Raw genomic sequence first — 115,343 nt, 5'->3', positions numbered from 1 at the left:
TTCCTTGCCCATACCTACCGCTTGCGACCCCTGACCGGGGAAAACGAGTGCGCGTGTCATTATACTTAATATACCTTTGTCAGCTTATGCGAAGGCTGCGCCGAATATCGGCCCCTCAAAATTGAGGCCCTCTTGATACCCTGCCCGCCCCGACTGTCAAGAACAGATACGGCTTTTTGGCTCGTCACATACACACCTTGACACCAAGGTGGCAGGAAATTTCATGATTTCAAGTCAAAAGGCAGCGAACATGTATGACATGCTCGCTGCCTTTCTCGAAGGATTGTCTATCGTGCAGCGCACAAATTCGTGCACTTTATGAACTGATTAGCCGATATAGTGCTGCATGCTTGAAACAACGCTGTCAGCGATATGCGACTTTGTAATCACGCCGCGAATATCGTCCTGACGTGGCACCCCGCGGCACGGTCTGACGACGACAGCGGCACGTGCCTTACGGCGTTCCATGCGCTTGATCACGTCATACATATTCATATCATCAACCACGACAACGAAGTCTTCCTTGATCACTTCCTTAAGGGCCTTGTGTCCCTGATCGCCTGCAACCGCGTACAGCGCCGTGACGTCAGGAATAACACCTGCAATACGGCCCCCTTCCATCACAACAAGCGGTTTTGCCACAGGTGATGGACCAATCTTATCAATCGCCTCAGAAACACGTAAAGATGCATCGATATAAATCTGATCGGATGTCATGATTTCGCGCACCGGGTGGACCATGAACATATTGCTGTGACGTTCTTTGGGAATGTGACGCCCGCGCAACACAAGCTTGGAGGTATAAATCGTCTCAGAGATGATCATCCGGCGGAAGCCAAGCGCAATCGCAACCGCGACAACCAGCGGCACAATAATATTATAGTCGCGGGTCATCTCGAAAATCATGATGATCGCTGTCATGGCCGCACCAGTGCCCGCTGCGACAACGCCGCCCATACCCACAAGCGCAAATTCAACCGGCGTAATGCCCGCATCCGGGAAGATCATGTTGCCGACAACACCAACAGCAGCCCCAAGGGTCGCACCGACAAACAACGACGGCGAGAAAACACCACCAGAAGCCCCAGAACCAATGCTGACAGATGTCGCATAAAGTTTGGCAAAGAACAGGATCACCAGCAACGGCAAGGACGTCATCGTTCCACGCAGGATTTCCTGAATGACCCCATACCCCACACCGTCAACATAGTAATTGCCGCCCGTCAGCAGCAAAACATACATCAGAATGCCGATCGACAGCATACCAACAGCATGACGGGTATAATCGTTGCCCGGCATCTTTTTAAACAAGGTGCTGGTTACCAGCATCGAACGGATCAACGCCCAAGCCGCGATCCCACACAACACACCAAGGACGACATAAACAATCAGCGCCTGAAGATCGACGGCCGATACCTGTGGCACGGCGGCCAATGGCACCTCGAACGCGGGGGCCAAACCAAACGAAATGCGCCCGATATAGGTCGCCGCCCCGGTGGCAATCACGACCGGCAGGAATGTGCGCGTTGAAACTTCTGGCATCATAAGCTCGATGGCAAACAGCACCGCACCAAGTGGCGTATTAAATGTTGCCGCAATTCCGGCCCCGGCCCCGGCGGCAAGCAATGTGATGCGTTGCCCGGTTTGCAAGTTGAACATTTGCGCAATGCTTGAGCCCAGCGACGAGCCGATCTGAATGATCGGGCCTTCACGACCAACAGAAGCCCCGGTCCCAATGGAAAGCGAAGATGCAACCGACTTGACCAACGCCACCATCGGGCGAATACGGCCCTGTTCAAAATAAATGGCGTTCATCACCTCGGGCACCCCATGGCCTTTGGCTTCTGGCGCGAACGTATTAACAAGAAAAACAACGAACAAACCACCGATGACCGGCACCAGAATGACCAAAGGGCCCCAGGTGCTGGGCGCTGTCAGCAGGTTTGCATCATAATTAATGGAAAAGACGCCGTAAAAGGCGACGTTATGAATAAGCGCGACAAGCGCACGGAAAACAACCGCGCCATAACCTGTGACCACACCGACCACAAGCGCCAGCATACAAAGACTTAGCATAGATGCCCTGCGTGAGGACGCAGCATCAATTGAGGGTTCTACCATTACAAAACCACGGGTAATAAAAGACAATGCTTTGGTTCGGCATTAACACACAAAACACCCGCCCCGTTTTGGTATAATGGCCTCCCTGATTTCAACGGGGACAACCAACAGGAAGCGAGAATTACCGGACCAGCGAATGCTAACAGGCCTACTCTCTTGAACTTTTTGTTTCAAGTGTGAACCACTTCACGCATAACCGACCTTAGGAAAGTGCAACTCTTACAAAGACGTGCATAGAAGACTGAAACATACGCAAACGCACGCGTTGCGTCCAAATTGCGATCCTGACGCCTACTTGTGGAAAAGGTGTATTTGGCGTTGCACTAATGGGCGAAAAGTGTATATTCCGCCGTCTCACGGCTCCTTGCCGGGATTGCCCGGCTATGCCTGCATGACATGAGGTCATGTTGGGAAGAGATAAGCCACAAGGAGTGATTAGGAGTATTATGAGCAAGTACGAAAGCGTGTTCATCGCACGTCAGGACTTCTCGACCGCACAGGTCGAAAGCCTGAACGAAAAGCTGGTCCAGACCGTTGAAGGTCTTGGCGGCAAGATTGCTAAAACCGAATATTGGGGCCTGCGTTCCCTGACATACCGTGTCAAGAAGAACCGCAAAGGCCACTATACTCTCTTCCAGATTGAAGCCGACCACGCAACGATCGCGGAATATGAGCGTCAGATGCGCCTGAACGAAGACGTTCTGCGTCAGATGACTGTCAAAGTTGACGAGTTCGAAGAAGAACAGTCAGCAATTCTGCGTAACCGCGACGAGCGCGGCGGTCGCGGCGGTCCCCGTCGTGGCGGTCCCCGTCAGCACGGCTAACAGATAGCGAGGAGAATATATTATGGCTGGACGTCGTCTGTTTTTCCGTCGTCGCAAAACCTGCCCGTTCTCGGGTGCGGATGCGCCGAAGATTGACTACAAAGATGTCAAACTGCTGCAGCGTTTCGTTTCCGAACGCGGCAAAATCGTTCCGAGCCGTATCACTGCGGTTTCGGCCAAGAAGCAGCGCGAACTGGCAAAAGCCATTAAACGTGCACGCTTCCTGGCGCTGCTGCCTTATTCCGATCAGGTTTAAGTCAGTCGGCAAGAGACCCGTTTATGGTCTCGGGTCGGGAGTAAATAATGCAACGTGACACCCTTATAGCTATTGGCTCGGGACTTGGCAGTGCCGTCCTGTTTCTTCTGGTTCTCTCGGGTAATCCGGTTGCGCTATTACTTTCATATTTCGGGCATCTGCCGCTTTTCCTTACGGGATTGTGGCAAGGGCCCAAACGCCTGCTGGTTGCGGCATTTGCCGCATGTAGTGCCCTTGTTCTTTTGGGGGGATTACTGCCTTTCACGGTCTTTATAGTCGTGTTTGCCGGACCAGCGATGTTGTTGACCCGCATGGCGCTGGTCATTCGGAAGGATCAAAACGGCAATCTTGCCTTTATTCCTTCTGGAGTTGTCGTAAGTGCCATGGCCGTCATGGTCGCGACGGTGATGATTATCATTACCGGAACACTGACGGCGGAAGGTTTGGACATTCAGGAATTCGTTTCGCAATTCCTGAGCCAGATATACTCGGAAATGGGCGTCCCTATGACGTCTGATGTTCAGGGTCTGATTGGTATGTTCAAGATTTACTTCCCGGCGATTGCTGCGGTGAGCTGGCTTCTTATGCTGTTTGCCAATGCAACAATCGCACAGGCAATTTTGGTACGTGCAGGCAAAAACCTGCGTCCGACACCAAAAATGGCAAGTTTTGCCTTGCCTGGATGGTCGCTATTTGCGTTTGCCGTGGCTGGTTTTACGGTCGGCTTTGCCGATGGTTCACTAGCCTATGTGGCGCGAAACGTCGCGGTGGTACTGGCAGTGCCGTTCCTGTTTCAGGGATTGGCGCTGGTACACGGGCAGGCAGCCCGATGGCCGCAAAAACGTATGATTCTGACGGTGTTCTACATCGTCGCGGTTCTGTCTAGTTGGTCGTTTGTTGCGATCACCGGACTTGGAATTGTTGAGCATTTAATCAGGCTGCGGGGGAAAGAACCGATGACCCGTAGCAATGAGGAGGATCGGTGATGGAAGTTATTCTGCTCCAGCGGGTAGAAAAACTCGGTCAGATGGGTGACGTAGTCACTGTCAAGCCGGGCCACGCCCGCAACCGCTTGCTGCCGCAGGGCATGGCCCTTCGTGCAACCAAAGCAAACCTTTCCGTGTTTGAAGCACAGAAAGTACAGCTCGAAGCTGACAACCTTGATCGCCGCAAAGAAGCCGAAGCGGTTGCCGAGAACATGGGTGAACTTGCTGTTACCCTCGTTCGTCAGGCATCCGATGTTGGCCAGCTTTACGGTTCGGTAACTGCACGTGATATCTCGACCGCAGTAACCGATGCAGGTTTCACTGTTGCCCGTACCCAGGTTGTTCTTGATCAGCCGATCAAAAACCTTGGTCTGCATCAGGTCAAAATCAATCTGCACCCGGAAGTCGCTGTCGAAGTGACCGCCAACGTTGCACGTTCCGAAGAAGATGCCGCTGAACAGCTCCGTAAAGGTGCTGCTGTTCTTGGCACGATCGAGGAAATGGAAGCGGAAGAAGAAGAAGCTCTCGAAGCTGCTGAAGAACTCTTCGAAGAAGAAGTTCCTGAAGAAGCTTCTGCAGATGCTCCGAACGAAGAAGACAGCAAAGCGTAATCGCTGGTCTTTTTCGACGCATTTTGGGAAACGGCATATCCACCCGGATATGCCGTTTTCTTTTTGCCTACTTTGGAAAGTTGCCGAAATTCAATAATTTGTTTGAATCGCGACCTCTGCGGTTACGGAATACCCGCTATGATGTATACCGATTAACTCTTTGCCGCCAACCAGATGACTGATACCTTTTCCGCCCATGACAGATCCCAACTTAGACGCCCTATTTGCTCCTCTTGATGTAGACCATGGTGACGGCGCCGATATGGTGCTCGAACGCATGGCTCCGCATAACTTCGAGGCAGAAGCAGCCTTGCTCGGCGCGGTGCTCAATAACAACGCCGCCTATGAGCGTGTGTCTGATATCTTGCGCCCGGAACATTTCGCCGATGGCCGCCACGGCAGCATTTTTGAAGCCTGCGGCAAGCTGATCGAGCGCGGACAACTGGCCAACCCGGTCACGCTGAAAGCCTTTTTCAAGCAGGACGAACATCTGGCCGAAATCGGCGGTGCGCAATATCTGGCCGAACTGTCAAACAATCTTGTCTCAGTGATCAATGCCGGTGACTACGGCAAGCTGGTCTATGACCTGTATCTGCGCCGCGAGCTGATCGAGCTTGGCGAAGATGTGGTCAATGACGCCTATCAGTACGAACTTGATACGGACGCAACCAACCAGATCGAAAAAGCCGAACAAAAACTGTTCTCTCTTGCCACTGCGGGATCAGCTGAATCGGGTTTTGTCGCCTTTGGCCCCGCATTGGCCAAGGCCTATGAGAATATCGATCACGCCTATAAGAATGCCGGGCGTGTGGTCGGTGTCACAACGGGTTTGCGCGACATTGACCGCAAACTTGGGGGGTTGCATCCTTCTGATTTGCTCATCCTTGCCGGGCGTCCGTCGATGGGTAAAACAGCCCTTGCGATGAACATCGCCTTTAATGCCGCCATCGCATCCAATCAGAACCGGGCACAGGGCGAAGACACCCGCGACGAAATCCGTACGGGTGCAATTGCCGTCTTCTCGCTTGAGATGGCCGCAGAACAGCTTGCCGCACGTTTGCTGTCGCAAGCCGCCGAGGTTTCTGGCGATAACATGCGCCGTGGTGACCTTAACGAGCAGGATTTTGAACGCCTGTTGTTGGCAACCCAGGAACTCAACACAGTTCCGCTGTATATCGATGATACACCGGCCCTTCCGGTATCGACGTTGCGCACACGCTGTCGCCGCCTGAAGCGTCAGCACGGCCTTGCGATGATCGTCGTCGATTACCTGCAACTTCTGGCACCACCGACCAACTTCCGCGGCGATGGCCGTGTACAGGAAGTTTCGGAAATCACCCGTATGCTCAAGGCAATTGCCAAGGAGCTTGAAGTCCCCGTTCTGGCCCTGTCACAGCTATCCCGTGCGGTCGAACAGCGCGACGATAAACGTCCGCAGCTTTCTGACCTTCGTGAATCCGGCTCGATCGAGCAGGACGCCGACGTTGTGATGTTCATTTACCGTGAACAATATTATCTCGAACGTTCCGAACCGGTCCAACGCCCGGAAGAAGCCACCGATAAATTCGGTGAACGCTATTCGCATTGGCAGGACCGTTTGAACCACGTCTACAACACCGCAGAGGTTATCGTCGCCAAGCAACGTCACGGCCCGGTGGGCAACGTGCGTTTGTTCTTTGACGGGAACTACACCAAGTTTGGCGACCTTGATCACACCGAAGAAGAACATGAATAGGGATCGTTTCCGTCCCTAAACTGACTCCACGGGGTAATTCGAATGACTGTTTTTCCCGCCGTCGGCCGTGCTGCCGAGTGCGCGGAACTGCAAATCAATATGAAAGCAGTTGCCGACAACTATAAGACTTTGGCCAAGCGCTATACCGGTCGCACCTGTGGTGCTGTGGTAAAGGCAGATGCCTATGGCCTTGGTGCGGATATGATTGTGCCGGTCCTCAAAAAGCAGGGCTGCCGTCTGTTCTTTGTCGCCCAGGCCAACGAAGCCGCCGAGCTTTTCCCGCTTCTGCGGGGCGGCGGACGTATTGCTGTTCTCAATGGCGTTTTACCCGGTGACGAGGAATTCTTTATCGAGAATGATGTCATTCCGGTTTTAAACGACCTTGAACAGATCGAACGCTGGTCAAACCTGTGCCGCGAACACGAACGTCCGGCACCGGCCTTTATCCACCTTGATACCGGCATGAGCCGCCTTGGCCTGTCGCCCCAGGACGTCAGTGATCTGGTTGATCGGTATTCATCGCTGCTCTATGGCTTTGAAAAGGCGGGTTATATGACCCACCCGGTCGCCGCAGACGAACACGAAAACCCGATCACCAAGCGACAGTATGATCTGTTCATGAAGTGGTATCGCCGCCTTCCACCTGCACCGCGTGGTTTTTGCAATTCATCGGCCATCTTCCGTAACGATGACTACCATCTGGAATTCTGCCGTCCGGGCGTTGCACTTTGGGGCGGGAATCCAACCCCCGAAGCCGAAAACCCGATGCGGTCAGTTGTGACCCTCAATGCCAAGATCTTGCAGATCCGCGAAATTCCAGCCGAACAGACTGTCGGATACGGCGCATCGTGGAAAGCCGCGCGCAAGTCGCGCATCGCAACCATTGCCGTTGGCTATGCCGATGGCTGGCTTCGGTCGTTGTCCAATGCCGGAAAACTTAAGATTAAGGGGCATGAAGTCCCCTATGTTGGACGGGTCTCGATGGATGCCATAACGGTTGATATTACCGATCTTCCGGGTAAACCGCTTAAGAGTGGCGACATGGTATCGTTGCTTGATGAGAACATGACGGTTGACGACGTTGCATCTGCTGCTGGTACAATAGGTTATGAAATTCTAACTTCTCTTGGACATCGCTATCGTCGAGTTTATACAGAAAGCTGAATGATAAAAAACGGTCAGCCAGAATGAGCTGACCAATAACAGGGGTAATCAAGGTTCCGATGCCGATCTTTGCGCCGGTTGGCCGTATGTTTCTTTCGTTTTTGGCTCTTGTCGGGCGTGTCACGGTTTTTGCCGGGCGTACCATTGGCCATATGATTGCCCCGCCGATCTATTTCCGGCTTATTTTCAAACAAATGCGTGAAATTGGCTATTTCTCCTTGCCGGTTGTCGCGATGACAACCCTGTTTGCCGGGATGGTTTTGGCCCTGCAGTCCTATTCAGGGTTTTCACGATTTTCTGCCGAAAGTGCGGTCGCGACGGTTGTAGTCATTTCCATGACCCGCGAACTTGGCCCTGTTTTGGCCGGACTGATGGTTGCCGGGCGCGTTGGTGCGGCGATTGCCGCAGAAATCGGCACCATGCGTGTCACCGAACAGATCGACGCGCTGGTCACCCTTTCGACCAATCCGTTTAAATATCTGGTGGTGCCGCGCGTGATTGCCGGATTGATCACCCTGCCAATTCTGGTCCTGATCGGCGATATCATCGGCGTTCTGGGCGGATATCTGGTCGGTGTGAACAAGCTTGGCTTTAACGAAGCATCCTATATTCGCAGCACCTTCCAGTATCTTGAACAACTTGATGTCGTTTCCGGTCTGGTCAAGGCGGCTGTGTTTGGCTTTATCATTACCCTGATGGGCTGTTACCACGGTTATAACTCACGGGGTGGCGCACAGGGCGTTGGTCAGGCCACCACCAATGCGGTCGTATCAAGTTCAATCCTGATCCTGATTTCGAACTATGTCGTCACCGAACTGTTCTTCACCCGCTAAGGACAGAAAACATATCATGAGCACCCCCGCCAAAATATCCCTGCGCAATGTTCACAAGGCCTTTGGGTCCAAGAAGGTGCTGCAAGGGGTTGATCTTGATGTCGCATCCGGTTCCTCGGTTGCGATCATTGGCGGCTCGGGCACGGGAAAATCCGTTACCCTGAAATGTATCTTAGGCCTTCTGACACCCGATCAGGGATCCATCACCATCGATGGTCTGGATATGACGACCGCCAGCCGGTCCGACCATGAAGCCATGCTGGCCAAGACCGGCATGCTGTTTCAAGGGGCCGCCCTGTTTGATTCGCTTTCTGTCTGGGAAAATGTTGCCTTTGGCCTGATCGAAGGTAAAGGCATGAAACCCAAGCTTGCCCGCGACCTTGCGATTGCGCGACTGGCAGACGTCGGGCTTGACGCCGATGTTGCCAATCTGTCGCCAGCATCCCTGTCAGGTGGCATGCAAAAACGCGTTGGTCTTGCACGCGCCATTGCGACAGAACCGGAAATCCTGTTTTTTGACGAACCGACCACCGGCATTGATCCGATCATGGGCGATGTCATTAATGATCTGATTGTCAAATGCACCCGGGAACTGGGCGCAAGTGCCGTCACCATCACCCATGACATGGCCAGCGCGCGCAAGATCGCGGATCGGGTTGCCATGCTCTATCAGGGTAAGATCATCTGGGATGGGCCAGTGTCGGAAATCGATCAGACCGACAACCCGTATTTGCAACAGTTCGTTGCGGGTGATATCGAAGGACCACTTGATCTTGATCTCAAACATCTTTGATCTAGCCTGACATACCTGCCCTTCATCCCGTCTTACGTTTTTCGACGTTTTCTTATGATCTGCGGAGCATTCAGTGGCCAAAACCCAAAGCCGTTTCATCTGCCAGAACTGCGGTGCCGAATATCGCAAATGGACCGGCCGATGCGAAGGCTGCGGCGAATGGAACAGCATCGAAGAAGAACGGGTTGAAAAAGGCCCCAAGGCCGCAGGCGGTATTTCCGGTGGCGCTAAAGGCAAGACCATCGATTTCGTCGCCCTTGAAGGCGAGAGTGCAAGCCCACCACGCATGATCAGCGGCATTGCCGAACTTGACCGTGCGTGTGGTGGTGGTCTGGTGCCGGGATCAGCCCTTTTGGTTGGCGGTGACCCGGGCATTGGTAAATCGACCATCCTGCTTCAAGCCGTCGGTGCAATGGCCGCAAAACACAAATGCGCCTATATCTCGGGCGAGGAAGCCATTGATCAGGTCCGCATGCGCGCCGCCCGTTTGGGGCTTAGCAAAACCAAGGTCGATTTTGCCGCCGCGACCAGCCTGCGCGACATCATTACGACCTTAGAGGCCAGTTCACACGAAGTCGTGGTCATTGACTCGATACAGACCATGTATGCCGACACGCTTGATAGTGCGCCCGGCACCGTATCGCAGGTCCGCGCCTGTGCTCTGGAACTGATCCGTCTGGCCAAACGCCGGGGCTTTGCCATCCTTCTGGTTGGCCACGTGACAAAAGAAGGCCAGATTGCCGGTCCGCGTGTTTTGGAACATATGGTTGATACGGTTCTGTATTTCGAAGGCGAACGTGGCCACCAGTTCCGTATCTTGCGCGCAGTGAAAAACCGTTTCGGTGCCACCGATGAAATCGGTGTATTTGAAATGGGTGATGCCGGTCTGGTCGAAGTTCCCAATCCATCCGCCCTGTTTTTAGCTGATCGCGACAGCCCCGTAAGCGGCACCGCCGTCTTTGCCGGACTTGAAGGCACCCGCCCGATGCTTGTCGAAATTCAGGCACTGGTCGCACAATCGGCACTTGCAACCCCGCGTCGTGCGGTTGTCGGTTGGGATTCGGCCCGTATGAACATGATTTTGGCCGTCCTTGATGCCCGGTGTGGCTTGGCATTGGGTCAGTTTGACGTGTATCTAAACGTGGCAGGTGGCTTGCGCGTGGGTGAACCGGCGGCTGACATGGCGGTTGCTGCCGCCCTGATTTCGGCTGTGGCCGATAAGCCGGTTCCCAATGAAACCGTGATTGTCGGTGAAATTGGTCTTTCGGGCGAGGTCCGCCCGGTCGGGCAGCTCGAATCGCGATTAAAAGAAGCCACCAAACTTGGCTTTGGCAACGCCTACATCCCGAAAAATGGCATGCAGGCCAAGAAAAAGATGTCGATCAAGGGCCTCAATCAGACTGAAATCAGTCATCTTCAGGATTTGGTAAACCTCTTCGGCGACGATGTCCGCGACAAGGTGCGTCCACGCGAAGGCATGTATTAACCTGCCTTTTGCCTTAAACGCGCCGAAGCCCCAGACAGATATGCAGACAGACTGACAAGGTTTACCGATACATGGATTTCTCCGCCCTCCCCGATCTTGGTGCACGCGATGTGTTTGACCTTGTCATTGTCGGCATTGTGCTGGTGTCGGGTATCTTTGCCTTTTTCCGCGGATTTATTCACGAAACCCTGTCGATGATGGGTTGGCTGGGCGCTGGGCTTTGCGCACTGTATGGTTATCCGGTTGCGCGGCCCTATGTCCGCGATTTGATCCCGTCTGAACTGATTGCTGACCTTGCGACCGGCATCGGCCTGTTTTTAATCTCGTTCCTGATTTTCTCGTTCATCAGTGGGCGCATCGGACGGGCAGTGCAAAATTCCGGACTGGACAGCCTTGATAGTACGCTTGGCTTTGTTTTTGGTCTGCTGCGCGGCGGATTGATTGTCTGCGTCGCCTTTCTTGCCCTGTCGTGGTTGCTACCTGCCACCTCACAACCAGACTGGGTGCGCGATGCCCGTACGCGTCCGGTTCTTGAGGAAGGTGCCTTCCTCATTATGCGCATGGCTCCTAACGAAATTTTCGATACCACAGCCGAAGAACTGGCGCGCGCCCAGCGTGACGCCGATGCAAACGAGCAAACCTACCGCCAACTTCTGGGTCCGGAACCAAAAGGGACTGGACCAGCGCCCCTAAACGGGTATACAAGGCCCTCGCGCGATGATCTGGATCGCCTGATTGAGGCGACCACTAACGAGTGAGGCGTGTGGGTATCGCAAAGAGTGCGGCATCCCTGCGCCACCGGCGAGAGAGCGGAACCCACTCATGCTAACCACCAATCCATTTGATGACGACAAGCTGCGTGAAGAATGCGGCGTTTTCGGTGTTTTCGGATCCCCAGATGCCACTGCATTGACGGCCCTTGGCCTTCATGCTTTGCAGCATCGCGGACAGGAAGCAGCAGGCATTGTATCGTACGACGGCGAAGATTTCCCTGCACACCGGGCCTCTGGTCAGGTCGGTGATATCTTTGGTTCGGAAGACGTAATCAAAAGCCTGCCCGGCCACCGTGCTGTTGGCCATGTGCGGTACTCCACCGCCGGCGGCAAAGGCCTTCGCAATGTTCAGCCGCTGTTTGCGGATTTTGAATTTGGCGGACTTGCCATTGCCCACAACGGCAACCTGACCAACTCGCTTGCAGTACGGGAACGTTTGGTCAAACGCGGCTCCATCTTCCAGTCGACCTCGGACACCGAGACCTTCATTCACCTGATCGCGACCAGCCTGTATGAAAAGATCGTTGATCGACTGATCGATGCGATCCGTCAGGTCGAAGGCGCTTATAGCCTTGTCGTCATGACCCAGAAAAAACTGATCGGTGTGCGTGACCCGCTGGGTGTGCGTCCGCTGGTTCTGGGTAAATTGAATGACGCCTATATCCTGTCCTCGGAAACGGTTGGGCTTGATATCGTTGGCGCGGAATTCATCCGCGACGTCGAACCGGGCGAAGTTGTCGAGATTACCGACAATGGCGTTCGATCAATCAAACCTTTCAAGCCGGTCAAATCGCGGTTCTGCATTTTCGAGCATGTCTATTTCGCCCGTCCCGACAGCATCGTCGAAGGCACAAGCGTTTATGACGTGCGCAAAAACATTGGCCGAGAACTGGCCCGTGAATCCGCGATTGAGGCCGACGTTGTCGTGCCGATCCCCGATTCCGGTGTGCCGTCTGCCCTTGGATACGCAGAAGAAAGCGGCATTCCCTTTGAGCTTGGCATTATCCGTAACCATTATGTCGGTCGTACCTTTATCGAACCAACCGATCAGATCCGCCACCTTGGCGTGAAGCTGAAACATAACGCCAACCCTGGCAAGCTTAAGGGTAAGCGCGTTATTCTGGTTGATGACTCGATCGTGCGCGGCACCACCTCGACCAAAATCGTCGATCTGGTGCGCAACGCCGGTGCGGCAGAGGTGCATATGCGCATCACCAGCCCGCCGACCATGAACCCGTGCTTCTATGGTGTTGATACCCCGTCCAAAGACAAACTGATGGCGGCCAATCACGACATTGAAAGCATGGCAAAGCTTATTGGCGTCGACAGTTTGGCCTTTGTCACGATTGATGGCCTGTATCGTGCGACCGGTCTTACCGGCCGTGACAATGACAGCCCGGAATTCTGTGATGCCTGCTTCACGGGTGACTACCCGATCAAGCTCACCGACCACACTGCCGAAAACAAGGGCCGTAAACTCAGCCAGCTGGTCGAAAGGCAATCTGCATGACGGATGTCAAACGTCTTGAAGGACGCGTTGCACTGGTTACCGGTGCATCGCACGGGATCGGTCGTGAAATCGCCAAGCGGTTCGCCGCCGAGGGCGCACAGGTTGTTGCTGTGGGTCGTAACGTTGGCGCGCTTGAGGAACTTGATGACGAAGTCCGGGAAGCCGGTGGCAAATTGACCTTGCTGCCGCTTGATCTGACGATGTTTGAAAAGATCGATATTCTCGGCCCGTCACTTTATGAAAAGTTTGGCAAGCTCGACATCGTTGTCGGCAATGCTGCCCTTCTGGGTGAACTGGCCCCGGTCGGTCATATCGACAGTCAGATATTCCAGAATACTTTTGCCACCAACGTTACGGCAAACTTCCACCTGATACGCACAACGGACAAGCTTTTGCAGCTCTCTGACGCGGGGCGGGCAATTTTCGTGACCTCGAACGCCTCGGCAAAGGGACGTGCCTTCTGGGGGCTTTATGCGTCCACCAAGGCGGCATTGGAAAGCCTCGTGCTGTCCTATGCTCAGGAAATGGAAGAAACGTCTGTACGGGTCAATCTGGTCAACCCGGGCCGTATCCGCACCAAAATGCGCGCAGAAGCCTACCCGGGCGAAGACCCACAGACGTTGCCAAGTGCTGACAGCATCATGGATGTCTTTGTCGATCTGGCCGCAAGCGATTGTACCAAACACGGCGAAGTTGTCAACGCGTACTAAAGCATGTTGCTTTAAGCACGGACCACACACCGCATCCAAAGGCCGGGCACTCCCGGCCTTTTTTATGTCAGATCGACACGCTCAATACAGAAATCAAGAAATGCGCGGACACGGGCGGGCATATTGCCGCCCTGCCCGATATAAACAGCATGGATTTCAACACCGATCCCGGTATTAAACTGATCAACCAGAACCTTTAGCGCGCCCGCATTGACATCCTCACGGACATGAAACGCCGCCAGCCGCACAATCCCACCGCCCGCCAAAGCCACCTTGCGGGCACTTTCGGCATCCCCAACACAAATTTTTCCGCCGGGCATCACTGTCTTGATGGCGCCGTTAACGGTAAATGACCATTCACTGATCGCACGTGGAAAATTGTAGCCGATCAGCACATGCTCACTCAGGTCTTCAATCGATTGCGGCACCCCGTGGCGTTCCAGATACGCCGGTGCAGCTGCAATCACCATTCTGCAATCGCCGAGCTTGCGTGCAATCAGACTAGATGATTGCAACTGGCCACTGCGAATGGCGATATCGGCCCGTTCCTCATAAAGATCGACGACCTTGTCGCTCACCGTGATGTCCAGATCAACATCCGGGTAAAGCGTTTGGAATTCAGGGACCAGCGGCAATATACGATGCAGCCCGACGGGCATATTGACCGTGACGCGCAGCTTACCTTTGGGCTGGATGACACTGGCGGCTTCTTCTTCGGCCTCACGCATATCGGCGAGAATGCGTACAGAACGGTCGTAATAGCGCTGTCCTTCGGCCGTCAGATGCAACTTACGCGTTGACCGATTGAACAACCGGGCACCCAAGCGATCTTCAAGCCGCCCGACAAGCTTGCTGACAGCCGATGGCGTCATGGTGAAGTCTTTTGCGGCGGCCGAAAAACCACCCCGTTCGACAACCCGAACGAAAACTTCCATCTCACCGGATCGGTTGGTATCAAGGCGTGCCATATTGAATTGAACTCACAAATAATATTCCAAAGATACCTCTAGTTGAAAATAAGCATCCTGTCCATATTTCGACCCATCGGATATTCACTCAAAATCGGAGATGGAAATGGACTACAGACAACTTGGCCAGTCAGGTTTGCGCGTTCCGGCATTGTCCCTTGGTGCGGGGACTTTTGGCGGCACCGGGCCGCTTTTTTCCAATTGGGGAACGGTTGACGTCAAAGGGGCAACCAGAATGATTGATATCAGTCTGGACCACGGTGTGAACCTGTTTGACAGTGCGGACGTCTATTCGGACGGCGCATCGGAAACCGTCCTTGGTGCCGCCATCAAGGGACGCCGGGACAAGGTCCTGATCTCGACCAAACTCGGCCTTCCGATGGGCGATGGCGCCAATGAGTATGGCACATCGCGTGATCGATTGATCACCGCAACCGATACCGCGCTAAAACGTCTTGGCACCGACCATATCGATATCCTTCAACTGCATGCCTTTGATGCCCACACCCCGATTACAGAAGTCATGGGCACGCTTGATGATCTGATCCGGGCAGGCAAACTGCGCTATATTGGTGTTTCAAACTTTGCAAGCTGGCAAATCATGAAGTCGCTCTCGATTGCCGAGCGTCATGGATATTCGCGCTACATTTCCCATCAGGTTTACTATTCGTTGATCGGGCGTGATTATGAATGGGACCTGATGCCACTGGCCGAAGATCAGGGACTGGGTGCCTTGGTCTGGAGCCCGCTTGGCTGGGGTCGCCTTACGGGAAAGGTACGCCGCGAAACGCCGCTTCCAAGTGGCAGTCGGTTAAAAGAAACCGCCCAATTTGGCCCACCTGTTGATGATGAAATGCTCTATGACATTGTCGATGTGCTTGATAACATCGCCGGGGAAACAGGTAAAACCGTCGCGCAAGTGGCGATTAACTGGTTGCTGCAACGCCCCACCGTCTCGTCGGTTATTCTTGGTGCGAGAACAGAAGATCAGCTCATCGCCAATCTCGGCGCGGTTGGATGGTCCCTTGATGATGATCAGACCGCACGCCTTGATCAGGTCAGCAAACGCACACCACCCTATCCCCATTACCCCTATTACATTCAGGAAGGCTTTGCGCGGCTTAACCCGCCACGCTTTTCGTAACATCCCGCGGCAAGGAACATGTGTTTCTTGCCGCACCCCTTTGAATTTAAATTCTGTTAGCACCATCAATTGATTGCTTTCCCCGCCGTCGGGTCGTTAGCATGCCTTACCCGCATCAACACTCCGTCAAAGGGACGTCATATGAAACCGGCCATCCATCGCAAACAGCTCCTGTCACTTGCAGCCTTTTGCACGATTGGTTTTGCGACCCTGACAGGCAGTGTGACACCATCCCACGCCGCACAGGATGATCCGAAGATGTCATGGCCCCAAATGAGCGCAGAACGCGGTAAGGCCCTTTTCGCAGAACGCGGCTGCGTTGTATGTCATGCGGTGAATAATGTCGGGGGTGACATTGCGCCCAGTCTTGATGCATCCAACATGGATCAATCGCGCAACCCGTTCGAGTTTTTCGCCCGTATGTGGCGCGGTGCGGATGCAATGCTGCACCTGCAGCAAGCGGATCTCGGCTATCAGGTTGATTTTTCCGGTCAGGATTTGGCCGACATCTTTGCCTTCACGCAGGATGCCGACATGCAGGAACGCCTGACGCAAAGCGACCTGCCCGATCACATCCGTGAAATCATCGACAACGGCCCCTCAATCCCGGTGGAATGATCGCGCAAACCTAATCCTCATACAAAACAAAACCACCCACGGAAACGTCCGGGGCGGTTTTGCATTTGGGCAGAAAGAACGAAGCGCTTAGCGCTCAGCGCTTCTTTTTCTTTTTCGCAAACGGGTTATCACTGCTGCGCAAATTAACGCGGATCGGAACGCCCGGCATATCGAAATCCTCGCGCAGACCATTGATCAGGTAACGCGTATAGCTTTCGGGCAGTTCGGCCGCCTTGGAGCAGTTGATAAAGAAGCTTGGCGGACGCGCTTTGGCTTGCGTCATATAGCGCAGACGAATGCGGCGCCCGGAAATAACCGGCGGCAAGTGCCGTTCACTGACAACTTCAAGCCAGCGGTTCAGTTTCGACGTCGAAATGCGGCGGCTCCAGATATCGTGGATATCAAGAACGGTCGGCATCAGACGTTCGGTGCCGCGGCCGGTCAAGGCCGAGAAGGTCAAAACCGGAATGCCCTTGGCCTGTGCAAAGGACGTATCAAGCTTATCGCGCAGCGCCTGCATCACACCGGACTTATTGATGATGGTGTCCCACTTGTTGACCGCAATGATCAATGCGCGGCCTTCTTCAAGCACCATACGCGCAATCGTCAGGTCCTGCTTATCAAGCGTGTTGGTCGCATCAAGCATCAGGACGACGACCTGTGCATAACGGATCACGCGCAGCGTGTCAGCGACTGACAGCCGTTCGACACGATCATCAATCTTCTTTTTGCGGCGCATGCCCGCCGTATCGACCAAACGAATAGGACGTCCTTCATAAGCCCAATCGACTGCGATCGAATCCCGGGTCAAACCGGCCTGCGGCCCCGTCATCACGCGGTTCTCGCCCAAAAGCTGATTAAGCAGCGTCGATTTACCGGCATTTGGACGACCAACAATCGCCAACTGGATTTTCGAATTGTCGCGCGGACCTTCGTCAATCAGCTCGCCATCTTCATCTTCGTCGTCTTCAAAAAGCTCGATCTCAAACGACGGGAAGGTTTCACCGTCATCATCGGGAAAATCGTCTTCGTTATCGAAATCATCAAAGCCGTCATCGCCTGCTTCCGCTGCCGCATCCTTTTGGGCTTCGGCTTCGGCTGCGGCCTGCTGGGCTTTTTTCTTTTCGTCGCGAACGCCGTCTTTCCATTCTTTCCAATGCGGTTGAAGAATGTCATAGAGCAGTTCAATGCCAAGGCCATGCTCGGCAGAAATCGGCGCAACATCGCCCAGACCAAGACCATAGGCCTCATACAGGCCCGGGTCCTGATTAATGCCTTCATGCTTGTTGGCAATGACATAGACCGGCTTTTGGCGTTTGCGCAACCAATCGGCAAAATGGTTATCAAGTGGCGTCAAACCCGCACGGGCATCAATCAGGAACAGCGCAACGTCGCATTCCTCAAACGCCATCTCACTTTGCTGGCGCATCATGCCTTCGATGGAGTTATCGAACACTTCTTCAAGACCGGCGGTATCAATGATATCGAACGACATATGGCCCAGACGGCCCTTGCCATAGCGACGATCACGGGTCACGCCAGGTTGGTCGTCAACCAGGGCCAGCTTTTTACCGACCAGACGGTTAAACAGGGTCGACTTCCCGACATTGGGGCGACCGATAATGGCAACTTTTAGCGACATCTGACTTTCAGACTCTCGTTATAAACGGCGATATGCGCCGGAGGCAAAAGCCCACGGCGCACCGCAAATCTTGCAAGGAAACCTTGCGGAAACTTTTTCTTACCTGATCAGCGATATGCGATTAGATCGGCATCCGCAGTCAGGAAGTAAAGGCTGTCACCAGCAACAGATGGCGGCAAGGTAATCGGACCGGACACTTCGTCCTTGCCGATGATTTCACCGCTATAAGGGGAAACAGTCATTACTTCGCCCTGCTCGTTACCAACGATCAACCTGTCGCCGACCAGGACCGGACCGGTCCACACAATCGGTTCATCCTGATCTTCGGGATCGACAAAACGTGGCAGAACGGTCACCCATTTAACCTGTCCGGTCTTCCGACGCAAGGCAATCAGATCATTTGTGTTGGTCAGGACGTATATATAATCGCCCGCAACCCATGGCGATTGAATGCCACCGGCCTCAAGTTCCCAGACCCGATACCCGGTCCGAAGGTCAATTCCGACCGTCAAACCCGAGTTACTGGTCGCAAACACAAGATCATTATCAATCACCGGCAAACCGCGAATATCTGCAATGGCAGACACCGCATCGGTCCGCCCGGCAGACGCCAGTGCATCCGACCAGATCACCTGACCATTTTCAACCCGAAGCGCATAAAGCTCACCCGTTGAATAGGCCGAAATCACAACCCCCTGATCCACAGCCGGGCTTGCCCCGCCGATAAACGAAGCCCCTTCGGATGCGCCGCGATGGCTCCAGAGCAACTCACCACTCATCGCATTAAGCGCAATGGTCTGGTTATCGATCGTAATGGCAAACACACGCCCGCCACGTACGGTCGGTGCGGACCGCATCGGCGCACTTACCTGCTGACGCCAAAGGACCGTTGCACTCGGTGCATCAATCGCAATAACTTCGGCAAAGCCAGTGGTTGCGTAAATAATGCCCTTCTCATAGGCAAGACCACCGCCAAGAAGGGTACTGTCTTCTTCATCCTCGGGTGCCAGTTCAATCGACCAGATTTCCTTACCCGATGTGGCGGCAAAGGCACGAACCTCTGCGCTGGCATCAATGGTAAAGATCACACCACGGGCAACAATGGCCTGATTGAGCAACAGGTTGTCATCCATTGAACCTTCGCCAATGCTGACCGACCAGTCTTGCTCGAGAACATCGTTCTCAAGCCCGACATGATGAAGCGCATGACTTGGAAAACCACCGTTCTGCGGCCAATCCACCATTGGTTCGGGTTCAGGCAGGACCACGCGCTGATCGCTCAGATCGATATCAGGCTGTACCGTGCTTTGCAGAGCAAGAACAGAGATACGCTCACCGGGTAAGGGCGGTGCTTCGTCTTCACCAAGCCAGCTGGAACAGCCAGCCAGAAATCCCGAAAGACCCATTACACAAATAAGTGACTTAAAAGCGCGTGACGTCAAAACCGTATCCTCTGGTTCAAGCTCGCATCGCATTGGTCTGGACGTTATCCCGACCAAATCTGTTCTAGATGTGGTCAGGCACCAATCGCCTTGAGAATCTCGCTTGCCCGTGACCGCATGCCCGACGGTGCTTCGTTATCGTCGGCAATTTCGGTCAGAAGCGGCTTGGCGGCATCAATTTCGCCCGCGGCAACATGCAGCATCGCAATCATCTCACGTGCGGAGTAATACCATGCGTTTTCCGGAACCGCGATTGGCTCAAGACGCGCAATCAAATCCATGGCGTTGCTTTGGGTCGCGTTGTTCATGGCGATTTCGACAACCGCAAGATCGCGATAAACCTGATCAATGTCACCATTGGCAGCAACGGCTTCAAGTTCGGCAACGGCCGACTCTTTTACGCCAGCACGCAGGTAAACTGCTGCTTTTTGGAAATGTCCAAGTGCGACAAAGTCCGCATTGCCATCGGCAATGATGGAATCAAGTGCGGCGAGTGCAGCATCCTGATTGTTCTCACCTGACTGGGTCAGGTCAATTGCGTTGGCAAGACGCGTACCATTTTCAATGCTGGTGCTGTGTTCGTAAGTTTTCCAGCCTTCGCGACCAGCAACACCCAGCACGATGACTGCGGCGACGCCAATCACGTATTTACCGTATTTGCGCCACAGCGCTTCGCTGCGTTCACGCTTCAGGTCTTCTTCGACTTCCTGGAAAATATCAACCACGAAAACGGCTCCAATCCGGTCACAAGAAAGCGGGCAACTTGCCCGCTTATCAGAATTAATTCCGGCAAGGATTTAACGCGCCTGCATACAAGGGGTCAAGTCTACTCAACGTCATTCACACCTTTATGCCGATTATTTTGCCTTCTGGGTGCTCTCAAGCCAGATTAGGCAACCAGACAACGCGTGTGTAGTTGCAACATAAAGGGCGGTAAGAATTGCCTCATGCCCCGCAAAAACACATCTTGATTGGCAGTTTTGGTCGCACGGCACGGCCATTTCCGTGAAATTGCGCACATCGCGCGCTCGCCCCGGCGCCCAATATCAACCCTGAAAACGCCCAAACGGCTAAAAATCCTGTTCACAGAGACCATATGACAGACAGTTGCCCCAACCCGACACATTTCGGCACGCTACTTGCTTTGAAAGGCTTCGAGGGAACAGAGTTTTAAATGTCATCGGTCAAAATTGCCCGGTGTCGGGACGGAGACCACCATGAAACGTCGTCAAATTATCCACAGCCGGGCTGATGCCAAGCGCGTCATTCGTCAACGCATCCTTGCCGGGCTGTTTGCCGCACTGCTGGGTACGGGCGTATCAGGATGCAGCACAACCATGTCTGATATCGCTGGAACCAGCATCTTTACCGGTGCTGAGTGGTATCTGGCTTTTGATGTCGTCAGCATCATCAACACCGACAAAACTCTGGTCGATCATGTGGTCTCGCTTTCAACCGGGCAGGATTGCTCCACCATTCGTAAAATTGATGGCAAGTCCTACTGCAAAAAAGACCCGATCCCCGAACCGCCGCTTTACTGTTACCGGTCGCTTGCCGCTGTGAGCTGCTATCGCACACCAGACCCATACAACACAGGTGCGCAGACCCTTGATTGGCCGCCGACCCGCTCGCGCAGCCTGTAACAGCCTGTTCGCGAGCACTTTTCTCCTCATGCCCAATCCTGTCGTTGATTTCAAAACCGTGCCTTATTTGGTCATTGAAACTTGAGGCGGGGATAAATCCACGCTACCGTGTCATATGACAGTCACATCTCGATGCTGTCGGTCTGAATGCAACCTCGCCGGAGCATGACATGGGAACATTGTTCGATTTGGCCAAATACCGCAAAGCCAAAAGCTTTGTCCATTTTGACCGGGCTGAACTTATGAGACTTCATGAACACCTATTCACGTCAGGTTGCTGGCGGCGCATGGCGCGATTATGCCATTGACCACCTTGATGGCATGGCGATGTTTTCCATTTTCCGATCAACACATGAAACGCCGCTTTTCCAAGTCATCAAACTTGGGGCCGAGCATAAAAATGCTGGCCAGTATCTGGCCCTTCACAGCGGCGAGCGGATCAAGCAAAGCTCGGACATCCTCAAGGTTCTCGACGCCATCGAAGGCCGCGCGCGCAAAGTGGTCCCACTCTTCAAATCCAATTCCTGATCGGTCATCTTTTGATATCTCTGCGTACTCAACTCCGCCTTGGTTGGGCAATTGCCCTTGTCGCAAGCTTTCTGCTTACCACACAATTTGTCCCTAACAATGCGCACGCCAATACGGCGGGTGGCGATTATCAATCAGGATATCGTGCCTATAAGGCGGGCAATTACGAAATGGCACGTGCGCAGTGGCGGTTCGCGGCACAGAATAACGACCCACGTGCGCAATATGCGCTGGGGCTGCTGTATTATCGCGGCAACACTGGCCCCGCCAATTACGAAGAAGCCGCCAAATGGTTCATGTATGCCGCACAGGCCAACCATGCTGGCGCAATTTACTATATCGGGGTGCTTTATTTTAATGGTTGGGGCCTGAACTACGATCAGTTCAGGGCAACGGAATACTTTAAACGCGCCCTGCGTGCCGCACCAAACAACAGCAATGCGGCCTACCTGATCGGGGCGCAATATTATCATGGCCGTGGAGCCCAGCAGAACTACGTCGAAGCCGCCCACTATTTTGAAATCGCTGCCAAGGGCAACATGCACGCGGCCCAGTTCATGTTAGGGGCCATGTATGAACGCGGCTGGGGTATCGCGCAAAACTATGCCGAATCCTATTATTGGCTCACGCGGGCTGCACGCGGCAACATCTCCTTTCCCCCCGGCGCAGAAGAAAAAGAAAAGATGGATGCCAAAGCCGCCGTCACATCCCTTGAACCACGGCTGCGCCCCGAAGAAATCAAACGCGTCCATGACCGCCTGAAAAACGAAGCCGCGCAATAGATATACAGCTATAGCCAAAACACAACAAAGGCACCTGCGATAACAGGTGCCTTTGTTGTTCTAAGTCTGGCGTGCTGGTTTATTCCGCCAATTTGTAAGCGATCACGTAATCGCCGGGCGTCGTCCCGATGGACCCATGCCCCCCGGCAACGATCAACACATATTGCGTCCCGTCATCGGTTTCATAGGTCATTGGGGTGGACTGCCCACCAGCCGGAAGCCGCGTTTCCCAAAGCTGATCCCCTGTCGAGACTTCATAAGCGCGGAAATAGTTATCCACCGCGGCACCAAGGAACGCGACGCCCCCCTTGGTCATGATTGGACCACCAATACCGGGCACACCGAGTTTAAACGGCAAGGGCAAAGGCGTCATGTCTTCGACCGTACCGTTTTTGTGCATATAGGCAATCTCGCCCGTGCGCAAATCGGCCCCGGCAACATAGCCCCAAGGCGGGGCCTGACACGGAACGCCAAGCGGGGACAGGAATGGCCCCATGCTCACTGCGTAGTCAGCACCTTCGTTCCGGTTGATGCCCATTTCGCTGGCTTTTTCCGTACCGCGCGGCGGCACTTCGGCACGCGGGATCAATTTTGATGTGAAGGCAAGATAGGTCGGCATGCCAAACATCACCTGACGTTCCGGATCGACCGCAACACTGCCCCAGTTAAAGGTCCCGAAATTCCCCGGATAAACCAGCGTGCCCTGCAAGGATGGCGGGGTATAGCGCCCTTCATATTTCAACTGATGGAACGCGATACGACACGCCATCTGATCAAACAGGGTCATGCCCCACATATCCTTTTCGGTCAGTGGATCAGGCATAAAGGTCAAATCAGAAACCGGCTGTGTTGGTGCAGTAAAATCTTCGGGGATAGCACCACCGGGTGCCGGGACCTCTTTGACCGGAATGATCGGATCACCCGTCCGGCGATCAAGGACATAGATATCGCCCTGCTTGGTCGGCCCGACAAGGGCCGGAACTGTTTGACCATCCTGTGTGATATCAATCAACGCCGGTTGGGCCGGAACGTCCATATCCCAAAGATCATGATGCACCGTCTGGCGCACCCACTGAACCTGCCCTGTTTCAAGGCTAAGTGCGACGATGGAGGATGAATAGGTTTCCACATTCTTATCGCGGTTCATGCCAAGCTGGTCAGGCACCTTGTTGCCCAACGGCACATAGATCATGCCAAGCGCTTCATCCGCACTCGATACTGACCAGCTGTTGGGTGAATTGGCGGTATAGGTCTGATCATCTGGGATCGGTTCAGTCTGTTCGGGATTACCCGAGTCCCAATTCCAGATCAGCTCACCAGTGTTAATGTCATAGGCGCGAATGACACCAGACTGCGACTTGGTCGAATAATTGTCATTCACCGCCCCACCAATGATGATCTTGCCTGCCGCCGCGACGGGCGGTGACGTCGAATAATAATACCCCTCGGGGTTATAGGGCATGTTTTCTTCAAGGTGCACCGTGCCCTCATCGCCAAACGACGGGCAAACCTCGCCCGTGTCCGAATCAAGCGCAATCAGGCGCGCATCCGATGTCGGCAGGAAAACACGCGCCGTACATGGCCCATTTTCCGTTACCGCCGGGTCTTTGTAATAGGTCACACCGCGACATGTCTGGTGCTGACGATCCGGGTTTTGCGGAATGCCGGGATCATATTTCCACTTTTCCTGGCCGGTTTTTGCGTCAATGGCAATGGCCCAGCTATGCGGTGTACACAGATAAAGCGTTTCACCGACCTTAAGCGGGGTCACCTGATAGGTGGTTTCGGGCACATCATCAACGCGCTTCATGTCGCCAGTCTGATAGACCCACGCCTGTTCCAGCGATGCGACATTATCCACATTGACCTGATCAAGTGGTGAGTACCGCTGTCCAAATGGCGTGCGACCATACTGATGCCAGTCGCCATCTGGAACCGTGCCACCATATGCCGGACTGCTTGCGACCGGCTCACTTGGCAAACGTCCGGCGATTTCATGGGGGTTATTCAGCATGGAATAAACCGCAACAACAACCGCCAGCACCACACTTCCTTCCAGCAAGAAGGACCGTGCCGGTTTGACATCAGGCACGGGTTTCCCCGACGTCAGCGTTTTGCGAAACATCGGTGTAATCAGCCACAAGCCAATCAGGACCGTAATCCCGCCGCGCGGCCCAAGCTGCCACCAGTCAAAGCCGGTTTCCCAGACGGCCCAGATCAGACTGGCAATCAGAAACAGGCCATAGAACGGCAACAGTGCAGGTTTGCGCTTAAACGACAAGAAGGCAGCGACCAGAAAAGCCAGCCCTGCCAATGCGTAGTACCAACTGCCACCAACAGCAATCAGCCAGACACCGCCACCGGCAAGTGCAAGACCAATCAGGGCCAGCAGCCCGGACGTCAGGAAATTAAGCATGGAGTTCGCCCTCGTTTTAATTGAGGTCAGTAAAGACCAATACAGCCTTTGGCTGTAATATGGCATTTTAAAGGAGCTTTGCAATCAAACGCCTAGCAACTGCCGAGGTTCCATGCTGCGTGAAACAAAAAAAACCACCGACCAGTTTGGCGCGGTGGTTTGACTTTTTGTATCGCGTAAAAACAGGTCAGTGATGGGTTTCGATAATCGTCCCGGTTTTGACCACTTCTGTGATGGTGACACCCAAGTTATCATCGACCACAACCAGCTCACCGCGCGCGACCAGACGGTTGTTGACGTAAATATCAACGGGCTCGCCCACACGACGATCAAGCTCCAGCACCGCCCCGCGCGTTAAACGCATCAGCTGTGCCACCTGAATCTGGCTTTTGCCAATCACGGTCGAAACACGCACAGGCACATCATAGGCCGCACCTATCTCAGACCCATGACGGGCCGCAAATGGATCTTTTTCTTTGTCAGCCATGATTTCCAAGTCACCTAATCAGATCGATAGAATCGCGACACTCACTATAGAGTGTTAGCTTTGAAAAAAGTGTTAGCAAGCCCAATCTGTTTTAATTCGTACGTTTCGTCAAAATGTATCGAGACAATTTCACGCTCGTTTTTTGTATTATAATCCCTTATCTCTGGCCCCATATCGAAAATAACGTCTAAAAAACAGTATCAGGATGCGACATGCCATATGACTGCCAATGGGTTGCCGAAGCCATCAGCACCATCGAAGCCGATTTTAACCGATCCGCCGACACGCACCTGATCCGCCTGGATCTTCCCCCGCTTGACGGGATTGGCTTGTACCTCAAAGATGAATCGACCCATCCGTCCGGCAGTCTAAAGCATCGTCTGGCCCGGTCGTTGTTCCTATATGGGCTGTGTAACGGCTGGATCACCAAAGACACCCCGGTGATCGAGGCATCGAGTGGCTCCACGGCGGTATCAGAAGCCTATTTCGCACGTCTTCTGGGCCTGCGCTTTATCGCCGTGATGCCCAAATCCACATCGCAGCAAAAGATTGATCAGATTGCCTTTTATGGTGGTGAAAGCCATCTGGTTGACCAAAGCGGTCAGATATACGAAGAATCACAACGTCTGGCGCGTGAACTCGGCGGCCATTACATGGACCAGTTCACCTATGCCGAACGGGCAACCGACTGGCGTGGTAACAACAACATCGCCGAAAGCATCTTTGAACAGCTTAAACACGAACCGCATCCTGTTCCGCGCTGGGTCATTGTCGGGGCTGGCACCGGCGGCACGTCATCAACCATTGGCCGCTACATCCGGTATGGCCGTATCCTTGGGCAAGGCTGCGAACTGTGTGTTGCCGACCCGGAAAATTCGGTTTTCTATAATGGCTATGAAACAGGTGATTGCAGCATCACCGGGGATAAGGGATCACGCGTCGAGGGCATTGGCCGGCCCCGCGTTGAACCCAGTTTCAATCCAAATGTCGTTGACCGAATGTATCGCATTCCCGATGCCGCAAGCTTTGCCGCCTTGCAATACCTTGAAAAGCATCTTGGCCGTCGCTGCGGTGGCTCAACCGGCACCAACCTGATCGCCACCTTGTCGTTGATCAGCGACATGAACAAGGCCGGTGAAAAGGGCTCTGTTGTGACGCTCCTGTGTGATGGCGGTGATCGATATCGCGACACCTACTATAATCCGGACTGGATCAAGGCTCAGGGCATTGATCTTAAACCTTGGCATGACGCACTCGACCGGTTTGATCAAACCGGGATTTTCGATATGCCGCTTGAAAACTGCGCCCGCCATCCATCACTTTAAATCCCGGATGGCCACAAAAAAGAGACGGGCGGTAAAAACCGCCCGTCAGGCAACACAGAGAAGACAAGTTCAGGGAGGATGAGGTAAGGCCTAGCCGCTGACGGTAATTTTGCGCGGCTCAGGTTTTTCTTCCACAACTTTTGGAAGAGTAAGTGTCAGAACACCATTTTTAAATGATGCGGCAATATTATCGGCATCAATGGTGTCGGGAAGACGGAACGACCGCTTGAAACTACCATATCTGCGTTCAACAACGCGGGCACCTTCATTGCTTTCACGGGTGGTTTTCTTTTCCCCCGTGACGGTCAAAACACCTTCAAGAACCGAAACATCGACATCACTTTGTTCGACACCGGGAAGTTCGGCCGACAGTTCAATATGATCGTCGGTTTCATGGACGTCGATCCGCGGGCTTAAAACCGATTGCGCATCACCATCCGCGCCAGAGGCGGCTTTGGACGGCACGGCACGATCCCCAAAGATCGAACCGATCATTTGGTCGAAATCACGCCCGAAACCACGGGAAATAAGGGTGAAAGGATCGGCAGCAATCGGCGAAGAAGAAAGACGACGTGCGGATCCATTAAGGTTCTGAAGTCCAGTCATAATAACCCTCCATTACAGACGAGTATCCTTGCGTCGGTGGTCCAGACCAGGCTGCAACCGTGACGCGTATCAGGGCACCATGCCCTTTTGCCTCCTTGAGATAGATCGGGTGAAAATTTCCGCAAGTCGCCAGATGCATTTTTTTGATCTTTTTTGATTTTTCTCCGCTGGCATTCCATTCCTTGGAAAAACTGACTTTGGGACTGGCGGAGTCTACGGCCAATGACTAGCTTCACCCCATTGCATGGCGGGTTCCCCGCCGCCTCCCCTATATCAAGGATATTCCATGAGCACTTTATTCTCGCCCCTGTCTTTGGGGAAACTGGCCCTCGATAATCGCATTATCATTGCGCCGATGTGTCAGTATTCCGCTGACAACGGAAGCTCCACCGCATGGCACGACATGCATCTGGGTAATCTTGCCCAATCTGGCGCAGGCCTTTTGATCATAGAAGCAAGTGCGGTCGAACCCGAAGGACGCATCACCTACGGCGATCTTGGCCTGTGGGATGACACAACCGAGGCCAGCCTTGATAAAACCATCAAGGCCGTGCGCAGCCATTCCGACATGCCAATCGCCATCCAACTGGCCCATGCCGGGCGCAAGGCATCCTGTGAAAAACCATGGGATGGTGGCGCTGCCATCGATCCTGACCACAAGAACGGCTGGCAGGTTGTTGCACCGTCGGCAGTCCCCTTTAAACAGGGTGACCCAACCCCCGAAGCCCTTTCCAAGTCACGCATGGCCGAAATTGTGCAGGCCTTTGCCGACAGTGCAAAGCGCGCCCTTCGCATCGGGTTTGAGGCCATCGAACTCCATGGCGCGCATGGCTATCTGCTCCATCAATTCTTGTCCCCACACTCAAACAAGCGCGATGACGAATATGGTGGATCGCTTGAAAACCGCATGCGCTTCGCCCTCGAAGTCTATGACGCAGTCCGCCGCGAAGTCGGCACGGACTTCCCCGTCGGCATGCGCATATCGGCCAGTGACTGGGTTGAGGGCGGCTGGGACATTAATCAAAGCGTTGAGTTGGCAAAGGTCCTCAAAGCACGCGGATGCGACTTCATTCACGTCTCATCGGGCGGCCTGCACATTGATCAGAAAATCCCGCTTGGCCCGAACTATCAAGTCCCATTTGCCGATCGCATCAAATCGGAAACAGGCATTACCACGATTGCGGTTGGCCTGATCACCGAGGCCGAACAGGCAGAAGCCATCACCTTTACCGGTCAGGCAGATGCCATCGCCCTTGCACGCGGCATTCTCTATGACCCGCGCTGGCCTTGGCATGCGGCCGCAACACTGGGGGCTGAAGTCAAAGCCGCCAACCAGTATTTGCGGTGTCAGCCACGCGCATTGAAAAAGCTGTTTGGCTAGCCTTTTAGTCGCGCTCAAGACAAAGCCCTGCCACAGATTGTGGCGGGGCTTTTTTTTGTTTTAGAACCAAGAACAAAAGAAAAGAGGCCCCGCGAATGCGAGGCCCCTTTCCGTAGCAAATAGGTCGGTTGGTTGGTAAGGCTTAGAAGCCCATACCACCCATGCCGCCCATACCACCCATGCCACCCATGTCAGGTGCGCCGCCGCCAGAAGATTTATCTTCCGGTTTATCAGCGATCATGCATTCGGTGGTGATCAGCAGACCAGCGACCGATGCTGCGTCCTGCAGGGCAGTACGAACAACTTTGGCCGGATCGATGATGCCAGCTTTAACGAGGTTGGTGTATTCGCCTTTCTGGGCGTCATAACCAAATTCAACGTCATCCTGCTCAAGCAGCTTGCCGGCAACAACCGCACCGTCAACACCTGCGTTCTGAGCAATCTGGCGAACCGGCGCCTGAAGCGCACGGCGAACGATGTCCACACCGATGGTCTGGTCATGGTTTTCGCCTTCAAGACCTTCAAGCGCACGGACAGAGTACAGCAGAGCCGTACCGCCACCAGCAACAATGCCTTCTTCGACAGCAGCGCGGGTTGCGTGCAGGGCATCGTCAACGCGGTCTTTACGTTCTTTAACTTCGACTTCCGAAGCGCCACCGATTTTGATTACGGCAACACCGCCTGCGAGTTTCGCAAGACGTTCCTGCAGTTTTTCACGGTCATAATCAGAAGTGGTTTCTTCGATCTGAGCGCGGATCTGGGCAACACGTGCTTCGATCTGTGCTTTCTCACCAGCACCATCAACGATGGTGGTTTCTTCTTTGGTGATGGTGATCGATTTCGCGGTGCCGAGCATGTCGAGCGTAACGGTCTCAAGTTTGATGCCAAGATCTTCGGAAACAACCTGACCACCGGTAAGAACGGCGATGTCTTCAAGCATTGCTTTACGACGGTCACCAAAGCCCGGTGCTTTAACAGCAGCGATTTTCAGACCACCGCGCAGCTTGTTGACAACCAGGGTTGCCAATGCTTCGCCTTCGACGTCTTCCGCAATGATAAGAAGCGGCTTGCCCGACTGAACAATAGCTTCAAGAAGCGGCAGCATCGGCTGCAGCGAAGAAACTTTTTTGTCGAACAGAAGAACATAAGGATTGTCGAGATCTGCAACCATCTTTTCAGGGTTGGTTACGAAATACGGCGACAGGTAACCACGGTCAAACTGCATGCCTTCGACAACGTCGAGTTCAGTGTGCAGACCTTTGGCTTCCTCGACGGTGATAACACCTTCGTTGCCAACTTTTTCCATGGCTTCAGCGATCATGTCGCCGACTTCACGGTCACCGTTTGCCGAAATGTTACCAACCTGTGCGATTTCATCGCGGCCGGTTACTTTACGTGCACGGCTCTGGATCGATTCGATGACTTTGTTGGTAGCAAGATCGATACCGCGTTTCAGGTCCATCGGGTTCATGCCCGCAGCAACAGACTTGTTGCCTTCACGCACGATCGCCTGAGCCAGAACGGTTGCAGTGGTGGTGCCGTCACCCGCCATATCGGCGGTACGTGAGGCAACTTCACGCAACATCTGTGCGCCCATGTTTTCGAACTTGTCAGAAAGTTCGATTTCTTTGGCAACGGTAACACCGTCTTTGGTCACGCGCGGTGCGCCAAAGGATTTTTCGATAACAACGTTACGACCTTTCGGGCCGAGCGTCACCTTGACAGCATCTGCCAGGATGTCGACACCGCGCAGCATTTTAGCGCGTGCATCGGTAGAAAACTTTACGTCTTTAGCAGCCATAATATTCTTTCCTCTCTATGAGACGGATGAACGTGGACATAAATCACCCAAAGGGCTGACTTATTCCATGATGCCCATAATGTCGGACTCTTTCATGATCAACAGCTCTTCGCCGTCAACCTTGACTTCGGTACCTGACCATTTGCCAAACAGGACTTTGTCACCTGATTTGACGTCAAGCGCGACGACAGAGCCGTCATCTTTACGCACGCCAGAACCCACAGCGACGACTTCGCCTTCCTGCGGTTTTTCTTTCGCGGTATCCGGAATAATGATGCCACCGGCAGTCTTGGTGTCGGACTCGACACGACGGACCAGGACGCGATCATGCAGCGGACGGAACTTCATTTTAGACAACTCCGTGTTAAAGCTAAAGGCTCGTTTAAAACTACGACTAACCGGGATGAGCCCGTATTAGCACTCACCCCCGGCGAGTGCTAACAGGATGTATTGGAGTGGGTGATTTTTGTCAATAGGATTGGTGTGTTCGTCGCAAAAATATCATGAATTCCGCGACATTGGCCCAAATCGGGCCTTGGCTGCCATGGTGCCACCATAAACAGCATGGGCCAGTCCGATAGAGGTATCATGCGCCATCGCAATGCGCAAAAGGCAATAATGTGGCAAACACAATCACGGGTTCAGATCAGCGCAGCGTGAAATAACGATCCATCAGGTCTGGCTCATCAAAATGCCGCCGCCCGACAAACGCCGTTGCATGATGCCCCCATTGGCGCATGGCACCAGGTTTCTCAACCCCCATCGGCCAAAGTAAAATCCATTCCAGCCGTTCCGTGCCGGGTACAAATCCATCCTCGTCAAAAAGGCTGGCCGTGCCCTGCCCGTTTTGTAACGGCAACTGGCTCAAGTCCTGTGCCGGGCGAAGGGATGCGTTTTGCCTGATCATATCACCTGCCGTTTTATCACCCCTGGCATCGGTCAGTTTCAGAAGATAGTGGCTGGTTTTATCGATCCACAGAACTGGACGCCTCAAGATCGATTGATCAACATATCCCGCGGGCATTTCCGCCGTTTCGCGAATGTCGTTATCCTCTGGCGCGGTGATTCGCTGCAAATTGTTACTTGGAAAAAACATGTGATAACAGCCACAGCCATGGATCGTATCGCCGATCAACGGCGTGCCATCGTCATCAAGGGTAACCCGCCAAACCAGCGCATCAAAATGCCCGGCCAGAATATCAAACCGGCTGGTGGCCGGGCGCTCCGGGAACCAGATTTCATAAACGATTTGCGGCCGCCATTTTCCGGCAAAATATGTATGGCTCAAGCGATAATAGATATTTGGATGATCTGTATCGACGACGGCCAAAGCATCACGCGTGGGCAAGCTCGGCTGTCCAATCTTGTCACTCTCACTGTCCGTTCTCACCCGAAAAACCGGCAGATAGGCCCGCGCCAGTTTTTCAAGCTCGGCACCCGTTGGCTGCAACAAACCAAAGACATCCAGCGTAATGTCGTTGAAACCGTCATCAGTTTGGTCGGGTACTAAATAGTCGTACCACATTCCCGACGCCGCAATATCCGCGCTCCTTTGCTCAAAACTTGCAAAGTTCTCCTGCTTCCATCCTTCATATCCGAAATAGGCCGCGAAGGCTGTTATCGGATACAGACCCGCGATGCGCTGAAAATCAAGATAGTCATCAGGCACAAATACCGCCGCAGACAGCACCGGATACTGATCGGGCATCAGGGACGCGGCCATCGTGTTGGCACAAGCCTCAATCTGATCAAATGAGACACCTGATGCAACTGGAAGGTTGGTCATTTCACTTTGCCGTGCGTCACGATCAAGGCCACGCATCTGTGCGATAAAGTCCCGCCAGCGATCTGGTTGATCAACCTGCCCGTCACCGTCGTCATCAAGCTGGCGCTCCAACAAAACAGAGTTCCGGTTGGCCCGAAGATATGCGAACCCGGCAACCGGTGAAGCCGACGCGTTGCGTACACCGTTTTGGGCGACCAACGCATCAATATAGGCAAGTTGCGCATCACACGATAACGTCGCCAGATCGCCCACTGGGCGCGTACCTTGTGCGCATGCCGCAAGAAGGGCTGGCAAAAAGACCACAAAAACAGCAAACCCACGCCGCATCACGTAACTCCGTTCAGTTCCCGGCACACGGTCGATCATCATACTCAGAGAACAATGATTGGAACAATCAGTTGGCTTGGTCCCGTTTTTTAATCCCAGACGGCAATATCAACATCAAAACGGGTATGCCCAAGAATTTAACGTAATAACGCCACCATTTTTTTGACTTTGTGTAGCGTGCTTTGGTCGAGATTAACCTGTCACTTCCCCAATAGGTTTTAAAGGTTGGGTAACGATAATTATAGTGGTCCGGAACAGACACCCCAAGATATCGTTCGACCAAGTTATCGACCAGTAACCGGGGATAAACCGTATCCAGAACATCAAGCCAGCAATCAAGTTTAGGCGCCATCGTTGGATTTAACCGAAACAACTTTACCTTCACCAATGGACATTTCTTCTTTCGCCAAACGACAGGGAAAAATGCACTTGAAACCATCACATCAGTGTGGAACCAGCCACAATAGCTATTGGATTTATAGCCCTGTGCATGCAGAAGGTCCGAAATCCCAAACTCATATTTATAAACAACATCACTTTTGGACTTTTGGATTTCAACGCCAGACCAAAACTCTTTGAATTTAGGATTTTTCAAAACAGATTTGCGAAACGCCATGAAATAGCTGTTCAGGCTGAAATGTTTTTTCTTACGAAGATGTGTTCCAGTCAGCCCCCAGAAATCGCATTCACATCTATCCATTTCGTCGAATACAGATTGAAAATCCGCAATCGGACCAAAACAGGAATCATTCATAATCACCAGTTCGTCATAAGCCTCGAGGTCGTTCCAAACATGACTTAATGCGATTTTCCAACTGCCAAAATCGTACATTTCATGCTGGTGTGCAAAAACACATTCACCGTAGTTCAAAATTTTTGCAGCCTCTGAATCAGACAACGGACTATCAGAAACAAAAACAATACGATCTGCAAACGGCTTGATTCCATCCAGAAGCCGCAGGACATAGTCATCAACAACTGCGTCTTTATCATAGTGCGCAAATGCTATAAGTCGTTTCATGTAATTGCTGTCATCTCAATTAATGTCCGTCCTCTGTATAAGGCCCAATCGATGAAGTTTGAAGCCCTCGAAATTCCGGATGTAAAACTGCTTTACCCTAAAAAATTTGGTGACGAACGCGGTTTCTTCTCGGAAACCTACAATCAGGCGATATTCTCAGAAGCAGGAATTGACCAGCTATTTGTTCAGGATAATCACTCGCTATCACGTGCCGTCGGTGTTCTGCGAGGCCTTCATTATCAATGCCCCCCTTACGCACAAGACAAGCTTGTACGTGTTGTGCGCGGCAGAATACTTGATGTGGCAGTAGATATTCGTAAAAGTTCACCAACATTTGGCAAATGGGTATCTGCAGAAATCAGCGCAGATGAATGGAACCAAATCTTCGTTCCAAAGGGTTTCGCCCACGGGTTTGTTACCATTGAGCCTGATACAGAGGTTCACTACAAGGTTTCAGCTTCTTATGCTCCAGAAACCGAAAAATCCATCATGTGGAATGATCCAGATCTTGCTATTAAATGGCCGATCAACAAAACCCCTGTAACCTTGTCGCAAAAAGACCTGCAGGCAACAAGCTTCAAAGACTACTGCCGTCATCCGGATTTTTGATCTCAGGCTACATCTGATCATGCGTTCGCAAAACGGTTTGAAGGTATGCCCGATAAGAACTTGCACCGAAACCGTCGATGAGCTTTTCGAACTGCGCAACTGTAATCATTCCGGTCCTAAGTGCGATTTCTTCGGGGCATGCGATTTTAAGACTTTGCCGACTTTCAACTGTTCGTACAAAGTTCGCAGCATCAAGCATCGCCCCATGTGTACCGGTATCAAGCCAGGCATAGCCACGCCCCATTTTCTCCACATGAAGCGCCCCACGCTGAAGGTACGCCTTGTTCACATCGGTGATTTCAAGCTCACCGCGGGCTGATGGCTTGATGGAGCGCGCAATATCAACAACATCTGCATCATAAAAATACAATCCGGTAACCGCATAATTGGACTTTGGATTGTCTGGCTTTTCTTCGATATCAAGCGCAATTCCCGCGCGATCAAATTCGACCACGCCATACCGCTCAGGATCTTGCACGAAATAGGCAAACACTGTCGCACCGCGCGATTGCCGCATCGCATTTCCAAGCAACTCTGTTAAGCCATGCCCAAAATAGATGTTGTCGCCAAGGATCAGACAACAGGGATCATCTCCAATAAAATCGGCCCCCACAATAAAGGCATCTGCCAAGCCCCGTGGTTCGGTTTGAACCGCATACGCCAAACGCACCCCCCACTGAGAACCATCGCCGAGCAACTCTCGAAAAAGCGGGACATCACGCGGGGTGCTAATGATCAGAATATCCTTGATCCCCGCCAGCATAAGGGTCGTCAGCGGATAATAGATCATCGGCTTGTCATAAACCGGCTGAAGCTGCTTGGAAACAACCAACGTTGACGGATGCAGGCGTGATCCGGTGCCACCTGCAAGGATAATGCCCTTACGCATGCGCGATCCCTTCTGCGAGATTTTGCAAAACCTCCATCAAACTCTGATCAAACTCAGGCAAACCCAACCCGAAATTGGTCATGAATTTTTCCGTCGACATCACAGAATAGCTTGGTCGTCTTGCCACTGTCGGGAACCTAGCACTTGTCACGGCTTCGATCTGGCACGTTGCCCCCGGCCATTGCGCCCCAAAAATCTTGATCGCCTTTGCCTGTATTTCACGGCTAAACGCACACCATGTCATCTCAGCATCTGAAACCAGATGATAGGTGCCAAATTGATCAAAATCACGGCGCACGACGTCCGGCACGGTGCGCAAAATGGCCGTCGCTAAATCAAGCGCACTTGTCGGACATCCTTGCTGATCATCCACCACAGAAATGTGTGTTTTATCGCCCAACAACCCCAGCATGGTTTTGACAAAATTTTTGCCAAACGGGCTATATACCCAGGACGTTCGAAAAATAAGGTGCTGGTTGGTGATCGTCCGAATGGCTTCTTCGCCCGCCAGTTTCGTGACACCATAGACACCCAGCGGTGCCACAAGGTCGGTTTCGCGGTAAGGTTCCTGTCCCTCACCGTCGAAAACGTAATCTGTTGAAATATGAATAAATGGCACCGAATGCCGTGCCGCGTTTTCAGCCATCGTCCGGACGGCATCGCAATTTACACGCCGCGCCAATTCAGGTTCATTCTCCGCAAGATCCACCGCCGTATAGGCCGTCGCGTTAAGAATGATATCGGGACGATATAGATCGACGGCCTTGGTAATATTGCCTGACTGCGCAACGTCGCAATCATGGCGGTCAAGGAACTGTACGCTTAAGCCCGCAAAAGCCGAACTCCGCCACGCAAGGCTCAGCGCCAATTGACCATTCTTGCCAAAGACCAGAACCTTGATCATTGGACAGCCCCCTGACCAAGCCGTTGTCCTGCATATTTGTCCTTAAGGATTGGTTCCCACCACGCGCGGTGATCGACATACCATGTCACGGTTTGTGCAAGACCGGTTTCAAAACTGTATTTCGGGCTCCAGCCAAGTTCATCGCGCATTTTTGACGGATCAATCGCATAGCGCCAATCGTGCCCCGGACGGTCGTCAACGAAATCAACAACTTCATCAAATGGCTTGCCGGCGGTTTCGGGAACAAGGCTCGTCACCACGTCAAAAACTTTGCGGACCACATCAATATTAGCAACCTCGTTACAGCCACCAACGTTGTATTTCTCGCCAACCCGGCCCTGTGTCAGGATGGTAAAAAGGGCCTCTGCATGGTCCTCTACATGCAACCAGTCACGGGTATTGCCCCCATCACCGTAAACGGGCAATTTTTTACCCTGCAAAACATTCAGGATCATCAGCGGGATCAGCTTTTCGGGGAATTGATAGGGCCCGTAATTGTTCGAACAATTACTGATAATCACCGGCAGGCCATAGGTATGATGCCACGCCCGCACCAAATGATCCGCCCCGGCCTTCGTGGCCGAATAGGGTGAATTGGGTGCATAGGCGGTTTGCTCGGTAAACAGCCCTTCGTCACCCAAAGAGCCATAAACTTCATCGGTTGAAACATGATGAAACCGAAAGGCCTGTTTGCGCGCATCATCAAGACCATTGAAATAGTCCCGCGCCACTTCAAGCAGCGTAAACGTGCCGACGACATTGGTCTGAATAAAATCCGCCGGACCATCTATCGAACGATCCACATGACTTTCAGCCGCCAGATGCATCACCGCATCAGGCTGAAAATCCGAAAACACCGTAGCAACCGCTTCCTTGTTACAAACATCGACCTTCGCGAAACTATAGTTGGAAAAAGCAGAGACAACCTCAACTGTGCGCAAGTCGGCCGCATAGGTCAATTTGTCGAGGTTAAGAACCTCAAAGCCCTTTTTCCCGGCAAGAAGCCGACAAACAGCCGAGCCGATAAACCCCGCGCCACCCGTAACAATAACCTTCATGTCGTCCCTGCCATTTTGAATGTCTCGAGGGTTACGATACCCTAAACTATTCCACCGTCACCGATTTCGCCAAGTTTCTTGGCTGGTCAACATCTGTCCCCTTATGGACTGCCACATGATAGGCCAGCATCTGAACCGGAATGGTATAAAGGATCGGGGCGACGAAATCGGCGACCTTTGGCAGCTCAACCGTGGCCGATGCAATATCACCAAGCTTTGCCAACCCCGGAGCGTCAGAGATAAAGATCACCCGGCCCCCACGTGCGGCGGCTTCCTGCATGTTTGACGCCGTTTTTTCAAACAGCTCGTCAGACGGTGCAATCACAATGATCGGCACCGATTGGTCGATCAGCGCAATCGGCCCATGCTTCATCTCGCCCGCGGCATAGCCTTCGGCGTGGATGTAGGAAATTTCCTTAAGCTTAAGCGCACCTTCCATGGCAATCGGATAGCCAAGACCACGGCCGAGATACAGCACATCGCGTGCATCTGCGATATCAAGCGCCAACTTCTTCAGTGCTTCGTCATGATGAAGCACTTCGGCGGCATGTTTGGGCACTTCGGTCAGTGCATTAACAATGGCGGCTTCTTCGTCCTTGGCCAGCGTGCCGTTTTCACGCCCGATGGTCACCGCAAGGCACGCCAGAACCGTTAACTGCGTGGTAAAGGCCTTGGTGGATGCCACACCGATTTCCGGTCCGGCATAGGTCTGAAGAACAACGTCGCTTTCGCGTGCAATGGTGCTTTCGGCCACATTGACGATGGAAACGATTTTCTGACCTTTTGATTTGGCATAGCGCAATGCCGCCAGCGTATCGAGCGTCTCACCCGATTGCGAAATAAACAGCGCAACACCACCCTTGGCAAGCGGCGGGCAGCGATATCGGAACTCCGATGCAACATCAACATCCACACCCAATCCGGCATAACGCTCAATCCAGTGCTTGGCGACAAGCCCTGCGTAATAGGACGTGCCACAGGCAACAATCGTCAAGCGCGTCGCATCGGCAAAGGAAAACGGCATATCGGGCAATTTGATGGTTTGGGTCGCCGGATTGATAAACGCATGCAAGGTGTCGCCGATTACAGCAGGCTGCTCGAAGATTTCCTTTTGCATGAAGTGGTTATAGTTCCCCTTACCCATCATCGCACCCGAAACGGCCGACAGTTTGGTTTCGCGGGTAACCTCCACATCATTTTCATCACGGACCTGAACGTGTTCGCGGGTCATTTCGACCCAATCGCCTTCTTCAAGGTAAATCAGCTTGTTGGTCAGGTGCGACAAGGCCATCGCGTCCGACCCCAAATACATCTCCCCCTCGCCAAGTCCTACGGCAAGCGGCGTGCCCCGGCGCGCGCCAAAAATCACGTCATGCTGACCGGCAATCATGATTACCAGCGCAAAGGCGCCCTCGATCCGATGCAGGGTCGCGGCCACCGCATCGCGTGGCGATTTGCCCTGATCAAGGAAATCAGACACCAGATGCACAACCACCTCGGTATCGGTTTCAGTGGCAAATGCGCGCCCTTTGCCCGAAAGCTCTGCCTTAAGGTCCTGATAGTTTTCAATGATGCCGTTATGAACAACCGCGACCTTGCCATCAGTGTGCGGATGGGCATTATTTTCGGTCGGCACACCATGGGTCGCCCAGCGGGTATGACCAATACCAACATCGCCGGCAAGCGGGCTTTCGGCCAGACGATTGGTCAGGTTGATCAGTTTGCCCTCGGCACGGCGGCGTTCAATATCGCCATTGACCAGCGTTGCAATCCCGGCACTGTCATAGCCACGATATTCAAGGCGTTTGAGCCCTTCAAGAATACGCTCACTGACGCTGTCTTTGCCGATAATCCCGATAATGCCGCACATATGGATTTCTTTCCCGCTTCTAGCCGCTTGTCATTTTGGGCCATCCGGACGGTCAACCAGATGGCAAATCATTGTTCTGTATTCGTTTATTTCTTACCGGTCAGGGCGCGCATCTTATCGCGAAACGCCGCAGCCCAGCCCGGTTTTTCAGTACGTGCTGCCCGGGTCAGGACAAGTGCATCCTTGTCAATTTTTCCGGTAACCGTGCTACCCGCACCAACAATCGCACCATCGCCAATTTCAACTGGCGCAACCAAGGACGAGTTCGATCCGATAAACGCCCCCGCCCCGATATCAGTATGCTGCTTGCGATAGCCATCATAATTGCACGTAATCGTCCCGGCCCCGATATTGGCCTTGGCCCCAACGCGGGCATCGCCGATATAGCTCAGATGATTGACCTTGGCCCCGTCTTCGACAATGGCCTTTTTAATCTCGACAAAGTTGCCAACCTTGGCCCCGTCACCGATCTCCGCCCCCGGGCGCAAACGGGCATAAGGACCGATATCGGCCCCTTGGCCAACGACACAGCTTTCAAGATGGCTAAATGCCTTGATCACGGTGTTATCGCCCACTGTAACACCCAGTCCAAACACAACATTGGGTTCAACAATCACGTCCCGACCCAATTTGGTATCGGCACTCAGGAAAACCGATGCCGGATCAATCAGGGTCGCACCCTCATTCATCGCATTGGTGCGCAAACGATCCTGAAGGATGGCCTCGGCGGCTGCCAGTTGCGGGCGTGAATTCACACCAAGGGTTTCGGCTTCATCCACTTCGACCGCGACACAGCTTTGGCCATTGTTCCGCGCCACTTCAACCGCATCGGTCAGGTAATACTCGCCCTTGGCATTGGTGTTATCAATTGCCTCAAGGGTCGCAATCATGTCTTCGGCGCGGAAACACATCACCCCGGAATTACAGAAGTTGATCAAACGCTGCGCGTCATCACATTCCTTGTCTTCGACGATGGCTGTGAGCATCCCGGTCTGCGCATCCGTCACCAGACGGCCATATCCGGTTGGATCTTCGGGGCGGAAACCCAGCACCGCAACGCTGTGATCCCCTTCTTCACGGGCGTCGACCAACCGTTTCAGGGTTTCAGCGGTAAAAAGCGGGCTGTCGGCATATAGAACCAGCACATTGCCCGTCAGGCCCAAAAGCCCGTCCTTGGCGGCCAAAACCGCATGGGCCGTGCCAAGACGGTCTGTTTGCTCGAACGTCGGATGGGGTGCAACAGCCTCAACAAGCTTTGGCATGTCCGGTCCAACCACAACCATGGTTTTCACGGCATCAAGTTTGGCCGCCGCATCAATCACATGATTGACCATCGGCTTACCTGCCACCTTATGCATCACCTTGGGCAAGGCACTTTTCATGCGCGTGCCCATACCTGCGGCCAAAACAACTACACTTAACTCAAGTGACATTTATCAACACGCCTGCTGCCGTTTTCGTGCAGCATCCCCTGTTCTTGCACCGTGCAATTATGCGCAACCACACGGCTCATCAATTTTGACGCAAGTCTTAGAACATATTCTTTTGCAGCAAAAGCCCATAAAGAATCACGTTTTGTTACCGCCTGTTAGCGGATGTTACGGTTTGTTAATGGCACGAACTCGGTTAAGTTCCCCTAAACTTACCGACCCCGACCAAACAATCCATTTCAGGAGCCCCACATCATGGCAAAATTCATCATGTTCGACCTCGACGGCACCCTGATTGACGGGGTCGATGATTTGCTTTTTGCGATGAATGAGTTGCTCGGCGTGCACGATCTGGCACCACTTGCGCGCCATGACCTCGAAGTCATGCTGGGCGATGGCACATGGATGCTGACAAAGCGTGCCTTTGCCGCACGGGGCAAAACACCCGACGACGCAACGCTTGATAAACTGAATATTGATTTCAACGCCCGTTATCGTGCCACTGATTACGCCCACACCCGGCTTTATGACCATGCCGAAGCAACCCTGCGTAACCTTGCCAAAGACGGCTGGACCATCGCACTGGCATCAAACAAACCAACCGCACCTTGCGAACGCATTCTTGAAAATCTGGGGATTTCGGATTTGTTTGCCGTCATTGCCGGCGGCGATGCCACCACGGTCAAAAAGCCCGATGGCGGTCATTTGCGCTTTGTGCTGGATAAACTTGGCTACAATGCCGCAAACGGTGACACCGCCGTGATGGTCGGCGACCACGCCAACGACATCAATGCCGCACGCGATGCGAACACGCATGCCATCGCAGTCGCGTTTGAAGTTTCAGCAGATCGCGCCAATTCACTGAATGCCGATGCGGTTGTCACCGATTATACAAACCTTGTCCGCGCAATTGACCACATCATCCAGGCCAAAGGCTAAGGCTAAGGCTGCGCCACAAACACGCGCCAGCCTCAGCATCAAGAACACACCACTTTATTTGATCGGCACCGCACCGGTATTAACAATCTCAAACGCCCAGTTTTCAGCCGCGGTATCATCAAGGTTCAGGTGCTCGACAAGATAGGCAAGCCGTTCGGTATCATCGCCTTTGGCCGTACAGAAACGGTCCTGCAGATAAAACGGCGGTGTCGCCTGATAGGACATTTTGGCACGGACCGATGCCGGTGTCCCGTCGATGTCAGACAGTTTGATGTCGTACTTCACATGGTCCCCGCCTGTCGCGGTTGATGTGCGATAATCAGGATCATCGCCAATGGCCGTAAATCCGGCATCCTCGGCAAGCTCATCCCCGGCCCCAAGCGCATTGGAAATTTCAATCCGTTCCTTAAGCGGAAGGTACCCGGCCGGCGGCAACCGGTTGTCTTTGACCTCGGCACAGATCGACAGGAAGCTGGTCGTCAATTGCCCCTTGGGCGCCACGTTGTGACCACAGCTGTATTGGGTACTGCCATCAAGCGGCGGCGTGCTGACCAGTTCCTGATAAATCTGGACTTCATTCTGCGCACTTACCGTCTGATAATGGGGTTGATGGGCCCGCTTAAGCGGATCAATACGTGCGCTGCACTGATTGTCCCACCAAAGCTCCCCGTCAACTGGCGTCCCGGCCTGATCAACAATCACCCCGGCCCCATTGACCCGGCCCGATGCCCAGATGACTTTTTCATCCTGATCAAGCACTTCAAACGTCACAAACGCGCGGCGGAACCCAACGCCGGATGGGAACTTGTGCCCGGTCAGGCTGGCAATGGCGACCTCACTGGTCAGTTTGCCATCCTTAATCGCAGTATCCTTGATCGCAATATTAACCGTATCGCTGCGCGCCTGCTTGATCATCGCCCGTTCGGTATAGGCCAGCGGATCAACGCCCTTGTCGCCAAGCATCGGATCTGCGGTTGGAATGCCCATAACATCCGGGAATTGCTGGAACATCTCAACCAAAAACAGGTTCAACCCAACCAGCGTATGGCGGGCAAACCCGTCACGGGCCTCAAGGTCAAGCAACTCCGGCCCAAACGTATTGGCAGCAGCCGGGAAGTTGGAATATTCCTGAATAGAGGCAATTTTGCTGCGGAATTTGGCTTTGTCATCGCCCGATGGCATATGACATTCCTGACAGCTCATCGCCATTTTCCCGGCACCACCGGGCAATCCCCCATCAAGGGTGTAGCCGGTTCTAAACCCACTAAACGCCCACTCGGCATAGGTGGTTTGTTCATAAACAGTGCCAACGTTTTTACCGTCTTTCAGCACGGGCAAATGTACCGTATGACAGGTGCCACACATTTCCGATGTTTTAATCGCGTCCCCCTTGGCTGGTGAAATGCCAAGGGTATATTCCATCGGATGTTTTTGCGGCTTATCAAACGGCCCATAAAGCGTATCGGCATCCCCGACAAGGAAACTGCCGGTAAAGGTTTTGGCAAAGCCCGTTGCATCCGGGTTCAGTGTTTCCTGACGCTGCAACACACAGGCATTCTGCGGTGCGTCCTTGAACTTCTCGGTGGCATCCTTGCCCAACACCATCTGATGGCACGCCATGCATGAAATGCCATCCCGCGCCAACGCCCCATAGGATGCATGACCAGCCACCGGATTGTTGGCCGGATACGGAATGGCATCGACCATTGATCTGGTAAAATCACCACAATCAAGTGCTGTTTGCACACCCGCTGTCGCACTGGCCTGCTGCGCCATATTGTGGTCAATCTGGAATTGGCGCTGTCCCATAATCCCGTGACAGCCAAAGCAGGTGTTTTGCACCAGTTCGGGTTTATCACTGTGGAAGGTTTGAAGTTCGCTTGCCATTTGGGCAAAGAAGATCGGATCACGCCCGGCAAGCCCCATCGGCGATGATCGCCATGTGGCGTACGGCGCCATATTCAACAAACGATCACCATCCGGATCAGGCATGGTCATATCAAACTGCAAACCCGTACTACCGGCATCATGGCACCCGACACATTGGTCACTGGTCATGAACTGACTGTGCGGCGATGGGCCATCCGCATCCATCCAGACAGTGTCATACGTCTGCGACGGCATATCGCTTGGCGGTGCCAGATCATACTCAAACGGGCTGCCGGTTTTGGCAAAGGCGGTTAAAATCGCCGCCATATCGGGATGTGCACTAGTGCGGGCCTTGCCAAGTGGCTCTGGCACCTTTTCAAGTTTTGCCCGCAAACTATGGATATCAGACGGCGCATCATTGGATGCCGTGATCTTTTTGACCGACGGCGCAACACCGCCATCCTGACCCAGATACTGCCCGGCAAAGAAATCCTGCGACAGGAAAACTTCGGGTTGCCCCGGATGACCTTCAAGGTTGCGCACCTCGGCAAAGGTCATGTCCTTGGCCGATCCATGGCAATTCACACAATATTGCCCAAAGCCCATGTTGGGCGGACCATTGCTGGTTCCCGCGGGCCAATCGGCTTTCCACCCCGATCCCGGCCAGCCATACCAGCCCCAGAACCAACCATCATAGGATGCCTCCTGATCACGCACCATGATCGCCGCACCGCTGGTTGGCCAAAGACGTGTGGGGTCTTCCCCCGCACAGGCCGCCGCTGGCTGCGGGTACATTTCCTTAACCATGATTGCACCGTCGGGGATCGCGGTCGGGCTACTGGGTCGGGTATCCTCGGCACCCCGGTTTTTCGACAACCAAGTGACCATCTCAGGGGAATACCAGATGACGACCGGCGAATGGGTCCCGTGATAGGTGCCTGTCCATTGACCATTGATCTCGGTCATATCGCGACTGGCGGTAAACGGCCCGGTATCACGGACATATTTATCGCGCACCCATCCGGCATCCGTATCGCGATGACACCAGTTATCAAAGAATTTCGAAAGAGCATCTTCATATTGATCAAGCGGCAAGCCAGACGGATCGGCCACAGTCGCACTAAGCGATTTACATAACGCCGTATCGGTCGGGACAAGCGGCGCATCACGCAAGGCCGAACACGATTGCGCCCAAACCGCACCAGAAAAGCAACAGCCAATCCCCGCCAGAATAAGCGCACGCAATGGTGCTGCTGAAGACCGCTTGAACATGGTTTTCTCCCCCGTGGCGTTTGCCCCCAAACGCATTTTAACCCTACGAAGAGTATGGTCTTTAAATCAAAATATTCAACCCTTGATTGCCATTTTCAAATTACATTCATCTTCCCGGTTTCGCTGGCACATTCCGGTCAAACGCAAACCGGCCAGCAATTTCTTGCCAGCCGGTTCAGGATGTGTCGGATGCTACCCCAATAGCATCCGACGGGAGTTTTGGTGTTCGCGTTGATCAGTGGCTGTCTTTGGGAATTTCCTTGCCACGATGACCAACGAGGAAGTCAAAATCGGCCCCTTTATCGGCACCAATAACGCTTTTGTAATACAGCGATGCATAGCCACTTGCCGGTACCGGAACGATGCTGTGCCAGTCAGCCAGACGCTGTTTAAGTTCGGCATCGCTGATATCAAGATGCAAACGGCGGTTGGGCACATCAAGTTCGATCATGTCGCCGTTTTGAACCACCGCCAACGGACCACCAGCAGCAGCCTCGGGCGAAGTATGCAAAACAACCGTGCCATAGGCCGTCCCGCTCATGCGCGCATCGGAAATGCGCACCATGTCGGTGATGCCTTTACGCAGCACCTTGGGCGGCAGCCCCATATTGCCAACCTCTGCCATGCCCGGATAACCTTTCGGGCCGCAGTTTTTCAAAACCATGATGCAGGTTTCATCGATATCAAGATCCTCGTCATAGATCTTGGCCTTGTAATCATCGATGTCTTCAAACACCACGGCACGTCCGCGATGGGTCAAAAGCTCCGGCGTTGCCGCTGACGGTTTAAGCACCGCACCATTCGGGGCCAGGTTGCCTTTCACCACGGCAATACCGCCGCTTTCGGTCAGGGCCTTTTCGAACGGACGAATAACGTCTTCGTTCCAGTTGCGGACTTCCTTGACCTGATCCCACATAGTTTCGCCCGACACCGTCAGCGCATCATTATGCAGTTTTCCGGCCTCGGCCAGTGCCTTGATCACCACTGGTAAACCACCGGAATAGAAGAATTCTTCCATCAGGTATTTGCCAGACGGCTGCAAATTGACAATCGTCGGGATATCACGGCCCAAACGGTCCCAGTCATCAAGGCTCAGATCAATGCCAACACGTCCGGCAATCGCCAACAAATGGATCACCGCATTGGTCGATCCGCCAATCGCGCCATTCACGCGAATGGCGTTTTCAAACGCTTCCTTGGTCAGAACGTCGGATGGTTTAAGGTCATCCTTGACCATATCGACAATACGACGCCCCGTAATATGGGCCATCACGCGACGGCGGCTGTCTACGGCTGGAATGGCCGCATTGCCCGAAAGCGCCATACCAAGGGCTTCGGCCATGCTGGCCATGGTCGATGCCGTGCCCATCGTGTTGCAGGAACCCGGCGACCGTGACATGGCGATTTCCGCTTCAAGGAAATCCTCGGTGCTGATTTTACCTGCCTTGCGGTCTTCGGAAAGCTGCCAAAGCGACGTACCCGAACCGATATCCTGTCCGCGCCATTTCCCATTAAGCATCGGGCCACCGGTGACCACAATCGCCGGGATATCAACGCTGGCCGCCCCCATCAAAAGGGCCGGGGTGGTTTTGTCGCACCCCACCATCAGGACCACGCCATCAAGTGGCGTCCCGCGAAGCGCTTCTTCAACGTCCATGGCCGCAAGGTTCCGGAACATCATGGCGGTTGGGCGCAACGTGCTTTCACCAGCCGAGAAAACCGGGAATTCAAGCGGCAAGCCGCCTGCTTCGTAAATGCCGTGCTTGACGCGCTCGGCCAAATCGCGCAGATGCGCATTACACGGGGTCAGTTCCGACCATGTGTTACAGATGCCAATGACCGGTCGCCCGTCGAACAAATCTGACGGCAAACCCTGGTTTTTCATCCAGCTTCGATGATAGATGGCATCCTTGCTGCTGCCACCGAACCAACCCTCTTGCGAACGCAAGGTGCGTGGCCATGATGCCGGTTTAAACTTGGTCATGCCCGTTCTCCTTTTGGAATTATTATCGAGACGGGTCCTTTCACGCACAGACACGGACCTGTTGCGCGGGACTGTGAAAGACGCAAACATCCCTGCCAACCCGTATCGGATTGACTGTGTGTGGGAATATTTGCGCCTTTTCTCGTCATCGTATTGTTACGCTTTGTTTTTGTTATAGACGTCAAAGATCACAGCTGCGAGCAGCACCAGACCCTTGATCACCTGTTGCCAGTCAATACCAACACCGACAATCGACATGCCGTTGTTCATGACACCCATGATCAGCGCCCCAACCACGGCACCGATCACCTTGCCAACACCGCCCGACATCGATGCACCGCCGATAAACACAGCTGCGATCACATCAAGTTCAAACGCAAGGCCTGCTTTTGGTGTTGCCGTGTTCAAACGCGCGGCAAAGACCAGACCGGCAAGGGCGGCGAGCATCCCCATATTGGCAAAGGTAAAGAAGGTCAGGCGTTTGGTATTAATGCCTGAAAGTTTCGCAGCCTTTTCATTCCCGCCCAGCGCATAAATGCGTCGGCCAAGTGTTGTGCTGTTGGTGACAAAGGTGAAGATCGCAATCAGCACCGCCATAATGATCAGGATGTTCGGCAACCCGCGATAGGTCGACAGAAGATAGGTCACAAACAGAATGGCCAAACCGGCCACGGCATGCTGTGTGACAAATACCGCCATCGGCTCATCAACGGCGGCAAATTTCGCCTGTTTTGCCCGTGACCGCATGCCCAGGATCGGCAGGAGTGCGGTCAGTGCAACGCCAAGTGTCATCGAAAAGAGGTTAAAGCGCCCTTCGATCAACCCGCCAAAGAAGTCCGGCAGGAAGCCCGACGACATTGCCTGAAATTCCGGCGGGAACGGACCAACTGACGCCCCGCCAAGAAGGGCAAGGGTCAAGCCCTTAAACACCAGCATCCCGGCCAAAGTGACGATAAACGAGGGAATGCGCCAATAGGCCACCCAATACCCTTGGGCCGCCCCAATGATTGCGCCGACCACAAGACATGCCGGTACGACAAAGACGGTGGGTAAATCCCAATGGACAATCATCACCGCAGCAAGGGCGCCGATAAAGCCAACGACCGAACCAACCGAAAGGTCAATATGCCCGCCAACAATGACCAGCAGCATGCCGACAGCCATGATAATGATATAGCTGTTCTGCAAGAACAGGTTCGTCAGGTTGACCGGTTTAAGCATGATGCCATCGGTCACAACCTGGAAGAAGCCAAGAATGGCGACCAGCGCAACAACCATGCCGTATTCACGGATATGGGTGCGCAGATAGTAACCAAGTGATTTGTTTTCAGTATCGCTCATTGTCTGTTCCTCACGCCTTCAGGATCATGCGCATGATTGCTTCCTGGCTCGCATCTTTTGCTGCAAGCTGCCCTTTGATCTCACCTTCGTTCATGACGTAGATGCGATCGCACATGCCTAGAAGCTCCGGCATCTCCGACGAGATCATAATGACCCCCTTACCGTCGGCCGCCAGTTGGTTGATAATCGTATAGATTTCGTATTTCGCACCGACATCGATGCCACGGGTCGGTTCATCAAGAATGAGAACTTCCGGTCCCGCAAACAGCCATTTTGACAAAACAACTTTTTGCTGATTCCCCCCGGAAAGATTGACGACCTTCTGCGCGACATTCGGTGTCCGAATGTTGATTTTCTCACGGTATTCTTCGGCAACGGAACGTTCCGCACCATCATTAAGAACACCGCGTTCAGACACACCACCCAGATTGGCAAGGGTGATGTTGGTCGTAATACTTTCATCAAGGATAAGGCCCATTTCCTTGCGGTCTTCGGTAACATAGGCAAGACCGGCGGCAATTGCCTTTTCAACGGTCGAAACATCGGCGGGTTTGCCGTTGATCAGCACTTCACCAGAAATCTCAGTACCATAGGATTTGCCAAAGATGCTCATGGCAAGTTCGGTTCGCCCTGCCCCCATTAACCCGGCAATCCCGACAACTTCACCCGCCGCAACGTCGATACTGACGTTATCAACGACCTTGCGTTCAGGGTGCAGCGGATGGGTGGCCGACCAATTGCGCACTTCCATCAGTTTTTCTTTGCTGATGTTGGGGGTGCGTTCGGGATAACGATGGGCCATATCGCGCCCGACCATATCCTTGACAATGTCGTCTTCGGTAATCTGTCCGCCGCGCGCATCAAGGGTCGAAATCGCCTTACCGTCGCGGATCACGGTGATCCGGTCGGCAACCCGGTTGATCTCGTTAAGCTTATGCGAAATCAGGATCGATGTGATGCCCTGTGCCTTGAATTCCAGCAACAGATCAAGCAACTTCTGACTGTCGTTTTCCTGCAAACTGGCGGTCGGCTCATCCAAAATCAGCAGCTTCACCTTTTTGGAAAGCGCCTTGGCAATCTCGACCAACTGCTGTTTGCCAACACCGATGTTGGTCACAAGCGTTGCTGGATTTTCCTTGAGCCCGACTTTCGAAAGCAGTTCACCAGTGCGCGCAAATGTCGCAGGCCAGTTTACAATACCGTTTTCGGAATTTTCATTGCCCAGAAAGATGTTTTCGGCAATCGACAAAAGCGGCACCAAGGCCAGCTCCTGATGAATAATGATAATGCCGCGTTCTTCGCTGCTGCGGATATCCTTGAATTCCTGCACGCCACCGTCATAGAGGATGTCACCTTCATAGGTGCCGTGCGGATAAACACCACTCAGCACCTTCATCAGGGTCGATTTACCGGCGCCATTTTCACCGCAAAGTGCGTGAATTTCGCCACGTTCAACCTTCAGGCTGACATCATCCAGCGCCTTTACCCCAGGGAAGGTCTTGGTGATGTTCTTCATTTCCAGGATGGTATCCATCCGGTCCTCCCACTGCCGTCGCTGTGCGACGACGCTTCTATACACGTGTCTTGTTGATTGTCCGGGATAATTTCTTGGCGGATCGTAACATGCCTGCAACTACATCACGAAAAGTGTGCATTTTGGCAAGACATCCGCATCCGGAAATGTTCAGACATTGGAACCCGGCAGACATGCCAAACGACATTTCCACCGGGTTCCATTGCTAAAGTGCTGGCTTACTTCACTTCGTCTTCGGTGTAGTAGCCCGAACCAAGAATGATTTCTTCCCAGTTGGATTTATCAACCATCACCGGCTCAAGCAGATACGAAGGAACGACCTTCACACCGTTGTCATAGGTTTTGGTGTCATTGATGGTCGGCTCGCGACCGGCAAGAACATCATCAACCATCGAAACGGTCACACGTGCAAGTTCACGGGTGTCTTTGAAAATCGTGGAATACTGTTCGCCTGCAATGATCGACTTGATCGACTGCAATTCAGCATCCTGACCGGTAACAACTGGCATTGCCATGTCGCCCGAACCGTAACCGACGCCTTTAAGCGACGACAGGATACCAATCGAAAGCCCGTCATAAGGCGACAGAACGCCATCGACTTTGTCATCGGTGTAATAAGCCGACAGAAGGTTATCCATACGGGCCTGTGCAACTGCACCATCCCAACGCAGGGTACCAACTTTGTCCATGCCCATCTGGCCGGACTTAATGACAACCGTACCTTCATCGATCAGCGGCTGCAGGATCGACATTGCACCGTTATAGAAGAAGTATGCGTTGTTATCGTCTGGCGAACCGCCAAACAGCTCAACATTGAACGGAGGATCACCGGCTTCAAGCAGACCGTCAACCAGCGAGGTTGCCTGCTGAACGCCAACTTTAAAGTTATCAAAGGTCGAATAGTAATCAACATTCGGGCTTTCGACGATCAGGCGGTCATAGGCAAAAACCTTGATGCCCGCTGCCTGCGCATTTTCAAGCGCGTTCGAAAGGGTCGTGCCATCGATTGCGGCAATCACCAGAACATCAACACCCTTAACGATCATATTCTCGATCTGGGAAAGCTGGTTTGGAATATCGTCTTCTGCATACTGAAGATCGGTTTTATACCCGGCATCTTCAAACTGCTTAACCATGGAATTGCCGTCAGAAATCCAACGTGCCGAAGATTTGGTCGGCATTGCGATCCCGACATAGCCTTTCTCGTCGGCATGTGCATAACCGCCAGAAATCATCGGGCTCATCATTGCGGCCGCGCCAAAGGCGACCCCTGCCATTACGGCACTGAGACGTTTCATTGCTATCCTCCCTACAAGACACGGCATAACAGCCATTTCTTTTGCCCGACTTTTCTCAGGCGATGTGGCCTGCGTATGTCGTGTCTTTGTTTTCACTTAATAGTGTATCCGTTTTCCCAAAGGATACGCGCAGCATTATTCAGACCATCAACATAACAATCAAATAAGTAATTTCGAAACTTGCATATCAAAATCGATATACTAAAATCCCCGCGAGGGAGAAACCATCATGACAGAAACACGCAACAGCCGTCCGTTAAGCTCGGCCAAATCCTTACTCTTTCGATCCGGCAATCTGTTTCAGCGCGGATTGAAGCTGAGCCACCTGCGCATGATCGTTGCGATGGAGGAAACCGGTCAGATCAGTCTGGCGGCTGATATGCTTAAAACGTCACAGCCTGCGGCGTCGCGTCTGCTGTCGGAAATGGAAACGATTCTTGAGGTGCGTTTATGTGTGCGCAGCCCGCGCGGGATCGAAATGACCAATGCCGGGCGCGCCCTTGCCCGACGCGCACGCAGCATGCTGATCGAAATCCGCGAGGCCGAACGCGAAATCGAGGACATCAAGCACGGCGGCGGCACGGTGTTCATCGGGGCCGTGACCGCAGCCGCCGTTGATCTGGTCGTGCCCGCCATCCGAAGCATCCAATCGATCAACTCGCTTCTTGAAGCCCATGTTGCAGTTGGGCCGTCGCATCTTCTGATCAAGGATTTGCTGGCGGGGGATCATGATTTTGTCATTGGCCGCGTGCCCGAAGACATGAACCCGCGTCAATTTAACATCCGCGAAATCCGCAGTGAACGCATCCGCCTGATGGTGCGCACAGGTCATCCGTTGCTTGATGACAACAAACCGATAACCCTGGCACGGCTTTCGCGATTTGAATGGATTTTGCCCCCGCCCGGCAACCTGATGCGCCGCACGATTGAAGACGCGTTTATTTCGCGTCACCTGCCGCTGCCCCACTCCAGTCTGAATTCCGCATCCCTTCTGGTGACACTGGCAACCTTGGCCGACACCGATTCCATTGCGCCAATGGCCGAGGAAGTCACAAGCCTTTTGGCCAGTGGCGGGCTGATCACCGAACTGCCGTTTGACGGCGGCATCGAAATCAAACCCTATAGCCTGATCACCGCGCGCGGCCACAGGCTTTCGCCGTCTGCCCAGTTGGTGTCTGACCATATTCTGGCCCGGATTGAAAAGCCATCGGTTCAGGTCGGCGAATAACCGTCTGCTTTGACTGTGGCTTTGACTTTGGCTGTGGCTGTGGCTTTGACGTTGACAGGACCGTGCAAGGCGCTACAAAGCACGTCTCATCTCGCACAGCTTCTTGCACGCTTAAAATCAGCAACACCTGCCATGACCTTGCCGCAAAGTGCCGCCATATCGGGGCGCTTCGCGCAGGAAACACCAATGCAAACGCCTATAACATCCAACCTTGTTGTCATTACCGGCGGGCCCGGTTCTGGCAAAACCACACTGATCAATCACCTTCACCACCGCGGCTATGACACCAGCCCGGAGGCCGCACGCGCCATCATCGAAGACCAGATCGAGCGCGGCGGCAACGCTGTGCCGTGGGACGATAACGAAGCCTATGCCGGGTTGATGGCCCGGCGATCCATCCGCGACTGGCAGACCGGGCTTGATCATCATCCGCGCACGGTCTTTTGTGATCGTGGACTGCCCGATACCTTGGCGCATCGCCGGTTATCGAACCTGCCCGACGACACAGGATTGCTCGGTGCGATCAAAACATACCGCTATCGCCGCACCGTTTTCATCCTGCCCCCTTGGGCGGAAATCTACAAAACCGATCATGCCCGAACACAAAACTTCGCCGAAGCCGTCAGAACATATGTCGTCCTGTGCCGGACCTATCACGAATGCGGCTATGACCTGATCGAGGTCCGCAAAGGCCCGGTTGAACAGCGTGCCAGTCAGATTTTGTCGCGCCTGAAGCTCTAGCCTGCCCCCTAAAAACGTGACCATAACAAAGATAAGCGCTCCATTTCATGATCCCCCTCGCCCATAAAATCCGAACAACCAGCATCGCTATGCTTGGCCTTCTATCCCTGATCGTAACCAGCCTTCCGGCACAGGCCGCGTGCTATGGCTGGCCGCTGCGTGAATATCGCGGGGAGTATGCCTATGACGGGGACACCATCTATGTCGCCATTCCCGGTTTGCCCGGTGAAATCGCCAACATGTTGGTGCGGGTCCGTGGGGTGGATACCCCGGAAATCCGGGGCAAATGCGAAAGTGAAAAGCACCTTGCCAAACAGGCCCGCGATTATGCGCGAAACCGCCTGAAATCGGCTAAATCAGTAGAGTTTTGCGAACCGGAATGGGGGCGATATGGTGGGCGCGTGGTGGCATCGGTGCGCATTGACGGCAGTCCGCTTGATGTTGAACTGATCAGCAATGGACTGGCGCGCGCCTATGACGGCAAGACCAAACGCCAGCCTTGGTGTCAGGGGTAAACTGCCTTCACTTTGATGTGTTTCGGCGGCGTCAGGACTGGACAATTTCAATAATCCCGCCATCTTTGGGGCAATGATTTTGAATGCCCAATGATGACAAGAGGATACGCATGAGCAAATACACCAAAGACACTTACATCAAAGACCCTGACGCAATCGCCGACCTGTCATCCGATCAGTATTACGTCACCCAGGAAAACGGCACAGAACCGCCGTTTCGCAATGATTTCTGGGACCATAAGGAAGATGGGCTGTATGTCGATATCGTATCGGGTGAGCCGCTTTTTACGTCGCGTGACAAGTTTGATTCTGGCTGTGGCTGGCCGAGTTTTGTCAAACCAATCGACAGCGAACATGTGATTGCGCGCGAAGACAACACCCTTAGTATGCGCCGGATTGAAGTCAGATCCAAGCATGCAGACAGCCATTTAGGCCATGTTTTTCCCGATGGTCCGAAGGATCGCGGGGGTTTGCGCTATTGCATCAATTCGGCGTCCTTACGCTTTGTCGCGATTGAGGATCTTGAGGCTGAAGGGTACGGCGAGTACGCAAAATTTTTTGAATAATGTTCGTTATTATTCAAATTAAATGAATAATCAAACCCGACTCAAAAGACCGGCGCATGAAGTTTCATGGCCGGTCTTTTTTGTGGGTTTTTATTTGTATGAGGATTGGAAATCACATCCTAGAAATCAGATCCCTCAAAAATCGCCCCCTAAAAATCACCGGGCGCACATTGCAAACAGGTCAAACCCATCTCGCGCCATTTATCGACCACCCGGCTGCGGTCATCGACGACCAGCCACGGGTCAAACCCGTCAGCACGGATTTGGGCCAAAAGGTCTTCTTTGACGTCTTCATCCGTGCGGTGATCGGCATCGGTGGGGCGCAGGTACATGCCATCAAACGGAATGTTATGGGCGCGCAGCCATGCTTCGGAGCGATGTTGCCAACCGGCGGGGCGGCCTGAGCAAATCACAATCGCATGGCCCGAGGCATGCAGGATACGCAATAACCGTTCGATGTTTTCAATCGGCTTGGCCAAATCCATGGCGTCAAAGAACGCATCCCAGTGTTTTTCCGCCCCATGAACCAGATGCCCCAGGGTATCGGCATCGAAATGCGCCAGTGTTCCATCCATATCAAACACCACCGCTTCGCGTGCGTTGCGTTCGGTGCGGTTGGGGCCTTGCGCATTGGTCTGCGGTTGGTTCACGCGGAAATCTCCTTGATCAGTGTTTCAGTCAAATTTTCATAGTCCCAGCCGGTCGCGGTCGGGCGGAACAGCATCGGGGTGGCGTTGGGCAGGCGTGGCCCGTCGGCTTCAAACCCGGTCATATACAGAATGCAGCGCGCCACACCTGAATGGGCAACAACAACACAGACGTTATCGGTGACCTCGGCCAATGCCTGTTGCATGGCAAAGGAGACGCGCTGACACATGGCATCGAACCCTTCGCCGTTGGGCGGGGTGTCAAAGCGCGGGCACAGTTCATCAATCGGGCGGCCTTCAAGATCGCCCCAATGGCGTTCGCGCAAGCCATCCAGAACATGGGCGGTATAATCGGGCAAAGCCAATTGGGCCGTTGTGCGCGCCCGGTCCTGCGGGCTGACATAGACCGACTGCCATGTGCCGAGCGCCATCAGATCGGCGATTGCGGCTGCCTGCGCGCGGCCGGTTTCGTTTAAGGGCGGCTCGGTCGATCCGGCAATGATGCCTGCCCGGTTGGCATCGGTTTCCCCGTGCCGGATGAAGACAAACGGCACCTTGGGAAAATCGAACTTCTCAGCAGCATAGATCATGACCCGGCGTCATCCCTTTGAAAAAGCATCTGCATTATAAATAGAACCGATCAGCAAGCTGTAGCCGCCCGTCGAACCCGTCAACAAGACCAAAGTCCTCTGGCCGACTGTTAAAAAGCGGTACGACCTGCATGGCGTGGCAGTCATTGGCGACATTCACAACGTGCTGGGACAACGGATGGACGTTCCAGCGGCGGAAATGCGCGTGGCCCTTTTCGACCATTTTACGTGCGTTTAGCGGCATGAAGCCGGTAAAGATCACATGCGCACTTGATCCCAGCCGCCCGGCATCGCCCCAACCGTCAATCAGTTCGCGGGCCTTGCCAAAGGTCGCGCAGGGCGCGTGACACAGCAGCAACCGGGCATCGGGGTTAAAGTGCTTTGCCTTGTTCTTAAGGGTGCGTAGCTGGCGAATGGCATTGGCGTTGACATAATCGCCGCCACGGGCATCAAGCACCTGTTTGACCTGCCCATAGCAACGATCATCCATCGACCAGTCGGTCAGACCGTTGCGTTCAAACAACAAGGCCATTTCGGCGGCCCGGCCACTGGGCGGCACGGGAAACAGGATTTGGCCGTCCAGTTTGGTCATGGTGGTCAAAAGGCTGTCGATCCGCACATTCTGGGTAAGCCCCTCCATGCCATAGGAGGCATCAAGCAACACGGTTGCCGCATCGGGCGGCGTGTCATAGAGGAAGTAATCGGATTCCTGACAAAAATCACCGGAATACAAAACCCCGCCGCCCAGTTCGAAATGCAGCCACACCCCGCCAAAGGAATGGCCGGTGCGCCCGGTGGTCACCGTCACGCCATCGACCTGTATTTCCCCATGGGGCGGCAGTGGAATGACCTTTGCCCCCTTGGGCAATGATTTCGCGGTGACTTCGGTGCAATAAATCGGCAAGCCAGCGGCAACGATTTCATCGGCCGCCCCGATATGGTCGATATGATCGTGGGTAATGAAAACAGCGTTAACTTTATTGAGCCACGCCGGATCAAACCCCTGATCGCTTTCCGGGCCAACGCCGCAATCAAGCAGCCAGCGCCGGTTAAAGAATTCAAGCCGCAAGCAGGCCGGGCCTTTTTCGCCCAAGCCAGACAGAATACGCATCCGGGCTGACATCAGGCGGCCTCACCTTGCATGCGGTCAAACACCCAGCCATCGGATACTTTTAATCCGACGTTTTCGCCAATGCGCGCCCGTCGGTTGGCATAAACCGGCAAGACATGATCACGATCCTGCCCGATCCGCACTGTTAATCGGAACCGCCCACCGAGATAGACGCAATCTTCGACAGCCCCGCGCAACGCCCCGGCATCATCGACCCAGACGTCTTCGGGGCGCAGGCAAAGACCCGCCTGTCCGGCATGTGCCGCCGCCCGATTGCGCACGAAATTCGGACAGATGCGCGCGGCAACATCCGTTTCACCAAGCCGCACCGAACAGGTTCGATCATCGGTGATCGAAACATCACTGATTGGCAAAACCGCACCCGCCCCAACAAAGCCCGCGACCATCAAATCAGCCGGTTCGCGGTACAGGGTTTCAGGGGCGGCCATTTGGCGAATATGGCCCTTATCCATCACAGCAATCCGGTCGGCCATGGCCATGGCTTCGGCCTGATCGTGGGTGACGTAAATCATCGTCGCCCCGGTGCGGCGGTGAAAATCCAGAAATGCCTGTTGCATGGTTTCACGCAAATGCACATCAAGGTTCGCCAGCGGTTCATCAAGCAACACCGCACGCGGTTCCATCACCAGACAGCGCGCCAGTGCCACACGTTGACGCTGCCCGCCGGAAAGTTCGGTCGGGCTTCGATCCGCGTAGGGGCCAAGGGCAACTGTCGCAAGGGCTTCTTTGATTTTATGGTCGCGTTCGGCCCGGCCAAGACCGCGGACTTCCAACGGATAGCCAACATTGCGCGCCACCGACATATGCGGCCACAGGGCATAGGATTGAAACACGATGCCCAGATTGCGCATTTCCGGGGTGACCATGATGTTGCTTTGCGGGTCGGCAACCACCTGCCCGCCCAGCGAAATCACCCCGCCGTCGGGTTCCTCGAACCCGGCGAGAAGGCGCAGCAATGTGGTTTTGCCACATCCCGACGGCCCCAGCAGGGCGACAAATTCGCCATCGGCGATATCAAGCGAGACCTGATTGACCGCGCGATAATCGCCAAAACTTTTGGTAATACGCGAAAGATTTATGTCTGCCATGGCACAACTCCCTTGGGCAAACGACGCGATGCCAGCTGAAAACAGCTCATCAACGCAATCACCACCAGCACGACCATAACCGCCACGGCCGAGGCCAGAACGGTGTCGCCACTGTCATCAAGATTGAAAATCAAAACACCCAGCGTTTCATTGCCCGACGCCCACAACAGGGCCGATACGGTCAATTCGTTGAATGCGGTTAGAAACACCAAGAGCGCCCCGGCGGCGGCCGACGGGGCGGCAAGCGGCAACAGAATGTCGCGCAAGCGCCGACCAAGTCCGGCACCGCAGGCCTGAGCGGCTTCTTCCAATGCGGGGTCAAGCTGGCTAAAGCTGTTCATTACGGGACGCAACGCGATCACAAGGAACCGTGCAAGATAGGCAATGAAAATGATGCCGAGCGTGCCATAGAGGCTGACATCAAGCAGCGGAATGCGGATGAACAGCAAAATGCAGGCAATCGCCAAGACCACACCGGGCAAGGCATAGGGCACTTCGACCAGAAGATTGATCAGCTTGGTCAGGCGCGATGGACGGCGGACCATCACATAGGCCAACGGCAAGCAGACCAAAACCAGTGTGATCGACGCACCAACCGACAGCATGAAACTGTTCTGAAACGCGCGCATGGTCGAGGGTTGGACAAACAGCACCTGGCGGAAGGCATCGAAACTGTAATTGTCGAAATTCAGTTTCACCCCAAAGGCCGGGACCAGCGAGGTTGCAATAAGGGCCAGCAACGGTACGACCAGAATGGCAACGAGTGCCGCCCACAAAACGCCTTCGACCAAGGGTCGCCGTGCGCCAAGGGAGATATCAAGTGGGCGTCCGACCATGCCCATCAAACGATAATCGCGTTTGGACAACAGCCGGTGATGAAGGGCGACCCCGCAAATCGCAATCGCACCAATCAGCATGGCAAGGACCGATACCTCGCCCAGTACCGATGGGCCAAAACCGGCCAGTTTTTGGTAAATAAGCGTCGGTAAGGTTGGATAATTTGCCGGAATGCCCAGCATCGCGGTAATACCGAAATTGCCCAAGGCGGTGACAAAGGCCATGGCGGTGCCGGCAATCAGGCCGGGACTGGTCAGGGGCAGGATAATTTGCCACCACAACCGTCCACCGCGTGCGCCGGCCAAACGGGCGGCTTCGATCTGTTCGCGGGGCAACATGCGCAAATTCGCGCGCAGGGTCAAAAACACAATTGATGAATGTTGAATGCCCAAAAGCAGTGCGATGCCTTCGGCAGAATAAAGCGGCTGGGGCGATCCCATCGCCGGTGCGATGCCAAAGGCATTTAAAAGCGCACTGCTGGGGCCGGTCAGTTGCACCCAACTGAGTGCGGTGATCTGCGGCGGGATCATCATCGGGATCATAAAGCAAAATACCAATGCCGCCTTGGCGCGCACATCGGTCAGGGCCACCAGAAAGGCAAATGATCCGCCGATCAAGAGCGAAATGATCGTGCCAAGACCGGCGGTATAGAGGCTATTGCCTGTGGCCTGCCACGTTGATCCGTTGCCCAGAACATCGCGGAAATAGTCAAAGGACGGCACGCCGCCGACCATGACGCCCTCAAACCCGAGGCGGACAATCGGCAGGATGGAAACGACAAAGACCGGCACCAACAACCAGTACAGCAACCGGTCCGAAGACCGGTTGCTGTTTGAACGGGCAGTCATCATGCCGGGCCAAAAGCCGCGAAGGCGACTTACAGCCTGCATTACTCAGCCCCAAAGATGTCTGCGAATTTCTTTTTGTTGGCGTCGGCCTGTTCAAGGGCAATCGCCGGGTTGAAATCCATCAGTTTGATGTCTTTGCGGGCCGGGAAGCCTTCTGGCAGGTCCATGTCGTTACGGGCCGGGATATAGCCCATATCAAGCACCAGTTTCTGACCGGCATCCGAGAGGACAAAATCAACGAACTTATGCGCCGCATCGACGTTTTTGGCTTCTTTCATGATCGCGACGGGTTCGGTCACATAGGTGACACCTTCGGTCGGGAAGACGAAATCAACCGGCGATCCTTTGGCTTTGCCACGGATGGCAAGGAAATCGACAACCACGCCATAAGGTTTTTCACCCGATGCAACGGCCTTGAACGTACCACCGTTGCCACCCTGTGCGCGGGCATCATTAGCGGCAAGTGCCTGATAGTAGTCCCAACCCAGATCCTTGTTCTCGGTCAGGGTCGAGAGGTGAATAAGAGCCGCACCGGAATAAAGCGGGCTTGGCATGACGATCTGATTTTTCAGCGCCGCATCAGACAGATCAGCCCATGATTTCGGGGCTTTGACTGCGGTATTGTAAACAATGCCCGTCGTGATCAGCTTGGTCGAATAATAATAGCCTTCGCCGTCATACAGCGCATCTTCGTAAGCACTTGCTTCGGGCGATTTATAGGCCTGAAGCTGACCTTCCTGCTTGAGCCCTTCAAGGGTGACGGTGTCGGCAATCAGAAGGATGTCCGGGCGCGGGTCGCCTGCGGCGATTTCGGCGCGCAGTTTGGCCATCAGTTTGGTGGTGCCATCGCGGACCCACTCAACTTCAACATCCGGGTTGGCCGCCATAAAGGCGTCAACCGTGGTCTGGGCATCCTGGGTCGGCTGGCTGGTGTAAACAACCAGTTTTTCGGCCGCCTGGCCAACAACCGGCAACATCATTGTGGCAGTCGCCACCGCAGCAAGAAGAACGTTACGCATGTTTGACATCCCTTGATCGAAAATAATGAAACCCGTTGATGTAAGGTTTCGTTCGAAAACTGTTCGATCCGGAAGCTATCGGGATTTCCGTAACAGTTGTGTGACAACACCAAGAATTAAATGTTTCAACAGGTGTAACGGGCTTTCCAGCCACAATCAGGCCTGTCTATACTCCGGCCAGAAACGAAACCGTACCTTTCGAACGAAAGAATTAGATGTGACTGAAATCCCAGATGCCGTGCCGCTTGACCGTCGCCGCGACCGCATTGTTGCGCTTGTAAAATCGTGTGGATTTATGGCGGTTGAGGAACTTGCGCGGCGGTTTAATGTGTCGGTTCAGACCATCCGGGCGGACCTGCGTGATTTGCAGGAACAGGGGCGCGTGTTTCGCCGTCACGGATTGGCGGGCCCTGCCCCCGATCCGGATAATTCGGCCTATGAAAAACGTGAAGTCTGGAACAGAACCGGCAAACAGGCGATAGCGGCGAAGATCGCCGAACTGATCCCGGAGGGCTGCACGATTGCGATTGGGACGGGCACCACCGCCGAACTGGCCGCCCAGTATTTATCATCGCATCGCAATTTAACCGTGCTGACCAATAACCTGCATGTGGTGATGACATTGCAAAACGCGCCCAACGTGACCTTGCGTCTGGCGGGTGGGACGGTGCGCACCCGAGACCTTGATATCATCGGGGCCGATAGTGCCGATTTCTTTGGCAGCATGCGGGCCGATTTCGGGATTGTCAGTGTCGGGGGGATGTCAGATGACGGCGACCTTCTGGATTTCAACATGGACGAGGTGCGCGCGCGCCGCGCACTTGTATCGTGCTGCGATCATGCGATCCTGATGGTCGATGAAAAGAAAATGGGCCGCAAGGCGCTGTGCCGTGACGGCCATGCCAGCGATTTTCAGACCGTGTTGCTCAATACCGCGCCGGGGGATGCGTTGCAACGCGCGCTGGTCAAGGCGCGCAGTCAGATTGTGGTTGTTGCCTAAACCTTACCAAGGCGTCACGCAGCCAGCGTTGCATCCTCAGTCACCACCAGATTACCATCGACATGCAGGGTATGGTTCGGGGCGACGGCGGCCCAACTGTCGGCGTCTGTATCAAGTGGTTCGGACACAATGATCACATGGCCGTTGCGTTTGCGCCAATAGAGTGAGGGCGGCTTGTCATCGCTGGCGTGGCGGATCGCACAGATGCTTTTGCCGTTTGACAGGCAGGCGGTAAAGCGAAACGGGGCGGTCGCCCCACGGGTTTGCATTTCATGTTCGACGATTTCGATGGTGCGGCGGATGGCGCGGTGCGGGTCTTCGACCAAGCCCAGTGTGAGCATCAGGCAGAAAATCAACTCGCTGTCGGTTGATCCTTGGCGGGCGGCGTAATGTTCATCGTCAATCATGGCTTCGAGTGACCGGCGGACCAGCGGATAGTCGCCAATCTGACCATTGTGCATGAACAGGTATTTGTCATGGGCAAAGGGATGGCAATTGGAGCGGCTGGTGTGTGTGCCGGTTGAGGCGCGGACATGGGCAAAGAACAGGCCCGACTGAATGTGATGGGCCAAGGACCGCAAGTTCGGGTCATTCCAGGCTGGCAGGATTTCGCGGTACAGCCCCGGTGTCGGGCGGTCATCGTACCAGCCAATGCCAAAGCCGTCGCCGTTGGTGGGGGTTTTGGCCTGTTCGGCATGCAGGCTTTGATCGACCAGCGAATGGCGCGGTTCAAACACCAGTTTTTCAAGGTAAACCGGGTCCCCAATATAACTCAGCCAGCGACACATACCCGATCCCCCAAAAACTGCACTTCAGACGGTGCACATCTAAGCCACATAATACAGCACGGTCAATGTGATATTATATTGAACCGTCGTGATTTAAAGACATGGCGTTTGTCAGGCCCCTGTTCGCAGAAAGAACAATAAACCACTTGCCAACCCGGATGTTTGACCGTATTTTCCGCGCCACAAAATGAGTCGTGCTGGCGTAGCTCAGCTGGTAGAGCAACGCATTCGTAATGCGTAGGCCGTAGGTTCGAATCCTATCGCCAGCACCATTTTGAACCACACAAAACCCCGTTGGGCTTTATCGCCCTTCGGGGTTTTGTGTGTCTTGACCAAGACTAAACTTTTCACACAACCCCACCGAGAAACGTCAATTTGCACGGAACCGTTTAAATCCTTGCAGATCATGGAAGACAGTCTGGGCGACCGTACTGACCCGATCATGTCGCCTTCTGCAAGGGCCACACTGGGGATGCGTGCATGACAGACAGTCAAAAGCCCACGGCTCAACCAACCGACAAAACCACCGACCAAGGCACTGACAAAGGTACGCCCTATGCGAGCTTACCGCCCGAACATCAGGATGCGCTTGATGTGATGGCGGCATTGTGCCGTGAATACGGGCTTGAGGAGCTGGCACCGGGGCTTTTGCACAGCAGTTCGCTTTTTCCCGACCCGGCCAGCAGCGGCAGCACACCGCAGGACAGCGGTGCACAGGTTCACCAGCCCATATATGGATTTGACGCGGAACCGCAGGAAACCGCCTTTTCGATCATTCAGAAATTCCTGTTTGATCGCGATCCAAATGCGCCCGATACCCGCCCAAATCAGGCCGGACTTGACGGGCACATCCCCGACCCGGCCAGCGTTCTGGCCAAATCCATGCAATCATCCCCCCAAACCCGTGCAGATCAGCAAAAGGGACCCGATATGACCCAGTCTTCCGAGGCCTCAAGCACCCCTTCCTATGACAGTGCGGCCGCACAGTGGCGCCTGACCACCACCCGCCCGGACGGCAGTGAAACCGATCTTGCCGGGGCGGTGATCAGCGATGACATGTTCCGTACCGCCATGCCGCAGCTTCAAGGCAAGGACAGTCAGGATGCCGATGTTCCCGACTGGACAATTGATCTTGCGCAATGCCTGCCGTTGGCGGCCGGGCGCACCAGCGCGCAAACCGCCATCAGTGCCAAACTGGTTGCACTCGACACGCCCGCGCTTCTTGGGGGCTGGTGCCTGAGTGTTGGGGCAAGTGCCGGTGTGCAATCGGAACTGTCGATTACCGTGCCCAAGACATCGCCGTCGCATTTGCGGGCCTTGTTGTTTGACACAACAGTGACCGATCAGGCGCAGGAACCCTATTCAGAAATGGCGACCTATGGCGGGGGGGCTTATGCGCTTCATCTTGAGCAAACGATTGGCGATGTTGCGAGCGGCACAACGCCGAACCTTGCCCTGATTCGCCTGATCTTTGCCGATCGTCCCGCCGTTCCGGCACAATTGGAATATGTCGGCACCTTGCCCAGCCCGACCTTGCGCGGGACCATTCCGATATCGCCGACCCATGCCATTCCGTTCTGGATGCAAATCACCCCGCCCAGCGAAGGCGACAAGGGGGCGGGCCTCGTGATCCTTGTGCAATATGATCAGGAAGTCAGTTTCAATGTAACTGCGCAATTGCTGACATCGAGCAAATCATGCACGCCAACCGCGATTTTAAATTGCAGCGGGCAAAGCGATAACAGTGCGTGCCGTGCGGCCAGCATGATCGCCAATGCCAATGGGCGTCTTGAAACCACGCTGACCGGACTTGCCACCGCCCCGACCCCAGACGAATTGGCGGGATATGGTTTTTGCCTGGACGGCGATGGCACGTCAGACACATCCAAGGCGGCCCCGGTTGTGGCCCCGACTGTCGCATCCAATGCCAAATCCGTCCCGTCAGCCGCCAAAACCCCGTCTTCTGGCGACGATCAAAGCCCCCCAACGCCACCGCAAGACACCCCGGACAATGGCGATAGCGAGAGCAATGATGATGGTAAAGACCAGCCGTCCGGTCAGAAATCGGGCGGCGGGTCGGCGAAAACCACGCAGGGCGGAACGGGGAAATCGGCCAACTCAAGCACGACCAGCAAGGGAGGTTCCTGATGGCGGGACCGGGACAGTCAGGCATTGATACCGCCAGCAGCCGCAAGGATGCGGTCAGAAAGGCGTTCAATCAGGAATATATGGCCACCCAGCAGGCGATGTCGCAGGCTGCTGAACGCGCACGCACGCAGGTTCTGGATCAACGCTACACCATCAGTTCACATGCGCAGGATGTGAAGGCCGGTGCCACCGCGCCGCAGCCGCCGTTGGGGACGCAAACTGGGACGCAAACTGGTACGCAGGCCGCCCCGGCAGGCAACCAGCAAGCAAAACCCCAGCCACAGCCACAGGGTGCGCCCTACATGGGCAGCAGCCCGGCTGGTGGCGGCGCCCATCAGGTGATGTTCGATATTGCCAATGAAATCCGCAATATCATCAACAAGGAAGTCGACCAGCGCATGCAGATCCTTGCCGCACGGGTTGAAGCCGCGATTTTGCAATCCCTGCCGACGGAAACAGCCGACACCACGGATGCAGATCAGGCCGCAGACGCGCCAAAAGGGGCAAAACGCACCGCTGCCAATAAGGCAGACACATCAAAGAAAACCGACCCTCAAGATAGTACGCTGTCCTCAGCGCCAGACAATCCTCCCTAACAGAACGGATCGGCCCAAGGGCCAAGACCGTGGTTATTGGTGATCGTGCAGCTCACTGAGATACGGAAAACCGCTGTCTCCCGCTACCATCACTTCAGGATTTTGGCCGCGACACCAGACCAGATCCAAGATTGCGTCCCACGAATTCCAGCATTGATCCACCCCCTGCCCGCTTGGGCCGGGGACACTTTGACGAACACAGATTTACAACCATTGATTGCAGTAAATACTTTTATTCACAATCACTCGAATAGTACGTCATAATAGTTACTGCAAAACTTAATCAGCCTAAGGTTGCAATCTGTCAACTGGAGGGATCCATAGTGCAGAACGAAAAGAATACTCAACAGGACGAGGTGAACTTCACAGAGGCAGAATTGCGGTTTGCCCGCAGCCTTGAAGATACCTTAAATCAGGCGCTGGGCGACGGCGACAATGTCACGTCCATCTGGTCACGGTTAAAACCCGAACAACGTGTGCGGGTTGCCGAGGGATATCTTTCACAACTCACCCCGACGGACCCGCAGGATGGCAGCGCCATCGACGACGCACGACAAAGCGATCCGGCCCAAGCTTTTGGGCAGCGCGATGCGACACCCGATTTCAGCGCATCTGTCGCGCAGGCACAAACTGCGTCACCGCCGATCAATGGTGCGCAGAACCGCCAAGGCCCGCCGCCCGGCTATCCCGCAGATTTTAATCCGCTTGCCGGTTTCCCGGGGCTGGAGCCATCACGCTCCGGGCCAAGTCCGGAAGACATCATCGCAAGCGCCCTTCCGGGCTATCAGGGCGGATCACAGATAAGCCCGCTGGATGCCCTTCGGGGGTTGTTGCCCGGTGGTTTTGACTATCCGGCTATGCCGACCCCCACCCCGGGCACACAAACACCCCGGCCTCAGCACAGCGATCCAGCCCCGTCCCCTGAAACCGTCCCGGCGATTGATCCGGAACTGGGTCCGGCCGCGCCGAATTTCTGGCCGCTGTGGATTGATCAGCAGGATGTGCTTTTGAAACAGTGTCTCAAGCTGATGTCGGGCAATATGGATGATGCGCAGGATGCGCTGTCCGAGGCGATGGTCAAGGCATCGACAAAATTCGAAGCCTCGATGGATGAAATCCGCAATCACCGCGCCTGGCTTTCACGGATTGTCCATAACGCCTGTATTGATTTGCATCGGCAAAACCGGCGCAAGGCGGAATACAAGGAAGAAACCCACGGCGGTGCGGATGTTCCGGTATCCCCGATCAGCCCGCCGGTTATTCCCAGCCCGGAAGAATCGTTTTTAACCAACGAAAAGCTCGACCAGCTCGAAACTGTCCTCTGTGCCCTTCCTGAAAAACTGCGCAAGCCGCTTTTGATGCGCTGCGTTCAGGACCGCAGTTATGACGACATCGCGGTCGCCCTGGGCCTAAGCAATTGCGCCGTGCGCAAACGTGTCCAACTGGCACGCGACCACCTGAAGGATGCCGACATTCAATAGTTGGCAAATAAATGAAAAAGACGCGTCACAACCCTAAACACCCAGCGTCTTTAGATTGAAAACGGGACGGCGAAACCCCGTCAGGATCACAACCGCAAGCAGTCCACAGCACACCTACACGAAGGAGACTTTACAATGGCGATTCCGACCCCGGTAAATGGTCAGATCACTGATGCAGTCACCCAGACAAATGTGAAAGTTTTGGGCGACGCCCCGGCAATGGCAATGGGCTCGATTTTTCAGTCCCTCGCACATTCCACCGGCATCCTCTATGAAAACGCCGTCAGCGCACAGCAGCAGATCGGCATCACCTCGCAGGCAGCGACCAATCAGGGCGTCATCCAGATCTATTCGGTCGATACGATGGCAAACTCTGTGGCAACCTCGAAAATTGCCAAAAGCGACGTGCCCGACAATATGCTGTCACTTCTGACCGCACTTCAAGCCACCAAAGGCTGATCCCGTTTACCTGTCAAACATATGGCAGGCTGGTCCCGCTCCGGATCTTCTGACACACGGGTCACCATCAAATCGGGCGGTCGTTTCCATCAGCGACCGCCCGATTTTACGTGGATCGCGCCCCAATTTGCGGTCCGCAAGTTTTTGCACAAGTTCCGTCACAACCGATCTGGCCCCCCGTCATCTGACTGATCCCGCAAACTACGCGGAAAGGGCCGGATTCCGGCACTTCTTTAGGCAACCAGGAGATACACAATGGCTGATAACACTCCGGTCAATGGCATGATCACGGATGCAGTAACCCAAGCCAACGTAAAGGTTTTGGGGGATGCTCCTGCCATGGCCATGGGCTCGCTGTACCAGTCGCTGGCGCATTCGCACGGCATTCTCTACGAGAACGCCGTCAGCACCCAGCAGCAGGTCGGCATCTCTTCACAGGCCGCAACCAACCAGGGCGTCATTCAGGTCTATTCGGTCGATACCATGGCCGGTGCCGTTGCCACCTCCAAACTCGCAAACAGCGATGTGCCCGACAACATGCTTTCTTTGTTGTCGGCTCTTAAAGCAACGACCGGCACTGCCGTGTCGTAACACCAGATTGGTTTCGCCGCCGAACCGGCCCGGCATGCAGTCGCTTGCCGGGCTTTTTCCATCACAAAAGTCGCTGGCGCACGTCATACCGATAAGTCCCCATTTCGCCAGCCAAGGAGACGGACATGCCGGCACCATCGGGAACACCCCCACAAGACGGCACGCAAGCAGATCAAAGCCAATCCAGCCCGCCGCAACAGCCGCAACAATCCTGGTACGTCGCGGAACATCCCCCCTGTCAGGTGTCCAGTCAGGTCACCGACAGCGTTGCGATGACCAATGTCGCGACCATTGGTGTCGGGCCAAGTTACGCCGCCCTTCAATCCATGCTGGGTCAGTCGCAATCCCAAAGTGTCTTGATGGCCAATATGGTTTCCGCCCAAAGGCAAAATGCGATGGTTGGCATGACCACCATGACCAAGGGCATCGAACAGATCATGAATCGCCGTAACCAGTAAGGATCAAAGCGATGAGCAATTCCCATGAAGTTGACGAGCAAATCACCGACAGCGTGACCCAGACAAACACCACCGTCATTGGCAATGGCCCGGCAATGGGGACCATGCAGTCCTATCTATCCCAGGCACAGGCGCAGGGCATTCTGTTTGCCAATATGGTCAACGAACAGCAGCAACTGGCCGTGGCAAGCCTTGCCACCACCATGGAATGCGCGAAATCGACCCTGTCGGTTCAGGACAACAAACCAAATTTTTTTACGACGGCTCCTTTGAATGTACGTCAGCCTACCAATCCGACGAAGCCGGACCCGAACCACAATCCGACGTAAATGACGGCGACACTGCCCCCGAAGCCCCGCCCGACGACGACCCACCATGGTGGGAACAACTTGATGAACGTTTCGTGGGTAAGGGTAAGGGCAACGGCACGACCGATGAGCAATCCGAAGGAAATGGCACCTCAGGTGTGTCGTGAGGACGGAGCATAAACCATGAACGATATCGTCAATCCACAAGTCACAGATGCGGTCACCCAGACCAACGTGAAAGTTCTGGGCGAAAGTCCGGCACAGGCGGTGTCGATGGCCTTGCAATCGCATTCCCATGCGACGGGGCTTGCCATGGAAAATGCCACATTGGTTCAGGGCAACATGCAACAGGTCGTCAATACATCGACATCGAAACTGGTCGCCCTGATCACGGCACAGGCGGGATAGCCGTCAATCGGCGAACGCCCCCGAAAATAATCGGCAAACGATCTGGCGAAATTTGATCACAATTCTTCTCATCATGCGTCAAAAGGTGTGCGGTCAGACAGACCGCTTATTCGGAGGATACAATGGCTATTCCAACCCCGGTGAACGGTCAGATTACCGATGCAGTTACGCAAACTTCGGTAAGCGTTCTTGGATCCGCACCCGCCAATGCGATGGGCTCGATCTATCAAAGTGCGGCGCATTCGACATCCATCCTGTTCCAGAACGCGGTGCAGGCCCAGCAGCAATCATCGATCTGCTCGCAGGCCGCCACCAACCAGGGTGTCATGCAGCTTTATTCGGTCAATACCATGGCCGGTGCAGCGGCAACGAGTAAGGTGTCAAATTCCGACAACAGCAATACGCTTTTGACACTCCTGATCATTTTGGCAGCAACCCGCCGCTAGGCACATGACATGACCCGTCCGATCCATCATCGGACCATGGTCACTTAAACTGAGGGCGTGCAGATGGCAGACAACACCCCCGTAAATTCACAGATCACGGATGCCGTGACACAAACCAACGTCAAGGTTCTTGGCGAAGCGCCTGCCCAGGCGATGGGGCTTGTGTATCAAACCATGGCGCATTCCATCAGTCTTTCGATGCAAAATGCCATGCAGACCCAAGGTGGCCTGCAGCAGATCGGCAATGCCGTCACATCGAGCGCGTGCAAGATGATCCTTGACACATCTGGCGGCGGCATGGGCGGCGGAGGCAACAAAAATTCGTAATTTCTGAGTGGTCATTCGATGGGCCATGAGGATGTGCCCCAACAGCATTGAACAGACGCGCAAAACACCCGTCAAAGCAAATGAGGTTCTTCATGGCAGACGATGACACCCCCCCAAAGCCAGCTAGCACTGACACCAAGGGCGCGGATGATCCGACCACGCCTGATGCCGCAGACAACACGGATGCCAAAGATACCAAGGATGCGAGTGGCGGCAGCACCGGTGCCCCGGATGCCCCAGATGCCCCCAAAGCATCGGGTGGCGATGGGTCTGACAAGGACACGCCGTCCTCGGACAGCCCGCCTGCCGCATCTGGCACGCCCCCGCTCAGCACTGCATTGAACCCGCAAATCGTTCAGGCGGTTGGCACAACCAACCATGCGGTTCTAAACGGAGCCATTCCGGGGGCCAATGGGGTGGCTTATCAAAAGGTGGCGCAGGCAGCGGCGTACGCGGTGCAGGATTCAACAGACTATATGCGCAGCATCATGTCGATGGCATCAGCGACAACTGGTGTCGCCATGCAAAAGATGCTGGCAACCAAAGAAGTCCAGCCTTACAGCGACATCATCGAAGCCGCATCCAAGGCCGTCACCGACGCGCAGAAAACGTTTACAAGCGTTGGGACGTCGGCAAGTAGTGTTGTGAAGGATTTTGACAGTATGGCGTGACGGCATCTGCCGTCTGTCATCTGGCAGATAACAGCAGTGTCCTGAATGCTGAGCGGCTGGGATATTACCCAGCGCGCATCAGTTCAAGACGATGACATGCCTCGGAGAAGTCAGGGGCAAACAGCTTGACGCTGACCCCGGTCCCTTGCAGCTCATAGGCGCCCATTTCCACGGTTGGGCAGGAAATGAAACTGGCGACGGTCTGGCTGACCAGAACGCGTTTGCCCAGTTGCTTGGTCAATTGTTCGATCCGGGCGGCTTCGTTGGCGGCCTGACCCACAACGGTAAAATCGACCCGTTCGGGAACCCCGACATTGCCATAAATCACATCCCCGACATGCATCCCCAGCCCGTAATCAAACGGCGGTTTACCGGATTCTTCGCGCGTCGCGTTGAGCTGATCGATGTTAAGTTGTGCCTCGGCAGCGGCATACAGGGCGGAAACGCAGGCGGTTTCGACATTGTTCTCATTTTCGTCAATCGGGAAAATTGCCAGTGTCGCATCGCCGATATAACGCAGAACCTGTCCGCCGTGTTTCAACACCGCACCGGCGGTTGCCGAAAAGAAATCATTCATTTCACCCAGGAACGCATCGTCCCCAACATGGGTTGCAACCGATGATGAGTTGCGCATGTCCGAGAACCAGATCACCGCACGGGTTTTGGTGCTGTCGCCCAGTTTGATCTGACCATTGCGCACGCGTCCACCGGCATCTGATCCCAAATAGGTTTCAAGGATGGTTTTGGTTTCTTCGTGGTTGATGCGCATTTTGCACGACACGGCAAAGCGGCGCTGAATGCCCGACAGCGTTGCAAGGTCTTCGTCGGAAAAACCACTTGGGCGGCGCGTCATATAGGTCATGAAAATGCGGTTACTGCCCAGCGTACTGTCACGGTCGGTGACAAAGGGCGTCATCAACGCATAGTAATCTGTGCCGCGATTGCGGCGGAAACTTTCAAGGATCGGGAAATCAAGAACCGCACCCGGCCCGATCAAATGGCGGCGCATGAAACTGACATCTGAATCCGACATCCATTTAAGCGGACTATCGGCCCAATCGGGATCATCATCGCGCACCCCCATATGGGTCGAACGTTCAACCGAATTGCTGTCCTTTGACCAGACATAAGAAACCCCTTCGTAAAGGGGGTGCAGGGTTTTGAACGCCACCATCACACGGTCGATGGGAATACCGGCCGCGACCAACCGACGCACCATGCCATTGAGGATCTCTGAGATGTCGGTATCTTCGAGCGCGCATTCCATCACCCAGTCGTTGACAGACCGGACAAACCCGCGCGCTGCCTGCGCCGAATTGGTGCCGGGCAACGATGTCACTACCGATGAAGATGCATTTTTGTCGCTCATTGCCTGCTCCGCAGATTTCGTGCCTTAATTATCGCATTGCCTAGATAGAACAGCAACGCAATTTCGCAATTGCGAATTGGGAAACAGTCTCTTTCCCGCCAGACAAATGACCATCAGTCATCAATCATGCAAGTTCGAATTTTAAAAAAACTGTAACCTGCTGAATTCAAGGCATAATGTTTAGGCTAAGGGCCTACAGCTTTGCAGGTGGAAGATAGATCCGGGCCAGCAATCCGCCCTGCGGTGCATCTTCAAGATAGATTTCGCCGCCATGGGCCCGAATGGCCGTGCGCGCGATGGCCATCCCAAGACCAATCCCCCCGGTATCGCGATTGCGCGATTCTTCAAGCCGGAAGAACGGTTCAAACACCTGTTCGCGTTGATCAATCGGGATGCCCGGTCCATCGTCAGATATCTCGATCCAGAGGCCGTCATCATCGGCATCCTGTATGGCGACTTCGACCGTGGCACCATATTCAAGCGCGTTGGATACCAGATTGCCAAAGGCACGTTTTATCGATAACGGACGGCATGGGTAGACGCGCGGGGTGACCTCGCCGGAGAATGCGATGGGACGTCCGGTTTCAGCCAGATCTTCGACCGCGGATTCAATCAGTGCGGCGATATCGATTTTGCGGGTTTTCTCGTTGGCGGTTTCTTCGCGCGCAAAGGTCATCGCGGCTTCGACCATCTGTTCCATTTCATTGAGGGTTTCAATGATCCGGGCGCGGTTTTCCGGGTCTTCGACAAATTCGGCGCGCAACCGCAAGGATGTTATGGGGGTGCGCAAATCATGCGAAATCGCCGCCAGCATTCTGGTGCGGTCTTCGACAAACCGTTTTAGACGTGCTGTCATACGGTTAAACGCCTTGGCGGCACGGCGAATTTCAAGTGGTCCGGTTTCTGGCACCGGTTCGGGATAATCACCCCGCCCGACCCGGTCGGCCGCCCGGGTCAACACCGCCCATGACCGCGAAATACGCCGGGCCAGAAAGAATGTGATGATCCCGATGACAAGGGCCGACATCACAACCCGGATCACATTATCAAAGACAAACCATGGCGGCGGCACCACCCCACCAATCATCGCTTCGAGCCAGATATGGGGCATCCCGTTTTCCGGCATTTTGTCTGAAACAGTTGAAAAAATCGGGACGGCAAGCTGCATAACCGGTGCAGCGTGACAATCAAACCGTTCAAGATAACGTAACGCCCAAGGCGCATTACGTTCACCATCGGAATGCTGATCATAGCGCCTTAAATCCTGAAGGCCGTCCTGATATTTCTTCTCAAGCGCTTCTTCAAGAATGTCTTCGGCATCCTCATAAGGCCGGGCGGCATTTTTATCATGTGGCTTGCCATATTGCTCATGCCGGGTATTTCGCAGACGTTTGCGTTCGGCCCAACAGGCGTCTTCGGAAAGGATATCGACCCGTGCCTGCGCCTGTGGGGAGGTCGCAAGAAATTCGTTCAATCCGTCGGTTAGTCCTTCGGAGACCAGATCATCGGAATTGACAACAACCGACTGGTCCACCAGACGCAACCGGGTGTGTGGTGACTGTGCAACACGCAGCACATCCCGCCAGTTTTCCGCAGGCGTGGCCGCCAATATCCGTGAAATTGCCGCCACACGTGACAGCGCATTGCCCCGCCGTTCAGATGCCAGCGCATCACGGCGTTCTTCGGCCAGCAATATGCCCAGAACCACATGGGTCAGAATGATCGCGCCCAGCAGCAGAAACACCAGCTGCCCGGTCAGGGTTCTGGGCCAAAGGCGCGTGATCAGGCGGCGGCGGGTCATATCTTTGTCACCTCGCAGGTGAACATATATCCCCCACCCCATACGGTTTTAATCAGGGTCGGGTTTTTCGCATCACTTTCGATTTTCTTGCGCAAACGGCTGACCTGATTATCAATGCTGCGGTCAAAGGGAATGGCATCACGCCCGCGCGTCAGATCCAAAAGCTGATCCCGGTTCAAAACCATGTTGGGATGTTCAACAAAGGCACAGAGCAAGCCGTACTCGCCGGCACTGAGCGGTAAGACAACATCTGTGTCATCGCGCAATTCATGACGGGTCCGGTCCAGCACCCAGCGATCAAAACCGATTTCCCCGACTGGTGATGGTCCCTTGCGCCCGACGGGCAGGCTTTGGGCACGGCGCATCACGGCCTTGATCCTTGCCAAAAGCTCACGCGGGTTAAATGGTTTGGCCAGATAGTCATCCGCCCCCATTTCAAGCCCGATGATCCGGTCGGTTTCTTCGCCAAGGGCGGTCAGCATAACCACAGGCACATCGTGGTTTTCACGCAACCAGCGACACAGGCTTAAGCCGTCTTCGCCGGGCATCATCAAATCAAGTACAATCAGATCAGGATGCAGGTTATCGCCCATCAAGCGGCGCAATTCACGACCATCCGATGCCAGTGTGACACGGTATTCATGTTGGCGCAGATACCGCCCAAGCAAATCGCGGATATCGCGGTGGTCATCAACAACAAGAATGTGGGGCTGGTCGCTCATATATCGCTGCCAATCATTAATCGTTAAGCCCCCTAACCTATCGCGTTGGCAGTCACAGCTGAAACCTCAATTTGTATCAAATTGTCGCATTTGGCTGTTTTGATAATTGTTGCGACCAATTTCCCCTGTTTGCGGGATCATTTCGCGACAAACAGACGTCATAACAGACCTCGACAAACGTTATCCCCCACCCAAACGAGGTTTCCGATGAAACGCAAAACATCCCTTAAAATCGCCGCGGCCCTGATTGCGTCAACTTTGATCGCACTGCCAGTTGCATCGGCCTATGCCGGTAGTGATGGTCATCATGGCGGCAGAATGCTTGAGCAAGGCCAATTCAAGGAGTTCGGGTTTGATGGCAAGCACCGTGACCATGACAAGCGCGGCATGTTTGGCAAACAGCACCGCGAACGTGCAACCCCGCTTAGCGTTGACGAAGCGCGCATTCTTGTTGATGCGATGCTTTTGCGGTCCGGTGGTGACGACCTTAAAATCGGTGACGCGTTGTTGGCAGAAGAACCCGGCAAAATCGATGTTTTGCTGGTGAATGGTGCGGGCGATCTGGTGGACGTTGTCAGGTTTGACGCCAAAAAAGGACGCCTTGATCACGGTGAGCGCCGGTCGCTTCGCAAACTGATGCCGCGCCCGGACAAGGAGGCACGTTTTGACCGTTCGTTTACCGACGCGCAGATGAATACGCTGGCCCAGGCCATGGTGATCCGGTTTGGCCAGGGGGAGCTTAAACTTGGCAATATTTCGCAAACCGATCGTGGCACCTACGTCGCGACGGTGACCAACAAGGCGGGCGATATTGTCCGCGAAATGGAACTGAGCCGTGTGACCGGACGCCCGATCAGTTAACGGCTTAGATCGACCCCACCCCAAGGTTCGGGGGTTTTCTCCCAACCGATACCCCGAACCTGTCCCCGACGCCCCTGAGGTTTTCGCCTCAGGGGCGTTTTACGTGGCACGCGAAGATAAACGGGGCATGAGAAGGATAGTGTAATGTCTGAATTTTTTCGATTTGACCTCGGTCGGGGGTGACATCATGGTTCTTTTCTTTGACCTGAAATGAATTGCGCCATCATGATCAACACGCTGTCGGACCCCACCATCAAACCCGCCCCAAGAACCGCCACCGAGGCCGATATCCCCGCCATTTCAAACCTGTGGCAGGAAACCGGCCTTTATCGCCCCTATAACCCGCCAGAATGGGATGTCCGGTTTGCCCTTAAATCCAAAGAGGCAACCTTGCTGGTGTGGGAAGATAACAGTGATAACATCATCGGATCGGTGATGGCCGGTCACGATGGCCATCGTGGCTGGATTTACTATCTTGCCGTTGCCCCGGATTTACAAAAATCGGGACTTGGTCGGAAATTGATGGAGATCGGTGAAAACTGGCTGCGCGATCAAGGGGTTTGGCGCATGCAATTGATGGTGCGCTCGGAAAACAGCAAGACGCAGGACTTTTACCGTCATCTTGGCTATCGCGCGCTGGATGTCACGGTCATGCAAAAAGACATCGACACCCCACCGGCGGAACGCGATGACATGACAGCGCCCCCGAAACACACGCAAATCTGATCGAAACCGGCGTTGAAAAAGCTGTCGGCTAACGCCCTTTTTCCGATTGCCGTCAGGGTAACAGTTACTCTGCGGCGATCTTGTCGGCTTGTGCGCCCGCCAGTCGTTTTTGCAGCACGGCCTTTTGATCGTCAGTTAACCGCAAGCCCAGTTTTGAGCGGCGCCAGATCAGATCATCAAGGTCGCGCACCCATTCCTGATCGATCAGATAGCGCACTTCGGCGTCATACAGGTCATGGCCATAGCACGGCCCAAGATCAGAAAGGGCGTTTGCCGTTCCTAAAATGGTTTCGATCCGGGAGCCATAAAGCCGCAGCAAGCGGGTAAGCAGTGCCGTGGGCAGCCAGCTATATCGTTTGGCAAAGACGTCATATGCATCGTCAAAGGATGCATTGGGCAAATCGCCACCGGGAAGCGGTGCGGATGCTGTCCAGGGTTGATCCTTATGGCCAAGCTGGTCCGAGATGATCTGCAATGCGTGCTCGGCCAGTTTGCGATAGGTGGTGATTTTGCCGCCAAAGACATGAAGGGCGGGCGCATCGCCGCTGTTTGCTTCGAGTTTTAGCGTATAGTCACGCGATATCTTTGACGCGTTTTCGCCGTCGCCATTGCCGGCATAGAGCGGACGGACCCCGGAATAGGTCCAGACCACATCATCGGTGCTGACGGATTTTTTGAAATAGCCGCTGGCGAGCTTGCACAGATAATCAACTTCGTCCTGATCGATTTTGACCGTTGATGGATCACCGGTGAAATCAACATCGGTGGTGCCGATCAGGGTGAAGTCATTTTCATAGGGAATGGCAAAGACAATCCGGCCATCGCCATTCTGGAAGATATAGCAATAGTCGTGGTCAAACAGTTTGGGCACCACAATATGGCTGCCCTTGACCAAGCGAATGTTCGCCTTGGTTTTGGATTGCACAGCGCCGCCATCGGGTTTGATCAAATCGGCACACCACGGCCCGGCGGCATTGATCAGCATTTTGCCGATGACAACGCGGTCATTCTGATCGTCCGCACGGCGGAGGGTGACGTTCCATTGCCCGTCATTTTGCGTGGCCCCGACACATTTGGTGCGGGTGAGGATTTCGGCCCCGTTTTCACGGGCATCCATGGCGTTGAGCACCACAAGACGGGCATCATCCACCCAGCAATCGGAATAGACAAAGCCCTTGGTGACATCTTCGCGCAGCGGCTCCCCCGCCACATGGGACGCAAATGAAATGCCCTTGGATGCGGGGAGTTTTTTACGCCCGCCAAGGTGGTCATATAAAAACAGGCCCAAGCGGATCATCCATGCCGGACGCAGGTCTTTGCGGTGCGGCAGAACAAACCGCAGCGGCCAGATGATATGCGGCGCATTGCCCAGCAGAACTTCGCGTTCGGTCAGGGCTTCGCGCACCAGACGGAATTCATAATGTTCGAGATAGCGCAAACCACCGTGGATCAGCTTTGTGCTGGCCGAGGAGGTCGCACTGGCAAGATCATTTTGTTCACACAGCAAGACCTTCAGGCCGCGCCCGGCCGCGTCACGGGCAATCCCGGCCCCATTGATGCCGCCACCGATGATGATCAGATCGTAATTTGATGTGCCGGAGTTTGATGTGCCAGAATTTGACGTGCCGGGCATTGCGGTTCTCTCTGCGTTTGATGGGTTGGTATCGCCATAAATAGTTCATTTTCGAAAATTTACAAGTTTCGAATTGTGACATTTTTGCGATTGAGGGAATGGAACCCATGAAGACACACGTACCGTATGACATCAAAAACCGGCCTGTTTTGGTAAATTTCGCGAATGAAAAAAGGCAAAAAACCCGCCTGACAGGCAGACGGGTTTAAACGCACAACAGAAATGGACGGGTATCAGATGGTTATGTCAGCCAGCGTTGTTGCCAGTCAGACAACATGGCAATGGTCCAAAGCTGATGACCCCAGTTGCGACGGCCTGACATATGTTCCTGATGCAGGCGGTCGATATAGCGGCGATCCAGCCCAAGATCATTATACAGCGCATCATTGGCCAGATGGTCGCCCATCCATTCGCGTAACGGCCCGCGCAGCCATTGTGCCAGTGGCACACCAAAGCCGGTTTTCGGCCGATCAATCATTTCGCGCGGCACGTATTTATAGAGAATCTGGCGCACGGCATATTTGCCGACCGACCCGTTCAGCTTTAAATGTGCCGGCAGGCGCCAGCCAAATTCGATCACCCGGTGATCGATGAACGGCACGCGGACCTCAAGCGAATTGGCCATCGATGCGCGGTCGACCTTGGTCAGCACGTCATCGACCATATACATCATCGTATCCATGACCTGCATCGAGGACACGTAATCAAGATTGCGGTTGCGACAGAACTTTTCGCCCGGCACGCGGATTTTTTTGCGGCCCTCGCGACGCCCAAGCAATTTGTCGGTGTCAAACAGCGATAACAGCGCGTGATAGCGATCGAGATCGTCCTTGATCGCCAGCAAAGGCGCGGCCTTGTGGATTTTATCGCCAATCGCACTGGTCGCAAGCCCGCCCGGCACCAGCCCGACCAAATTGTCCCACTGTTCGGGCGATAACATGGTTAGCATACGGGCGACCATGGAGGCGCCAAACGGAATGCTGCCTGCGGCCTTGCTTAATTGGCGGGCCCAAAGATAGCGGGTATAGCCGCCAAATGTCTCATCCCCGCCATCACCCGACAGCGCCACGGTGACTTCCTTACGGGTCAGGGCGGAAATCAGATAGGTCGGGATGGCGGAGCTGTCAAAAAATGGCTCGTCATAGGTTTCCGACAGCTTTGGCACCAGATCAAGTGCGTCCTGCGGGGTGACATAAAGTTCGGTATGATCGGTTTTAAGGTGACGCGCCACTTCCCCGGCAAAGGCCGCCTCGTTAAAGGCGGCATCTTCGAAGCCGACCGAAAATGTTTTAACCGGACGGTCGGAGACCGATTGCATCAGGGCGACGATGGTCGATGAGTCAATCCCGCCCGATAAAAACGCGCCGAGCGGAACATCGGCGACCATGCGACGCGAAACCGCATCGCGTAGCAAATCTTCAAGGGCGTCAATCGCACTTTGATCATCCCCGCTCCAGGCGTGGGTTTGGCCATTTAAAACCGCATCCTCGACCGACCAATAGGCAAACTCGGATGCCTGATCGTGCCCGGTAATTTCAAGAATATGACCGGGCTTGAGCATCTTGGCGTGGGCATAGATCGAATGGCCGGACGGGACATAGCCAAACCGTAAATAGGCTTCCAGCCCGGAATGATTGACTTCACGCGAAATCGCGTTGCCCGCAAGCAACCCTTTGACCTCGGATGCAAAGCCGATATTGCCGTCATAGCGCGACCAATAAAGCGGCTTGATCCCCAAACGGTCGCGCACCAGAGTCAGCTTGTTGGCGTTCCGGTCCCAAAGCGCGATGGCAAACATGCCAATCAGGCGCTTGACCGTTTCGCGCACGCCCCAATGGGCAATACATTCAACAATGACTTCGGTGTCGGAATGGCCGCGCCATGCGATGTTGGCACTGGCAAGTTTCTGGCGCAGTTCTTCGGTATTATAAATCTCGCCGTTATAGACCATGACATAGCGGCCATTGGCCGAATGCATCGGCTGTTTACCGGCATCGGAAAGATCAATAATTGCCAAACGGCGCTGACCAAGGGCCAGCCCGTTTTCCGTGTCACACCAGACATCACCGCCATCAGGTCCGCGGTGATGCAACGCGGCATTCATGCGCGAAACAGTATCGTGCAATCGGCTGGCGTCACCTTGCCCAGATAGCCATAAACCGGCAATTCCACACATAAAATAATCCTGTAAAACCCTGCCGTTACTTAAAACAATAACGGTGCATTCTACAATGAAAACCTTCTATAAAGAACGACTTGCCCCCAGAAAACGGCGTCACCCGATGCCCCCGCGCAACCATCAAAGAAAAATCAGGCCTTTTCGATGCCCAGTCGCGCCATGCGGCGATAGAGGGTATTGCGGCCAATCCCCAAGGATTTGGCGGTGTTGCTGATGTGCCATTTCTGGTCATCAAGCAATTGACGTAAAGCAACCTCTTCGGCGTGTTTCATGGTTTGTATTGGCGACATCTTGGCATCGGCCTCTGACGCCATGACTTTGAAATCATCGGGCAAATGATCGCGGCGGATCACGCCGTTTTCGGCAAAGACGCAGGCATATTGCAACACATTGAGCAACTCGCGCACATTACCCGGCCAGCGGTGTGCGACCAGCATGGCAAGAACTTCATCATCACAAGCGACGTTGGCGGCCATGCTGCCCAGCAACCGGGTGATCAAGTCGGCAAGATCGCTGCGTTCACGCAAAGCCGGAACCGCAAGGCGCGCGCCCTTGATCCGATAGAGCAAATCTTCGCGGAACGTGCCGTTCGTCACCGCCTTGGCCAAATCAACATTACTGGCGCACATCAGGCGGAAATTGACCGGGACTGATTTTGTACTGCCCAACGGCTCAATCGTGCGGTTTTCCAGAACCCGCAACAGCCGCCCCTGAGCTGTCAGCGGCATATCGCCAATTTCATCAAGAAAAAGCGTGCCGCCATTGGCTTCGCGGATACGCCCACCAAAGCCATCGCGCGCCGCCCCGGTAAAGGCGCCACCGGCGTGACCAAACAGTTCGTTTTCAATCAGCCCTTCTGGCAGGGCCGCGCAATTGATCGCCACGAAATTGCGTGATTTGCCCACCGCCGCATCATGGATGTGACGGGCAAGATATTCCTTGCCGCTGCCGGTTTCACCCGACATCAAGATGTTGATATCACGCGCATGCAGTCGCGATCCGATATCAAAGATACGGCGCAACGCCGGATCACGGTCGGGCATTTCAGTTTCGGGCGTGGTTGCGCGCACCGGTTTGACCGGCATGGGCATTGATGTTGCCCGCCCGACAAACTGACGGCGCAGTTTTTCGGGCAAGGTGATACTGCCAAACAACACCCCGCCCCCGGCAATATTGACCGCCATGGCTGGATCGGCCTGATCACGCCCAATATCAGCATGAAGATGTTTGCGACCGGCACTTTGATTGGCGAATTTTGCCAACAAACTATCGACATCCATTTCAAAGACATCGCGAATATCGCTGGAACTGCTGGCGGCGCGCAAGATACGGCGCGCCATGGATGTCGCCCCACTGATCGTGCCATCCGGCGCGATGGAAATCATTGCATCGCGGGTTGATCCGACATGCTGGGCTTCGGGGTGAAGGTGCAGGATAATGTCACCTGCCCGCTCGTCAAAAAACAGGATGCGTTCAAGCGCCTCGGCATAGTCGGCAATCATGCCGCGCACCCGCAGGCAATCGGTGCGTTTAATATCATCGCGCACAGCGGAAACATCCAAAACCGAACAGACATCGCCATCGGGGCTAAACACCGGGGCGGCGGTACAGGTCAGGGCAGAATGCTGGGAGAGGAAATGTTCATCCTTGTGGATGGTGATCGCGCGACCTTCAACAATGCAGGTGCCAATGCCGTTGGTGCCTTCGCGTTCCTCGCTCCAGACGGCACCGGGCAAAAGGCCGTTGGTGCGAAAGGCTGGCAGCAACGAATGGGCCGCCACACTGTCAAGGATTACACCCTTATTATCAGTCAGAAACACCGCATAGCCCGATGCATCAATCTTGCGATAGAGCGTCCGCACCAGATCATGGGCATGGTGATACAGCCGCCCGTTGCGGTCACGCAGCTGCCGGGTTTGGCTTTCGGGCATGACTTCGGGACGGCGCAATGTATCGTGGGCCAGACCAAAGCGTTGTTCACACCGTTGCCAGCTTTCAAGGACTGCACGATTTTGGGCCGCACCGCTTAGCTGCAAGGCGGCTTCAATCCGTCCGCCGGAAAAATTTCCTGACATAGACGTTATCTCCCTTGCGTCGGCGTTTTGACCCGGAACGTCCGGTGCGCGGCTTATGCCGCATCCGATCACAGGCCAGATATTACCACATCAAACCCCTGTCACGCCAACCCGTTTCAGACCCAATCCACCGCGCAATCGCACCTGTTCCATAAATGGAACAATTTGCTCCACATGCGCCAAGAAAACGGGCACATCCCAAACACTCTCCTCCGTTTCAGAAGTCATCCATCCACCTGAAAAAGCATCGTTTTTTGTCTGATCCGGCGTGCGACACCCAAATGGCATGACCTTTGCGGGACTGGTGGGGTCACAATTAAAAAACGGGCGAAAAAATCGCCTGTGGATCTCGGAGGAACCAAAATGATCTACAAGAATCCAAATGATGCCGGTAGCGTCGTCAGCTTCAAATCGCGCTATGAAAACTATATTGGCGGTGAATGGATCGCGCCGACCAAAGGCCAGTATTTCGAAAATGTCTCGCCCGTGAATGGCAAGGTATTTTGCGAAATCGCCCGGTCCTCAAGCGAGGACATCGAAAAGGCCCTTGATGCCGGTCACGCCGCGGCCGAGGCATGGGGCAAAACATCGGTCACGGAACGCGCCAATATCCTTAATAAAATCGCCGACCGCATGGAACAGAACCTTGAAATGCTGGCGGTTGCCGAAACATGGGACAATGGCAAGGCGGTGCGTGAAACGATGGCGGCCGATATCCCGCTGGCGATTGATCATTTCCGGTATTTTGCCGGTGCCATCCGGGCACAGGAAGGGTCATTGGGCGAAATTGACGACAACACGGTTGCCTATCACTTCCACGAACCACTTGGCGTTGTCGGGCAAATCATTCCATGGAACTTCCCGATCCTGATGGCGGTCTGGAAACTCGCCCCCGCATTGGCAGCAGGTAACTGTGTTGTCCTGAAACCCGCCGAACAAACCCCGGCATCGATCTGTGTGTTACTGGAACTGGTGGGTGATTTACTGCCCGCAGGTGTGCTGAACGTCGTGCAGGGCTTTGGCGTTGAAGCAGGCAAGCCATTGGCGCAAAGCAACCGGGTTGCCAAGGTCGCCTTTACCGGTGAAACCACCACCGGGCGTCTGATCATGCAGTATGCATCGGAAAACATCATTCCGGTCACACTGGAACTGGGTGGCAAATCCCCCAACGTCTTCTTTGATGACATCATGTCTGCTGACGATGATTTCCGTCAGAAAGCCGCCGAGGGCCTTACGATGTTTGCCCTTAATCAGGGGGAGGTTTGCACCTGCCCGTCGCGCGCCCTTATTCAGGAAAACATCTATGACAAGTTCATGGATACGGTCCTGTCGCGCGTTGCCAACATCAAACAGGGCAACCCGCTTGATACCGACACCATGATGGGTGCACAGGCATCAAATGAGCAGATGGAAAAAATCGTCTCCTACCTTGATATCGGCAAACAAGAAGGTGCCGAAGTCCTTTGCGGCGGCGATAAGGCCGATCTTGGTGGGGATTTGTCGGATGGTTTCTATATCCAGCCGACGATCTTTAAGGGCCATAACCGCATGCGGATTTTCCAGGAGGAAATCTTTGGTCCGGTGGTATCGGTCGCCACCTTTAAGGACGATGCCGAGGCCCTTCATCTGGCCAATGACACGCTTTATGGCCTTGGCGCTGGTGTGTGGACCCGTGATGGCACGCGTGCCTATCGGTTTGGCCGGAACATCAAGGCCGGGCGTGTCTGGACCAACTGTTATCACCTTTATCCGGCCCATGCGGCCTTTGGCGGGTATAAACAGTCGGGCATCGGGCGTGAAAACCACAAGATGATGCTGAACCACTATCAGCAGACCAAAAACCTTCTGGTGTCTTACGATCCAAAACCGATGGGCTTCTTCTGATCTAACGGGTTTATTCCCAGCCGGACGCGGAACCACCATTCCGCGTCCGGTCACCTTTCCGAAAGACAGAGGTGAAGATGACAAGATCAGACAAAACACCTGACAGGGTCACCGCAACCGATGCGGCCATTGCACTGATCGGCAAGCTTAAATCCATTCACGGTCCCTTGATGTTTCATCAGTCGGGCGGGTGTTGTGATGGCAGTGCGCCGATGTGCTTTCCCGATGGTGAGTTCAAAACCGGTGATCAGGATGTGCTTCTGGGCGAGATTGACGGCAGCCCGTTTTACATGGGCCGCGCACAGTTCGAGTACTGGCGGCACACGCAACTAATCATTGACGTTGTCGATGGACGCGGCGGCATGTTTTCGCTCGAAGGGCCGGAAGGCAAACGCTTTTTAACCCGGTCACGGGTGTTTAGCGATGCCGAATGGCAGGCGTTGAAAGCCGCCGAGGAAAAGGAACCAATCGACAGCTAAACCGGTTTGATGAACCGCCAGATGGCCAACATCACACTGCGACGATGGATATTCTCCCTACCCACGGCATTGCGCGGACGTTATCGCTACCCCGATGACATATCCAACCAATGCCAGAAGATGCCTCTTCATGTTTCCGTGGCATCTTCCTCCTTGCTCGCTGTCCCCACCAGGGCAGCGGGCTTTTTTTATGCCCCCTGCTTTTTATGCCCCCTGCAAGGTATAAAAATTTGGAACAAACAGGCGGCGGCAAGAGTTCTGCAATTGGAAATCGACCCCGGGACGCCAAGCGCCCGGATATGAATTCCAACATGAGAAAAGGAGCATTTATCATGCGCCGCTCAATGATTACTTTGACCGCCCTTTCTGCACTTACACTGGGGGCAACGCCCGCTTTGGCCGCAGGCCAGCAGAAAGATAATCCTCAGGTCCCTGATGAAACCCAACAGTCGATGCAGCAAAATAGCGCCACTCTTAATGAGTCGGAATCTGTTCATCTTTCGGGCACCGTAAAAGAAATTACCGGTGACCAGTTCACGATGAATTATGGCGATGGCGAAATTGCAGTCGACATGTCTGATTATGACTGGTTCGACGAGGGCTTTGTCCGGACAGGAGATCAGGTCCGGGTAAACGGTGAGGTTTCCGAAGGATTTTTCACCGACAAACAAGTCGTTGCCACGTCAATCTTCCTGCCTGAGCGCGGTGCCTATTACACCAACGGTGAAGACCGTACTGGCTTTGTCAACAGCAACGGCCTTGCAACTGGTGAAGAGTGGGTGACGCTTACGGGCGAAGTGACAGAAGTTCGTGAAGACGAAATAGCCCTTTCCACGGGCCACACAACCATCACTGTTGATTCCAGCGAAGTACCGGAAAATAGTGCGGATGGTCAGGCCCATCAGAAAATCCAAACCGGGGACCGCATTTCGGTCGCCGGGGAAATGGACGCAGCTGGGTTGTTCACAGAACGCGAGCTTGTTGCATCTTCGATCATCGTCATGAACGACAGCAACACCTACATGCAATAATCTGGCAGGTGTAGCTGCGACATGAACAAGCAAAGGGCCGACGCCGGTTTAAACGGCGTCGGTCCTTTTTGCTATCAGGTCAGGATTATCAATACCAGCAAGCCAAGCGTGCACAACACCAGCAAGGACAGAATGGCTGTGGCAATTACCCGACCACCAACATGCATCACGCTTCTGATGTTAACACTTAAACCCAATGCCGCCATGGCAAGGATCGTCAAGAACGAAGATGCCGTGCGCATGGGTGCCAATGCAATGTCGGGCAATATCCCGAACGAACGAAACGCCATCATCACGATAAAGCCAATGATGAACCACGGCACGACCTGCGCGATTGGAAGACGGATATTGTTTTGCCGTCCCCCCATCAGGGCCAGTGTAAAAATCACCGGCCCCAACATCAGAACCCGGATCAGCTTGACCAATGTGCCAACCTGCACGGCAAGCGCACCCGCCGGTGCCGTGGCAGCCAACACCTGCGGCACGGCATAAACCGTAAGCCCGGAAAAGATGCCGTATTGTGCTGGCGATAAGCCAAGCGCGACATGAACCAACGGCAAGGCAAAGACAAACAGCACACCCAGCACGGCGGTAAAGGCAATCGACGCGGCAACATCATCAGACTTTGCCGAAATCACCGGGGCAGTTGCGGCAATCGCCGAGTTACCACAAATCGAGTTGCCGCACGCCACCAGCATCGACAGTTGCTTTGACAGGCCAAGTGCGCGGCCAATATGGAAACTGACAAACAGGCTGATGCAGACCGTGGCAATGATCGCCGCAATCAATCCCCCGCCCGCATTGCTCATTGCCTGCGTACTGATCGATGCACCGAGCAAAACGATGGCGACCTCAAGCACGGTTTTGGCGCAAAACTGCACGCCCGCACAAAACACGGGCGCCAAGCCAAAGATCGACCGCACCAGCACCCCGATCAAAATGGCAAAGACCAGACTTTCCACCCAACCACGCCCCATAAAGACATGCTCGGCATGCTCTGCCAGCTTGGCCACAAAGGCAACCAGCAGGGTCAGCATAAGTCCGGGCAGGACTGGTTTGATGCGGGCGTTAAAAAACATGTTTTGCCTGTGATTTAGGGACAAGCCGAAAATCACACGCTCAATCATTTACTTCCATCGAATAAAAATTCATATTTCATTCGATAAAATCTAATGATTATATCCAACCATGATATCGAACAGGCCAATGCCATGATGACGCTCGAACAACTCCATATCTTTGTCGCCGTCGCGGAGCGCGAACATTTAACCCGCGCGGCCGAGGCGATTGGCCTGACCCCATCGGCGGTCAGTTCGGCAATCAAGAACCTTGAGGGGTTTTATGGCGTGGCCCTGTTTAACCGGGTGGGACGGCGGATTGAACTGACCGAAACCGGGCGACTGTTTTTGGATGAAGCCAAGGCAACACTGGCGCGCGCACGCGCAGCCGAACTCACCCTTGCAGAACTTGGTGGCATGCAACGTGGTGATTTGAATGTGTATGCCAGTCAGACGATTGCCAGTTACTGGCTGCCACCGTTCCTGATGAAATTTCATGACCAGTATCCCGGCATTGAAATTCACCTGACCATCGGCAATACCAAAACCGTATCGGATGCGGTACGCGGCGGGGCGGCCGATATCGGTTTTATCGAAGGTGATATCGATGAACCGGCGCTGGCCAAGCGCGAAGTCGCCGAAGACGCCCTTGTCATTGTCGTCGGCCCGAAGCACCCGTGGGCCGATGGTCGCCCCCTCACCCCGCAGGCACTGGTAACCCAGTCAAGCTGGATCCTGCGCGAAGCCGGGTCCGGGACACGGTCGGAATTTGAAAATACGTTGCGTGATTTGGGTGTTGATCCGGCGCGCCTAAAAACCGCCTTGACCCTGCCCAGCAACGAAGCCGTGATCACCGCGGTTGAAAGCGGATCGGGAGCCACCGCCGTATCGCAATTTGCCGTCAGTTCCCTGATTGCTCAAGGGCGTCTTGCCCGTGCCAGTTTCCCGATCCCGCCGCGCAAATTCATGGTGCTGCGTCACAAGGAACGCAAACAAACCCAAAGTTCGCTGGCGTTGGAGAAACTGTGCCTTGCCAGCACCAATTAAGAGGGTCAATGCGCAGATTTCACATTTTTTCAAGTGTAAATTGAGAATGCGCAATGCGGCGGTGCAAATAAGATTCTATCGGTCTTTGGAACGGACAAAATCCGGGACAGTGGATGCCTGAACAATTCCGTATCCCCGTCCTTCAAGGAGTGCCCTGCAAACAGCAGGAACCGTGGGTTTGTCCACAGGCTTCGTCTACCAAAAGGACCATGGCCATGCTTGATGCAGAAATACTGGCACGCATTCAGTTCGCCTTTACCATCTCATTTCACATCATATTCCCGTCGTTCACCATCGGGCTTGCCAGCTTTTTGTTTGTGCTTGAGGCCCTTTGGCTGCGCACCCGCGATGACGCCTATCTTGCGCTGTATAAATTCTGGGTGAAAATCTTTGCCCTGGCGTTTGGCATGGGCGTGGTGTCGGGCATTGTGATGTCCTATCAGTTTGGCACCAACTGGGGACCGTTTTCGGAATTCACCGGCGGGGTCATTGGCCCGTTGATGGCCTATGAAGTGCTCAGCGCCTTTTTCCTTGAGGCCGGCTTCCTTGGCATCATGCTGTTTGGGTTGAACCGTGTTGGCCCGAAACTGCATTTCACCGCGACAACCATGGTCGCGGTTGGCACATTATTCTCGGCGTTCTGGATTTTATCGGCCAACAGCTGGATGCAGACGCCTGATGGTTACATAATCGAAAATGGCCGTGCGGTTGTAACCAGTTGGTGGGATGCAATCTTTAACCCAAGCTTCCCGTATCGCTTGGTCCATATGGTTCTTGCCGCTTTTTTGACGACCGCCCTTGTGGTTGGTGCGGTTGGCGCATGGCATTTGCTGCGTGATCGGCAAAACCGCCCGGCCCGCATCATGTTTTCCATGGCGATGTGGATGGCGGCCATCGTCGCCCCGATCCAGATTGTCGCTGGTGACATGCACGGGCTTAACACCCTTGAACATCAACCGGCCAAGGTTGCCGCGATGGAAGGCCATTTTGACACCCAGAATGGCGCGCCGTTGATCCTGTTTGGCTGGCCTGACATGGCGGCCGAGGAAACCAGATATGCGCTGGAAATTCCCAAACTGGGGTCGATGATCCTGACTCATGACTGGGACGGCAAGATTACCGGGTTAAAGGACTTCGCCCCCGAAGATCGCCCCAATGCGACCATCGTTTTCTGGACGTTCCGCGTGATGGTTGGCATGGGGATTTTGATGGCATTGCTGGGTGTGATCAGCCTGTTTGCCCGTTTGCGTAAAACGCTGTTTAGCTGCGTATGGTTGCATCGCTTTGCCCTTGTCATGGGGCCAAGTGGCTTTATCGCCATTCTGGCGGGCTGGTTCACCACCGAAATCGGGCGTCAGCCATGGGTGGTCTATGGGGTGATGCGCACGTCGGACGCCGGATCGCCGATTGCGCCGACCGCCATTGCCGGATCACTAATTGCCTTTGTGATTGTCTATACCATCGTTTTTGGGGTTGGCACGGCCTATATCCTGCGTGCCATGAACCATGATCCGCGCCATGCACATGCGCCAAAGGATGAAGTTCTGCGCGCCGGTGGCCGCACCGTTGCCGCCCATAATCCCCCGCAGGCAGGAGAATAATCATGGATTATCAGCTTATCTGGGTTCTTTTGATTGCGGTTGCGGTGTTTGCCTATGTCACGCTTGATGGCTTTGATCTTGGCATTGGCATTCTGTTTGCCGTCATCAAGGATCCTAAAAAACGTGGCCGGATGATGAATACCGTCGCCCCGATCTGGGACGGCAATGAAACCTGGCTGGTGCTGGGCGGTGGCGGACTTTATGCCGCCTTTCCCAAGGCGTATTCATTGTTGATGACGGCCTTTTACATTCCGGTTTTTGCCATGTTGCTGGCCCTTGTGTTTCGCGGGGTGGCGTTTGAATTCCGGTTCAAAAGCCAGAACCATCAAAAACACTGGGATTTTGCCTTTTCGGCCGGGTCCCTCATTGCGGCAGCCATGCAGGGTGCCATGCTGGGCGCATTTATCGAGGGCATTGCGGTTGAAGATGGCCGTTTTGTTGGCGGGGCGATGGATTGGCTGAGCCCGTTTTCGATCTTTTGCGCCACCGCCGTTGTGGTCGGTTATGCGCTTCTTGGTACCGGCTGGTTGATCATGAAAATGGAAGGCGATTTTCAGGGCAGCCTGCGCCGCCTTGCCAAACCGGCCGTGATCTGGATGGCGGCCAATCTTGGCGTGGTGTCGCTGATGACCACCTATGTTAATCCGGCCTATGCCACGCGGTGGTTTGACATGCCCAACATGCTGATGCTGGCCCCAATTCCGTTGATCACCGCAGCCCTTTTATTCTGGCTTTGGCATGCGGTATCGCACCGGGAAAAAACGGTGTTTGGCATCACGCTTGGCATATTTTTCCTCAGTTACCTTGGGTTTGGCATCACGCTTTATCCCAACATCGTGCCGCCAATGATCACCTTCCGCGAGGCGGCTGCCCCGGATAACAGCCTGTCGTTCATGCTGGTCGGGGCAGCGATATTGTTGCCGGTGATATTTGCCTATACCGCTTATGCCTATTGGGTGTTTCGCGGCAAGGTCGGGGATGAGGGGTATCATTGATGGTGCAGGTTAAATCACCGAAAGCACGACGGGTACTGTGGTTTGCGGGCCTTTATGTCGGCAGCATCCTTGTTCTCGGCGCGGCGTCGCTTTTGCTTAGGGCGATGATGGGGCAGGCTTAACAAGTCCTCCTCAACAACAGCAAAAGCCCGGCCGCACGGATTTCTCCTGCTGCCGGGCTTTTTTTTTCATCGGCGATGTTATGATCCGCGTTCGGTCAGATAATCGTCATCTGTCACTTTTTCGAGCCAATCGACCGCAACGCCATTTAACGCTTCTGCAATCGCGATATGGGTCATGGCGGTTGTGTCGGTTGCACCGTGCCAGTGCTTTTCATCCGGTTCGAACCAGACGATATCGCCGGGGCGGATTTCCTCACGCGGACCGCATTCGCGCTGCGCCCAGCCAAGGCCACTGGTGATGATGATGGTCTGGCCCAGCGGATGGGTGTGCCATGCCGTTCGGGCGCCCGGCTCAAACGTGACCGTGGCCCCGCCAACCCGCGCGGGATCGGTTGTTTGAAACGGATTATCAAGGCGTACTTGCCCGGTAAAATAATCGGCGTTTCCTTTGACGGTGGGTTTTGAGGCATTGCGTTGGATGTTCATTTTGATCCTCCGGACTTCTTTGATCGCACGTTATGATTGATTGTGCACACGGCAGACCAACAATGCCAAGCGTTCGATCCCGTCACGGATGCGATCCGGCTTTTCGGTGGCGAAGCTCAGCCGGGCGGTATTGCGCCCGGAATGATCGCAGAAAAATGCCTGTCCGGGGACGAAGGCAACCTTGGCATCCTCCAAGGCCTGCGCCAGCAATTGTCGGCTATCGATGTTTTCAGGCAAAGTTAGCCAAATGAACATGCCGCCTTCGGGGCGGGTGTAAGACACGGTACCTGGCATAAATTCATCCATGGCCGCCAGCATGGTATCGCGCTTTGCCCGATAGGCATCTCGTACTGTATCAAGGTGATCCGGGAACAGTTTGCGGGCCGCGCGCAGGGCGACTTCCTGATTGATTGTCGAGACATGTAAATTACCGGCCTGCGTGATCAGAACCAACCGTTCAATCACCGGGCTCGGCGCACAGACCCAGCCAATACGCAAGGCGGGTACAAGTGTTTTGGAAAACGTGCCCAGTTGAATAACTGTGCCTGCGCCTTGATCATCCCCGATGTCATCAAGGGCGAGTAAGGAAGGCAAAACATCGCCTTCATAGGACAGCTTGGAATAGGCCGCATCTTCCAAAATTACCGCCCCGTATTTGCGTGCGGTTTCAAGCACGGCCAAACGGCGTTCCAGCGTATAGGATCGCCCGGTCGGGTTTTGAAAATCCGGCGCAAGATAGGCAATACGCGCACCACCGGCAAAGGCCGCATCAAGTTCGGCAATCATCGGACCATCGGCATCCATATTGACCCCGACATAGGTTGGACGGCGCATCGAAAAGGCCTGCATCGCGCCAAGGTAGCTTGGCTTTTCGACCACGATTTCGCGCCCCGGCTCCAACAACAAGCGGGCCAGCATATCAAGCCCCTGCTGCGCACCATTGGTGATCAGGATGTTTTCAATGCTGCGCGGCGCCCCGCTTAACGCAAGGTCATCGGCGATCCAGTGCCGAAGGGCGGGCAAACCTTCGCTGATGGAATATTGCAGGCTGCGCCGACCGGCCGCGTCGTCCTGTGTCAGATCGTCATAGACCGCGTGAAAGGCATCAAGCGGGAACAGGTCCGGATCAGGCACACCGCCCGCGAATGAAATAATCTCCGGCCGATCCGCCACTTTGAGCAAATCACGGATTTCCGATGCGGTCAGTGCACGGGCATCGCGCACAATCAAATCATTCCACTGGACGGTCATGGCAACTCTCTTTAGGTCAGCTTTGTTGCCCTTATTTGGCAAGCAAGACTGACCTAAATCAAGTTTATTTTACATGGATGGAAAATTTTGAAACAAAATTACAATCCATGTCCTGCCAACCTCCACCTCAAACATGCAGAGGCGAAAAACCTTGAGGCGTTCTTTCGAACATATTAAACACACATTGTGATGTTGAATTTAATCTGACTACAAAAATTTGTGTAAATATATAAATCACACTTGCCTTACGGGTCATTCCATATTACCCATCAAAGCTAAGTGAAATACAATTATAAACACATAAATTTGTGTTGATTAATCGTCAGGAAAGAGAATGCAGCCTAATCTGACCCATCTCCGCCAGCTTGAGGCTGAGAGTATCCATATCATCCGCGAGGTGGCGGCATCGTTTGAACGCCCGGTGATGCTTTATTCCATCGGCAAGGATTCATCGGTTTTGCTGCATTTGGCGCGCAAGGCCTTTTACCCGGCCCCGCCGCCCTTTCCGTTGATGCATGTCGATACCACGTGGAAATTCCGCGAAATGATTGAGTTTCGCGACAAGGTGGCGGCGGAATATGGCTTTGAGCTGATTGTGCATATCAATCAGGACGGTGTTGATCAGGGCATTGGCCCGTTCACCCATGGGTCGAGCCTGCATACCGATGTGATGAAGACCCAATCGCTAAAACAGGCATTGAACAAATACAAGTTCGATGCGGCCTTTGGCGGGGCGCGCCGGGACGAGGAAAAGGCACGTGCCAAGGAACGTGTGTTTTCTTTCCGCACGGAAACCCATCGCTGGGATCCGAAAAATCAGCGCCCGGAATTGTGGGATATCTATAACGCCCGGATCAACAAGGGCGAAAGCATCCGCGCTTTCCCGATCTCGAACTGGACCGAGCTTGATATCTGGCAATATATCTATCTTGAGCAAATCCCGATTGTGCCGCTGTATTATTCGGCCAAGCGCCCGGTGGTTGAGCGTGATGGCACGCTGATCATGGTTGATGACGACCGCATGCCGCTTCGTGCCGGTGAAAAACCCGAAATGAAATCGGTGCGGTTCCGCACCTTGGGTTGCTATCCACTGACCGGGGCGGTTGAGTCAGAAGCCACGACACTTCCCGACATCATTCAGGAAATGCTGCTGACCCGATCCAGCGAACGTCAGGGTCGCATGATTGACCATGACGAAGCCGGGTCGATGGAAAAGAAAAAGCAGGAAGGGTATTTTTAGATCATGGCACATCAATCCGATCTGATTGCCGATGACATTCTCGGCTACCTGAAATCGCAGGAAGAAAAAAGCCTGCTGCGCTTCATCACCTGTGGCAGCGTCGATGACGGGAAATCAACCCTGATTGGCCGTCTGCTTTGGGATTCCAAAATGATCTTTGAAGATCAGCTGGCGGCCCTTGAATCCGATAGCCGCAAAGTTGGCACCCAAGGCGGCGAGATTGATTTTGCCTTGCTGCTCGATGGGCTTCAGGCCGAACGCGAACAGGGCATCACCATTGATGTCGCCTATCGCTTCTTCTCGACCGACAAGCGCAAATTCATTGTCGCCGATACGCCCGGCCACGAACAATACACGCGTAACATGGCCACCGGTGCCTCGACCGCCGATGTCGCAGTGATCCTGATTGATGCGCGTAAGGGCATTTTGACCCAGACGCGGCGGCATAGCTTTATCACCTCGTTGCTTGGGATCAAGCATGTGGTGCTGGCGGTCAACAAGATGGATCTGGTCGATTATGATCAGGCAACGTTTGATCGCATTGTGGCCGAGTATCAGGAATTTGCCAAAGACCTTGGCTATAGCACGATCACAGCAATTCCGTTGTCGGCGTTGCGCGGCGATAACATGATTGAGGCCAGCCCGAACACCCCGTGGTATTCCGGTCCGACGTTGCTGGCCCATCTTGAAGCCGTTCAGGTCGAACAGGATGCGATTGAAAAGCCGTTCCGCCTGCCGGTGCAGTGGGTCAACCGTCCCAACCTTGATTTCCGTGGCTTTTCCGGCACCGTTGCATCGGGTACGATCAAGCCGGGTGACGAGATTATTGTCACCGCATCGGGCCAGACCAGCACGGTCAAGGAGATCGTGACCTTTGACGGCAACCTTAATGAGGCCATTGCCGGTCAAGCTGTGACCCTTACCCTTGCCGATGAAATCGACATTTCGCGCGGCGATGTTTTGGCCCAAGCCGATGCCAAACCCGATTTTGCCGATCAGTTCGAAGCGCGCATCATCTGGATGCATGATGATCATTTGCTGCCCGGTCGTCCCTATCTGATCAAGATGGGCGCACAGGTCACCAATGCGCAGATCAGCGACCTGAAATACAAGGTCAATGTCAATACGCTCGAACATATGGCGGGCAAGACGCTTGAGCTTAATGAAGTCGGGATTGCCAATATTTCGGCCGATAAGGCACTGGCCTTTGACCCCTATGACGACAACCGTCATTCCGGGCGTTTCATCATCATTGACCGCTTCACCAATGCGACTGTTGGTGCGGGCATGGTCAACCATTCGCTCCGCCGTGCGACCAACATCAAATGGCAGGAAATGGACATCAACAAGCAGGCGCGTGCCTATCAGAAAGGTCAGAAATCGGCCGTTCTGTGGTTCACGGGTCTGTCGGGTGCAGGCAAATCAACCGTTGCCAACATGGTGGAGAAAAAGCTCCATGCCATGGGCAAGCATACCTACACGCTTGACGGCGATAATGTCCGCCATGGCCTGAACAAGGACCTTGGCTTTACCGATGCGGACCGGGTGGAAAACATCCGCCGGGTTGGCGAAACGGCCAAGCTGTTTGTTGATGCAGGCGTGATTACGCTGGTGTCCTTTATCTCGCCGTTCAAAAGCGAACGTCAGCTGGCGCGCAGCCTGGTGGAGAAAGACGAGTTTATCGAAGTCTTCATCGACACCCCGCTTGAAGTGTGTGAACAGCGCGATGTAAAGGGCCTTTATAAAAAGGCCCGTGCGGGCGAAATCGCCAACTTTACCGGCATCGATAGCCCGTATGAGCGCCCCGAAAATGCCGAGATCATTGTGAGCACGGCAGACCAAAGTGCCGAACAGGCTGCTGAGATTATCGTTGCCAAACTCGAAGAGTTCGGCGTTTTGGGTGTATGGTATCCCGATATCTGATCTTTCGATCTGATCGCTGATCAGATCCAACGTCCAGAAAACCCGGCATTTTCAGATGCCGGGTTTTCTGTTGGTGCGCCCCCATAGGAAGAACAAAGCCCTTCGGAAAAGATGATCAAGGCCAACAAAACATTGGCCCCATTCATTTTGCAAAACTGGCTCTTTTATACAGGGCCAGTTTTGCCCATGCTCGCCCCTTGATCACCGCACACAGGATACCTCGCCCATGACCGCGCCCCACAAAGATGACTTTGGTAAACCCGTTGGCCAGCCGATTGCAAACTGGGCCGGATGCGAATTTCCGCCGCGCACAGACATGACCGGACGCCACGTGATTGTCAGCCCGATTGATGTTGAACGTGATGCGCAGCAGCTCTTTGATGCCAACGGCAAGGCTGTGGATGGATCGCGTTTTACCTATCTTTCAACGCACGCATTTGACGATTTTGCATCTTACAAGGCGTGGCTGGTCGGTATGGCGGCCAATGCTGATCCGATGCTCCATACCATCATTGATGTGGCGACCAACAAGGCCGTCGGTGTTGCGGCCTTCATGCGCATTGATGCCGCCAATGGCGTGGTTGAGGTTGGCAATATCAATTATGCCCCGGCCCTATCAAAGACCATCGGCGGGACCGAGGCGATGTATCTGATGATGAAGCGTGCCTTTGATGAGCTGGGTTATCGTCGCTATGAATGGAAATGCGATGATCAGAATGCCCCGTCACGCGCAGCAGCGGCGCGCTATGGCTTTAGCTATGAGGGTACATTCCGAAACCACATGGTCTATAAGGGCCGGAACCGCGACACCGCATGGTTTTCGATCACAGTCGAAGAATGGCCCGCACTCCGTACCGCGTTCGAAGCATGGATATCACCCGATAATTTCGATGAAACCGGTGCACAGCGCAAACGTCTGCAAGACCTGCGCGGGTAATTCGTGCCCAGAGCCCAAGCCATCGTCACCCGGATCATTCAAGATTAAGTGTCCGCACCCTGCTGTGGGTGACGCTCCTGCTTTTTGCGCAGCCCCTCCCACCCCGAAACATGACAAATACCCTACAGCCTCGGGAATTCATCGACCGGGCCGGTGGCCAATGGTATATTTCTTTCAAACACCTTTGGGCGACACACCAAAAGCAGGAGACGCGGCATGCTGACGTATCACACCGTCATGCGTAAATTTGGGGGTGCAGCCATCCTTGCGGCCTGTATCGCCGTCGGCGGTGCAAAGTTTGCCCACGCCGATATCACCCTGCCCGTTCCTGCGCCAACGGATATCATACGCGTTGAACTTCACGGCTATGAACAGCTTGACAGTTTCTATAACGATCTTGGATACACGCCAGAAAGCTGGGACGCGGGGGAGCGCACCATTCCGCGCCTGTTTTTGCAAACCATCCCGGAGGCATGGCGCGATGACATTGCCGATCAACTGACGGTCGCGGCCAAGAAACGCGTTTTCTTCCGCACGCTTGGACCTTTGACATTGCTGGCAAATGAAGAAATTTCCTTTCAGCAAAAAGCCCTGAAAGACGCTGTTTCCAACAATGACAGCGCTGTCATTGGCGACCTCGCCAGTCAGTATCGCATTTCCTCCGCCCCGGACGATCCGGCGACCCTTGCCGAACTTGAAAACCGTATCGGCCCCGTTCCGGCATCGCTTGCCATGGCGCAGATGGCGATTGAAAGTGGCTGGGGCACATCACGGTTTGCCGCCCATGGCAATGCGCTGTTCGGGCAGTGGACCTATGACGGGGAAGGCATCACGCCCGAGGAACAACGCAGTCATCTGGGCGATTATAAAATCGCTGCGTTCAAAACGCCCTTCGGGTCGGTGCGCGCCTATATGATGAACCTCAACACTGGATCAGCATATCAAGAGTTCCGTGATCTGCGCACTAAGATGATCGCGCAAAGCAAACCGCTTTCGGGCATGGCTCTGGCCGAAACCCTGACCCGCTATTCCGAGCGCGGCGAGGTGTATGTCAAGGAAGTCCAGGCCGTCATTCGCCAAAACAAGCTCACTCAGGTTGATGAAGCTGTTTTGGAAGATAGCCCCTATTACAATCTGATCCCGGCGGGCCAGTAAACCGGGGCGCCCGCATGTCTATTGATGGATTTGTAATCTGGTGATTTTCATTTGTCGGACGTTCAGCATATAGTTGCCGCCACAATGGTTTAACCGGATGATCCGCTTATGTTTGATGCCCGCCTGCGCCCGCTGATTGATAGGCCGCTCAATGCGGTTGCCAGAACCCTTTCGGGGACTGGCATTACGCCAAATGTGATCACCGGGTTTGGTTTTTTCCTCGGCCTGCTTGCCGCCGGTGCACTTGTCCTTCAGCTTGATTACGTCGCCCTTGGCCTGATCCTTGCCAGCCGGATCATGGATGGTCTGGATGGGGCGGTTGCCCGCCATGCAGCGCCCCGGTCGCGCCATCCGGGAGCCAAAAGCCAAGAAAGCGATCTTGGCGGCTATTACGATATCGTTGCCGATTTTCTGTTTTATTCCGGGATCGTTTTGGCCTTTGCCATCGGGCGGCCTGAGCATGCATTGATGGCGGCCTTCCTGATTTTCTGCTTTGTCGGCACGGGGTCGAGTTTTCTGGCCTATGCCATTGTTGCGGCCAAACAGGATCGCAATCACGACAAACAGGGCAAGAAAAGTTTCTATTACCTGACCGGCATCACCGAAGGCAGTGAAACCATTTTTGTGCTGTGTCTGATGTGTGCTTTTCCGAAATGGTTTCCCCAGATCGCGGGGGTCTTTGGCGCACTTTGCCTGATGACGACCTTTGGCCGGGTTCTGCAAGCCCGGCGTGATTTTGGATGACACCACAAGTCACAGACGTCATTAACAGCTTGAAGCGAAGCCTAGCTGACGCCATATCAGAAATGTCAGACGACATTGCTGTCCAAAACAACAAAAGCCTCGCTAGGGGCTAAAATAGAACAGGCACCGAAAAATATGTGGTCAAACAGGGTTCTATGCTCAGTCATTCTTGGATGTTTTTTTCTTGCCGCATGTGATCAATCAGGACCAATAAAGATCGGTTTCATTGCTGGTTTGACCGGACCGTGGTCAGATGCGGGCACCGCATCACTTAACGCGCTGAAACTTGCGACCCAACAAATCAATGACAATGGTGGCATTGATGGACGGATGATCGAAATCATTCCACGCGATGACGAAAAATCACCAGAAACCGCACAAAACCATGTTCGAGAGTTCAAAGAACTCGGTGTTGATGCCATTGTCGGCCCAATCATCAGCTCGATCGGCATGGCAATGCTGCCCATGATTAACGACCTTGGTATTGTCACCGTATCCCCGACCGTATCAGCCGCCGAGTTTGCCGGTTTTCGTGACTATTTGTTTCGCATGAACACCACCACACAACAGAATGCGCGTGCCTATGCCAGACGTAGTATTGACCTTAACCACAAGCGGGTTGCGATCGCTTTGGATGGAGAAAACGAGGCCTTTACGGATAGCTGGTATCGCGAATTTCTTTTGGAATTTGATGAATTTGATGGACGGGTCATTTCCAAGACATGGATTAATGTCGAGGGAACGTCACTTACCGATGCTGCTGCCAAGCTTTTGGAAGGCTCCCCCGACGGCATTCTCCTGATCACGGACAGAGCCGATAGCGCAAATCTGGCTAAGGAAATTCGCAAGAAGTCTCGGAATATTCCGCTGGCTGCTGCAGAATGGGCCGGATCGGAAATGCTGATTGAATTGGGCGGCGATGCGGTTGAAGGCATGGAATTGGTGCAGGCCTATGATCGCTATGACGATAGTCCGCGTTTTCAGAAATTCGTCGCAGACTACACCGCAATGTTTGGGGAAACGCCGGGCTATTCTGCGGTTCTGACCTATGATGCGGCAACTGTTCTGTTTACAGCCTTTAAAACCAAACATCCTGATCAAGGGCTTGACGATGCGCTTACCACGCTGCCACCGCAAATGGGCCTTAACCAGGAACTGATGTTTGACCAGTTTGGTGATAGCAACCGCAACAGCTATTTCGTGACCATCCAGGACGGAAAATTTATCCGCGTGGAATAACCGACCATCGACAATATGAAGAAGCCCCGGATCAGATGGCCGGAGCTTCTTTTTTTTTCAAATCAGAAGATGACCGTCAGACCGGCGGTCAGACATCAATGATCGCTTTCCTCAAGGAAGTGATCGCCAAGACCGGTATCATATTCCATGCCGTCCTTGGTCAGAACGATGCTACCCGGATAGCCATCCTTGACCAGACCTTTACGGGTCAGCACAACCCAAACGGCGGGGTTATCAAAGCCACTGGCATCGCGTGCGGCAACGGTGAACTGTCCGACATGAACATGATCGCCATGGGCATGGGGCACGCGCAACAGCGTGCCTTCGCCAGTCGCCTCGTCGATCTGACCGGAATTTTCATCGCGTGCGACGATCTGTGCCAGCACAAGCGTACGAAGCTGCAACTTATTGAGTTTCAGTGGATTTTTGCGAACGATTGCCATGATCTGGTGTCACCCCGGTTTTAAAACATATTTGCAAGCAGATATCTGTTACTTGGCGCGATGATGCAAGCCCTGTTTTCAACAACGCTCTTGTCAAAATACCAAGACAAGGTATGGGGCTTTATCCACCCGCCAACATCTTGCGCAGCTTGCGATCGCGCTTGAGATGCCATTCACGGCTCATCGCCTGACCAAAGGTTCTGAAGCGTTCAACATACACCAGATCCCACTGTCGGCCCCGCGTGGTTTTCGCCCCCTTGCCGCTGTTATGTGTCGCAAGACGGGCCGCAACATCGGTTGACCACCCGACATAGGTGCGCGGCAGTTTACTGCGGCTTGATGCCGGATCAAACCCCATCTCGCGCAGCACATAGACAAAGGTAAAGGATGCCATTTTCTACCCTGCCATCCTTTGTCGTCCGTTCCGTGATATGTTGGAATTCGTTTCATGCTGTGGCGAAAACGACTGACTTCGAGAACCGACGCGTAAGCGTAACGTTGGTACGTGAGCATCGGAAGCGCAGAAGTCAGCCGTTTGCAGACCAGCATGGGACGAATTAAAGGGTGGAATTGAACGCCCCGCCATCGAGCAACACATTCTGACCGACCATGAATTTCGCATGCTCGCTGCACATAAAGGCACAGGTCGCCCCGAAATCAAGCGGATCGCCAAAACGCCCGGTCGGAAGACCGGCCTGCGTTTTGGTCCGGGCGTCTTCAAGGCTGATGCCTTCATTTTTCGATTTGTTGGTCATCAGGGCATTGATGCGATCGGTATCATGCTGACCGGGCAAAAGATTGTTCATGATCACCCCATCCTTGGCGACCTGACGCGACGTCCCGGCGACAAAACCGGTTAACCCTGCACGTGCACCGTTCGACAGACCCAGATGCGGAATTGGCGATTTAACCGACCCCGACGTGATATTCACAATCCGGCCCCACTGGCGCGAAATCATGCCCGGAAGGACTGCTGTGGCCAGCAAGATCGGGGTCAGCATGTTTGACTGAACCGCAGCTTCCCACTCGGCCTGTCCCCAGTCGGACCAGATACCGGGGGGCGGACCACCGGCATTATTGACCAGAATATCAGGCGCATCAACGGCAGCCAGAACCTTGTTGCGGCCATCTTCGGTGGTGATGTCGCAGGCAACCGTGGTGACGTTTACACCAAACGTATCACGAATATAGTCCGCCGTTTCGTTCAACGGCCCTTCAGACCGCGCATTAAGCACAAGGTCAACACCGGCTTCTGCCAGCTTGATCGCACAGCCACGGCCAAGCCCCTTGGATGATGCACAAACAATCGCCTTACGGCCCTTAATTCCCAGATCCAATGGATCCTCCCATTTTTGGAATTCTTACAATGGCAGGAATTTAGCCTGCACTTGCCTACCGGGTCAAACGCCGTTCCATAATCTGGAAACGATTATTCCAAAACAGCAACAGCTCGCCTTCTTCGTCGCAAACAAGCAATACATTTTAAACTGCCAACTCCGGTTCCGCATTTCCGTCCCCAACATCAGTTCGCTGTCATCTGTCATCTGTCATCTGTCATCCTGCATAGAGGAAAATGATAACTTTTGCGAAATTGATAAAACACGCGCGTGGTTTGGGTTGCTCATTTTCAATAGAGTCATCTTGAGCAAACAGAGGCTTGGCGCAAAACCCTTAACAAGATGAAGCCGCCTCCCAAGAGAACAACAAACACACCACGTTCTATGTCGCCATCCCCCCTTGCGGCGCATTCGTGCTGTCGTGAATGGGTATTATTGGACAGATGAAGAAGAAATTCCGGCTTGGCATTCTAGTTGGTAGCACAATGATGACGGCGTCAGTCGCTTATGCTGACACAGCCACAACCAGCAACAAATGGGGTTCGCATATCGACCTTGAGGGCAAAGCAGGCACGGATCGCAATCTTGGTGAAACGGATTTGTTCATTCCTCTTTTGCAGAATGACGACACCCTGTTTTTCACCAACATGCGTGCCCGGATGGATGACCAAAGCAGCCGGGAAGGCAATTTCGGGCTTGGCCTGCGTCATATGCTTGAGAGTGGCTGGAATCTTGGTGGCATTGCCTATTTCGACCGACGTGAAACCGAATGGGGCAATTACTACAATCAGGTGACACTGGGTGTCGAAGCCCTATCGACCGATTGGGATTTTCGCGCCAATGCCTATCTGCCACAGGGACGTCGCAGCCATGAAGTTGATGCCCTAAACGAAGCAACCATTACCGGCACATCGGTCATGTTTACCGCTGGCGAAGAACGCAGCATGTCGGGTTTTGATGCCGAAATCGGCTGGCGCGTTCCGGTTTATGAACCAGAAGGCCCAAAACAATTTCGTCTGTTTGCCGGTGGGTATCGCTTTACTGGCGATAATGTCGATGACATTACCGGTCCACGATTGCGCGGCGAACTTGCCTTTGATGAAGTACCCTGGCTATGGGAAGGCTCGCGGTTTTCATTCGGCACGGAGTGGCAACATGATGATCCGCGCGGATCGCAGGGTTTTGTCACCGCGCGTCTGCGCATCCCGCTCCAAATATTTGGTGGTACGTCTTCGCGGTCCCTGACACCGATGGAACGCCGCATGACCGACCCGGTCATCCGTGACATTGATGTCGTCAGTCAGGCCGGGGCATTTGGCGCAACTGAAATAGCAACCGAAACTGCCGATGGCGAGGCGCTGAGCGTTCTTGACAGCGCATCCACAACGACGGCTGCTGATCTGAATACGGCCTTGACCAACGCCGGAAGTACGACAGTTATTCTTTCGGGCACCTTCAGTACCAATGCGGCCATCGTGGTGGCAAATGGTCAAACGCTTGTGGGCGGCGGCTCCATGACAGTGAAATCCCCATCGGGGAAGACAGCCACCCTGACCGTTCCCGGCGCAACCATTGCAGCACAAGACACCGCGGTTTCCTCGACACTGGTGATGGCCGATAATTCGACCCTGCGCAATATGACGGTGACCAATTATCGAAACGGTGCGGGCAATGCTTACGCGGTTAACTTACAAAACAAAACCGGGGTTACGATCGAAAACAGCACCATTACCAGTTATGGGAATTCCGGTACCGGTTTCGGAATTGATGCATATAATTCAACCAACGCCGTCATTCGTGGAAATACGGTTACCGCATCATCGTCCGCAGCAAGCGCAGTTGGCATGCGCGCGCCAGACGCAACGAACATAACCATCGCGGATAATTCGTTCTCACTGCCAACCGGGGCTAGTAAAGATGTCCTTCAAGGAAACACCGGGACGTCCTTTAACGCCGCCTCCACAGGCAACACCGCCAGTAGCGGAACGTGCAATTTCCCCACGGCACCGACTGGCTCGGTCGGGTTTAGTTCAATTAACTGTCCGTGATAGATGTGTGACAGCGTTACAGAACCAGACAGCCGATATATCATGACCGTCGGCGCAGGATGTCGGACGGAAAAACGCCGAATTGGCGCGCATACATCCCGGAAAACCGGCCGATATGCGCAAATCCCCATTTACGGGCGATGGTCGCAACAGTATCGCCGTCTTCGGCAATCAGAAGGTCATTGTGCGCCCCGTTCAGGCGCACCATTCGTGCATAGGCCATCGGGGCCATGCCAAATGCCTCTCCGAATGCGGATTGCAAGGTGCGATAACTGCAGCCCGAATATGCCACAAGTTCTTGCAGACCAATAGGTTGCGCCGCATGGGCGTGAATATAATCACGCGCGCGTTTGACGTAATGGGGCATCGCCATCGGTGCGGGTCTGCCATTGAGCACGTCTGAATATGAATTTGGCAGCAACATCAAGATATTGGTCAAAAGCATATCGCGCAATTCAGTGCGGATATGCGGGCTGTCAAACTGTGTGAGCGGCCCATCAAGTGCAGTTGCCACATAGTGCAGCGTATCGCGGACGTGTCGCGTTTCGGGTCGCGTCAGGTCAAGGGCTGGATCAAAAACCAGATCGCTGCGGATGACGTCCTGCCCCGTCAAGGCTTGCGCGTGCGCCCGCAGCAAAGAAAGCGACAGTTGCGTCCCAAGTGTCGAAAAGTTGTCCTCCGTCGCCGACAAAGGCAAACGCATATTGCGGACCAGCCCAAGGTCAGACGAAATATTGCATTCATACTTCCCATGCTGTACCTGCGCAGAACCGCTGGTCACAAACATAAAAAACAGATTTTCTTCCTCGATAGCAGGCGTTTCAATATAAACGCGCCCGCCACCAAAGGACGCATATATCAACCCAATGCCTGCAAGCTCGGCAAAATGGATAGCAACATCCACGTTACGGTTCGTACCGATCACATCAAGGGCGTCAATACTGTTCAGATCAGACAAAACATCACGCGCCAGATGAAGGTCCTGCGATGCAAATACCTGATGATTGAGAAGATAGCTCACTGCTGTTTCCCCGGAAAAGACACTCCTCCCCCAAAGAGTGGATCCGGTTGATGCATTTGACGTCACATGCTGGAATTTTTTCCGTCAACAGGAACGCTGCTAATTTCCTATATCCTGACGATGGTTACAAGCCCTCAATTAGGAGCCGTCCGCGACGTCACCGACGAACTGGAACGGTACCCACTTAAACCCAAAGAAAAATGGTCGATCTTCAGGCGCCAAACACCGCGTCATGGGCCGTGACATAGGCAACAGCCGCCCTGGAAACATCATCGACTGTCATGCCGGGTTTAAAGATGCCTGATCCAAGGCCAAAGCCATCACAGCCCGCCTTGGCATAGGTGGCAAAATCATCTGTGCCAACACCGCCAACCGCATAGACAGCCATGGTTGCGGGCAAAACCGCGCGCATTGCCTTGATGCCATCCGCGCCAATGATGCTGGCGGGGAAAATCTTAAGCCCATCGGCACCGGCCTTGATCGCGGCAAAGCATTCGGTCGGGGTCAAAACGCCCGGCCATGATCCCATGCCGAGTTCCTTGGTCTTTTTGATCACGTCGGTATCGCAATTGGGCGAGACAATGAACTCCCCCGTGGCGGCCTTCACCTTGGCGACGTCTTCGGCGGTCAAAACCGTCCCGGCCCCGATCAGGGCCGCATCGCCAACCGCCTTCTTCATCAGGGCAATGCTTTTAAGTGGCTCTGGCGAATTCAGCGGCACCTCGATCATGGTGATCCCGGCGGCAACCAGTGCACGCGCCATATCCGCCGCCTCGTCTGGTGTCACCCCACGCAGGATCGCAATCAGGTGGCGATGGCCGTTTGGCGTTGCTGCGTCGGTGATCTGATCATTGACCGATGTCGGATATGCCATGTCTCTGTCATCCTGTATGTAAGGCCCGTCAACCGGGCTGTAATTCTGTTTCAGGCCCGTGTGAGCCCGTATCTGGTCATAGCGATCTGGTCATAACGGCTTATCCGATGACAACACGGTGCGCACGGGTCAACCCGGCCAGCGTAATCGCCGCCCCATCCATCGGGATGGCCTTATGATGGTGAACCAGCAAGGCGGCCTGATACAGCGATGCCAGCTTCCCCGCCCCGATCAGCGCGATTTCATCGCCCGCCTTAAGCAGGCCGAGCACATCGGCAATTTCCGCCCCGATCACCGCGCCTGACAGAACCGACGCCCCCGGTGGGACAACCGCGCCGTCCCTGGCGACAAGGGCACCGGCGCGCACCGTAAACAGGCTATGGAGAAATCCGCTGGGTTGCGCCTTGGCGGCCAGCACCGCATCGGCAAAGGCCCCGTCATCCCACGTCTCATCAACCGAATGGCGCAGGATCGAATTTTGCGACAACAGGGCAAAGACCTCGCCGCTCATATAGGTGCGAAACGCGGTAATCTGACCATCCGACAACCGCGCCCATTTTGAATGGGTTCCGGGCAAACAGACCCAGCCGGAAAAACCGGGATGTAGCGCCATAAACCCGACAAGCTGGGTTTCCTCGCCGCGCATCACATCAGCATCGCCGCGCTGACACAGGCCGGGCAGAATGGAAACCGAAATGCGCGGGTCGGCAACATCGGGCCGAACAGCCCCCATCGCCAGATCAGCCGGTTCTGTTGGGACTTCGCAGTAGGGTGCTTCACGCCAGCCCTGCTTGGCCCCGGCCATGCCGCAAATCACCACCGGGATCGCCTGCCCATCAGGCACATCTGTGGGCAACCACCGATCAATCAGATCGATCAAAACCCCTTCGAACGACAGTTTTTCATCCCCGGCAATCGCATTCATGCCAAGCGGGCTGCTTTGGGTAGCAAGGATGTTAGCGCTATCATCCATCGCCCAGACCCGCAGGTTGGACGTGCCCCAGTCAACCGCGATCCAGCTTGGCAAGGTCTTTTGTTCCATCGGTGACGCGGCTCCCTGCCCTTGTATGGTGATCTTGATTTTATTCCTCATACAATTTGCCGGGCGGCGGGTCAATCCGCCCCGACGGCTTTATGACGGGTGGCCCGTATTTTGGGTTTCCTTGGCCGCGCGCACCTGATCAAGCAGGTCCTGATGCGACAACCAGTTTTGCGCCTCGATAAACACCTTGGAAACGCCCGGCACGGCATGGCGAATATCGGTTTCAAGCCGCGAAACGGCGGCTTCAACCTCTGGCGAGGTCAGCCTGTCGCGAAAATCAACACTGATACAGACAATCAGGTTTTGCGGCCCAAGATGCAGCGTGATGATCTCATTGACCTGCAAAATACCGGGAATGGCCGAGACGATATTGTCGATCTTTTTGCGGCTCGGCGCGCTGGCACTTTCGCCGATCAAAAGCCCCTTGCACTCAACCGCCAGAAAGAACGCGGTGACCGCCAAAATAATCCCGATCACAACCGACGCCAGCCCATCAAGCACGGGCATATCAAAACCATAGGCCGCCGCAATGCCAACGCACGCCACCACCAGCCCCAGCAAGGCCGCGGAATCTTCAAATAGTATGACAAATACAGTTGGGTCCTTGCTGCTGTGGACCGCCTTTAGGATCGGTATATCGGGATGCTGGGCGCGAAAAGTCCGATAGGCGGTGCGAAATGCCGCCCCTTCAAGCACCATGGCAATCACAAGGATCGAAAACACCACGTGATAGGTGCGGATATCAATCCCGAAAACGCTCGCGACCACATGCACATCAAGCGCATGGGGATGGATCACCTTATCCACCCCTTCCCAGATCGACACACCCGCCCCCAGCCCGAAAATCATCACCGCCACAAGGAACGACCAGAAATAGGTTTCCTTGCCATAGCCAAACGGGTGTTTTTCATCCGCCTCCTTTGCCGACAGTTTGAGGCCCAAAAGCAAAAGCCCCTGATTGCCGGTATCGACCAGTGAATGAATGCCTTCTGACATCATCGCGGCCGAGCCGGTAATCGCCGCCCCGCCAAACTTGGCCACAGCAATCAAAAGATTGGCCGCTGCGGCCATATAGATGGCACCCTTGGAAGAATGAGACATGCTTGATACGCGATCCGTTCTGTGTGGCGTCACGCCGAAAACCGGCGACCTGCCACAATGGAAAATGAAAAAAGCCCAAATGAAAAAAGCCTGATGGGCAAATGCGTTACCCGCAGTCTAGGCTCAGGACCTATTAATTTGGTTTGAATGGTTGACCGGATTTGTGCGGATACGCGGAGCTAAACTACAGGAAGATATATATCTTTCAAGGTTTTGCAACAAAGTAGCCCGTGCAAATCCGGTCAATCCAAAGGACAGACGTTATATTTGCAAACTCCTGCGTCAAACCCCTTGGCCGGGATACCAGCCCGCCCGGCGGGCTTTTCCTCGGATTTCACAAATATAACGTCTGCCATTCCAATCAAATTAATAGGTCCTGAGCCTAGCGACTTTGGGCCAAAAGTCACGGGGGCGCGCACGCGATCAAACCACCGGCACGCATCCCATCGACTAAAACTATCGAAAATAACAAAAATAACTATTTTACCTATACACTCCCGACCGGTACCTTTGTCGTTCTGACGGGAAAAACCGGTCAGAACGCAATTTAAAGGCCTTGTCTTGTTGCACTCTCTGAGTTGATCATTACCTTTGAGGATGAAATCCTACCGTAGAAATACAACTGCAATCATAATGGTTTTGGTCACATAAACATCTCGGGAGACACCAACCAGAAGGCGATACAATACGGTACCCCACAGGGTTTCGTAACGTAATCCGCATCGCTTTTACGGCTGCACGATATGGGTCAAGAGGCTGTTTAAAACATCTCAAGCCACGACGGGAGAGAGAAATGGACGGAAAACACACAGCAGGCAAATGTCCGGTAATGCACGGTGGTCAAACCGCGCTGGGCACCACGGTTACCGATTGGTGGCCCAATGCGCTGAATTTTGACATCCTTCATCAGCATGACACCAAGGTCAATCCGCTGGGCAAGGATTTTAATTACGCCGAAGAACTCAAAAAACTCGATGTCGAGGCGCTTAAGAACGATCTGCGTGCGCTGATGAAAGACAGTCAGGATTGGTGGCCAGCCGATTGGGGCAGCTATGTTGGCATGTTTGCCCGCGTGGCATGGCATGCGGCCGGCTCTTACCGCCTTGCCGATGGCCGTGGTGGTGGTGGTACAGGTAATCAGCGGTTCGCCCCGCTTAACTCCTGGCCCGATAACGTCAATACCGATAAGGGCCGCCGTCTTCTGTGGCCGATCAAAAAGAAATACGGCAACAAAATCTCCTGGGCGGATTTGATCATTCTGTCGGGCACCATTGCCTATGAAGTCGCCGGTTTGAAAACCTTTGGCTTTGCCTTTGGCCGCGAAGACATCTGGCACCCGGAAAAGGACATCTACTGGGGGGCGGAAAAAGAATGGCTGGCACCAAGTGACAGCCGTTATGACGATGTTGCCAACCCATCAACCATGGCCAATCCGCTCGCCGCTGTTCAGATGGGTCTGATTTACGTCAACCCCGAAGGGGTCAACGGCCAGCCCGACCCGGCCAAAACCGCCGAGCAGGTCCGCGAAACCTTTGCCCGCATGGCGATGGACGACGAAGAAACCGCGGCCCTCACCGCCGGTGGCCACACCATTGGCAAATGCCATGGTAACGGCGATGCCGCCAACCTGAGCGAAGAACCAGAAGCCGCCGATGTCACCGCACAGGGCATGGGCTGGATGAACACCAAGGGCCGTGGCATTGGCCGCGACACTGTGGTGTCTGGCATCGAAGGCGCATGGTCGAAAAACCCGACCCAGTGGGATATGGGCTGGTTCGATCTTCTGTTTGGCTATGAATGGGAATTGAAAAAAAGCCCGGCAGGCGCATGGCAGTGGATGCCAATCGACATCAAGGAAGAAGACATGCCGGCCGACGTCGAAGACCCGTCGATCAAATGCATGCCAATCATGACCGATGCCGATATGGCGATGAAGGTCGATCCGACCTATAACGCCATTTGCCAGAAGTTCATCAAGGACCCGGCATATTTCGCCGATACCTTTGCCCGTGCGTGGTTCAAACTGACCCACCGTGACCTCGGCCCGAAGGCGCGTTACCTCGGCCCGGACGTTCCGGCAGAAGACCTGATCTGGCAGGACCCGATCCCGACGGTGGATTACACGCTTTCTGATGCCGAAATCGCCGACCTTAAGGCCAAACTTCTGGCATCCGGTCTGACCTCGGCCGAGCTGATTGCGACCGCGTGGGATTCTGCGCGCACCTATCGTGGGTCGGACATGCGTGGTGGTGCCAATGGCGCACGCATTCGCTTGGCCCCGCAAAAGGATTGGGCGGGCAATGAACCGGCACGCCTTGCCAAGGTGCTTAAAACCCTTGAAGGCCTTCAGGCCGGTTTGGCCAAGAAAGTCAGCATCGCCGATCTGATCGTCCTTGGCGGCACGGCTGCGGTTGAAAAGGCCGCCCATGATGCCGGTGTTAGCATCTCGGTGCCGTTTGCACCGGGTCGCGGGGACGCCACGGATGACCAAACCGATGCCGACAGCTTTGACGCCATGGAGCCCTTGGCGGATGGTTTCCGCAACTGGGTCAAGGAAGACTATGTCGTCAGCCCGGAAGAAATGATGCTCGACCGCACCCAGCTTCTGGGCCTCACCGCCCCTGAAATGACCGTGCTTGTTGGGGGCATGCGTGTGCTTGGCACCAACCATGGTGGGTCCAAACATGGTGTCTTCACCGACCGGGTGGGCAAATTGACCAATGACTTCTTTGTCAATCTGACCGACATGGCCAACAGCTGGAAACCGGTGGGCGACAACCTTTATAACATCGTGGATCGGAAATCAGGTGACACCAAGTACACCGCCACCCGCGTTGATCTGGTGTTTGGCTCAAACTCCATCCTGCGGTCTTATGCCGAGGTCTATGCTCAGGATGATAACCACGAGAAGTTCGTCAAGGACTTCGTCGCGGCTTGGACCAAGGTGATGAATGCGGATCGGTTTGATCTGGCGTGAGGGCTGATCACCTGATGTGATTTGGAGCTTTAGGGTTCCGGAATGAGAACACCCCCGGTCGGATGGCTGGGGGTGTTCTATTTTCCAGCAACAATCGAAGTGGGTTCCACGACAAAGGCCCTTTACCGACACACTACCCACCGAAGAAAAGGGGACTGTCCCCTTTTTTCTTGTCCCCTTTTTTCTTAGAACCCAAAATACATCATTTTTTTTGGTCTATGTATGTCAACGAGCAATCATTTTTTTTTACTACTTAACATAAAAATAATGAAGTAAGATTACCCTTTTAGTTGCACCCTACTCCACTTAACACATTGAAAGAATGAGATCTTAAATGACAACTCCCTCTGCCATCATCCGTGTGCCATCTGAATACGAAACTGAATTGACTGACCTGTGGAAAGAAATCCGTATTGCTTCTGCATTCGGTCCAGAGACTGATTTGGGAGTTGCAGAACAATGTGAGAGGTTCGATGCAGCAACACTAACAGAATGGGTAGTTCCATTATTGGATAATTCGAGCTCGATTGTCACAGCAATTCTTGGCTACTTAGTCGCTCGTCGTGGGGAATGTGAAGTTGGAGAGTACAAATTCAAAAACATGTCAGCTGACGACATAGAGAAAATCGTTCGACTAATGAAAGAAGTCGCCTCAAAAGATCAGCGTGGGAACTAGATGAATGCTGAAGTGGCAACTGGGCCCAGCTCTCCGGCGCGATGTCGCTTCTAGAATGCGGAGAAATAGCGCTTTCCACCTAACACTGGAAAGCCGAAATATTATCAGAAGAACGATCAAGTACTTCACCACCCATTACCCGGAGACTATGAACACTTTAAAGGTACTTCCAATTAGTTCCACTGATTGGACAAGTGAGTATCGGACATCGGGAAACTCCCACATCATTGTTATTGATTTTGAGCAAATTAATGCACTGAGATTTTCATTCGCACTTCGCTCGAAGTTAGAGCACCCGATATTTCACTTCATTGAATTTAACATAAGAGCGTCTGAACTTTTGCTCGGTTTAAGAAGGCCAGAAGCCGCCAAGCAATTAGCAAATGCCTCGCTCCATTTTCTACGACAATATTCACAAATTCACGGTGATAGCTCGTCGTTTCCACGTCCCATTTCTATCGACGGACTTACGACAGCAATTCCAGTGATCGAACACATCATTCCGTCATTCATCATTGGGCACGAATTTGGTCATCACGCCTATGGAGAACGATTTGAATCCATAATTGCTGCTCTCAAAGACACTTACGAGGCGACCGAGAAAACAGCTACCACTTTTGATGGAGGACCAGCCGTAACCTTCGCACATGTAGGTATAGATACAGAGTATACAATCGATAACGCCCGACTTTTTGGAACTGCACAACGCCAACTACGACATTACCGCATGATCGATGACCTTAAAGAGCAAATTATCGAAGAATCATTTTCAGACATCATGGGTCTTTATACTTGCGTTGATGCTTGTATTAAGTTCGGCATTGACCTTAGCCACTTAATAATATCGCTTTTTTCAATCCTAGAGGGTGTAGAACAACTGCGCGTTTTACGACACATGATTGACAGTTTAGCAGTTCAAAGAAGTCGAAAACTTGTAATTTTCCAGCATCCCAAAACCCCTGCACGGTTTTTAATTTTGTTTGAGATGTTGAACAAAATTGCAAAGCAAGAGGTTCCAGCCCCTGCAGGGGTATATGATTATTTATCCCCCCTCAAAACCAACCCTATCGACTTAAGCGGCCTTAACAGTGGACTACACAGAAGCAGCATGACTGCAGAAAGATCTCTACTTGAAACCTTAAATGAAACAAAGGAAACGATTGTAAGACGTTTCGGCTGGACCTTGCAGCAATTCGAAAACGCGCCTTTAAAACCTGAAGACATAATGAGAAAACACATTATCGAACAAAATCTAAAAGCATGGATGGTGCCAGATAACTTAATGGAAGAGCATTCATTGCTAAATTGGGACCATTCGGAGAGTTCCCTTCAGGATTTTGAAGATGGCTCTCTGATTGGTTTTGGTAACGCATGCAAACTAATTTCGAAGACACTAATTTCGCCTAATGATGCGGATGATAGACACCCTACTCACATTCATTGCACACCATTGGAAACTATAGACTCGATCTACAGATTGGTGCGCTATCCGCGTATTGTCGCCAGAAATCAGATTCTTCCTGAACTTCACCAAGCTTCTTTACATCGCTAGTGTTTTCTGCAGGTAACTACGGGGTCGGGGCGAACAAGAGAAAGAGGTGCGCTTCTATCGGGAACAGCATAGGAAAAATGGGGACAGATTTATTTTTGATTTCCTTTTTGGAGCCTCGCTTCAAACCCGCATCTCAAGTCTCTATCATATCTATGCTTAGTATTTTTCGTATAAACCCTTTTCCAGAAAAGGCCCGCACGGCGCTATTAAGAACAGCAATAAAATAGTATCTTGGAAAAGGGTCTGAATTTTCTTAAGGAAAGATCGCTTGCGATATATTCGGGACCATTGGAACGGAAGCACCCGCAGTCTGCGCGCGGCTCGGCCGTGCTCGACCTTCAGCTTAAAATCGCTCCACTGGAGCGATTTCTTCACAGCTTCAGCCTTCAAGTTATGAGCACAGGCTCAGAACACAGGAAGATCGTAGGTTCGAATGCTACACCAAGACTAAAACGACAAACTGAATAGCCCCTGGAATTGTAGACATCCGGTTTAATCAGATTTGTTGTCTTTCGAATTCGACGGGTGACAACATCCCGTTGGTACTATGTTTGCGCTTCGGGTTGTAGAACATTTCTATGTAATCGAAGACATCCTGACGTGCCTCATCGCGTGATTTATAGACCCTGCGGCGGATACGTTCGCGTTTGAGCAAGTTGAAGAAACTTTCGGCAACAGCATTGTCATGACAGTTCCCACGGCGGCTCATACTATGTTCAAGATTGTGCTGACGAAGGAAAGCGGCCCAGTCGATGCTGGTATATTGGGAACCCTGATCAGAATGAAAGCGAAGAAAAGGGGACAGTCCCCTTTTAGCCCCGACGGCGTTCACTCCCGATCCAATATGCGGCTTTTCGCCTCAAAAATACCAACAGAGCTATTCGGGCCCGTGATAAATTTGTATCGTAAGAAAAGGATCTGAACTTTTAAGGGAAAGATCGGTTGGCCTATATCCGGGATCACTGGCAGGGGAAGCATGCGCTTATCTATGCGCTGGTGATCAACCTGATCGGGCTGCGCGCCCTCCTCCTGTTTGCCGACCGATATACGCTCCCGCCCTTTATCGCGGATCGCACCGACGCCCTGATGGCAACCATCCTCTTCATCATTCTGGGGCATGGCGTTGTCTTTGTCTGGCAGGTGGTCGGCGTGCTGCGCGCCACAGGGCAGCAAACCAGCAGTCTTTCCGGCATCTGGACAGTCGTTGCCTATGGTACGATTGCACTCTGTCTGGCCTTCACAGCCCTTAGCATCGCCACCTCTTTCCGGGCCCTGGCGCCAGAACGGTTTATCGTCGTCAGCCCAACCGCCCTTGAAGATGCCCGTGCACGTCAATATACGCTAAGCCTCAGTCCGGATGGCAAACGCATTCAGATTGCCGGGATATTTACCCTTGGCATGACGCAAAAACTCACCGCCCTTGTCGATCAAAACCCCACCGTCACCGGGGTAGTGCTTCGCAGTGAGGGCGGGCATATCTATGAAGGGCGCGGTGTCGCCTACCTGATCCGGGACCGGAAGCTCGACACCTATGTGTTTGACACCTGCAAATCAGCCTGCACAACCGCCTTCATCGGTGGAGCCAAACGCCACCTCGGCCCAAACGCCCAGCTTGGCTTTCATCAGTACAAGCTTGAACTCCAAACCCCGTTTCCGCAGTACGACCTCAAAGGCGAACAGGAAAAAGAAATCAAATTCTATCGCCAACAAGGCATATCAGAGGACTTTCTTGCGCAGGTTTTCCTCGCCCCGTCGTCAGGCATCTGGTTTCCGAGTACGGAGGATTTGGTGAGGTCCGGTGTTGTCGATGAGGTTGTTGAGGGTCAGTAGGACGGGCGGAAAGCAAGGGAACGGGCTTTATTCATTGCGCTTAAATAGCAGCAAAGCGGACATTGTTGCCGTTTGAAAACCGCGCCCCAGTGCCCTCTTCTCAGGTATCAACTTCCAAATTCACCACCTCAACTGACATATTATGTCAGTTGAGGTGGTGTAGATGTGGCGGATCGCTTATAAGACAAACAGGAGTATCCAATGTCGAAGAATGTAATCGAGACCGTCACCTTCAAGCTCAACGAAGGTGTGAGCCGCGAAGACTTTGTTGCCGCCGCAAAAAAAATGAGCCCCTGGGTCGTCGCACGTCGCGGCTTCATGTCCCGTCGTCTTTCATGCGCAGAAGACGGGACATGGATAGAGCATATCCAGTGGAAAGACATGGACTCCGCAAGATCCGCCGCGGCCGAGATCAGCAAAGAGCCTGGCAACGCCGACTTCCTCTTCGCCATTAACGGACCGACTGTCCAGCTCACGCATTCCGAGCTGGAAGTGGTCATCGACTGACCCGTTCATGCAGCGCAGCGAGCGACTTGCGGAAATTGTGGAGATCGTCCGAGACGGGCGGCTTCATCTTGCCCGCGACATCGCAGATGCGCTCGAAGTCTCCGTTCGTACTGTCTATCGGGACATCGATACGCTGGTGGCGTCCGGTGTTCCGATAGATGGAGAGCGCGGTGTGGGGTATCTGCTGCGCGAACCGGTCTTTCTTCCGCCCATGGCGCTGTCGTTTACGGAGCTTGAAGCACTCACTCTTGGGATGGCAATCGTGCAAGAGGCCGCCGACGAGGAGCTGCAAGCCGCCGCGGTTGCGGTGATGAACAAGGTGGGTGAGCATGCCTCGAACCGCCGTCAGGCTCCCAAGTCCTGGGGATTTGGTGTCTACGCTTTCGAGCGGGCTCAGGAGGGGTTCCGACATATGCCACTGATCCGTCGCGCGATCCGCGAGGGGCTCAAACTTCGGATCGACTACCAGTCTCTGGGTGACCGGAATTCCATGCGCGTGATCCGTCCGCTGCAAACCGAATTCTGGGGTCGCGTCTGGACGTGCTCTGCCTGGTGCGAGCTCCGCAATAAAGCGTTTTGTCTTTTATAGGAATCAGAGAGGGTATTCCCCTTTTTGATTTTATGTGATTCACTTCCAGTAGGAGGTGTTTGATGGGCAAACCTTATTCAGTGGATCTTCGCGAACGGATTGTAAGCTACGTGAAACAGGGGCATTCGGCACGGGCGGCGGCGGTTGTCTTTGGGGTGTCCCCGAGCACAGCGGTGCGTTTTGCTGCTGCTTCTCGAGATGGCGGCAAGATCGGGCCAAAACCACAAGGTCGTATGCCTGGTACAGTCGGAAAACTGGCTGCACATATGGCGTTTATGATAGGGCGGCTTCAGAGCGAACCAGATATCACCTTGCAAGAGTTGGCAGATGCGTTGCGAGAGGATAAAGGCGTTTCTGTACACCTCTCCTCGATCCATCGTGCCCTCAAACGAGCCAACTATTCATATAAAAAAAGGCCTGATCGCCATTGAGCGCGAACGTGCCGATATTGTCAGAGACAGGCGATTGTGGATTAACGGACGCCAACCTCGCATGCGACATGAACCGCACCGACTGGTGTTCATTGACGAAACCTCGGTCAAAACCAATCTGACACGGTTGCGCGGCAGATCCCCCGTCGGCGAGAGGCTCTATGGCCCGGCTCCCTTCGGTAAATGGCGGACGCAAACGTTTATCGCAGGCTTGACCAGCGATGCTTTAATTGCGCCCTGGATCATAGAAGGTGCGATGAATGGTCCAGCATTTGATACCTACATTGAAACTCAACTTGCTCCCTTGCTCGAACCGCGAACCATCGTTGTTCTCGATAATCTCAGTACTCATAAAAGCCCGCGTGCCGCTGCAACCCTTAAAGCTCAAGGCTGTTGGTTTCTTTTCCTTCCGCCTTATAGTCCCGACCTCAATCCTATTGAACTGGCCTTCTCAAAGCTGAAATCTCATCTCCGGCGGATAGGCGCCAGAACCTACGGAGACCTCATCTCTGCAATCGGAAATATCTGTGACCTCTATCAACAGATTGAATGCTGGAACTTCTTCAGGGCTGCCGGATATGTGCCATATTAAAAGCAAAACGCTTTAGCTTCCGGGCTTTTCGGATTGATCGGATGCAGTACTGCGAACCGACTGGGGAGGCCTTCCAGCCGGAAACAGGCAAAACCATTGAGGACTACCTGAAACAGGTCGCAGACCAAATGCGTCGAGATCAAGACCGTTCATAGGG

The 115,343-nt window shown here is 54.0% G+C and carries 106 protein-coding genes, 1 tRNA gene and 1 pseudogene (1 of these 108 cut by a window edge); 61 read left to right on the top strand and 47 right to left on the bottom strand.

The window, feature by feature from the left end; all coding sequences use genetic code 11:
- Together fabD and AC0VXT_RS06865 are read right to left on the bottom strand one after the other, a co-directional pair.
- Positions 1-60, bottom strand: partial view of an ACP S-malonyltransferase gene (gene fabD / locus AC0VXT_RS06870; protein ID WP_475548042.1) — the start only. Its footprint begins 882 nt before the window's first position; only the first 60 of its 942 coding nucleotides appear in the window; its start codon is at positions 58-60; the stop codon falls past the left edge of the window.
- A gap of 267 nt (positions 61-327) precedes the next feature.
- Entirely contained in the window at positions 328-2,076 is a 1,749-nt protein-coding gene (locus tag AC0VXT_RS06865; RefSeq protein WP_475548041.1) for a chloride channel protein, read from the bottom strand.
- A 491-nt stretch (positions 2,077-2,567) separates the two neighbouring features.
- On the opposite strand from AC0VXT_RS06865, the gene rpsF reads away from it, so the two are divergent.
- The 12 genes from rpsF to AC0VXT_RS06805 all read left to right on the top strand — a co-directional run bounded on the left by rpsF (position 2,568) and on the right by AC0VXT_RS06805 (position 13,802).
- Positions 2,568-2,945: a 30S ribosomal protein S6 gene (rpsF, locus tag AC0VXT_RS06860; RefSeq protein WP_475548040.1), complete on the top strand. Its 378-nt coding sequence runs from the start codon at positions 2,568-2,570 to the stop codon at positions 2,943-2,945.
- Positions 2,946-2,967: 22 nt separating this feature from the next.
- Positions 2,968-3,201 carry a 30S ribosomal protein S18 gene (gene rpsR / locus AC0VXT_RS06855; RefSeq protein WP_007090355.1) on the top strand — a complete coding sequence of 78 codons (234 nt, stop codon included), beginning with the start codon at positions 2,968-2,970 and terminating at the stop codon, positions 3,199-3,201.
- A gap of 47 nt (positions 3,202-3,248) precedes the next feature.
- A complete protein-coding gene (locus AC0VXT_RS06850) occupies positions 3,249-4,187 on the top strand; it encodes a DUF2232 domain-containing protein (protein ID WP_475548039.1) in 939 nt (312 codons plus the stop codon).
- Entirely contained in the window at positions 4,187-4,798 is a 612-nt protein-coding gene (gene rplI / locus AC0VXT_RS06845; RefSeq protein ID WP_475548038.1) for a 50S ribosomal protein L9, read from the top strand. The genes AC0VXT_RS06850 and rplI overlap by 1 nt, the downstream gene beginning before the upstream one ends.
- A 196-nt stretch (positions 4,799-4,994) precedes the next feature.
- The gene (locus AC0VXT_RS06840; protein WP_022730259.1) at positions 4,995-6,533 is read left to right on the top strand and encodes a replicative DNA helicase; all 1,539 of its coding nucleotides are present in this window, start codon (positions 4,995-4,997) and stop codon (positions 6,531-6,533) included.
- A 42-nt stretch (positions 6,534-6,575) separates the two neighbouring features.
- Positions 6,576-7,697, top strand: coding sequence for an alanine racemase (alr, locus tag AC0VXT_RS06835; RefSeq protein ID WP_475548037.1), 1,122 nt, complete (start codon positions 6,576-6,578; stop codon positions 7,695-7,697).
- A gap of 59 nt (positions 7,698-7,756) precedes the next feature.
- Positions 7,757-8,530, top strand: a complete 774-nt coding sequence (locus AC0VXT_RS06830; RefSeq protein ID WP_022730257.1) for an MlaE family ABC transporter permease — start codon at positions 7,757-7,759, stop codon at positions 8,528-8,530.
- Between the two features lie 16 nt (positions 8,531-8,546).
- Positions 8,547-9,323, top strand: a complete 777-nt coding sequence (locus AC0VXT_RS06825; RefSeq protein WP_475548036.1) for an ABC transporter ATP-binding protein — start codon at positions 8,547-8,549, stop codon at positions 9,321-9,323.
- A 73-nt stretch (positions 9,324-9,396) separates the two neighbouring features.
- A complete protein-coding gene (gene radA / locus AC0VXT_RS06820) occupies positions 9,397-10,809 on the top strand; it encodes a DNA repair protein RadA (RefSeq protein WP_475548035.1) in 1,413 nt (470 codons plus the stop codon).
- Between the two features lie 71 nt (positions 10,810-10,880).
- Positions 10,881-11,567, top strand: a complete 687-nt coding sequence (locus tag AC0VXT_RS06815; RefSeq protein ID WP_022730254.1) for a CvpA family protein — start codon at positions 10,881-10,883, stop codon at positions 11,565-11,567.
- Positions 11,568-11,631: 64 nt separating this feature from the next.
- Complete coding sequence (gene purF, locus AC0VXT_RS06810) at positions 11,632-13,092, top strand: amidophosphoribosyltransferase (RefSeq protein ID WP_475548034.1); 1,461 nt, start codon at positions 11,632-11,634, stop codon at positions 13,090-13,092.
- Entirely contained in the window at positions 13,089-13,802 is a 714-nt protein-coding gene (locus tag AC0VXT_RS06805) for an SDR family NAD(P)-dependent oxidoreductase (protein WP_475548033.1), read from the top strand. Before purF ends, AC0VXT_RS06805 begins: the two co-directional genes overlap by 4 nt.
- A gap of 62 nt (positions 13,803-13,864) precedes the next feature.
- Here the strand turns inward: AC0VXT_RS06805 and AC0VXT_RS06800 are convergent, their stop codons facing one another.
- Positions 13,865-14,770, bottom strand: coding sequence for a LysR family transcriptional regulator (locus AC0VXT_RS06800; RefSeq protein WP_475548032.1), 906 nt, complete (start codon positions 14,768-14,770; stop codon positions 13,865-13,867).
- A gap of 106 nt (positions 14,771-14,876) precedes the next feature.
- Here AC0VXT_RS06800 and AC0VXT_RS06795 point away from each other — a divergent pair, with 106 nt between their 5' ends.
- The gene (locus AC0VXT_RS06795; RefSeq protein WP_475548031.1) at positions 14,877-15,914 is read left to right on the top strand and encodes an aldo/keto reductase; all 1,038 of its coding nucleotides are present in this window, start codon (positions 14,877-14,879) and stop codon (positions 15,912-15,914) included.
- Positions 15,915-16,055: 141 nt separating this feature from the next.
- Complete coding sequence (locus AC0VXT_RS06790) at positions 16,056-16,532, top strand: c-type cytochrome (RefSeq protein WP_475548030.1); 477 nt, start codon at positions 16,056-16,058, stop codon at positions 16,530-16,532.
- A 94-nt stretch (positions 16,533-16,626) separates the two neighbouring features.
- Here the strand turns inward: AC0VXT_RS06790 and der are convergent, their stop codons facing one another.
- From der to AC0VXT_RS06775, 3 genes are all read right to left on the bottom strand, one after another.
- The gene (der, locus tag AC0VXT_RS06785) at positions 16,627-18,174 is read right to left on the bottom strand and encodes a ribosome biogenesis GTPase Der (RefSeq protein WP_475548029.1); all 1,548 of its coding nucleotides are present in this window, start codon (positions 18,172-18,174) and stop codon (positions 16,627-16,629) included.
- A 107-nt stretch (positions 18,175-18,281) separates the two neighbouring features.
- Positions 18,282-19,616, bottom strand: a complete 1,335-nt coding sequence (locus AC0VXT_RS06780; RefSeq protein ID WP_240626509.1) for an outer membrane protein assembly factor BamB family protein — start codon at positions 19,614-19,616, stop codon at positions 18,282-18,284.
- A gap of 74 nt (positions 19,617-19,690) precedes the next feature.
- Positions 19,691-20,341 (bottom strand): DUF2659 family protein, encoded by a 651-nt coding sequence (locus AC0VXT_RS06775; protein WP_475548028.1) that lies wholly within the window; start codon positions 20,339-20,341, stop codon positions 19,691-19,693.
- 492 nt (positions 20,342-20,833) lie between these two features.
- On the opposite strand from AC0VXT_RS06775, the gene AC0VXT_RS06770 reads away from it, so the two are divergent.
- The 3 genes from AC0VXT_RS06770 (at position 20,834) to AC0VXT_RS06760 (ending at position 22,569) form a co-directional block, all read left to right on the top strand.
- Positions 20,834-21,259 (top strand): hypothetical protein, encoded by a 426-nt coding sequence (locus AC0VXT_RS06770; protein ID WP_022730244.1) that lies wholly within the window; start codon positions 20,834-20,836, stop codon positions 21,257-21,259.
- Positions 21,260-21,511: 252 nt separating this feature from the next.
- On the top strand, positions 21,512-21,787 hold the full coding sequence (locus AC0VXT_RS06765; RefSeq protein WP_475548027.1) for a DUF2794 domain-containing protein: 276 nt from the start codon (positions 21,512-21,514) through the stop codon (positions 21,785-21,787).
- Between the two features lie 11 nt (positions 21,788-21,798).
- Entirely contained in the window at positions 21,799-22,569 is a 771-nt protein-coding gene (locus AC0VXT_RS06760; protein ID WP_475548026.1) for a tetratricopeptide repeat protein, read from the top strand.
- A gap of 79 nt (positions 22,570-22,648) precedes the next feature.
- Here AC0VXT_RS06760 and AC0VXT_RS06755 read toward each other — a convergent pair whose 3' ends face one another.
- Both AC0VXT_RS06755 and fliN read right to left on the bottom strand, forming a co-directional pair.
- Complete coding sequence (locus AC0VXT_RS06755) at positions 22,649-24,985, bottom strand: glucose/quinate/shikimate family membrane-bound PQQ-dependent dehydrogenase (RefSeq protein WP_475548025.1); 2,337 nt, start codon at positions 24,983-24,985, stop codon at positions 22,649-22,651.
- Between the two features lie 187 nt (positions 24,986-25,172).
- Positions 25,173-25,472, bottom strand: coding sequence for a flagellar motor switch protein FliN (fliN, locus tag AC0VXT_RS06750; RefSeq protein ID WP_022730240.1), 300 nt, complete (start codon positions 25,470-25,472; stop codon positions 25,173-25,175).
- Positions 25,473-25,684: 212 nt separating this feature from the next.
- Here fliN and AC0VXT_RS06745 point away from each other — a divergent pair, with 212 nt between their 5' ends.
- Positions 25,685-26,797: a PLP-dependent cysteine synthase family protein gene (locus AC0VXT_RS06745; RefSeq protein WP_475548024.1), complete on the top strand. Its 1,113-nt coding sequence runs from the start codon at positions 25,685-25,687 to the stop codon at positions 26,795-26,797.
- Positions 26,798-26,887: 90 nt separating this feature from the next.
- On the opposite strand, the gene AC0VXT_RS06740 is transcribed toward AC0VXT_RS06745, so the two are convergent.
- Complete coding sequence (locus AC0VXT_RS06740) at positions 26,888-27,403, bottom strand: Hsp20/alpha crystallin family protein (protein WP_475548023.1); 516 nt, start codon at positions 27,401-27,403, stop codon at positions 26,888-26,890.
- Between the two features lie 286 nt (positions 27,404-27,689).
- Here AC0VXT_RS06740 and AC0VXT_RS06735 point away from each other — a divergent pair, with 286 nt between their 5' ends.
- Positions 27,690-28,784 carry an NADH:flavin oxidoreductase/NADH oxidase gene (locus AC0VXT_RS06735; RefSeq protein ID WP_475548022.1) on the top strand — a complete coding sequence of 365 codons (1,095 nt, stop codon included), beginning with the start codon at positions 27,690-27,692 and terminating at the stop codon, positions 28,782-28,784.
- Positions 28,785-28,926: 142 nt separating this feature from the next.
- Here the strand turns inward: AC0VXT_RS06735 and groL are convergent, their stop codons facing one another.
- The 4 genes from groL to AC0VXT_RS06715 form a co-directional block, all read right to left on the bottom strand.
- Positions 28,927-30,585, bottom strand: a complete 1,659-nt coding sequence (gene groL, locus AC0VXT_RS06730; protein ID WP_022730236.1) for a chaperonin GroEL — start codon at positions 30,583-30,585, stop codon at positions 28,927-28,929.
- A gap of 60 nt (positions 30,586-30,645) precedes the next feature.
- Complete coding sequence (gene groES / locus AC0VXT_RS06725; RefSeq protein WP_022730235.1) at positions 30,646-30,933, bottom strand: co-chaperone GroES; 288 nt, start codon at positions 30,931-30,933, stop codon at positions 30,646-30,648.
- A 298-nt stretch (positions 30,934-31,231) separates the two neighbouring features.
- On the bottom strand, positions 31,232-32,698 hold the full coding sequence (locus AC0VXT_RS06720) for a hypothetical protein (protein ID WP_475548021.1): 1,467 nt from the start codon (positions 32,696-32,698) through the stop codon (positions 31,232-31,234).
- 67 nt (positions 32,699-32,765) lie between these two features.
- Entirely contained in the window at positions 32,766-33,719 is a 954-nt protein-coding gene (locus AC0VXT_RS06715; protein ID WP_475548020.1) for a rhamnan synthesis F family protein, read from the bottom strand.
- Between the two features lie 51 nt (positions 33,720-33,770).
- Here AC0VXT_RS06715 and rfbC point away from each other — a divergent pair, with 51 nt between their 5' ends.
- Positions 33,771-34,328, top strand: coding sequence for a dTDP-4-dehydrorhamnose 3,5-epimerase (gene rfbC / locus AC0VXT_RS06710; protein WP_475548019.1), 558 nt, complete (start codon positions 33,771-33,773; stop codon positions 34,326-34,328).
- A 7-nt stretch (positions 34,329-34,335) separates the two neighbouring features.
- Here the strand turns inward: rfbC and rfbA are convergent, their stop codons facing one another.
- The 5 genes from rfbA to glmU all read right to left on the bottom strand — a co-directional run bounded on the left by rfbA (position 34,336) and on the right by glmU (position 40,482).
- Complete coding sequence (gene rfbA / locus AC0VXT_RS06705; RefSeq protein WP_475548018.1) at positions 34,336-35,217, bottom strand: glucose-1-phosphate thymidylyltransferase RfbA; 882 nt, start codon at positions 35,215-35,217, stop codon at positions 34,336-34,338.
- Complete coding sequence (gene rfbD, locus AC0VXT_RS06700; protein ID WP_475548017.1) at positions 35,210-36,121, bottom strand: dTDP-4-dehydrorhamnose reductase; 912 nt, start codon at positions 36,119-36,121, stop codon at positions 35,210-35,212. The genes rfbA and rfbD overlap by 8 nt, the downstream gene beginning before the upstream one ends.
- Positions 36,118-37,179 carry a dTDP-glucose 4,6-dehydratase gene (gene rfbB, locus AC0VXT_RS06695; protein WP_475548016.1) on the bottom strand — a complete coding sequence of 354 codons (1,062 nt, stop codon included), beginning with the start codon at positions 37,177-37,179 and terminating at the stop codon, positions 36,118-36,120. Before rfbB ends, rfbD begins: the two co-directional genes overlap by 4 nt.
- A gap of 46 nt (positions 37,180-37,225) precedes the next feature.
- Positions 37,226-39,049 carry a glutamine--fructose-6-phosphate transaminase (isomerizing) gene (gene glmS / locus AC0VXT_RS06690; protein WP_475548015.1) on the bottom strand — a complete coding sequence of 608 codons (1,824 nt, stop codon included), beginning with the start codon at positions 39,047-39,049 and terminating at the stop codon, positions 37,226-37,228.
- Positions 39,050-39,135: 86 nt separating this feature from the next.
- Positions 39,136-40,482, bottom strand: coding sequence for a bifunctional UDP-N-acetylglucosamine diphosphorylase/glucosamine-1-phosphate N-acetyltransferase GlmU (gene glmU / locus AC0VXT_RS06685; RefSeq protein WP_475548014.1), 1,347 nt, complete (start codon positions 40,480-40,482; stop codon positions 39,136-39,138).
- 252 nt (positions 40,483-40,734) lie between these two features.
- On the opposite strand from glmU, the gene AC0VXT_RS06680 reads away from it, so the two are divergent.
- The gene (locus AC0VXT_RS06680; protein WP_475548013.1) at positions 40,735-41,418 is read left to right on the top strand and encodes an HAD-IA family hydrolase; all 684 of its coding nucleotides are present in this window, start codon (positions 40,735-40,737) and stop codon (positions 41,416-41,418) included.
- A gap of 54 nt (positions 41,419-41,472) precedes the next feature.
- On the opposite strand, the gene AC0VXT_RS06675 is transcribed toward AC0VXT_RS06680, so the two are convergent.
- The 5 genes from AC0VXT_RS06675 to chvE form a co-directional block, all read right to left on the bottom strand.
- Entirely contained in the window at positions 41,473-44,559 is a 3,087-nt protein-coding gene (locus AC0VXT_RS06675) for a hypothetical protein (RefSeq protein ID WP_475548012.1), read from the bottom strand.
- Positions 44,560-44,794: 235 nt separating this feature from the next.
- Positions 44,795-46,543, bottom strand: coding sequence for an L-arabinonate dehydratase (gene araD / locus AC0VXT_RS06670; protein WP_417822662.1), 1,749 nt, complete (start codon positions 46,541-46,543; stop codon positions 44,795-44,797).
- A 156-nt stretch (positions 46,544-46,699) separates the two neighbouring features.
- The gene (gene mmsB / locus AC0VXT_RS06665) at positions 46,700-47,884 is read right to left on the bottom strand and encodes a multiple monosaccharide ABC transporter permease (protein WP_475548011.1); all 1,185 of its coding nucleotides are present in this window, start codon (positions 47,882-47,884) and stop codon (positions 46,700-46,702) included.
- Positions 47,885-47,894: 10 nt separating this feature from the next.
- The gene (mmsA, locus tag AC0VXT_RS06660; protein ID WP_475548010.1) at positions 47,895-49,418 is read right to left on the bottom strand and encodes a multiple monosaccharide ABC transporter ATP-binding protein; all 1,524 of its coding nucleotides are present in this window, start codon (positions 49,416-49,418) and stop codon (positions 47,895-47,897) included.
- Between the two features lie 218 nt (positions 49,419-49,636).
- Complete coding sequence (chvE, locus tag AC0VXT_RS06655; RefSeq protein WP_475548009.1) at positions 49,637-50,716, bottom strand: multiple monosaccharide ABC transporter substrate-binding protein; 1,080 nt, start codon at positions 50,714-50,716, stop codon at positions 49,637-49,639.
- Positions 50,717-50,945: 229 nt separating this feature from the next.
- Here chvE and AC0VXT_RS06650 point away from each other — a divergent pair, with 229 nt between their 5' ends.
- The 4 genes from AC0VXT_RS06650 (at position 50,946) to msrB (ending at position 53,766) form a co-directional block, all read left to right on the top strand.
- Complete coding sequence (locus AC0VXT_RS06650; RefSeq protein ID WP_022730218.1) at positions 50,946-51,944, top strand: LysR family transcriptional regulator; 999 nt, start codon at positions 50,946-50,948, stop codon at positions 51,942-51,944.
- 186 nt (positions 51,945-52,130) lie between these two features.
- Entirely contained in the window at positions 52,131-52,685 is a 555-nt protein-coding gene (locus AC0VXT_RS06645; protein ID WP_475548008.1) for an AAA family ATPase, read from the top strand.
- A 47-nt stretch (positions 52,686-52,732) separates the two neighbouring features.
- Entirely contained in the window at positions 52,733-53,200 is a 468-nt protein-coding gene (locus AC0VXT_RS06640) for a thermonuclease family protein (protein ID WP_475548007.1), read from the top strand.
- 110 nt (positions 53,201-53,310) lie between these two features.
- Positions 53,311-53,766 (top strand): peptide-methionine (R)-S-oxide reductase MsrB, encoded by a 456-nt coding sequence (gene msrB / locus AC0VXT_RS06635; RefSeq protein WP_475548006.1) that lies wholly within the window; start codon positions 53,311-53,313, stop codon positions 53,764-53,766.
- Positions 53,767-53,915: 149 nt separating this feature from the next.
- Here the strand turns inward: msrB and AC0VXT_RS06630 are convergent, their stop codons facing one another.
- Genes AC0VXT_RS06630 through AC0VXT_RS06605 form a run of 6 tightly spaced genes read right to left on the bottom strand, consistent with a single transcriptional unit; the run spans position 53,916 to position 59,927 of the window.
- Positions 53,916-54,416, bottom strand: coding sequence for a phosphatase domain-containing protein (locus tag AC0VXT_RS06630; protein ID WP_475548005.1), 501 nt, complete (start codon positions 54,414-54,416; stop codon positions 53,916-53,918).
- Positions 54,413-55,003 carry a histidine phosphatase family protein gene (locus AC0VXT_RS06625; RefSeq protein ID WP_475548004.1) on the bottom strand — a complete coding sequence of 197 codons (591 nt, stop codon included), beginning with the start codon at positions 55,001-55,003 and terminating at the stop codon, positions 54,413-54,415. The genes AC0VXT_RS06630 and AC0VXT_RS06625 overlap by 4 nt, the downstream gene beginning before the upstream one ends.
- A 34-nt stretch (positions 55,004-55,037) precedes the next feature.
- Positions 55,038-56,126, bottom strand: a complete 1,089-nt coding sequence (locus tag AC0VXT_RS06620; protein ID WP_475548003.1) for an MBL fold metallo-hydrolase — start codon at positions 56,124-56,126, stop codon at positions 55,038-55,040.
- A complete protein-coding gene (locus tag AC0VXT_RS06615) occupies positions 56,126-57,223 on the bottom strand; it encodes an ABC transporter ATP-binding protein (protein WP_475548002.1) in 1,098 nt (365 codons plus the stop codon). The genes AC0VXT_RS06620 and AC0VXT_RS06615 overlap by 1 nt, the downstream gene beginning before the upstream one ends.
- The gene (locus tag AC0VXT_RS06610; RefSeq protein ID WP_475548001.1) at positions 57,211-58,950 is read right to left on the bottom strand and encodes an ABC transporter permease; all 1,740 of its coding nucleotides are present in this window, start codon (positions 58,948-58,950) and stop codon (positions 57,211-57,213) included. The genes AC0VXT_RS06615 and AC0VXT_RS06610 overlap by 13 nt, the downstream gene beginning before the upstream one ends.
- Positions 58,950-59,927: an ABC transporter substrate-binding protein gene (locus AC0VXT_RS06605; protein ID WP_475548000.1), complete on the bottom strand. Its 978-nt coding sequence runs from the start codon at positions 59,925-59,927 to the stop codon at positions 58,950-58,952. The genes AC0VXT_RS06610 and AC0VXT_RS06605 overlap by 1 nt, the downstream gene beginning before the upstream one ends.
- Positions 59,928-60,144: 217 nt before the next feature.
- Here AC0VXT_RS06605 and AC0VXT_RS06600 point away from each other — a divergent pair, with 217 nt between their 5' ends.
- Positions 60,145-60,927, top strand: a complete 783-nt coding sequence (locus AC0VXT_RS06600) for a DeoR/GlpR family DNA-binding transcription regulator (protein ID WP_475547999.1) — start codon at positions 60,145-60,147, stop codon at positions 60,925-60,927.
- Between the two features lie 14 nt (positions 60,928-60,941).
- Here the strand turns inward: AC0VXT_RS06600 and AC0VXT_RS06595 are convergent, their stop codons facing one another.
- Positions 60,942-61,715 (bottom strand): class II glutamine amidotransferase, encoded by a 774-nt coding sequence (locus tag AC0VXT_RS06595; protein ID WP_475547998.1) that lies wholly within the window; start codon positions 61,713-61,715, stop codon positions 60,942-60,944.
- A 196-nt stretch (positions 61,716-61,911) separates the two neighbouring features.
- On the opposite strand from AC0VXT_RS06595, the gene AC0VXT_RS06590 reads away from it, so the two are divergent.
- The 12 genes from AC0VXT_RS06590 (at position 61,912) to AC0VXT_RS06535 (ending at position 69,608) form a co-directional block, all read left to right on the top strand.
- Positions 61,912-61,987, top strand: a tRNA-Thr gene (locus tag AC0VXT_RS06590).
- A 208-nt stretch (positions 61,988-62,195) separates the two neighbouring features.
- Positions 62,196-63,863 (top strand): hypothetical protein, encoded by a 1,668-nt coding sequence (locus AC0VXT_RS06585; protein ID WP_475547997.1) that lies wholly within the window; start codon positions 62,196-62,198, stop codon positions 63,861-63,863.
- Entirely contained in the window at positions 63,863-64,459 is a 597-nt protein-coding gene (locus AC0VXT_RS06580; RefSeq protein ID WP_475547996.1) for a hypothetical protein, read from the top strand. Before AC0VXT_RS06585 ends, AC0VXT_RS06580 begins: the two co-directional genes overlap by 1 nt.
- Before the next feature lie 323 nt (positions 64,460-64,782).
- Positions 64,783-65,940 carry an RNA polymerase sigma factor gene (locus AC0VXT_RS06575; protein WP_475547995.1) on the top strand — a complete coding sequence of 386 codons (1,158 nt, stop codon included), beginning with the start codon at positions 64,783-64,785 and terminating at the stop codon, positions 65,938-65,940.
- 135 nt (positions 65,941-66,075) lie between these two features.
- Positions 66,076-66,399: a RebB family R body protein gene (locus AC0VXT_RS06570; RefSeq protein WP_475547994.1), complete on the top strand. Its 324-nt coding sequence runs from the start codon at positions 66,076-66,078 to the stop codon at positions 66,397-66,399.
- Between the two features lie 255 nt (positions 66,400-66,654).
- A complete protein-coding gene (locus AC0VXT_RS06565) occupies positions 66,655-66,990 on the top strand; it encodes a RebB family R body protein (protein ID WP_022730201.1) in 336 nt (111 codons plus the stop codon).
- 125 nt (positions 66,991-67,115) lie between these two features.
- Positions 67,116-67,448: a RebB family R body protein gene (locus tag AC0VXT_RS06560; RefSeq protein WP_102785315.1), complete on the top strand. Its 333-nt coding sequence runs from the start codon at positions 67,116-67,118 to the stop codon at positions 67,446-67,448.
- 11 nt (positions 67,449-67,459) lie between these two features.
- Positions 67,460-67,777 carry a RebB family R body protein gene (locus tag AC0VXT_RS06555; protein ID WP_475547993.1) on the top strand — a complete coding sequence of 106 codons (318 nt, stop codon included), beginning with the start codon at positions 67,460-67,462 and terminating at the stop codon, positions 67,775-67,777.
- 162 nt (positions 67,778-67,939) lie between these two features.
- Entirely contained in the window at positions 67,940-68,164 is a 225-nt protein-coding gene (locus AC0VXT_RS06550; protein WP_022730198.1) for a RebB family R body protein, read from the top strand.
- Positions 68,165-68,286: 122 nt separating this feature from the next.
- The gene (locus AC0VXT_RS06545) at positions 68,287-68,610 is read left to right on the top strand and encodes a RebB family R body protein (RefSeq protein ID WP_475547992.1); all 324 of its coding nucleotides are present in this window, start codon (positions 68,287-68,289) and stop codon (positions 68,608-68,610) included.
- Between the two features lie 63 nt (positions 68,611-68,673).
- Complete coding sequence (locus AC0VXT_RS06540) at positions 68,674-68,937, top strand: RebB family R body protein (protein ID WP_475547991.1); 264 nt, start codon at positions 68,674-68,676, stop codon at positions 68,935-68,937.
- A 92-nt stretch (positions 68,938-69,029) separates the two neighbouring features.
- Positions 69,030-69,608: a hypothetical protein gene (locus AC0VXT_RS06535; RefSeq protein WP_475547990.1), complete on the top strand. Its 579-nt coding sequence runs from the start codon at positions 69,030-69,032 to the stop codon at positions 69,606-69,608.
- A 64-nt stretch (positions 69,609-69,672) separates the two neighbouring features.
- Here AC0VXT_RS06535 and AC0VXT_RS06530 read toward each other — a convergent pair whose 3' ends face one another.
- From AC0VXT_RS06530 to AC0VXT_RS06520, 3 genes are all read right to left on the bottom strand, one after another.
- A complete protein-coding gene (locus AC0VXT_RS06530; protein WP_475547989.1) occupies positions 69,673-70,977 on the bottom strand; it encodes an adenylate/guanylate cyclase domain-containing protein in 1,305 nt (434 codons plus the stop codon).
- Positions 70,978-71,170: 193 nt separating this feature from the next.
- Positions 71,171-72,778, bottom strand: a complete 1,608-nt coding sequence (locus tag AC0VXT_RS06525; protein WP_475547988.1) for an ATP-binding protein — start codon at positions 72,776-72,778, stop codon at positions 71,171-71,173.
- Complete coding sequence (locus AC0VXT_RS06520) at positions 72,775-73,500, bottom strand: response regulator (protein ID WP_101304407.1); 726 nt, start codon at positions 73,498-73,500, stop codon at positions 72,775-72,777. The genes AC0VXT_RS06525 and AC0VXT_RS06520 overlap by 4 nt, the downstream gene beginning before the upstream one ends.
- A gap of 207 nt (positions 73,501-73,707) precedes the next feature.
- Between AC0VXT_RS06520 and AC0VXT_RS06515 the strand changes: the two genes are divergently transcribed.
- Positions 73,708-74,361: a hypothetical protein gene (locus AC0VXT_RS06515; protein WP_475547987.1), complete on the top strand. Its 654-nt coding sequence runs from the start codon at positions 73,708-73,710 to the stop codon at positions 74,359-74,361.
- Between the two features lie 225 nt (positions 74,362-74,586).
- Positions 74,587-75,087 (top strand): GNAT family acetyltransferase, encoded by a 501-nt coding sequence (locus tag AC0VXT_RS06510; RefSeq protein WP_475547986.1) that lies wholly within the window; start codon positions 74,587-74,589, stop codon positions 75,085-75,087.
- Between the two features lie 64 nt (positions 75,088-75,151).
- Here AC0VXT_RS06510 and glpD read toward each other — a convergent pair whose 3' ends face one another.
- The 3 genes from glpD to AC0VXT_RS06495 all read right to left on the bottom strand — a co-directional run bounded on the left by glpD (position 75,152) and on the right by AC0VXT_RS06495 (position 80,974).
- Positions 75,152-76,720 (bottom strand): glycerol-3-phosphate dehydrogenase, encoded by a 1,569-nt coding sequence (gene glpD, locus AC0VXT_RS06505; RefSeq protein WP_475547985.1) that lies wholly within the window; start codon positions 76,718-76,720, stop codon positions 75,152-75,154.
- Positions 76,721-76,961: 241 nt separating this feature from the next.
- A complete protein-coding gene (gene asnB / locus AC0VXT_RS06500) occupies positions 76,962-78,845 on the bottom strand; it encodes an asparagine synthase (glutamine-hydrolyzing) (protein WP_475547984.1) in 1,884 nt (627 codons plus the stop codon).
- Between the two features lie 185 nt (positions 78,846-79,030).
- Positions 79,031-80,974 (bottom strand): sigma-54-dependent Fis family transcriptional regulator, encoded by a 1,944-nt coding sequence (locus AC0VXT_RS06495; RefSeq protein WP_475547983.1) that lies wholly within the window; start codon positions 80,972-80,974, stop codon positions 79,031-79,033.
- A 363-nt stretch (positions 80,975-81,337) separates the two neighbouring features.
- Between AC0VXT_RS06495 and adh the strand changes: the two genes are divergently transcribed.
- The 3 genes from adh to AC0VXT_RS06480 all read left to right on the top strand — a co-directional run bounded on the left by adh (position 81,338) and on the right by AC0VXT_RS06480 (position 84,368).
- Entirely contained in the window at positions 81,338-82,858 is a 1,521-nt protein-coding gene (gene adh / locus AC0VXT_RS06490) for an aldehyde dehydrogenase (protein WP_475547982.1), read from the top strand.
- 77 nt (positions 82,859-82,935) lie between these two features.
- A complete protein-coding gene (locus AC0VXT_RS06485) occupies positions 82,936-83,337 on the top strand; it encodes a DUF779 domain-containing protein (RefSeq protein WP_475547981.1) in 402 nt (133 codons plus the stop codon).
- Between the two features lie 110 nt (positions 83,338-83,447).
- Positions 83,448-84,368, top strand: coding sequence for a hypothetical protein (locus AC0VXT_RS06480; RefSeq protein WP_475547980.1), 921 nt, complete (start codon positions 83,448-83,450; stop codon positions 84,366-84,368).
- A 74-nt stretch (positions 84,369-84,442) separates the two neighbouring features.
- Here the strand turns inward: AC0VXT_RS06480 and AC0VXT_RS06475 are convergent, their stop codons facing one another.
- Positions 84,443-85,447: a YeiH family protein gene (locus AC0VXT_RS06475; RefSeq protein WP_475547979.1), complete on the bottom strand. Its 1,005-nt coding sequence runs from the start codon at positions 85,445-85,447 to the stop codon at positions 84,443-84,445.
- Between the two features lie 93 nt (positions 85,448-85,540).
- On the opposite strand from AC0VXT_RS06475, the gene AC0VXT_RS06470 reads away from it, so the two are divergent.
- The 4 genes from AC0VXT_RS06470 (at position 85,541) to AC0VXT_RS06455 (ending at position 89,191) form a co-directional block, all read left to right on the top strand.
- On the top strand, positions 85,541-86,473 hold the full coding sequence (locus AC0VXT_RS06470; protein ID WP_475547978.1) for a LysR family transcriptional regulator: 933 nt from the start codon (positions 85,541-85,543) through the stop codon (positions 86,471-86,473).
- A 215-nt stretch (positions 86,474-86,688) separates the two neighbouring features.
- The gene (locus AC0VXT_RS06465) at positions 86,689-88,074 is read left to right on the top strand and encodes a cytochrome ubiquinol oxidase subunit I (RefSeq protein WP_475547977.1); all 1,386 of its coding nucleotides are present in this window, start codon (positions 86,689-86,691) and stop codon (positions 88,072-88,074) included.
- A gap of 2 nt (positions 88,075-88,076) precedes the next feature.
- A complete protein-coding gene (cydB, locus tag AC0VXT_RS06460; protein WP_475547976.1) occupies positions 88,077-89,069 on the top strand; it encodes a cytochrome d ubiquinol oxidase subunit II in 993 nt (330 codons plus the stop codon).
- On the top strand, positions 89,069-89,191 hold the full coding sequence (locus AC0VXT_RS06455; RefSeq protein WP_475547975.1) for a DUF2474 family protein: 123 nt from the start codon (positions 89,069-89,071) through the stop codon (positions 89,189-89,191). Before cydB ends, AC0VXT_RS06455 begins: the two co-directional genes overlap by 1 nt.
- Positions 89,192-89,269: 78 nt before the next feature.
- Here AC0VXT_RS06455 and AC0VXT_RS06450 read toward each other — a convergent pair whose 3' ends face one another.
- Together AC0VXT_RS06450 and AC0VXT_RS06445 are read right to left on the bottom strand one after the other, a co-directional pair.
- The gene (locus AC0VXT_RS06450) at positions 89,270-89,677 is read right to left on the bottom strand and encodes a (R)-mandelonitrile lyase (RefSeq protein WP_475547974.1); all 408 of its coding nucleotides are present in this window, start codon (positions 89,675-89,677) and stop codon (positions 89,270-89,272) included.
- A gap of 30 nt (positions 89,678-89,707) precedes the next feature.
- Positions 89,708-90,928 (bottom strand): aminotransferase-like domain-containing protein, encoded by a 1,221-nt coding sequence (locus tag AC0VXT_RS06445; protein WP_475547973.1) that lies wholly within the window; start codon positions 90,926-90,928, stop codon positions 89,708-89,710.
- Between the two features lie 346 nt (positions 90,929-91,274).
- Here AC0VXT_RS06445 and cysD point away from each other — a divergent pair, with 346 nt between their 5' ends.
- The 6 genes from cysD to AC0VXT_RS06415 all read left to right on the top strand — a co-directional run bounded on the left by cysD (position 91,275) and on the right by AC0VXT_RS06415 (position 98,166).
- Positions 91,275-92,168, top strand: a complete 894-nt coding sequence (cysD, locus tag AC0VXT_RS06440) for a sulfate adenylyltransferase subunit CysD (protein ID WP_245562905.1) — start codon at positions 91,275-91,277, stop codon at positions 92,166-92,168.
- Positions 92,169-92,171: 3 nt separating this feature from the next.
- On the top strand, positions 92,172-94,091 hold the full coding sequence (gene cysN / locus AC0VXT_RS06435) for a sulfate adenylyltransferase subunit CysN (RefSeq protein WP_475547972.1): 1,920 nt from the start codon (positions 92,172-92,174) through the stop codon (positions 94,089-94,091).
- Between the two features lie 226 nt (positions 94,092-94,317).
- On the top strand, positions 94,318-95,028 hold the full coding sequence (locus tag AC0VXT_RS06430; protein WP_475547971.1) for a GNAT family N-acetyltransferase: 711 nt from the start codon (positions 94,318-94,320) through the stop codon (positions 95,026-95,028).
- Positions 95,029-95,244: 216 nt separating this feature from the next.
- Positions 95,245-96,183: a glucosaminidase domain-containing protein gene (locus AC0VXT_RS06425; RefSeq protein WP_475547970.1), complete on the top strand. Its 939-nt coding sequence runs from the start codon at positions 95,245-95,247 to the stop codon at positions 96,181-96,183.
- Between the two features lie 108 nt (positions 96,184-96,291).
- Complete coding sequence (locus AC0VXT_RS06420; protein ID WP_475547969.1) at positions 96,292-96,927, top strand: CDP-alcohol phosphatidyltransferase family protein; 636 nt, start codon at positions 96,292-96,294, stop codon at positions 96,925-96,927.
- A 234-nt stretch (positions 96,928-97,161) separates the two neighbouring features.
- The gene (locus tag AC0VXT_RS06415; RefSeq protein WP_475547968.1) at positions 97,162-98,166 is read left to right on the top strand and encodes an ABC transporter substrate-binding protein; all 1,005 of its coding nucleotides are present in this window, start codon (positions 97,162-97,164) and stop codon (positions 98,164-98,166) included.
- Positions 98,167-98,261: 95 nt separating this feature from the next.
- Here AC0VXT_RS06415 and AC0VXT_RS06410 read toward each other — a convergent pair whose 3' ends face one another.
- The 3 genes from AC0VXT_RS06410 to AC0VXT_RS06400 form a co-directional block, all read right to left on the bottom strand.
- Entirely contained in the window at positions 98,262-98,609 is a 348-nt protein-coding gene (locus AC0VXT_RS06410; protein WP_475547967.1) for a hypothetical protein, read from the bottom strand.
- Between the two features lie 121 nt (positions 98,610-98,730).
- Positions 98,731-99,003, bottom strand: a complete 273-nt coding sequence (locus AC0VXT_RS06405; protein WP_475547966.1) for a GIY-YIG nuclease family protein — start codon at positions 99,001-99,003, stop codon at positions 98,731-98,733.
- Between the two features lie 163 nt (positions 99,004-99,166).
- Positions 99,167-99,946: an SDR family oxidoreductase gene (locus AC0VXT_RS06400; RefSeq protein WP_475547965.1), complete on the bottom strand. Its 780-nt coding sequence runs from the start codon at positions 99,944-99,946 to the stop codon at positions 99,167-99,169.
- A 443-nt stretch (positions 99,947-100,389) separates the two neighbouring features.
- On the opposite strand from AC0VXT_RS06400, the gene AC0VXT_RS06395 reads away from it, so the two are divergent.
- Entirely contained in the window at positions 100,390-101,994 is a 1,605-nt protein-coding gene (locus AC0VXT_RS06395) for an inverse autotransporter beta domain-containing protein (RefSeq protein WP_475547964.1), read from the top strand.
- Positions 101,995-102,034: 40 nt separating this feature from the next.
- Here the strand turns inward: AC0VXT_RS06395 and AC0VXT_RS06390 are convergent, their stop codons facing one another.
- From AC0VXT_RS06390 to AC0VXT_RS06375, 4 genes are all read right to left on the bottom strand, one after another.
- Positions 102,035-103,015 carry a helix-turn-helix domain-containing protein gene (locus AC0VXT_RS06390; protein ID WP_475547963.1) on the bottom strand — a complete coding sequence of 327 codons (981 nt, stop codon included), beginning with the start codon at positions 103,013-103,015 and terminating at the stop codon, positions 102,035-102,037.
- Between the two features lie 211 nt (positions 103,016-103,226).
- Positions 103,227-103,889: a 2-dehydro-3-deoxy-6-phosphogalactonate aldolase gene (locus tag AC0VXT_RS06385; protein ID WP_475547962.1), complete on the bottom strand. Its 663-nt coding sequence runs from the start codon at positions 103,887-103,889 to the stop codon at positions 103,227-103,229.
- 100 nt (positions 103,890-103,989) lie between these two features.
- Positions 103,990-104,931 (bottom strand): 2-dehydro-3-deoxygalactonokinase, encoded by a 942-nt coding sequence (locus AC0VXT_RS06380; RefSeq protein ID WP_475547961.1) that lies wholly within the window; start codon positions 104,929-104,931, stop codon positions 103,990-103,992.
- A 90-nt stretch (positions 104,932-105,021) separates the two neighbouring features.
- On the bottom strand, positions 105,022-106,032 hold the full coding sequence (locus AC0VXT_RS06375) for a cation diffusion facilitator family transporter (protein ID WP_475547960.1): 1,011 nt from the start codon (positions 106,030-106,032) through the stop codon (positions 105,022-105,024).
- A gap of 793 nt (positions 106,033-106,825) precedes the next feature.
- On the opposite strand from AC0VXT_RS06375, the gene katG reads away from it, so the two are divergent.
- The 3 genes from katG (at position 106,826) to AC0VXT_RS06360 (ending at position 111,237) form a co-directional block, all read left to right on the top strand.
- Complete coding sequence (gene katG, locus AC0VXT_RS06370) at positions 106,826-109,009, top strand: catalase/peroxidase HPI (RefSeq protein WP_475547959.1); 2,184 nt, start codon at positions 106,826-106,828, stop codon at positions 109,007-109,009.
- 334 nt (positions 109,010-109,343) lie between these two features.
- Complete coding sequence (locus AC0VXT_RS06365; RefSeq protein WP_475547958.1) at positions 109,344-109,685, top strand: hypothetical protein; 342 nt, start codon at positions 109,344-109,346, stop codon at positions 109,683-109,685.
- Between the two features lie 4 nt (positions 109,686-109,689).
- Entirely contained in the window at positions 109,690-111,237 is a 1,548-nt protein-coding gene (locus AC0VXT_RS06360; protein ID WP_475547957.1) for a hypothetical protein, read from the top strand.
- 496 nt (positions 111,238-111,733) lie between these two features.
- Here AC0VXT_RS06360 and AC0VXT_RS06355 read toward each other — a convergent pair.
- Positions 111,734-112,021, bottom strand: a pseudogene (locus AC0VXT_RS06355) (IS3 family transposase); the annotation flags it as partial.
- Between the two features lie 158 nt (positions 112,022-112,179).
- Between AC0VXT_RS06355 and AC0VXT_RS06350 the strand changes: the two are divergent.
- From AC0VXT_RS06350 to AC0VXT_RS06335, 4 genes are all read left to right on the top strand, one after another.
- A complete protein-coding gene (locus tag AC0VXT_RS06350; protein WP_475547956.1) occupies positions 112,180-113,067 on the top strand; it encodes a COG3904 family protein in 888 nt (295 codons plus the stop codon).
- A gap of 201 nt (positions 113,068-113,268) precedes the next feature.
- Positions 113,269-113,574, top strand: coding sequence for a hypothetical protein (locus tag AC0VXT_RS06345; protein WP_475547955.1), 306 nt, complete (start codon positions 113,269-113,271; stop codon positions 113,572-113,574).
- Positions 113,575-113,581: 7 nt separating this feature from the next.
- Positions 113,582-114,163 carry a helix-turn-helix transcriptional regulator gene (locus AC0VXT_RS06340; protein WP_475547954.1) on the top strand — a complete coding sequence of 194 codons (582 nt, stop codon included), beginning with the start codon at positions 113,582-113,584 and terminating at the stop codon, positions 114,161-114,163.
- Positions 114,164-114,225: 62 nt separating this feature from the next.
- Positions 114,226-115,186 (top strand): IS630 family transposase gene (locus AC0VXT_RS06335; protein WP_475545441.1). Its coding sequence is split into 2 segments (ribosomal slippage): positions 114,226-114,570 and positions 114,572-115,186, totalling 960 coding nucleotides; the frame shifts between segments, so codons are not numbered across the junction.
- Positions 115,187-115,343 lie beyond the last annotated feature (157 nt).

The organism is Thalassospira sp. Z349TD_5, assembly GCF_056173045.1.
The sequence above is the reverse complement of the archived record's forward strand: the minus strand, read 5'-3'. Positions and strand labels throughout refer to the sequence as shown.

Excerpts from the sequence above, each read along its gene's own strand:
- AC0VXT_RS06865 (WP_475548041.1), bottom strand. The coding sequence starts at position 2,076 with ATGCTAAGTCTTTGTATGCTGGCGCTTGTGGTCGGTGTGGTCACAGGT.
- rpsF (WP_475548040.1), top strand. The coding sequence starts at position 2,568 with ATGAGCAAGTACGAAAGCGTGTTCATCGCACGTCAGGACTTCTCGACC.
- rpsR (WP_007090355.1), top strand. The coding sequence starts at position 2,968 with ATGGCTGGACGTCGTCTGTTTTTCCGTCGTCGCAAAACCTGCCCGTTC.
- AC0VXT_RS06850 (WP_475548039.1), top strand. The coding sequence starts at position 3,249 with ATGCAACGTGACACCCTTATAGCTATTGGCTCGGGACTTGGCAGTGCC.
- rplI (WP_475548038.1), top strand. The coding sequence starts at position 4,187 with ATGGAAGTTATTCTGCTCCAGCGGGTAGAAAAACTCGGTCAGATGGGT.
- AC0VXT_RS06840 (WP_022730259.1), top strand. The coding sequence starts at position 4,995 with ATGACAGATCCCAACTTAGACGCCCTATTTGCTCCTCTTGATGTAGAC.
- alr (WP_475548037.1), top strand. The coding sequence starts at position 6,576 with ATGACTGTTTTTCCCGCCGTCGGCCGTGCTGCCGAGTGCGCGGAACTG.
- AC0VXT_RS06830 (WP_022730257.1), top strand. The coding sequence starts at position 7,757 with ATGCCGATCTTTGCGCCGGTTGGCCGTATGTTTCTTTCGTTTTTGGCT.
- AC0VXT_RS06825 (WP_475548036.1), top strand. The coding sequence starts at position 8,547 with ATGAGCACCCCCGCCAAAATATCCCTGCGCAATGTTCACAAGGCCTTT.
- AC0VXT_RS06815 (WP_022730254.1), top strand. The coding sequence starts at position 10,881 with ATGGATTTCTCCGCCCTCCCCGATCTTGGTGCACGCGATGTGTTTGAC.
- purF (WP_475548034.1), top strand. The coding sequence starts at position 11,632 with ATGCTAACCACCAATCCATTTGATGACGACAAGCTGCGTGAAGAATGC.
- AC0VXT_RS06805 (WP_475548033.1), top strand. The coding sequence starts at position 13,089 with ATGACGGATGTCAAACGTCTTGAAGGACGCGTTGCACTGGTTACCGGT.
- AC0VXT_RS06800 (WP_475548032.1), bottom strand. The coding sequence starts at position 14,770 with ATGGCACGCCTTGATACCAACCGATCCGGTGAGATGGAAGTTTTCGTT.
- AC0VXT_RS06795 (WP_475548031.1), top strand. The coding sequence starts at position 14,877 with ATGGACTACAGACAACTTGGCCAGTCAGGTTTGCGCGTTCCGGCATTG.
- AC0VXT_RS06790 (WP_475548030.1), top strand. The coding sequence starts at position 16,056 with ATGAAACCGGCCATCCATCGCAAACAGCTCCTGTCACTTGCAGCCTTT.
- der (WP_475548029.1), bottom strand. The coding sequence starts at position 18,174 with ATGTCGCTAAAAGTTGCCATTATCGGTCGCCCCAATGTCGGGAAGTCG.
- AC0VXT_RS06770 (WP_022730244.1), top strand. The coding sequence starts at position 20,834 with ATGAAACGTCGTCAAATTATCCACAGCCGGGCTGATGCCAAGCGCGTC.
- AC0VXT_RS06765 (WP_475548027.1), top strand. The coding sequence starts at position 21,512 with ATGAACACCTATTCACGTCAGGTTGCTGGCGGCGCATGGCGCGATTAT.
- AC0VXT_RS06755 (WP_475548025.1), bottom strand. The coding sequence starts at position 24,985 with ATGCTTAATTTCCTGACGTCCGGGCTGCTGGCCCTGATTGGTCTTGCA.
- fliN (WP_022730240.1), bottom strand. The coding sequence starts at position 25,472 with ATGGCTGACAAAGAAAAAGATCCATTTGCGGCCCGTCATGGGTCTGAG.
- AC0VXT_RS06745 (WP_475548024.1), top strand. The coding sequence starts at position 25,685 with ATGCCATATGACTGCCAATGGGTTGCCGAAGCCATCAGCACCATCGAA.
- AC0VXT_RS06740 (WP_475548023.1), bottom strand. The coding sequence starts at position 27,403 with ATGACTGGACTTCAGAACCTTAATGGATCCGCACGTCGTCTTTCTTCT.
- AC0VXT_RS06735 (WP_475548022.1), top strand. The coding sequence starts at position 27,690 with ATGAGCACTTTATTCTCGCCCCTGTCTTTGGGGAAACTGGCCCTCGAT.
- groL (WP_022730236.1), bottom strand. The coding sequence starts at position 30,585 with ATGGCTGCTAAAGACGTAAAGTTTTCTACCGATGCACGCGCTAAAATG.
- groES (WP_022730235.1), bottom strand. The coding sequence starts at position 30,933 with ATGAAGTTCCGTCCGCTGCATGATCGCGTCCTGGTCCGTCGTGTCGAG.
- AC0VXT_RS06720 (WP_475548021.1), bottom strand. The coding sequence starts at position 32,698 with ATGCGGCGTGGGTTTGCTGTTTTTGTGGTCTTTTTGCCAGCCCTTCTT.
- AC0VXT_RS06715 (WP_475548020.1), bottom strand. The coding sequence starts at position 33,719 with ATGAAACGACTTATAGCATTTGCGCACTATGATAAAGACGCAGTTGTT.
- rfbC (WP_475548019.1), top strand. The coding sequence starts at position 33,771 with ATGAAGTTTGAAGCCCTCGAAATTCCGGATGTAAAACTGCTTTACCCT.
- rfbA (WP_475548018.1), bottom strand. The coding sequence starts at position 35,217 with ATGCGTAAGGGCATTATCCTTGCAGGTGGCACCGGATCACGCCTGCAT.
- rfbD (WP_475548017.1), bottom strand. The coding sequence starts at position 36,121 with ATGATCAAGGTTCTGGTCTTTGGCAAGAATGGTCAATTGGCGCTGAGC.
- rfbB (WP_475548016.1), bottom strand. The coding sequence starts at position 37,179 with ATGAAGGTTATTGTTACGGGTGGCGCGGGGTTTATCGGCTCGGCTGTT.
- glmS (WP_475548015.1), bottom strand. The coding sequence starts at position 39,049 with ATGTGCGGCATTATCGGGATTATCGGCAAAGACAGCGTCAGTGAGCGT.
- glmU (WP_475548014.1), bottom strand. The coding sequence starts at position 40,482 with ATGTCACTTGAGTTAAGTGTAGTTGTTTTGGCCGCAGGTATGGGCACG.
- AC0VXT_RS06680 (WP_475548013.1), top strand. The coding sequence starts at position 40,735 with ATGGCAAAATTCATCATGTTCGACCTCGACGGCACCCTGATTGACGGG.
- AC0VXT_RS06675 (WP_475548012.1), bottom strand. The coding sequence starts at position 44,559 with ATGTTCAAGCGGTCTTCAGCAGCACCATTGCGTGCGCTTATTCTGGCG.
- araD (WP_417822662.1), bottom strand. The coding sequence starts at position 46,543 with ATGACCAAGTTTAAACCGGCATCATGGCCACGCACCTTGCGTTCGCAA.
- mmsB (WP_475548011.1), bottom strand. The coding sequence starts at position 47,884 with ATGAGCGATACTGAAAACAAATCACTTGGTTACTATCTGCGCACCCAT.
- mmsA (WP_475548010.1), bottom strand. The coding sequence starts at position 49,418 with ATGGATACCATCCTGGAAATGAAGAACATCACCAAGACCTTCCCTGGG.
- chvE (WP_475548009.1), bottom strand. The coding sequence starts at position 50,716 with ATGAAACGTCTCAGTGCCGTAATGGCAGGGGTCGCCTTTGGCGCGGCC.
- AC0VXT_RS06650 (WP_022730218.1), top strand. The coding sequence starts at position 50,946 with ATGACAGAAACACGCAACAGCCGTCCGTTAAGCTCGGCCAAATCCTTA.
- AC0VXT_RS06645 (WP_475548008.1), top strand. The coding sequence starts at position 52,131 with ATGCAAACGCCTATAACATCCAACCTTGTTGTCATTACCGGCGGGCCC.
- AC0VXT_RS06640 (WP_475548007.1), top strand. The coding sequence starts at position 52,733 with ATGATCCCCCTCGCCCATAAAATCCGAACAACCAGCATCGCTATGCTT.
- msrB (WP_475548006.1), top strand. The coding sequence starts at position 53,311 with ATGAGCAAATACACCAAAGACACTTACATCAAAGACCCTGACGCAATC.
- AC0VXT_RS06625 (WP_475548004.1), bottom strand. The coding sequence starts at position 55,003 with ATGATCTATGCTGCTGAGAAGTTCGATTTTCCCAAGGTGCCGTTTGTC.
- AC0VXT_RS06620 (WP_475548003.1), bottom strand. The coding sequence starts at position 56,126 with ATGTCAGCCCGGATGCGTATTCTGTCTGGCTTGGGCGAAAAAGGCCCG.
- AC0VXT_RS06615 (WP_475548002.1), bottom strand. The coding sequence starts at position 57,223 with ATGGCAGACATAAATCTTTCGCGTATTACCAAAAGTTTTGGCGATTAT.
- AC0VXT_RS06610 (WP_475548001.1), bottom strand. The coding sequence starts at position 58,950 with ATGCAGGCTGTAAGTCGCCTTCGCGGCTTTTGGCCCGGCATGATGACT.
- AC0VXT_RS06605 (WP_475548000.1), bottom strand. The coding sequence starts at position 59,927 with ATGCGTAACGTTCTTCTTGCTGCGGTGGCGACTGCCACAATGATGTTG.
- AC0VXT_RS06595 (WP_475547998.1), bottom strand. The coding sequence starts at position 61,715 with ATGTGTCGCTGGCTGAGTTATATTGGGGACCCGGTTTACCTTGAAAAA.
- AC0VXT_RS06585 (WP_475547997.1), top strand. The coding sequence starts at position 62,196 with ATGACAGACAGTCAAAAGCCCACGGCTCAACCAACCGACAAAACCACC.
- AC0VXT_RS06580 (WP_475547996.1), top strand. The coding sequence starts at position 63,863 with ATGGCGGGACCGGGACAGTCAGGCATTGATACCGCCAGCAGCCGCAAG.
- AC0VXT_RS06570 (WP_475547994.1), top strand. The coding sequence starts at position 66,076 with ATGGCGATTCCGACCCCGGTAAATGGTCAGATCACTGATGCAGTCACC.
- AC0VXT_RS06565 (WP_022730201.1), top strand. The coding sequence starts at position 66,655 with ATGGCTGATAACACTCCGGTCAATGGCATGATCACGGATGCAGTAACC.
- AC0VXT_RS06560 (WP_102785315.1), top strand. The coding sequence starts at position 67,116 with ATGCCGGCACCATCGGGAACACCCCCACAAGACGGCACGCAAGCAGAT.
- AC0VXT_RS06555 (WP_475547993.1), top strand. The coding sequence starts at position 67,460 with ATGAGCAATTCCCATGAAGTTGACGAGCAAATCACCGACAGCGTGACC.
- AC0VXT_RS06550 (WP_022730198.1), top strand. The coding sequence starts at position 67,940 with ATGAACGATATCGTCAATCCACAAGTCACAGATGCGGTCACCCAGACC.
- AC0VXT_RS06545 (WP_475547992.1), top strand. The coding sequence starts at position 68,287 with ATGGCTATTCCAACCCCGGTGAACGGTCAGATTACCGATGCAGTTACG.
- AC0VXT_RS06540 (WP_475547991.1), top strand. The coding sequence starts at position 68,674 with ATGGCAGACAACACCCCCGTAAATTCACAGATCACGGATGCCGTGACA.
- AC0VXT_RS06535 (WP_475547990.1), top strand. The coding sequence starts at position 69,030 with ATGGCAGACGATGACACCCCCCCAAAGCCAGCTAGCACTGACACCAAG.
- AC0VXT_RS06530 (WP_475547989.1), bottom strand. The coding sequence starts at position 70,977 with ATGAGCGACAAAAATGCATCTTCATCGGTAGTGACATCGTTGCCCGGC.
- AC0VXT_RS06525 (WP_475547988.1), bottom strand. The coding sequence starts at position 72,778 with ATGACCCGCCGCCGCCTGATCACGCGCCTTTGGCCCAGAACCCTGACC.
- AC0VXT_RS06520 (WP_101304407.1), bottom strand. The coding sequence starts at position 73,500 with ATGAGCGACCAGCCCCACATTCTTGTTGTTGATGACCACCGCGATATC.
- AC0VXT_RS06515 (WP_475547987.1), top strand. The coding sequence starts at position 73,708 with ATGAAACGCAAAACATCCCTTAAAATCGCCGCGGCCCTGATTGCGTCA.
- AC0VXT_RS06510 (WP_475547986.1), top strand. The coding sequence starts at position 74,587 with ATGATCAACACGCTGTCGGACCCCACCATCAAACCCGCCCCAAGAACC.
- glpD (WP_475547985.1), bottom strand. The coding sequence starts at position 76,720 with ATGCCCGGCACGTCAAATTCTGGCACATCAAACTCCGGCACATCAAAT.
- AC0VXT_RS06495 (WP_475547983.1), bottom strand. The coding sequence starts at position 80,974 with ATGTCAGGAAATTTTTCCGGCGGACGGATTGAAGCCGCCTTGCAGCTA.
- adh (WP_475547982.1), top strand. The coding sequence starts at position 81,338 with ATGATCTACAAGAATCCAAATGATGCCGGTAGCGTCGTCAGCTTCAAA.
- AC0VXT_RS06485 (WP_475547981.1), top strand. The coding sequence starts at position 82,936 with ATGACAAGATCAGACAAAACACCTGACAGGGTCACCGCAACCGATGCG.
- AC0VXT_RS06480 (WP_475547980.1), top strand. The coding sequence starts at position 83,448 with ATGCCAGAAGATGCCTCTTCATGTTTCCGTGGCATCTTCCTCCTTGCT.
- AC0VXT_RS06475 (WP_475547979.1), bottom strand. The coding sequence starts at position 85,447 with ATGTTTTTTAACGCCCGCATCAAACCAGTCCTGCCCGGACTTATGCTG.
- AC0VXT_RS06470 (WP_475547978.1), top strand. The coding sequence starts at position 85,541 with ATGATTATATCCAACCATGATATCGAACAGGCCAATGCCATGATGACG.
- AC0VXT_RS06465 (WP_475547977.1), top strand. The coding sequence starts at position 86,689 with ATGCTTGATGCAGAAATACTGGCACGCATTCAGTTCGCCTTTACCATC.
- cydB (WP_475547976.1), top strand. The coding sequence starts at position 88,077 with ATGGATTATCAGCTTATCTGGGTTCTTTTGATTGCGGTTGCGGTGTTT.
- AC0VXT_RS06455 (WP_475547975.1), top strand. The coding sequence starts at position 89,069 with ATGGTGCAGGTTAAATCACCGAAAGCACGACGGGTACTGTGGTTTGCG.
- AC0VXT_RS06450 (WP_475547974.1), bottom strand. The coding sequence starts at position 89,677 with ATGAACATCCAACGCAATGCCTCAAAACCCACCGTCAAAGGAAACGCC.
- AC0VXT_RS06445 (WP_475547973.1), bottom strand. The coding sequence starts at position 90,928 with ATGACCGTCCAGTGGAATGATTTGATTGTGCGCGATGCCCGTGCACTG.
- cysN (WP_475547972.1), top strand. The coding sequence starts at position 92,172 with ATGGCACATCAATCCGATCTGATTGCCGATGACATTCTCGGCTACCTG.
- AC0VXT_RS06430 (WP_475547971.1), top strand. The coding sequence starts at position 94,318 with ATGACCGCGCCCCACAAAGATGACTTTGGTAAACCCGTTGGCCAGCCG.
- AC0VXT_RS06425 (WP_475547970.1), top strand. The coding sequence starts at position 95,245 with ATGCTGACGTATCACACCGTCATGCGTAAATTTGGGGGTGCAGCCATC.
- AC0VXT_RS06420 (WP_475547969.1), top strand. The coding sequence starts at position 96,292 with ATGTTTGATGCCCGCCTGCGCCCGCTGATTGATAGGCCGCTCAATGCG.
- AC0VXT_RS06410 (WP_475547967.1), bottom strand. The coding sequence starts at position 98,609 with ATGGCAATCGTTCGCAAAAATCCACTGAAACTCAATAAGTTGCAGCTT.
- AC0VXT_RS06405 (WP_475547966.1), bottom strand. The coding sequence starts at position 99,003 with ATGGCATCCTTTACCTTTGTCTATGTGCTGCGCGAGATGGGGTTTGAT.
- AC0VXT_RS06395 (WP_475547964.1), top strand. The coding sequence starts at position 100,390 with ATGAAGAAGAAATTCCGGCTTGGCATTCTAGTTGGTAGCACAATGATG.
- AC0VXT_RS06385 (WP_475547962.1), bottom strand. The coding sequence starts at position 103,889 with ATGGCATATCCGACATCGGTCAATGATCAGATCACCGACGCAGCAACG.
- AC0VXT_RS06380 (WP_475547961.1), bottom strand. The coding sequence starts at position 104,931 with ATGGAACAAAAGACCTTGCCAAGCTGGATCGCGGTTGACTGGGGCACG.
- AC0VXT_RS06375 (WP_475547960.1), bottom strand. The coding sequence starts at position 106,032 with ATGTCTCATTCTTCCAAGGGTGCCATCTATATGGCCGCAGCGGCCAAT.
- katG (WP_475547959.1), top strand. The coding sequence starts at position 106,826 with ATGGACGGAAAACACACAGCAGGCAAATGTCCGGTAATGCACGGTGGT.
- AC0VXT_RS06365 (WP_475547958.1), top strand. The coding sequence starts at position 109,344 with ATGACAACTCCCTCTGCCATCATCCGTGTGCCATCTGAATACGAAACT.
- AC0VXT_RS06360 (WP_475547957.1), top strand. The coding sequence starts at position 109,690 with ATGCTGAAGTGGCAACTGGGCCCAGCTCTCCGGCGCGATGTCGCTTCT.
- AC0VXT_RS06345 (WP_475547955.1), top strand. The coding sequence starts at position 113,269 with ATGTCGAAGAATGTAATCGAGACCGTCACCTTCAAGCTCAACGAAGGT.
- AC0VXT_RS06340 (WP_475547954.1), top strand. The coding sequence starts at position 113,582 with ATGCAGCGCAGCGAGCGACTTGCGGAAATTGTGGAGATCGTCCGAGAC.